Origin of the sequence: Rhodococcus sp. NPDC059969, from assembly GCF_042738325.1 — a bacterium.
Taxonomy (GTDB): Bacteria; Actinomycetota; Actinomycetes; order Mycobacteriales; family Mycobacteriaceae; genus Rhodococcus_F.
On sequence record NZ_JBHWUF010000002.1, the window covers coordinates 226,816 to 340,187 of the forward strand.

Annotated in this window: 110 protein-coding genes and 1 tRNA gene (2 of these 111 only partly in view); 58 read left to right on the forward strand and 53 right to left on the reverse strand. The window is 62.5% G+C overall.

What is annotated here, in order from left to right; all coding sequences use genetic code 11:
- Positions 1–1,126, reverse strand: partial view of a YbhN family protein gene (locus tag ACFWAD_RS09995; RefSeq protein WP_378532337.1) — the 5' end (the start) only. The gene continues 1,292 nt to the left of window position 1, outside the view; 1,126 of the gene's 2,418 nt are visible here — the first part of the coding sequence; its start codon is at positions 1,124–1,126; its stop codon lies beyond the left edge, outside the window.
- A gap of 210 nt (positions 1,127–1,336) precedes the next feature.
- On the opposite strand from ACFWAD_RS09995, the gene ppk2 reads away from it, so the two are divergent.
- A complete protein-coding gene (ppk2, locus tag ACFWAD_RS10000; protein ID WP_378543253.1) occupies positions 1,337–2,302 on the forward strand; it encodes a polyphosphate kinase 2 in 966 nt (321 codons plus the stop codon).
- A gap of 13 nt (positions 2,303–2,315) precedes the next feature.
- Here the strand turns inward: ppk2 and mgrA are convergent, their stop codons facing one another.
- Positions 2,316–3,347 (reverse strand): L-glyceraldehyde 3-phosphate reductase, encoded by a 1,032-nt coding sequence (gene mgrA, locus ACFWAD_RS10005; protein WP_378543255.1) that lies wholly within the window; start codon positions 3,345–3,347, stop codon positions 2,316–2,318.
- Between the two features lie 319 nt (positions 3,348–3,666).
- On the opposite strand from mgrA, the gene ACFWAD_RS10010 reads away from it, so the two are divergent.
- Positions 3,667–5,943: a SulP family inorganic anion transporter gene (locus tag ACFWAD_RS10010; RefSeq protein WP_378543257.1), complete on the forward strand. Its 2,277-nt coding sequence runs from the start codon at positions 3,667–3,669 to the stop codon at positions 5,941–5,943.
- A gap of 5 nt (positions 5,944–5,948) precedes the next feature.
- Here the strand turns inward: ACFWAD_RS10010 and ACFWAD_RS10015 are convergent, their stop codons facing one another.
- Genes ACFWAD_RS10015 through ACFWAD_RS10025 form a run of 3 tightly spaced genes read right to left on the reverse strand, consistent with a single transcriptional unit; the run spans position 5,949 to position 8,609 of the window.
- Positions 5,949–7,292 carry a sensor histidine kinase gene (locus ACFWAD_RS10015; protein WP_378543259.1) on the reverse strand — a complete coding sequence of 448 codons (1,344 nt, stop codon included), beginning with the start codon at positions 7,290–7,292 and terminating at the stop codon, positions 5,949–5,951.
- Positions 7,289–7,993, reverse strand: a complete 705-nt coding sequence (locus ACFWAD_RS10020; RefSeq protein ID WP_095971255.1) for a response regulator transcription factor — start codon at positions 7,991–7,993, stop codon at positions 7,289–7,291. Before ACFWAD_RS10020 ends, ACFWAD_RS10015 begins: the two co-directional genes overlap by 4 nt.
- 40 nt (positions 7,994–8,033) lie before the next feature.
- The gene (locus ACFWAD_RS10025; RefSeq protein ID WP_378543261.1) at positions 8,034–8,609 is read right to left on the reverse strand and encodes a TetR/AcrR family transcriptional regulator; all 576 of its coding nucleotides are present in this window, start codon (positions 8,607–8,609) and stop codon (positions 8,034–8,036) included.
- Positions 8,610–8,698: 89 nt separating this feature from the next.
- Between ACFWAD_RS10025 and ACFWAD_RS10030 the strand changes: the two genes are divergently transcribed.
- The gene (locus ACFWAD_RS10030) at positions 8,699–9,694 is read left to right on the forward strand and encodes an ABC transporter permease (RefSeq protein ID WP_378543263.1); all 996 of its coding nucleotides are present in this window, start codon (positions 8,699–8,701) and stop codon (positions 9,692–9,694) included.
- Here the strand turns inward: ACFWAD_RS10030 and ACFWAD_RS10035 are convergent.
- Positions 9,691–10,068 carry a DUF952 domain-containing protein gene (locus ACFWAD_RS10035; protein ID WP_378543265.1) on the reverse strand — a complete coding sequence of 126 codons (378 nt, stop codon included), beginning with the start codon at positions 10,066–10,068 and terminating at the stop codon, positions 9,691–9,693. The two genes, ACFWAD_RS10030 and ACFWAD_RS10035, sit on opposite strands and share 4 nt — an antisense overlap.
- A 76-nt stretch (positions 10,069–10,144) precedes the next feature.
- Between ACFWAD_RS10035 and ACFWAD_RS10040 the strand changes: the two genes are divergently transcribed.
- Both ACFWAD_RS10040 and ACFWAD_RS10045 read left to right on the forward strand, forming a co-directional pair.
- Positions 10,145–10,732 (forward strand): TetR/AcrR family transcriptional regulator, encoded by a 588-nt coding sequence (locus ACFWAD_RS10040; protein WP_378543267.1) that lies wholly within the window; start codon positions 10,145–10,147, stop codon positions 10,730–10,732.
- 10 nt (positions 10,733–10,742) lie between these two features.
- A complete protein-coding gene (locus ACFWAD_RS10045; RefSeq protein WP_378543269.1) occupies positions 10,743–12,089 on the forward strand; it encodes a cryptochrome/photolyase family protein in 1,347 nt (448 codons plus the stop codon).
- A 4-nt stretch (positions 12,090–12,093) separates the two neighbouring features.
- Here ACFWAD_RS10045 and ACFWAD_RS10050 read toward each other — a convergent pair whose 3' ends face one another.
- The 3 genes from ACFWAD_RS10050 to ACFWAD_RS10060 form a co-directional block, all read right to left on the reverse strand.
- Positions 12,094–12,462, reverse strand: coding sequence for a VOC family protein (locus ACFWAD_RS10050; protein WP_020970460.1), 369 nt, complete (start codon positions 12,460–12,462; stop codon positions 12,094–12,096).
- Between the two features lie 138 nt (positions 12,463–12,600).
- Positions 12,601–13,053: a hypothetical protein gene (locus ACFWAD_RS10055; protein WP_378446279.1), complete on the reverse strand. Its 453-nt coding sequence runs from the start codon at positions 13,051–13,053 to the stop codon at positions 12,601–12,603.
- A gap of 134 nt (positions 13,054–13,187) precedes the next feature.
- Entirely contained in the window at positions 13,188–14,426 is a 1,239-nt protein-coding gene (locus ACFWAD_RS10060; protein WP_378543271.1) for an MFS transporter, read from the reverse strand.
- Between the two features lie 113 nt (positions 14,427–14,539).
- Between ACFWAD_RS10060 and ACFWAD_RS10065 the strand changes: the two genes are divergently transcribed.
- Positions 14,540–15,127: a TetR/AcrR family transcriptional regulator gene (locus ACFWAD_RS10065; protein WP_378543273.1), complete on the forward strand. Its 588-nt coding sequence runs from the start codon at positions 14,540–14,542 to the stop codon at positions 15,125–15,127.
- On the opposite strand, the gene ACFWAD_RS10070 is transcribed toward ACFWAD_RS10065, so the two are convergent.
- Positions 15,117–15,716: a GNAT family N-acetyltransferase gene (locus ACFWAD_RS10070; protein ID WP_378543275.1), complete on the reverse strand. Its 600-nt coding sequence runs from the start codon at positions 15,714–15,716 to the stop codon at positions 15,117–15,119. The two genes, ACFWAD_RS10065 and ACFWAD_RS10070, sit on opposite strands and share 11 nt — an antisense overlap.
- A 56-nt stretch (positions 15,717–15,772) precedes the next feature.
- Positions 15,773–16,357 (reverse strand): TetR/AcrR family transcriptional regulator, encoded by a 585-nt coding sequence (locus ACFWAD_RS10075; RefSeq protein WP_378543277.1) that lies wholly within the window; start codon positions 16,355–16,357, stop codon positions 15,773–15,775.
- An 87-nt stretch (positions 16,358–16,444) separates the two neighbouring features.
- Between ACFWAD_RS10075 and ACFWAD_RS10080 the strand changes: the two genes are divergently transcribed.
- Positions 16,445–16,831: a DUF1304 domain-containing protein gene (locus ACFWAD_RS10080; protein ID WP_378543279.1), complete on the forward strand. Its 387-nt coding sequence runs from the start codon at positions 16,445–16,447 to the stop codon at positions 16,829–16,831.
- A gap of 8 nt (positions 16,832–16,839) precedes the next feature.
- Here the strand turns inward: ACFWAD_RS10080 and ACFWAD_RS10085 are convergent, their stop codons facing one another.
- The 3 genes from ACFWAD_RS10085 to ACFWAD_RS10095 form a co-directional block, all read right to left on the reverse strand.
- Positions 16,840–17,349, reverse strand: coding sequence for a hypothetical protein (locus ACFWAD_RS10085; RefSeq protein ID WP_378532367.1), 510 nt, complete (start codon positions 17,347–17,349; stop codon positions 16,840–16,842).
- A 301-nt stretch (positions 17,350–17,650) separates the two neighbouring features.
- Complete coding sequence (locus ACFWAD_RS10090) at positions 17,651–18,496, reverse strand: mycofactocin-coupled SDR family oxidoreductase (protein WP_317828775.1); 846 nt, start codon at positions 18,494–18,496, stop codon at positions 17,651–17,653.
- A 92-nt stretch (positions 18,497–18,588) separates the two neighbouring features.
- Entirely contained in the window at positions 18,589–20,505 is a 1,917-nt protein-coding gene (locus ACFWAD_RS10095; RefSeq protein WP_378543281.1) for a propionyl-CoA synthetase, read from the reverse strand.
- Between the two features lie 191 nt (positions 20,506–20,696).
- Between ACFWAD_RS10095 and ACFWAD_RS10100 the strand changes: the two genes are divergently transcribed.
- Positions 20,697–21,968, forward strand: a complete 1,272-nt coding sequence (locus ACFWAD_RS10100) for an MFS transporter (RefSeq protein ID WP_378543283.1) — start codon at positions 20,697–20,699, stop codon at positions 21,966–21,968.
- A gap of 4 nt (positions 21,969–21,972) precedes the next feature.
- Here ACFWAD_RS10100 and ACFWAD_RS10105 read toward each other — a convergent pair whose 3' ends face one another.
- The 6 genes from ACFWAD_RS10105 to ACFWAD_RS10130 all read right to left on the reverse strand — a co-directional run bounded on the left by ACFWAD_RS10105 (position 21,973) and on the right by ACFWAD_RS10130 (position 27,624).
- A complete protein-coding gene (locus tag ACFWAD_RS10105) occupies positions 21,973–23,028 on the reverse strand; it encodes a hypothetical protein (protein WP_378532374.1) in 1,056 nt (351 codons plus the stop codon).
- Positions 23,025–24,512: a carboxyl transferase domain-containing protein gene (locus ACFWAD_RS10110; protein ID WP_378543285.1), complete on the reverse strand. Its 1,488-nt coding sequence runs from the start codon at positions 24,510–24,512 to the stop codon at positions 23,025–23,027. The genes ACFWAD_RS10105 and ACFWAD_RS10110 overlap by 4 nt, the downstream gene beginning before the upstream one ends.
- 93 nt (positions 24,513–24,605) lie before the next feature.
- Complete coding sequence (locus ACFWAD_RS10115; protein WP_378543287.1) at positions 24,606–25,799, reverse strand: ABC transporter permease; 1,194 nt, start codon at positions 25,797–25,799, stop codon at positions 24,606–24,608.
- Positions 25,796–26,692 carry an ABC transporter ATP-binding protein gene (locus tag ACFWAD_RS10120; protein ID WP_003939757.1) on the reverse strand — a complete coding sequence of 299 codons (897 nt, stop codon included), beginning with the start codon at positions 26,690–26,692 and terminating at the stop codon, positions 25,796–25,798. The genes ACFWAD_RS10115 and ACFWAD_RS10120 overlap by 4 nt, the downstream gene beginning before the upstream one ends.
- A gap of 43 nt (positions 26,693–26,735) precedes the next feature.
- On the reverse strand, positions 26,736–27,281 hold the full coding sequence (locus tag ACFWAD_RS10125) for a hypothetical protein (RefSeq protein WP_378543289.1): 546 nt from the start codon (positions 27,279–27,281) through the stop codon (positions 26,736–26,738).
- Complete coding sequence (locus tag ACFWAD_RS10130) at positions 27,274–27,624, reverse strand: helix-turn-helix transcriptional regulator (protein ID WP_378543291.1); 351 nt, start codon at positions 27,622–27,624, stop codon at positions 27,274–27,276. The genes ACFWAD_RS10125 and ACFWAD_RS10130 overlap by 8 nt, the downstream gene beginning before the upstream one ends.
- A 106-nt stretch (positions 27,625–27,730) precedes the next feature.
- Between ACFWAD_RS10130 and ACFWAD_RS10135 the strand changes: the two genes are divergently transcribed.
- The 3 genes from ACFWAD_RS10135 (at position 27,731) to ACFWAD_RS10145 (ending at position 29,216) form a co-directional block, all read left to right on the forward strand.
- Complete coding sequence (locus tag ACFWAD_RS10135) at positions 27,731–28,150, forward strand: hypothetical protein (RefSeq protein ID WP_378543293.1); 420 nt, start codon at positions 27,731–27,733, stop codon at positions 28,148–28,150.
- Between the two features lie 76 nt (positions 28,151–28,226).
- A complete protein-coding gene (locus ACFWAD_RS10140; RefSeq protein WP_378543295.1) occupies positions 28,227–28,640 on the forward strand; it encodes a VOC family protein in 414 nt (137 codons plus the stop codon).
- Positions 28,641–29,216, forward strand: coding sequence for a TetR/AcrR family transcriptional regulator (locus ACFWAD_RS10145; RefSeq protein ID WP_378543297.1), 576 nt, complete (start codon positions 28,641–28,643; stop codon positions 29,214–29,216).
- A 12-nt stretch (positions 29,217–29,228) separates the two neighbouring features.
- Here ACFWAD_RS10145 and ACFWAD_RS10150 read toward each other — a convergent pair whose 3' ends face one another.
- From ACFWAD_RS10150 to ACFWAD_RS10160, 3 genes are all read right to left on the reverse strand, one after another.
- Positions 29,229–30,068, reverse strand: coding sequence for an aldo/keto reductase (locus tag ACFWAD_RS10150; protein WP_378543299.1), 840 nt, complete (start codon positions 30,066–30,068; stop codon positions 29,229–29,231).
- 143 nt (positions 30,069–30,211) lie between these two features.
- Positions 30,212–31,843: an ABC-F family ATP-binding cassette domain-containing protein gene (locus ACFWAD_RS10155; protein WP_378543301.1), complete on the reverse strand. Its 1,632-nt coding sequence runs from the start codon at positions 31,841–31,843 to the stop codon at positions 30,212–30,214.
- A gap of 89 nt (positions 31,844–31,932) precedes the next feature.
- Positions 31,933–32,529, reverse strand: coding sequence for a class I SAM-dependent methyltransferase (locus ACFWAD_RS10160; protein ID WP_378543303.1), 597 nt, complete (start codon positions 32,527–32,529; stop codon positions 31,933–31,935).
- Between the two features lie 130 nt (positions 32,530–32,659).
- On the opposite strand from ACFWAD_RS10160, the gene ACFWAD_RS10165 reads away from it, so the two are divergent.
- Entirely contained in the window at positions 32,660–33,508 is an 849-nt protein-coding gene (locus tag ACFWAD_RS10165) for an aldo/keto reductase (RefSeq protein WP_019744860.1), read from the forward strand.
- Positions 33,509–33,571: 63 nt separating this feature from the next.
- Here the strand turns inward: ACFWAD_RS10165 and ACFWAD_RS10170 are convergent, their stop codons facing one another.
- The gene (locus ACFWAD_RS10170) at positions 33,572–34,723 is read right to left on the reverse strand and encodes an NADH:flavin oxidoreductase (protein ID WP_378543305.1); all 1,152 of its coding nucleotides are present in this window, start codon (positions 34,721–34,723) and stop codon (positions 33,572–33,574) included.
- Positions 34,724–34,926: 203 nt separating this feature from the next.
- Here ACFWAD_RS10170 and ctaD point away from each other — a divergent pair, with 203 nt between their 5' ends.
- From ctaD to ACFWAD_RS10185, 3 genes are read left to right on the forward strand one after another with little or no spacing between them, the layout of a single operon-like run.
- Complete coding sequence (gene ctaD, locus ACFWAD_RS10175) at positions 34,927–36,681, forward strand: cytochrome c oxidase subunit I (protein ID WP_378543307.1); 1,755 nt, start codon at positions 34,927–34,929, stop codon at positions 36,679–36,681.
- 45 nt (positions 36,682–36,726) lie between these two features.
- Positions 36,727–37,200: a MarR family winged helix-turn-helix transcriptional regulator gene (locus ACFWAD_RS10180; RefSeq protein WP_378446301.1), complete on the forward strand. Its 474-nt coding sequence runs from the start codon at positions 36,727–36,729 to the stop codon at positions 37,198–37,200.
- A gap of 55 nt (positions 37,201–37,255) precedes the next feature.
- Positions 37,256–37,675 carry a DUF5313 family protein gene (locus ACFWAD_RS10185; protein WP_378543847.1) on the forward strand — a complete coding sequence of 140 codons (420 nt, stop codon included), beginning with the start codon at positions 37,256–37,258 and terminating at the stop codon, positions 37,673–37,675.
- Between the two features lie 8 nt (positions 37,676–37,683).
- Here the strand turns inward: ACFWAD_RS10185 and ACFWAD_RS10190 are convergent, their stop codons facing one another.
- On the reverse strand, positions 37,684–38,712 hold the full coding sequence (locus ACFWAD_RS10190; protein WP_378543309.1) for an NAD(P)/FAD-dependent oxidoreductase: 1,029 nt from the start codon (positions 38,710–38,712) through the stop codon (positions 37,684–37,686).
- Between the two features lie 71 nt (positions 38,713–38,783).
- On the opposite strand from ACFWAD_RS10190, the gene ACFWAD_RS10195 reads away from it, so the two are divergent.
- Together ACFWAD_RS10195 and ACFWAD_RS10200 are read left to right on the forward strand one after the other, a co-directional pair.
- Positions 38,784–39,371 carry a helix-turn-helix domain-containing protein gene (locus ACFWAD_RS10195; RefSeq protein WP_037128769.1) on the forward strand — a complete coding sequence of 196 codons (588 nt, stop codon included), beginning with the start codon at positions 38,784–38,786 and terminating at the stop codon, positions 39,369–39,371.
- Between the two features lie 56 nt (positions 39,372–39,427).
- Complete coding sequence (locus ACFWAD_RS10200) at positions 39,428–39,886, forward strand: GNAT family N-acetyltransferase (protein WP_378543311.1); 459 nt, start codon at positions 39,428–39,430, stop codon at positions 39,884–39,886.
- A gap of 25 nt (positions 39,887–39,911) precedes the next feature.
- Here the strand turns inward: ACFWAD_RS10200 and ACFWAD_RS10205 are convergent, their stop codons facing one another.
- The 6 genes from ACFWAD_RS10205 to ACFWAD_RS10230 are packed head-to-tail and all read right to left on the reverse strand — an operon-like array spanning position 39,912 to position 45,577.
- Positions 39,912–40,454, reverse strand: a complete 543-nt coding sequence (locus ACFWAD_RS10205) for an AAA family ATPase (protein WP_378543313.1) — start codon at positions 40,452–40,454, stop codon at positions 39,912–39,914.
- Positions 40,455–40,507: 53 nt separating this feature from the next.
- On the reverse strand, positions 40,508–41,302 hold the full coding sequence (locus ACFWAD_RS10210; protein ID WP_378532406.1) for an MHYT domain-containing protein: 795 nt from the start codon (positions 41,300–41,302) through the stop codon (positions 40,508–40,510).
- A 40-nt stretch (positions 41,303–41,342) separates the two neighbouring features.
- Positions 41,343–41,930, reverse strand: coding sequence for an ATP/GTP-binding protein (locus tag ACFWAD_RS10215; protein ID WP_378446307.1), 588 nt, complete (start codon positions 41,928–41,930; stop codon positions 41,343–41,345).
- The gene (locus ACFWAD_RS10220) at positions 41,911–42,285 is read right to left on the reverse strand and encodes a DUF742 domain-containing protein (RefSeq protein WP_019744850.1); all 375 of its coding nucleotides are present in this window, start codon (positions 42,283–42,285) and stop codon (positions 41,911–41,913) included. The genes ACFWAD_RS10215 and ACFWAD_RS10220 overlap by 20 nt, the downstream gene beginning before the upstream one ends.
- Positions 42,286–42,290: 5 nt before the next feature.
- Positions 42,291–42,707: a roadblock/LC7 domain-containing protein gene (locus ACFWAD_RS10225; RefSeq protein WP_378543315.1), complete on the reverse strand. Its 417-nt coding sequence runs from the start codon at positions 42,705–42,707 to the stop codon at positions 42,291–42,293.
- The gene (locus tag ACFWAD_RS10230) at positions 42,704–45,577 is read right to left on the reverse strand and encodes an ATP-binding protein (RefSeq protein ID WP_378543317.1); all 2,874 of its coding nucleotides are present in this window, start codon (positions 45,575–45,577) and stop codon (positions 42,704–42,706) included. Before ACFWAD_RS10230 ends, ACFWAD_RS10225 begins: the two co-directional genes overlap by 4 nt.
- A gap of 353 nt (positions 45,578–45,930) precedes the next feature.
- On the opposite strand from ACFWAD_RS10230, the gene ACFWAD_RS10235 reads away from it, so the two are divergent.
- On the forward strand, positions 45,931–46,473 hold the full coding sequence (locus tag ACFWAD_RS10235) for a hypothetical protein (RefSeq protein WP_378543319.1): 543 nt from the start codon (positions 45,931–45,933) through the stop codon (positions 46,471–46,473).
- Between the two features lie 4 nt (positions 46,474–46,477).
- Here the strand turns inward: ACFWAD_RS10235 and ACFWAD_RS10240 are convergent, their stop codons facing one another.
- Together ACFWAD_RS10240 and ACFWAD_RS10245 are read right to left on the reverse strand one after the other, a co-directional pair.
- Positions 46,478–47,920, reverse strand: a complete 1,443-nt coding sequence (locus ACFWAD_RS10240) for a phospholipase D-like domain-containing protein (protein ID WP_378543321.1) — start codon at positions 47,918–47,920, stop codon at positions 46,478–46,480.
- Positions 47,917–49,020 carry an NAD(P)-binding domain-containing protein gene (locus ACFWAD_RS10245; protein WP_378543323.1) on the reverse strand — a complete coding sequence of 368 codons (1,104 nt, stop codon included), beginning with the start codon at positions 49,018–49,020 and terminating at the stop codon, positions 47,917–47,919. The genes ACFWAD_RS10240 and ACFWAD_RS10245 overlap by 4 nt, the downstream gene beginning before the upstream one ends.
- A gap of 112 nt (positions 49,021–49,132) precedes the next feature.
- Between ACFWAD_RS10245 and ACFWAD_RS10250 the strand changes: the two genes are divergently transcribed.
- The 3 genes from ACFWAD_RS10250 (at position 49,133) to ACFWAD_RS10260 (ending at position 53,623) form a co-directional block, all read left to right on the forward strand.
- Complete coding sequence (locus tag ACFWAD_RS10250) at positions 49,133–49,864, forward strand: enoyl-CoA hydratase (RefSeq protein WP_378446313.1); 732 nt, start codon at positions 49,133–49,135, stop codon at positions 49,862–49,864.
- A 62-nt stretch (positions 49,865–49,926) separates the two neighbouring features.
- Complete coding sequence (locus ACFWAD_RS10255; RefSeq protein WP_378543325.1) at positions 49,927–51,042, forward strand: MBL fold metallo-hydrolase; 1,116 nt, start codon at positions 49,927–49,929, stop codon at positions 51,040–51,042.
- A 76-nt stretch (positions 51,043–51,118) separates the two neighbouring features.
- Positions 51,119–53,623 carry an HAD-IC family P-type ATPase gene (locus ACFWAD_RS10260; protein ID WP_378543327.1) on the forward strand — a complete coding sequence of 835 codons (2,505 nt, stop codon included), beginning with the start codon at positions 51,119–51,121 and terminating at the stop codon, positions 53,621–53,623.
- Between the two features lie 6 nt (positions 53,624–53,629).
- On the opposite strand, the gene ACFWAD_RS10265 is transcribed toward ACFWAD_RS10260, so the two are convergent.
- Positions 53,630–54,772, reverse strand: a complete 1,143-nt coding sequence (locus tag ACFWAD_RS10265; protein ID WP_378543329.1) for a diguanylate cyclase domain-containing protein — start codon at positions 54,770–54,772, stop codon at positions 53,630–53,632.
- Between the two features lie 180 nt (positions 54,773–54,952).
- Here ACFWAD_RS10265 and ACFWAD_RS10270 point away from each other — a divergent pair, with 180 nt between their 5' ends.
- From ACFWAD_RS10270 to ACFWAD_RS10325, 12 genes are all read left to right on the forward strand, one after another.
- Complete coding sequence (locus tag ACFWAD_RS10270; protein WP_214884047.1) at positions 54,953–55,144, forward strand: antitoxin; 192 nt, start codon at positions 54,953–54,955, stop codon at positions 55,142–55,144.
- Positions 55,145–55,266: 122 nt separating this feature from the next.
- Positions 55,267–56,910: a Na+/H+ antiporter gene (locus tag ACFWAD_RS10275; protein WP_378532423.1), complete on the forward strand. Its 1,644-nt coding sequence runs from the start codon at positions 55,267–55,269 to the stop codon at positions 56,908–56,910.
- A gap of 15 nt (positions 56,911–56,925) precedes the next feature.
- Positions 56,926–58,143, forward strand: a complete 1,218-nt coding sequence (locus ACFWAD_RS10280; RefSeq protein ID WP_378543331.1) for a lipase family protein — start codon at positions 56,926–56,928, stop codon at positions 58,141–58,143.
- Positions 58,144–58,147: 4 nt separating this feature from the next.
- Positions 58,148–58,534, forward strand: a complete 387-nt coding sequence (locus ACFWAD_RS10285; protein WP_378543333.1) for an MmcQ/YjbR family DNA-binding protein — start codon at positions 58,148–58,150, stop codon at positions 58,532–58,534.
- On the forward strand, positions 58,531–59,748 hold the full coding sequence (locus ACFWAD_RS10290) for a sensor histidine kinase (RefSeq protein ID WP_378543335.1): 1,218 nt from the start codon (positions 58,531–58,533) through the stop codon (positions 59,746–59,748). The genes ACFWAD_RS10285 and ACFWAD_RS10290 overlap by 4 nt, the downstream gene beginning before the upstream one ends.
- Positions 59,749–59,760: 12 nt before the next feature.
- A complete protein-coding gene (locus ACFWAD_RS10295) occupies positions 59,761–60,591 on the forward strand; it encodes a LytR/AlgR family response regulator transcription factor (RefSeq protein ID WP_378543337.1) in 831 nt (276 codons plus the stop codon).
- A complete protein-coding gene (locus ACFWAD_RS10300; RefSeq protein WP_378532433.1) occupies positions 60,588–60,959 on the forward strand; it encodes a hypothetical protein in 372 nt (123 codons plus the stop codon). Before ACFWAD_RS10295 ends, ACFWAD_RS10300 begins: the two co-directional genes overlap by 4 nt.
- A 10-nt stretch (positions 60,960–60,969) precedes the next feature.
- Entirely contained in the window at positions 60,970–62,721 is a 1,752-nt protein-coding gene (locus ACFWAD_RS10305; protein ID WP_378543339.1) for a cation acetate symporter, read from the forward strand.
- Between the two features lie 162 nt (positions 62,722–62,883).
- A complete protein-coding gene (locus tag ACFWAD_RS10310; protein ID WP_003939976.1) occupies positions 62,884–63,246 on the forward strand; it encodes a DUF485 domain-containing protein in 363 nt (120 codons plus the stop codon).
- The gene (locus tag ACFWAD_RS10315) at positions 63,243–64,880 is read left to right on the forward strand and encodes a cation acetate symporter (protein WP_378532439.1); all 1,638 of its coding nucleotides are present in this window, start codon (positions 63,243–63,245) and stop codon (positions 64,878–64,880) included. Before ACFWAD_RS10310 ends, ACFWAD_RS10315 begins: the two co-directional genes overlap by 4 nt.
- A 73-nt stretch (positions 64,881–64,953) precedes the next feature.
- Positions 64,954–65,385, forward strand: a complete 432-nt coding sequence (locus tag ACFWAD_RS10320; protein ID WP_003939735.1) for an SRPBCC family protein — start codon at positions 64,954–64,956, stop codon at positions 65,383–65,385.
- A 120-nt stretch (positions 65,386–65,505) separates the two neighbouring features.
- Positions 65,506–67,161 (forward strand): substrate-binding domain-containing protein, encoded by a 1,656-nt coding sequence (locus ACFWAD_RS10325; protein ID WP_378543341.1) that lies wholly within the window; start codon positions 65,506–65,508, stop codon positions 67,159–67,161.
- 1 nt (position 67,162) lies between these two features.
- Here ACFWAD_RS10325 and ACFWAD_RS10330 read toward each other — a convergent pair whose 3' ends face one another.
- Together ACFWAD_RS10330 and ACFWAD_RS10335 are read right to left on the reverse strand one after the other, a co-directional pair.
- Positions 67,163–68,068: a transporter substrate-binding domain-containing protein gene (locus ACFWAD_RS10330; RefSeq protein WP_378543343.1), complete on the reverse strand. Its 906-nt coding sequence runs from the start codon at positions 68,066–68,068 to the stop codon at positions 67,163–67,165.
- A gap of 65 nt (positions 68,069–68,133) precedes the next feature.
- Complete coding sequence (locus ACFWAD_RS10335; protein ID WP_230814438.1) at positions 68,134–68,406, reverse strand: WhiB family transcriptional regulator; 273 nt, start codon at positions 68,404–68,406, stop codon at positions 68,134–68,136.
- A gap of 131 nt (positions 68,407–68,537) precedes the next feature.
- Between ACFWAD_RS10335 and ACFWAD_RS10340 the strand changes: the two genes are divergently transcribed.
- Positions 68,538–70,820 carry an ATP-dependent DNA ligase gene (locus ACFWAD_RS10340; protein WP_378543345.1) on the forward strand — a complete coding sequence of 761 codons (2,283 nt, stop codon included), beginning with the start codon at positions 68,538–68,540 and terminating at the stop codon, positions 70,818–70,820.
- Here the strand turns inward: ACFWAD_RS10340 and ACFWAD_RS10345 are convergent.
- Positions 70,720–72,258, reverse strand: a complete 1,539-nt coding sequence (locus tag ACFWAD_RS10345; protein ID WP_378543347.1) for an MFS transporter — start codon at positions 72,256–72,258, stop codon at positions 70,720–70,722. The two genes, ACFWAD_RS10340 and ACFWAD_RS10345, sit on opposite strands and share 101 nt — an antisense overlap.
- 80 nt (positions 72,259–72,338) lie before the next feature.
- On the opposite strand from ACFWAD_RS10345, the gene ACFWAD_RS10350 reads away from it, so the two are divergent.
- Complete coding sequence (locus ACFWAD_RS10350) at positions 72,339–72,986, forward strand: TetR/AcrR family transcriptional regulator (protein WP_378543349.1); 648 nt, start codon at positions 72,339–72,341, stop codon at positions 72,984–72,986.
- A gap of 31 nt (positions 72,987–73,017) precedes the next feature.
- On the opposite strand, the gene ACFWAD_RS10355 is transcribed toward ACFWAD_RS10350, so the two are convergent.
- Entirely contained in the window at positions 73,018–73,713 is a 696-nt protein-coding gene (locus tag ACFWAD_RS10355; RefSeq protein WP_378543351.1) for a MerR family transcriptional regulator, read from the reverse strand.
- 113 nt (positions 73,714–73,826) lie between these two features.
- Here ACFWAD_RS10355 and ACFWAD_RS10360 point away from each other — a divergent pair, with 113 nt between their 5' ends.
- Positions 73,827–75,044, forward strand: coding sequence for an erythromycin esterase family protein (locus ACFWAD_RS10360; RefSeq protein ID WP_378543353.1), 1,218 nt, complete (start codon positions 73,827–73,829; stop codon positions 75,042–75,044).
- A gap of 21 nt (positions 75,045–75,065) precedes the next feature.
- Here the strand turns inward: ACFWAD_RS10360 and ACFWAD_RS10365 are convergent, their stop codons facing one another.
- Complete coding sequence (locus ACFWAD_RS10365; RefSeq protein ID WP_378543355.1) at positions 75,066–76,160, reverse strand: serine hydrolase domain-containing protein; 1,095 nt, start codon at positions 76,158–76,160, stop codon at positions 75,066–75,068.
- Between the two features lie 250 nt (positions 76,161–76,410).
- On the opposite strand from ACFWAD_RS10365, the gene ACFWAD_RS10370 reads away from it, so the two are divergent.
- The 4 genes from ACFWAD_RS10370 to ACFWAD_RS10385 all read left to right on the forward strand — a co-directional run bounded on the left by ACFWAD_RS10370 (position 76,411) and on the right by ACFWAD_RS10385 (position 80,299).
- On the forward strand, positions 76,411–76,944 hold the full coding sequence (locus ACFWAD_RS10370) for an NlpC/P60 family protein (protein ID WP_378543357.1): 534 nt from the start codon (positions 76,411–76,413) through the stop codon (positions 76,942–76,944).
- Positions 76,945–77,009: 65 nt separating this feature from the next.
- On the forward strand, positions 77,010–77,696 hold the full coding sequence (locus ACFWAD_RS10375) for a response regulator transcription factor (RefSeq protein WP_058037854.1): 687 nt from the start codon (positions 77,010–77,012) through the stop codon (positions 77,694–77,696).
- Positions 77,693–78,688, forward strand: a complete 996-nt coding sequence (locus tag ACFWAD_RS10380; protein ID WP_378543359.1) for an ATP-binding protein — start codon at positions 77,693–77,695, stop codon at positions 78,686–78,688. The genes ACFWAD_RS10375 and ACFWAD_RS10380 overlap by 4 nt, the downstream gene beginning before the upstream one ends.
- A 108-nt stretch (positions 78,689–78,796) precedes the next feature.
- Positions 78,797–80,299 carry a DUF4153 domain-containing protein gene (locus ACFWAD_RS10385; protein ID WP_378543361.1) on the forward strand — a complete coding sequence of 501 codons (1,503 nt, stop codon included), beginning with the start codon at positions 78,797–78,799 and terminating at the stop codon, positions 80,297–80,299.
- Positions 80,300–80,372: 73 nt separating this feature from the next.
- Here the strand turns inward: ACFWAD_RS10385 and ACFWAD_RS10390 are convergent, their stop codons facing one another.
- Positions 80,373–82,709, reverse strand: coding sequence for an arylsulfatase (locus tag ACFWAD_RS10390; protein WP_378532459.1), 2,337 nt, complete (start codon positions 82,707–82,709; stop codon positions 80,373–80,375).
- 205 nt (positions 82,710–82,914) lie between these two features.
- Here ACFWAD_RS10390 and ACFWAD_RS10395 point away from each other — a divergent pair, with 205 nt between their 5' ends.
- Both ACFWAD_RS10395 and ACFWAD_RS10400 read left to right on the forward strand, forming a co-directional pair.
- Positions 82,915–83,583, forward strand: coding sequence for a TetR family transcriptional regulator (locus ACFWAD_RS10395; RefSeq protein ID WP_378543363.1), 669 nt, complete (start codon positions 82,915–82,917; stop codon positions 83,581–83,583).
- A gap of 32 nt (positions 83,584–83,615) precedes the next feature.
- On the forward strand, positions 83,616–84,533 hold the full coding sequence (locus tag ACFWAD_RS10400; RefSeq protein ID WP_378446338.1) for a TauD/TfdA dioxygenase family protein: 918 nt from the start codon (positions 83,616–83,618) through the stop codon (positions 84,531–84,533).
- 1 nt (position 84,534) lies between these two features.
- On the opposite strand, the gene ACFWAD_RS10405 is transcribed toward ACFWAD_RS10400, so the two are convergent.
- Together ACFWAD_RS10405 and ACFWAD_RS10410 are read right to left on the reverse strand one after the other, a co-directional pair.
- Complete coding sequence (locus ACFWAD_RS10405) at positions 84,535–85,497, reverse strand: formylglycine-generating enzyme family protein (RefSeq protein ID WP_378543365.1); 963 nt, start codon at positions 85,495–85,497, stop codon at positions 84,535–84,537.
- Between the two features lie 49 nt (positions 85,498–85,546).
- Positions 85,547–85,622 (reverse strand) — tRNA-Arg (locus ACFWAD_RS10410).
- Positions 85,623–85,865: 243 nt separating this feature from the next.
- Here ACFWAD_RS10410 and ACFWAD_RS10415 point away from each other — a divergent pair.
- Positions 85,866–87,245, forward strand: coding sequence for an LLM class flavin-dependent oxidoreductase (locus ACFWAD_RS10415; RefSeq protein ID WP_378543850.1), 1,380 nt, complete (start codon positions 85,866–85,868; stop codon positions 87,243–87,245).
- A 9-nt stretch (positions 87,246–87,254) separates the two neighbouring features.
- Here the strand turns inward: ACFWAD_RS10415 and ACFWAD_RS10420 are convergent, their stop codons facing one another.
- The 5 genes from ACFWAD_RS10420 to ACFWAD_RS10440 form a co-directional block, all read right to left on the reverse strand.
- Complete coding sequence (locus ACFWAD_RS10420; RefSeq protein WP_378543367.1) at positions 87,255–88,253, reverse strand: winged helix-turn-helix transcriptional regulator; 999 nt, start codon at positions 88,251–88,253, stop codon at positions 87,255–87,257.
- Positions 88,254–88,334: 81 nt separating this feature from the next.
- The gene (locus ACFWAD_RS10425; RefSeq protein ID WP_378543369.1) at positions 88,335–89,201 is read right to left on the reverse strand and encodes an acyl-CoA thioesterase; all 867 of its coding nucleotides are present in this window, start codon (positions 89,199–89,201) and stop codon (positions 88,335–88,337) included.
- Positions 89,198–90,022 (reverse strand): DUF1295 domain-containing protein, encoded by an 825-nt coding sequence (locus ACFWAD_RS10430; protein WP_378543372.1) that lies wholly within the window; start codon positions 90,020–90,022, stop codon positions 89,198–89,200. Before ACFWAD_RS10430 ends, ACFWAD_RS10425 begins: the two co-directional genes overlap by 4 nt.
- A complete protein-coding gene (locus ACFWAD_RS10435) occupies positions 90,019–90,942 on the reverse strand; it encodes an SDR family NAD(P)-dependent oxidoreductase (protein WP_378532471.1) in 924 nt (307 codons plus the stop codon). Before ACFWAD_RS10435 ends, ACFWAD_RS10430 begins: the two co-directional genes overlap by 4 nt.
- Entirely contained in the window at positions 90,939–92,150 is a 1,212-nt protein-coding gene (locus ACFWAD_RS10440) for an acetyl-CoA C-acyltransferase (protein ID WP_378543375.1), read from the reverse strand. The genes ACFWAD_RS10435 and ACFWAD_RS10440 overlap by 4 nt, the downstream gene beginning before the upstream one ends.
- Before the next feature lie 123 nt (positions 92,151–92,273).
- Here ACFWAD_RS10440 and ACFWAD_RS10445 point away from each other — a divergent pair, with 123 nt between their 5' ends.
- The 3 genes from ACFWAD_RS10445 to ACFWAD_RS10455 are packed head-to-tail and all read left to right on the forward strand — an operon-like array spanning position 92,274 to position 95,794.
- Positions 92,274–93,506 carry an acetyl-CoA acetyltransferase gene (locus ACFWAD_RS10445; protein WP_378532779.1) on the forward strand — a complete coding sequence of 411 codons (1,233 nt, stop codon included), beginning with the start codon at positions 92,274–92,276 and terminating at the stop codon, positions 93,504–93,506.
- 42 nt (positions 93,507–93,548) lie between these two features.
- On the forward strand, positions 93,549–95,066 hold the full coding sequence (locus ACFWAD_RS10450; RefSeq protein ID WP_378532475.1) for a carotenoid oxygenase family protein: 1,518 nt from the start codon (positions 93,549–93,551) through the stop codon (positions 95,064–95,066).
- Entirely contained in the window at positions 95,063–95,794 is a 732-nt protein-coding gene (locus tag ACFWAD_RS10455) for a hypothetical protein (RefSeq protein ID WP_378532477.1), read from the forward strand. Before ACFWAD_RS10450 ends, ACFWAD_RS10455 begins: the two co-directional genes overlap by 4 nt.
- Before the next feature lie 74 nt (positions 95,795–95,868).
- Here ACFWAD_RS10455 and ACFWAD_RS10460 read toward each other — a convergent pair whose 3' ends face one another.
- The 4 genes from ACFWAD_RS10460 to ACFWAD_RS10475 are packed head-to-tail and all read right to left on the reverse strand — an operon-like array spanning position 95,869 to position 99,900.
- Entirely contained in the window at positions 95,869–97,497 is a 1,629-nt protein-coding gene (locus ACFWAD_RS10460) for a long-chain-fatty-acid--CoA ligase (RefSeq protein WP_378543378.1), read from the reverse strand.
- Positions 97,494–98,549, reverse strand: a complete 1,056-nt coding sequence (locus tag ACFWAD_RS10465; protein WP_378543381.1) for a dihydrodipicolinate reductase — start codon at positions 98,547–98,549, stop codon at positions 97,494–97,496. The genes ACFWAD_RS10460 and ACFWAD_RS10465 overlap by 4 nt, the downstream gene beginning before the upstream one ends.
- Positions 98,546–99,316, reverse strand: a complete 771-nt coding sequence (locus tag ACFWAD_RS10470; protein WP_378543384.1) for an SDR family oxidoreductase — start codon at positions 99,314–99,316, stop codon at positions 98,546–98,548. Before ACFWAD_RS10470 ends, ACFWAD_RS10465 begins: the two co-directional genes overlap by 4 nt.
- Positions 99,313–99,900, reverse strand: coding sequence for a nuclear transport factor 2 family protein (locus ACFWAD_RS10475; protein WP_378543387.1), 588 nt, complete (start codon positions 99,898–99,900; stop codon positions 99,313–99,315). Before ACFWAD_RS10475 ends, ACFWAD_RS10470 begins: the two co-directional genes overlap by 4 nt.
- Positions 99,901–100,012: 112 nt before the next feature.
- Between ACFWAD_RS10475 and ACFWAD_RS10480 the strand changes: the two genes are divergently transcribed.
- The 9 genes from ACFWAD_RS10480 (at position 100,013) to ACFWAD_RS10520 (ending at position 108,867) form a co-directional block, all read left to right on the forward strand.
- The gene (locus ACFWAD_RS10480; RefSeq protein WP_378532487.1) at positions 100,013–100,816 is read left to right on the forward strand and encodes an ABC transporter ATP-binding protein; all 804 of its coding nucleotides are present in this window, start codon (positions 100,013–100,015) and stop codon (positions 100,814–100,816) included.
- Positions 100,813–101,526, forward strand: a complete 714-nt coding sequence (locus ACFWAD_RS10485) for an ABC transporter ATP-binding protein (protein WP_378446353.1) — start codon at positions 100,813–100,815, stop codon at positions 101,524–101,526. Before ACFWAD_RS10480 ends, ACFWAD_RS10485 begins: the two co-directional genes overlap by 4 nt.
- A 3-nt stretch (positions 101,527–101,529) precedes the next feature.
- Positions 101,530–102,426, forward strand: a complete 897-nt coding sequence (locus ACFWAD_RS10490; RefSeq protein ID WP_378543389.1) for a branched-chain amino acid ABC transporter permease — start codon at positions 101,530–101,532, stop codon at positions 102,424–102,426.
- A complete protein-coding gene (locus tag ACFWAD_RS10495) occupies positions 102,423–103,511 on the forward strand; it encodes a branched-chain amino acid ABC transporter permease (protein ID WP_378543392.1) in 1,089 nt (362 codons plus the stop codon). The genes ACFWAD_RS10490 and ACFWAD_RS10495 overlap by 4 nt, the downstream gene beginning before the upstream one ends.
- A gap of 58 nt (positions 103,512–103,569) precedes the next feature.
- Positions 103,570–104,853: an ABC transporter substrate-binding protein gene (locus ACFWAD_RS10500; RefSeq protein ID WP_378543395.1), complete on the forward strand. Its 1,284-nt coding sequence runs from the start codon at positions 103,570–103,572 to the stop codon at positions 104,851–104,853.
- A 13-nt stretch (positions 104,854–104,866) separates the two neighbouring features.
- Entirely contained in the window at positions 104,867–106,588 is a 1,722-nt protein-coding gene (locus ACFWAD_RS10505) for a class I adenylate-forming enzyme family protein (protein WP_378543398.1), read from the forward strand.
- Complete coding sequence (locus ACFWAD_RS10510) at positions 106,585–106,986, forward strand: nuclear transport factor 2 family protein (protein WP_378543401.1); 402 nt, start codon at positions 106,585–106,587, stop codon at positions 106,984–106,986. The genes ACFWAD_RS10505 and ACFWAD_RS10510 overlap by 4 nt, the downstream gene beginning before the upstream one ends.
- A gap of 34 nt (positions 106,987–107,020) precedes the next feature.
- On the forward strand, positions 107,021–108,001 hold the full coding sequence (locus tag ACFWAD_RS10515) for an LLM class F420-dependent oxidoreductase (RefSeq protein WP_378543404.1): 981 nt from the start codon (positions 107,021–107,023) through the stop codon (positions 107,999–108,001).
- 65 nt (positions 108,002–108,066) lie between these two features.
- Positions 108,067–108,867 carry a crotonase/enoyl-CoA hydratase family protein gene (locus ACFWAD_RS10520; protein WP_378543407.1) on the forward strand — a complete coding sequence of 267 codons (801 nt, stop codon included), beginning with the start codon at positions 108,067–108,069 and terminating at the stop codon, positions 108,865–108,867.
- A 46-nt stretch (positions 108,868–108,913) separates the two neighbouring features.
- Here the strand turns inward: ACFWAD_RS10520 and ACFWAD_RS10525 are convergent, their stop codons facing one another.
- On the reverse strand, positions 108,914–110,215 hold the full coding sequence (locus ACFWAD_RS10525) for an MFS transporter (protein ID WP_378532501.1): 1,302 nt from the start codon (positions 110,213–110,215) through the stop codon (positions 108,914–108,916).
- 266 nt (positions 110,216–110,481) lie between these two features.
- Entirely contained in the window at positions 110,482–111,669 is a 1,188-nt protein-coding gene (locus ACFWAD_RS10530) for an ROK family protein (protein ID WP_378543411.1), read from the reverse strand.
- 194 nt (positions 111,670–111,863) lie between these two features.
- Here ACFWAD_RS10530 and ACFWAD_RS10535 point away from each other — a divergent pair, with 194 nt between their 5' ends.
- The 3 genes in view from ACFWAD_RS10535 to xylB are tightly spaced (at most 52 nt apart) and all read left to right on the forward strand, a layout consistent with a single transcriptional unit that may run on beyond the window.
- Positions 111,864–112,115, forward strand: a complete 252-nt coding sequence (locus ACFWAD_RS10535) for a DUF3263 domain-containing protein (protein ID WP_378543414.1) — start codon at positions 111,864–111,866, stop codon at positions 112,113–112,115.
- A gap of 52 nt (positions 112,116–112,167) precedes the next feature.
- Positions 112,168–112,485 carry a WhiB family transcriptional regulator gene (locus tag ACFWAD_RS10540; RefSeq protein ID WP_230814392.1) on the forward strand — a complete coding sequence of 106 codons (318 nt, stop codon included), beginning with the start codon at positions 112,168–112,170 and terminating at the stop codon, positions 112,483–112,485.
- 25 nt (positions 112,486–112,510) lie between these two features.
- Positions 112,511–113,372 carry the 5' portion of a xylulokinase gene (xylB, locus tag ACFWAD_RS10545; RefSeq protein ID WP_378543417.1) on the forward strand. It continues 536 nt past the right edge of the window, so only the first 862 of its 1,398 coding nucleotides appear in the window; it begins with the start codon at positions 112,511–112,513; the stop codon falls past the right edge of the window.

Consider the following 113,372-nt stretch of genomic DNA (forward strand, 5'->3'; position numbering starts at 1 on the left):
GAGCGGTATGCAGTGTTTGCCACAGCGCGTCGATCAGTTTGGTGGATTCTTCCTCGCCCGCCTGATTCTCGACGGCGACGGCCAGGGGGATACCGCGCGGACTCGGGCGCGCGTACATTTCCCATCCGCGATCGAGGACCGAGATGGCGACGGCTTTGGAGCTGGCCAGTCCGATGTCGGCGAACGCGATACCCATGAGCGCCCGGTGTTCGACGGCACGACGAAGCGATCCGTAGGGCGGAGGAGTTTCCCGGTTCCGGAACGAGATCCAGCGGAAGGTCTGTCGAATTGCTCCGCTGCTTCGCTGGTTCTGTCCGTACAACTCGACGATCAATTCGTCGAAGGGTTCGTCGTCCGGTGCTTTGTCGATGGCTGCGGACATGACGAGAGGCCCGATTCCGGAAGGGCTCACGACGCGGAAAGTGGTGACCCGGTAACCACGCCGCGCGAGTACGCGCACTGCCGAGTCCAGCGGCACTTCGAGGGCTGGTGTGCCGACGACCAGAACGATCACAGCGCCGATCAGATAGCCGACCGCGAGACCGAGCATCGAGCGGGCGGGAACGATCGAGCTGACGATCAGATGAATGGGAGCAAAGAGCAGAAGCAGGGTCCACCAGGCGCGTCGCCACTTTTTCGGAAGCCACGGGCCCGAGACGGTGAGCACCGCCGCGAGCATCGCGATCCATCGTGGATCGTCGAGGAATTGAGACAGGAACGTGGCGTCGAGTCTGTCCGGGACGTCGAGGTGCCACTTGGGCGCGGCGAGGCCCGTTCCGGTGAAGGAGAGCGCGACACCGGCGCACAGGCCGGCGGCGGCGTATCCGGCCAGCAACTTCCATCGGCGCCCGACAATCAGTCCGATCAGAATGGCGAACGGTAGCGCCAGAATTGCGATGCCGTAGAGCAGGTACACAGTGTCGGACAGGCTCGGCGACAGAACGCCGACGATGTTGGACACCGACGTTTCGAGGGCGTCCCACTGACTTCGAGTGATCAGAGATCCCGCGATGACGCCGCCGAGCAGCACGGCAGCGATAGCGACCCGCATGATGTCGCTCGTACGGCGGTGCAGTGGTGGCAGGAGACTTCCCGTTACCGGGATCTCCCGTCCGTCTACTCGCATCTCGCCAGAACTCTCTTCTCTCGGGGTTACCGACCGTCTCAGTTACCTCGATCAAGGTACCGCGTGGGGGTTCGGCGACTGGGAAGCCGGACCTGTCGTTACCTCCTCGATGCCAAGCAACATTCGCTTCGGCCCCGCGGCGGCGGGCTTCGGCGCGTAAAATTCACTTTCCGGACGTTCGTTCATTTCGACGACAGGGAGTGCGTATTCATGAGCCCCGACGCCAGCGGTGTGGACGGTCGGGTTCCTGACCTGCCGACTCCGTCGACCAGAATTTCCGTCACCGAGGACTACGCGGCCGAGATCGACGAGCTCTCGAGTCTCAAGCACAAGCTCGGCGGGCTGGAGCCTTCGGAGTTCGCGGATGCCTGGAAGCAGGGTTACCCCTACGAGAAGAAGATGTCGCGTCGCGAGTACGAGCGGAAGAAGCGGCGCCTGCAGATCGAGCTGCTCAAACTGCAGCTGTGGGTCAAGGAAACCGGGCAGAAGGTGCTCATCATCTTCGAAGGCCGTGATGCTGCCGGAAAGGGCGGCTCGATCAAGAGGTTCACCGAGCATCTCAATCCTCGTGGTGCCCGCGTCGTCGCGCTCGAGAAGCCCACAGACATCGAGCGAACGCAGTGGTATTTCCAACGCTATGTCGCACACCTGCCGAGCGGCGGCGAGATCGTGCTGATGGACCGGTCCTGGTACAACCGCGCCGGTGTCGAACGAGTGATGGGTTACTGCACGCCGACGCAGTATCTCGAGTTCATGAGAGAGACCCCGGACTTCGAGCGGATGCTCGTCAACTCCGGGATTCATCTGCACAAGCTGTGGTTCTCGGTCAGCCGCGAAGAGCAGTTGGCGCGGTTCGCCGCCCGTCGAACGGACCCGGTGCGTCAGTGGAAGCTCTCACCGACCGACCTGGCCTCGCTCGACAAATGGGACGACTACACCCAGGCCAAGGAAGCGATGTTCTTCTACACCGACACCGGGGATGCGCCCTGGACGGTGATCAAGAGCAACGACAAGAAGCGCGCCCGCCTCGAAGCGATGCGTCACGTGCTCGCCAGCTTCGACTATCCCAACAAGGATCACCGGGCAGTCGGTACTCCGGATCCCTTGATCGTCGGGCCGGCCTCGGCGGTATTCGAAGAGGGCGAGCACGTGAACGTGGAGTTGCCTGCGCTCTAGCTGAAGTTCTCACTCAGATCGAGCTGGCCTCTGCCCACAGATTGATACCGCTGTCCTTGGCGTGCTGATCGATGGAGGCCAGTTCGGCTGCACTGAATTCGAGATTGTCGAGCGCGCCGACGTTGGCTTCGAGCTGCGCGACGCTGGACGCACCGATCAGTACCGAGGTGACCCGCGAATCGCGAAGTGCCCAGCTCAGTGCAAGCTGGGCCAGCGACTGGCCGCGGGCTGCGGCGATATCGTTGAGTGCGCGAATGTGGGTGAGAGCGTCGTCGGTCAGCCACGACGGGTCGAGTGACTTGCCTTGGGCGGCACGAGAATCCTCGGGTACACCGTTGAGGTACCGGTCGGTGAGCATGCCTTGCGCGAGCGGTGAGAACGCGATGACGCCCACTCCGAGATCGTCGACAGCCGAAAGCAGATCCTGCTCGATCCACCGATTCAGCATCGAATAGCTCGGCTGGTGGATCAACAAGGGAACCCCGGCAGCGGCGAGCAGTGCGGCGATTTCACGGGTGCGCTCCGGTGAATACGAACTGATACCCGCGTACAGGGCCTTGCCCTGCTGGACGGCACTGATCAGGGCGCCTGCGGTCTCGTCGATCGGAGTGTCGGCGTCGGGGCGATGGCTGTAGAAGATGTCGACATAGTCGACTCCGATTCGACCGAGCGACTGATCGAGAGACGACAGCAAGTACTTGCGGGAACCGCCGAATCCGTAGGGGCCGGGCCACATGTCCCAGCCGGCCTTGGACGAGATGACCAATTCCTCGCGGTACGAAGAGAAATCCTCACGCAGAATCCTGCCGAAGTTCGTCTCGGCGCTTCCGTACGGAGGTCCGTAGTTGTTGGCAAGATCGAAGTGGGTGATTCCGAGATCGAACGCCCGTCGCAGAACTGCGCGCTGGTTGTCGATCGGTACGTCGTCGCCGAAGTTGTGCCAGAGGCCGAGCGAGATCGCCGGGAGTTTGAGACCGCTCCGGCCGGTCCGGCGGTAGGGCATGGCTTCGTAGCGGTTCTGCGCGGCGACGTACTGATCGGACATGGTGCCTGCCTTCACATCGTTGTGGTTGCGGTTGAGCGTCTACCCATTATCGCCGATGCCGCTCAGGTGTGCTGGTCGCTGGGAGGTGTCTCAGTCAAAATGCTTGCGGGTTAAAGTAATTCGATCGATCTTCTGGACCGACGTTCAGGTTCGAGTCACAGTGTCAGGCGGCGGTGACGTCGACCACGTCTGGGTTCGCATCTAAGGGAACGGTAAGGAATCGCGGTTACGATGGTCACAGTCGATCGGCGATACCGATCGCCGATTCGCTTCGAACATGTTGCCCAGCAGCCGGATCCGGGGTCCGGCGAGGAGATCTATGTCGACGCAGTCCGTAGTGCACACACAATCACCGGCAGACGAGAGCGTCGTAGGGGATTCGTCTCCGCCGGGTGGTGGAAGCCGGCGCTATCTCGAGCAACTGATCAGATACGACGTGCCGGCGTCGCTGGTCGTCTTCCTGGTGGCGCTTCCCTTGTCCCTGGGAATTGCGATCGCGTCCGGGGCGCCGATCATGGCAGGTCTGATCGCCGCCATCGTCGGCGGAGTGGTGGCCGGAGCGGTGGGAGGTTCACCGCTGCAAGTAAGTGGTCCCGCGGCAGGCCTGACCGTGGTGGTCGCCGAACTGATCGGCAAGTTCGGGTGGAAAGTCACCTGCTTGATCACCGTCGGTGCCGGTCTTCTGCAGATCGTGTTCGGGCTCAGCAGAATTGCCCGTGCGGCACTCGCTATTGCACCGGTGGTGGTGCACGCGATGCTCGCCGGTATCGGCATCACCATTGCGCTACAACAGGTTCACGTGTTGTTGGGCGGAAGCTCCGCCAGTTCGGCGCTGGACAACCTACGGCAGTTGCCCGCGCAGATCGGTGCCTTGCACGTCGAGGACTTGATGATCGGGCTCGTCGTCGTCGCCACTCTTCTCGGCTGGCGTTATCTTCCCGCGGGCGTCCGAAAGGTTCCGGCCGCGTTGGTCGGCATCGTATTGGCAACTCTCGCTTCACTCGTGCTGCCGATCGACGTCGAGCGTATTGCTCTCGACGGGTCCCTGCTGGACTCGATCGGACTTCCTGCCCTGCCGGACGGCCAGTGGCTCGGCGTCGCAACCGGCATCCTGACCATCGCCCTGATTGCCAGCGTCGAGAGTCTGCTCTCGGCTGTGGCCGTGGACAAGATGCACTCGGGCCCGCGTTCGAATTTCGACCGCGAGATGCTCGGTCAAGGTACTGCGAACTTGGTGTCAGGGGCGATCGGCGGGCTGCCCGTCACGGGAGTGATCGTGCGCAGCGCCACCAACGTCGAAGCCGGTGCGAAGTCCCGTGCGTCGTCGATCATGCACGGCCTGTGGATCCTGCTGTTCTCGGCCGCGCTGGCCGGATTGGTTCAGCAGATTCCGAAGTCTGCACTTGCCGGTCTGTTGATCGTCATCGGTATTCAACTGGTCAAGTTGGCGCACATTCGGTTGGCGCGGCGGACCGGTGACCTGTGGGTGTACGGCATCACGGTGGTCGGAGTCGTGTTCCTGAACCTGCTCGAGGGCGTACTCATCGGATTGGCACTGGCGATCGCCCTCCTGGTGTGGCGTGTCATTCGCGCATCGGTCACGGCAGAAGAGTTGGGTGACAAGGATTCCGGGAAGTGGCGGGTGCTCGTCGAGGGGTCGTGCACCTTCCTCGTGCTGCCCAAGCTCACGTCGGTACTCGCCGGCATTCCGCCGCGGTCGGACGTCACGGTCGAGTTGTCCGTCGACTTTCTCGACCACGCCGTCTTCGACGTCATCGAAGAGTGGGCGAGGCAGTACGAGTTGGCAAGTGGGTCGGTGACTATCGACGAAGTCGGATCGGTGAGCATGGAGAGCGCGACCACCGGACCGCCCAAGCGCGGCGCAGCAGTCACCGACCTGCGAGGCTTGCTCGCTCCGTGGGGGAGTTGGCAACCACAGGCTTCGGGAAGGAATCTGAGCAGCCCGCCTGCGCTGCGGCCCATTCTCGACGGGGTGTCCAACTATCATCGCCACCGCGCCGAAGCGATACGGCCACACATGGATCAGTTGCGTGACGGGCAGAATCCGGACTCCCTTTTCCTTACCTGCGCAGACTCGCGAGTGGTGCCGAACATCATCACGAGCAGTGGCCCAGGGGACCTCTTCACCGTGCGCAACGTCGGAAACCTGGTTCCTGCCGGTGGCCGCGATACGTCGGTGGAAGCGGCACTGTCATTTGCGATCGACGAGTTGGGTGTCAGTTCGGTTATCGTGTGCGGACATTCAGGCTGCGGAGCGATGCAAGCGCTCCTGACCAACAGTTCGTCGGAATCGGGGGCCATCGGGGAATGGCTGCGTCACGCCGAAACGAGTTTGCAGGCCTACACGAGTGGCCACCCGGTCGCCCGCGCTGCCGCCGAGGCGGGTTTCTCGGAGGTCGACCAGCTCGGAATGGTCAATGTTGCAGTGCAATTGCAGACTCTCGAACGGCATCCTCTCGTCGGTCAAGCCCGCGTCGACGGTCGCCTGCGTCTCGCCGGGCTGTTCTTCGACATCGGATCGGCTCGGGTCATCGAAGTGACTTCGTCCGGGATCGGTGAGCTGATCGAGACCTGAAAGGGCTAATCGTGTCCGGGTTGATCCCTGAGCTCGACCAGCAGGCGAGCCCCGCCGAGCGGACTCTCGTGGAATGTCGTGCGTCCGCCGTGCAGGGCCGCCTGTTGCGCCACCAGTGCCAGGCCCAAGCCGGAGCCCGTCTTGCCTGCCGTCGACCCGCGGGTGAACCTTTCGAAGACGCTCGAGCGTTCCTCGGCCGGTATTCCGCAACCGTTGTCGTCGATCGTGATCGTGACTGTGTCCGGTGAATCGACCGGGCGCGCGAGGGTGATGCGCACGGTGCTCGCGCGGCCGTGGCGGACGGCATTGGTGATCGCGTTGTCGAGGATCAACCGGATTCCGCCGGGAAGAGCCCGGATGCAATAGGGGAGTGGGGAATCCACAGTGACGACGCTGACGTCGAGGCCGCGATGATGTCGGCGTGCGTCGTCGGCAGCGATGTCGCAGACCTCGGTCAGATCCGTGTCCTTGAAATCCTCGGCAGTCGAGAGTTCACCCTTCGCCAGTCGCTCGAGGTCTCGCAGCGTTGATTCGACGCGGCCCTGCGCGCGGGCCAGATCTGTGAGGATCTCGCGTCTTTGTTCGTGATCGAGGTCGTGAATGGACAACACCTCGATGTCGGTTCGCATCGCCGTCAACGGAGTTCGGAGTTCATGAGCCGAGGCGGAAGCGAAGTCTCGCGCGGCGGCAAGGGCCGAGTCGGTCGCGGCCTGTGCCCGGGCGACATCGCTGAGCATCGATTCTGCTGCTGCGGCAAGCTCGTCCGCTTCACGGATGCCGGAAATTTCGGTGGCGAGATCGGGATCGCGTCGGGCGATCCGGCGGGTCAGTTCCACGAGTGGGCGCACCGCCGGGCCGCCGAACAACCACCCGAGAGCTGCAGCGGCCCCCACGGCACCGACGCCGAAGAAAGCGACCTGGCGTTGTTGGTCGACGGTGATGTCCCGCGCTTCGGCGTAGGGAACTGCCAGCGAGACAAGGGCGTTGATGCCGTCGGCCTCGGCGGTGTATGCCCGGTACTTGGTGCCGTCCACATCGACGGTGGCCGAGCCGACCGGGAGTTCGGGCAGACGGGTCGGGGTGCTGGATTTGACGGTTCCGTCGGTGTCGGAGCGGATGGTCACGGAAAACGCGCCGCCATCTCCGAATGCTCCCAGGAACGGTCCCGCAGTGGCGGCGTTGGCCACGATCACTGTCGACGCCGTCTCCAGCCGACGGTCCAGCTGGGACAGGTTGTTTCGAGCGATGGCCAACGCAACGACTACACCGAGAGCGATGACGATGAACGTCGCCCCCAGTGCCGCGGCCGCGGCAACGCGGGTTCGAAGTGAGAAGCGGCGACGCTTCACGGGTTCTCCCGAAGCACGAACCCGACGCCGCGGACGGTATGGAGAAGGCGAGGTGAACCGCCGGATTCGAACTTGCGACGCAGGTAGCCGATGAACACGTCCACGACGTTCGTGTCGGCGACGAAGTCGTAGCCCCACACCAGTTCGAGGAGGCGTTCGCGAGTGAGCACGATGCCGGAATTGTGAGCGAGTACTTCGAGGAGTTCGAATTCGCGTTTGGTGAGCGGTACTTCCTTGCCGTCGACACGAACTCTGCGGCCGGAGAGGTCGATGTCGAGGTTGCCGACGCGCAGGGTGTTCGTTCCCTCGGCGTGATCGCCGGCAGGGGTGTTGCTGCGCCGGAGCATCGCGCGGATCCGGGCAACCAGTTCGGCGAGGACAAAAGGCTTGACCATGTAGTCGTCTGCACCGGATTCTAGCCCGGCGATGCGATCGTCGACCGAGTTGCGTGCGCTGAGCACGCAGATCGGGATTTCGTTGCCGGCGGCTCGAAGCGCCGTCACCACTCCGGTGCCGTCGAGCACCGGCATGTTGATGTCGAGGACGACCGCGTCCGGTCGCTTGTCGGAGATCACTCGGAGCGCGTCGGCGCCGTCCACTGCCGTCAGTACGGTGAATCCCGAGAGCCGCAATCCGCGTTCGAGCGAGGTGAGGACGTCTGCGTCGTCGTCGACTACGAGGATTTTCGGTATCTCGGTCACAGCCCCATTGTGCCTTGCCTGGTACGTCGTGTTTCGCCGATCAGACCGGCAAGTCGGTACCGTCCGGACGCAGACCGGCCATGAACACCGCGACCAATCGAGGGACCAGGTTCGGCATGGCCTCGTCGGACAACTCGATTTGCGGGCGTGTCAGTTTGGCCAGAGCCATGACGAATTCGAGCGGTTGTAGATCGGAGCGAACCAGTCCGGCGCTCTGAGCGGCGCCGATTGTCGCGGTCATCTTCGCTTTCGTCACCTCGCGCACGGCCAGAACTTCGGGGGCCAACTCGGTGAAACTGCGTTCCACCAGTGCGGGAATGAGTGCACCCAGTCGCAGTTCCACGAGCCGATCCACCAACGTGTGCCACGCGCTTGTCGGATCGGTGGGCATGTCCGCAAGCGCGATGTCGGCGGCCTCTCGGACGTCGGTCAGCGTTGCGACGGCGACGGCGGTCACCAGGTCCTCGCGCGTCGGAAAGTTCCGATACAGCGTGGCTATGCCCACTTTCGCGAGTTCCGCGACGGCGTCGAGGGGCGCATCGTGCCCGCGCTCGGTGAACACCGCTCGGGCGGCGTCGACTATTGCGTTCCTGCGTTCGCGTGCATCGGCTCGCACATTCACCTCCGGTATTGACAGTTCATCATAACTGGAGGAATATCTTCCACAAAGAGTGGAGGAAAAACTTCCACTTAGGGAAGGTAGTGATGAACGTCGAAGCCGAAGCACGGGACCGTAAGAAGCTGGTGGCCGTGGTGTTGGGCCTGTCTGCTGTGATCGGGCTGATGCTGCTCGCCTTCGTGTTGCCGTCGGTGAACAGTGGCCCGCACGAACTGAAGTTGGGTATCGCCGGTCCGGCTCAGGCGACCACTCAGATCAGTGCCTCGCTCGAGGCGAGCAAGCCGGGTGCCTTCGACACCCAGGACTTCGCCGACGCCGACGCGCTTCGTGACGCGATTCGAAATCGAGACGTGGTCGGCGGAATCGTTGTCGATGCGAGCGGCCCTCACGTGCTGATCGCGACCGCGGGCGGTACCCCGATCGCGCAAACCCTGACCGGAGTGGCCAGTGGACTCTCGGATGCTTCGGGAACGGAGGTTCCCGTCGAAGACGTGGTGCCGTTGACGGCGGACGACCCGACCGGTGCGGGGCTCACAGCCCTGGCCTTGCCGCTGGTGTTCGGTGGAATCATGCCCGCTGTTGTTCTCGTGCAGCTGTTTCCGCGCAGCATTGCCAAGCGAGTGCTGGGCGCCGTCGGCGTCGCGGTTGTCGCAGGTTTTGCCCTGACTGCCATTCTGCAGTTCGGCACGAACAGCCTTGACGGAAACTACCTGCTCACCGCACTCGCACTCACCATGGGCATTTCGGCTATCTCGCTTCCCATTCTGGGACTCGAATCCCTGCTCGGGATGAAGGGATTCGCATTGGGGGCCGTCACGATGATGTTCGTGGGCAATCCGCTCTCGGGGATGGCGACAACTGCGGCCTGGTTGCCCGCGGGGTGGGGTGCATTGGGACAACTGCTCCCGCCTGGTGCCGCAGGGGCATCCGTCCGATCGATGGCTTTCTTCGACGGCCACGGTGCCGCCGCACCACTTCTGGTGCTGGTGTGCTGGATCGCCGTCGGGATCGCGCTGTGCGTGGCTGCCGGTCGGAAGAAGGCGTCGACGCCGGTGGTCGAACCAGAGGTAGCCCTGGTCTAGCCGGTGCGGGTTGCGTACGGGGTGAGGTCGGGAAGCGGCCAGACCCCGTCAACGCGTTCCACGGCCAGTTCGGCGACCACCGTGTCCTCGTCCATCGGTAGGGGTCGGAGGATTCGGGGCTTTCCGGCCTCCCATTCGACGTCGATGCCTGCGGAGGTCAGCGCGTCCTCGTCGATGACGGCGACGATCAGTGGCAAGGTCAGGTCGCCGAACACCAGATCGAGCACCGAAGCGAGTGCGTCCGGGGTGGTTGCGCGAATGAATCCCGCCTCGTCGTAACTGATTCCGCGCGTCGAGACCTCGTACTCACCGAAGCGCTTGCACGCTTCCCAGTCGTCGGCGATGGCGACGTGGACGAGTCGTTGTCCGGTCATGCAGTGCTCCTGTAGTGTTCGAAATAATGAAACGTCAACGTAGCATTAATTCACTGGCACGGTAACAGGAGACTTGATGGAGCAACCGCGCAGACGTGGGAGAACCAGTGACGCCGAGCGCGCCGATCGACGCAACGAGATTCTCGACGTCGCGGTCGACTCGTTTCGGGAAGTCGGGTTCGCTCGAACAACGATCGACGCGATTGCCACGGCGGCCGGCGTCGCAAAGCGCACCGTGTACAGCTACTTCGGCGACAAGTCCGCGGTCTTTGCAGCTGCGGTAGCGCGTCAGCACGCGTACGTCGACAATGCCGGCGAGGGCCAGTCCGACCTGCTGGCCGCCGCAGTGGACATCGTCATCGCCCTGCACAGTGAAAACTCGATTGCGCTGCACCGCATGATGATCGGCGAGGCACTGCAGTTCCCTGAGCTGGCTGCCGCGTTCTACGAATCCGGACCGGCCAAGTCGATTGCCTTCCTGGAGAAAATCTTGCTCGATCAGCACGGACAGAAGGCTGCGCTGAGTGCGGATCAGTTGTACACATTGCTACTCGGTGAGGAACATCGGCGGCGACTGCTCGGGCTGGCCCCAGAGCCGACACCCGAGAGAGCTGCGCAACTTGCTGCTCGTGCGACGGGGTGCATTCTGGGATCTGATCGGTAGGCTCGACGGGGTGAACAACTCTGTGGTCTGGTTTCGACGCGATCTGCGGGTAGGTGACCTTCCCACCCTGAGCGCGGCGTCGGATGGCGGCGGGCAGGCATTGGGATTATTTGTTCTCGACGAGAAACTGCTCGGACCGGCGGGCTCACCCCGCCAGGATCAACTGTTCGCCAACTTGGCGGCCCTCGATAATCGGCTCGACGGAAAATTGATGGTTGTTCGAGGTGATCCGGTGGACGTGGTGCCCCGCGTGGCGGAATCCGTTGGCGCCGAAGAAGTTCACATCAGTGCAGACTACGGACCATACGGCCGACGCCGTGACGCTGCAGTGGCGGAGAAGGTGGAGTTGATCGCCACCGGTTCTCCGTACGCCGTCGCGCCCGGACGCGTCACCAAGGCCGATGGCGATCCGTACAAGGTGTTCACACCGTACTTCCGTCAGTGGATGGAACACGGTTGGCGAGGTCCCGCGTCGACCGATGCACAGACCGTCAATTGGTTCGATCCGAGCGAGAAGGACGGCGGCCCGCGCCGGGTGAACATTCCCGTGCCGTCTCGCGCGGTCAGCCAATTCGTGGGTGAGGCCGGTGCGCTCGAGCAGTGGAAAGAATACTGCGAGAACGATCTTGACCGCTACGACGACGAACGAAATCGGCCGGACCTCGACACCACGAGCCGGATGTCGATCCCGCTCAAGTACGGCACGATCCATCCGCGAACCATGTTGGCAGACCTTTCCAAGCGGCTCGGCGACGGCGCTCAGGCTTACCGTCGCCAGCTGGCTTGGCGAGACTTCTACGCAGACATCCTGTTTCAACGCCCCGACAGCGCACGGAAGAACTACGACAACAAGTTCGACCGCTTACGTCACGACGGCGGAGTCGACGCGGACGCTGCCTTCACTGCCTGGTGTGAGGGCAAGACCGGCTTCCCGATCGTCGATGCGGGCATGCGGCAACTCGTCGCCGAGAACTGGATGCACAATCGGGTGCGAATGATCGTCGCGTCATTCCTGGTGAAGGACCTGCACATTCCGTGGTGGCGCGGCGCACGGTACTTCATGTCGCAACTGGTGGACGGTGACTTGGCGTCCAATCAGCACGGGTGGCAGTGGACTGCGGGGTCGGGCACGGATGCCTCGCCGTTCTTTCGGGTCTTCAACCCGATCACTCAGGGGGAGAAGTTCGATCCCGACGGCACATACGTCCGTCGGTGGGTCCCCGAACTTCGCGATGTTCCAGGCAAAGCGGTCCACTCACTGAAAGCGATGCGGCCGGTCGACTATCCGGACCCGATCGTCGACCATGCGCACGAGCGTGAGGAAGCCCTCCGCCGGTACGGTGAGATCAAAGGCTGAGTGCTCAGTGATCGGCGGGCGCTACGCGGAGGCGGTTTCCGTCCAGATCTGAAATGACGAATGTCAGGCCGAAAACATCTTCGTTGGGTTCTTCGACGACCTCGACACCCTTTGCCACCCACTCGTCGTAGATCGCCCGAATTTCGTTGCTCCCGCCGTCGACCAATATGCCGACTTCGAAATTTCGCGGTGTCGCGGGATCGAGGTCGCGTGACTTGCCGCTCCACAGTGCAAGGACCACACCGCCGCCCAGGTCGAAGGTCATGTACCGAGGGCTGAGTACCTCAGGCTTCGCGTCGAACAATTCGCCGTAGAACGCTGCTGCGGAGGCTGCATCGCTGACATAGATCAGAAACTGATTGGGTAGTCGCACTGTGGTTTTCCCTCTCCCGTTGACATTCGGACCACCTGCAACGAGGTGTGTGCCTTCTCGTGCGGGGCCGCGTTCAACAATCCCCTCACGCCGGACGAATGTCCAAGAACGAGTGCGTCTGAGAGGCAGACGGATTTCTTATGACGACGCCGCACCGAGGTGGTAGCCGACGCTCAGGTTCGGGTAGTAGCCGTCGATGTAGCTCGAGATGAAGTAGTGATCAGGGTCGGTTGTGCGAGTTCCGTCGGTGTCGAACTGCGGATAGTCGTTGGCCATGAAGACTGCTTGTCCGCCGCCGGGGGTGGAGTAGACGACGTCGACCGTCAGGCCTCGCGGGTCCTGGTTGTATGCGGTGACGATCTCGGTCTCGTGGGGCGCGAGCGACTGACGTGGGCTCTGCATCCACTGTCCGTAGGGATTGTCGGCGCCTACGAGATGAATTGTCTGTTCGGTGTCGTTGCTGATCGTCATCGTGATGGTATTGCCGGTTGCCGGAAGAGTTCCGGCGCTGGCGATTCCGCTCAACCCCAAAGTGAGGGCACCAGCGGCCAGGGCCGTGATTGCGGCAACTACGTAGCGCGGGTTCGTCATCGTCGGTGTCCTTTGTCCGGGTGAGCGTTCGGTTGGCTCTCTCGAAGACAACTATGTCGGAGCGGATCGATGCCGTATGTCCACTACCCGGACCGTACGAAGGAGGAACTGTGTGTCCACCGATCGGGGGACATCTACTCCGACACTGGGACAGCTTTGACCTTTCGCTCGCCGGTGACCAGCAGTCCGATCAGCGCGGCGGCCGCGAGAACCATGACGAGTGCTCCGTAGCCGCGCGTCGTATCCACCAACCCCACCTTGCCGACCAGGTAGCCGGCCAGCAATGCCGGAAGGCTGTTGGCCAGATAGGCGATGACGTAGACGGTGGACAACAATCCCGCGCGTTCGTGGTTCTCGGCCAGCGGCATGACTGTGAGGATGGTTCCCTGGAATCCTGCTCCGAAGCCGATACCTGCCACAGCCGTACCAACCAGAATCAATACTGCAGAGGACGTTTCAGCGCCGATGAGCGTGATGGCCACCCCGAGCACCAGGGCGGTGGTTCCGATCAGCATCACGGTTCGCCCGCCGAGTTTGCGGAAGGTGAGTACCGCTGCAGCTCCGAACCCCGTCAGTGTTGCGACCATGATGGCACCGATGAGTGAGCTGTGAACGTCAAGTGCGTTGCGCGCCAACGCCGGTCCGAGTGAGAGGTAGAAACCGCCCAACGCCCAGACCGCGATCAGGCACGGTGCGGTGAGCGCAATCATCGTTCGGGCTTCCCGAGGAACGGCAAGGGTGGGGCGTAGCGACTGCCAGGCTCCGGGTCGTCCGCCCGATGTCTCGGGAGCGGCCCAAACCCCGAGGATTTCGAGAACGACCAGTACGAGAAGAACCAGGTAGACAGTGCTGGTGGGCCGGGGGAGGTGCTCGCTGATGAGACTCGAACCCACGGCGCCGACGGCAAGTCCCACTGTCGGAGCGACGCTGTTGATGATCGATCCGCGGCCGGGAGTGCGTTCGAGGTCGATCAAGGCCGAGCCCAGAGCGCTGATTGCAGCGCCGGTGGCAACACCTTGTACGACGCGGGCGATCAGCAGAATGGTCAGACCGTCGGCCGAGGCGAACAGTGCAAGCGAGATCGCCTCGAGGACGAGTGCTCCGAGCAGGACCGGGCGCCTGCCGATGTGATCGGACAGGGAACCGGCGGTCAAGAGTGTGGCGAGCAGTGCGAGAGCGTAAATGCCGAACACGAGCGTCGACGCGAGCGAGGAGAATCCCCACAACTGTTGATAGTGCTCGTACAACGGTGTCGGGGTCGCGGAGGCGCCCAGGAACGTAGCGATGATGACGGCGATGAGTGCGAAAGCGGCGCCTCGCCCCAAGCGTGGGCGTGAAGTGCTCTCGGTCGGTGGTGAAACGGTCGTTGTCATTGTCGTAGCGCTTCCCGTGCGGGTGGTGAAGACTTCAAACGCAAATACTTTGCGTTTGGGACGCTACGCCTGGCCGTAGCCTAATGCAACATCTTTGCGTTAGTATTGGATTTATGAGTCCGTCCGCAGGTCCGCGCCCCGGTGGCCGCAGTGCGCGTATCCAACAGGCCGTGCACGCGTCGGCGCGCAAGTTGCTGGAACAGCGTGATCGAGCCGAGATCACGGTGCCGATGATCGCGACCGATGCGGGAGTGACCCCGTCGACCATCTATCGGCGGTGGGGCGACATCAACGAAGTTTTTGCCGATGTCTCGATCGAGAGATTGCGACCGGACGCCGACCCGCGTGAAACGGGTTCGCTCCGAGGAGATCTGACGGTCTGGGCGCAGGACTATCTCGAGGAGATGTCGGCGCCCGTCGGTCGTGCTTCGCTGCGAGACGTGTTGATGAGCGACGATCAGACGCACGCACCGGACGGTACGAAGAAGTTCAAGTGCGCCTTCTTCTGTCGGACGCAGATCGATGTGATCCTCGCGCGTTGGCCGGAAGCTGCTGGTGTGGATGGTGATTCGGTGGTGGACCATGTGGTTGCACCGATCGTCTACCGAATCCTGTTCGACCTCGAGCCGGTCGCGCCGCAGAGAGTTGCGGATTTGGTGGATCAGACACTTGCCCTCGCGGCGCGGGTGGTTATCGAGTGACCTGCGGCTGATCGCTGCCTAGTCGGGCGTGGACGTGCATGTCGTGCCAGCCGTCGGCGTGCCTCGCGGAGCCTCGTCGAACACCTTCTTCGCTGAACCCTGCTTTGGTGGCGACTCGGCATGACGGTGGGTTGTGGATCGAGTGCTGGAGTTCGAGTCGGTGAAACCCTGCTTTGCGAAATGCCCACTCGGACAGTGCGACTACAGCCTGGGTGCAGAGTCCACGGCCGCGCGCTGCTGGGGTCATCCAATACGCGAGTTCGGCAGTGCCGTCCCACAAGTTCACCCCCTTTACTGCGATTCGGCCGAGGAGTTCATTTGTCTCGGGAGCGGCGATCGCCCAATGGCATTCGGATTCGCGTGCCCACCCGTCTCGCCACGCGGTGAGCCAATCCCGCGCCTCGTGGATCGAGTCCGCACGGCGGACGTGCCAACGCTGAATCGACGGATCTCGAAACGCTTCCATCACGGCCGGTGCATCGTCGGGGGTCCACGGCCGGAGAATCGCGGAAGTCCCCACGCGTATCGAGGGTTGGTCCATTCCCCGGAGATATCCAGCGGCGATAGCGGGCGTGGTCAACTTGGGCACGTGAAGCATCATCGCCTACCCGTCCGATGGCAGGCAATGGCGTGAGCTTCCTGTCTTTATCGCTGCCACTCTGCGTTCAGTCGGCGCGCAGATTCCAGGGTTGCGATCGCCTCTTCGGTGTCAACTCGCGCGAGGACCAGTGCACTTACCGTGCAGGAGAGAAGGATTCGAGTGCGATCGGAGAGCGTGGCGTCTGTCTCGGCTGGAAATGCGGCATGTAATCCACTGTTGATCGCGTCGGCGAGTTCTTGGCGGTAAGCGCGGATGACGGCGGCCGCCGCGTCGTCGTGCGCGCCGAGTCCGGCAGCAGTGTTGAGGAGCAGGCAACCTCGCCGCGGTGAGTCGGCGGTCATGGTGCCGATCGCTTGTTCCAGCGAGGAAAGGTAGTCGTCGACGGCGTCCGGTTTCGGATTCGTAGTGAGATTGCGCAGACGCGGACGGATGACATGTTCGAGGTACAGCTGCACTGCGGCGTCGAACAATCCGCGCTTGTTGGTGAACGAGTTGTAGAGACTTGACCGGCTCAGTCCCGTTGCGGCTTCGAGGTCGCCGAGCGATGCGCCTTCGTACCCATGTGCCCAGAACACGTCCAAAGCGGCAGCGACCACGGCTGTTGTGTCGAATTCTTGTGATCTGCCCATCAAAGCCTCGCTCTTTCTGTATCGTTCGGTCCAGTATATATTGGACCGAACGATACAGAATTCACTCTATTCAACAGGAGCTCACCGATGAACGTCGCCGGCTACATCTTCGCGGGACTGGCCGCAGCAGTACACGTGTACATTTTTGTCCTCGAATCGATTCTCTGGACGACCCCGAAGACCCGCGCCACATTCGGCGTCAAGTCAGAGGAAGAGGCGATCACCACGCAGTCGCTTGCCTTCAATCAGGGCTTTTACAACCTCTTCCTGGCAATCGTGTCCGTGATCGGCATCGTGATTGCGGCGACCGGTTCCGCGTCGGTCGGAATCGCCCTCGTACTGGCGGGCACAGGATCGATGGTTGCCGCGGGGTTGGTGTTGATTCTCTCGTCTCCCGACAAGGCCCGCGCAGCCGTCGTGCAGATGCTTTTCCCAGCCATTGCCGTCGTTCTGCTGGTTATTCACCTGCTCTGAGTTCGGCCTTACCCGCCGCCGAGCACCAGTGATTCGATCAGGGCAAAAGCGCCGTTGAGTGCTCCGCAGTCGAATGCTTCGGCCAGGGCGTAGCCGATGACGACTTCGTCGTTGCTCGGAGTGCTCGACCAGACTGCGTCGGTCTGTCTGGGGTCGGATTCCTCGTTCTTGGAGAACAGCGCGATGCGAACCCCGTCCCGGGTGAAGGCGCTGTTCGCGTCGTCGACGGGCGCGAAGGTCAGTGTCACGCCCTCGACGAGTGCCGATACCGAATACGAGCGCCGGGACAGAAACCCTTTGCCGACAGTGAGTTCGACTTCGTCGCCACCAAGAGTGAAGAACAGGTCCGCGGCAGCCCGCGTTCCGATGGGTGTGCCTTCGCGGCGTGGGGCGTCGACTCGGCGCGTCAAGAGAGCGCGTGATTCGCCGTTTCGGACGTCCACGACCCCGGTGTCGACGTCGAAGGAGATCTCGACTTTTCCGTGAATCGGGTCCATCGCGGCGTAATTGACCGTCACTGTGCCTACCCCCTGTAAGTGTGAACTCGGGTCCATAATACGTGGTGGGAGCGTTGTCCAGTATGCCCGAATCCGAAAAAATACTGCCGAATGACGCGCGTTTGAGGCCAAATGCTTCTACTCTGGGTCTTGGGTTTGTTGCGCATCCCACAAAGGTTTTTCCCACGCCAGACGAGGAGCGCCTATGAGGTTGTCGACTACTTGTTCTGTTGCTACGAAGGCTTGATCAAGCCGGAATTGCCTCTGCCGGATGGTGCTCGAGACCCATCCGGCAGAGGCAATTCTGCATCAGTTCGGGCCTTTAGCCGCCGGCGAATTTTTCCGAGGTGCCGAGATCGATCGGCAGTGCGATCCCGGTGATCCCGCGTCCGGCCGGCCCCACCAGGTAGAACACCGCATCCGCAATCACTTCGGGGTCGACCCACGGATGGGGCAGCAGATTCAGCTTCGACATGATGGGAGCGGTGTCCGCGAGGACGGGATTCTCCAAGTCTGGACGGAACGCGCGAACCATCGGTTCGTTGTCGATCATCGTGGTTCGCACATTGCCCGGGTGCACGGAGTTGACCCGAATGTCCGCCCAGCCGAGTTCGTTGGCCAGAGACTTCGCCAAACCGCGAACGGCGTGCTTGGACGCGGAATAGTGTGCGATACCCGGCACGCCGCGAAGGCCGGCCATCGAGCTGATCAACACGATCGACCCACCCCGATTGCCGTTCATGATGTGCGGAATCGACACTTTGGTCGTCAACCAGACGCCGGTGACATTGATGTCCATCAGCTCGCGGAACTCTTCGGCGCTCAGATCCCAGGACAGCTTTGCCGACGCCGCGATTCCCGCGTTGGCAATCACGATGTCCAGCCGGCCGAGCTCCTCGACTCCGGCGTCGACTGCCGATTTCAGGGCATCGAGGTCGCGAGTGTCCGCTACGGACGCGACGATGCGCCTGCCCTGAGCTTCGACCAGTGCGACGGTCTGGGCGAGGTCGGCCTCGGTGGCCATGTCGTACCCCGCCGTTGCGACCGGCGCGCAGAGATCCACCGCGATGATGTCCGCGCCCTCGGACGCGAGCTTGACGGCATGCGCGCGCCCTTGACCACGCGCCGCTCCGGTGATGAATGCGACCTGACCGTCCAAATTGCCCATCGAACTTCCCCTGCCCGTGTAAAGCGCCAAAACTGGAACGTGTTCATACTGCTATGTCCGGTGCCGGGCAGGCAGGGGAATTCGCGAAATCCTTATCCGCGAAGGAGTTTGGACAGCTCGTCTAATACGCTCGCGTCCTCGATGGTCGACGGGACCGTGTACTCCTCGTTGTCGGCGATCTGCCGCATGGTCTTGCGGAGGATCTTGCCGGAACGAGTCTTCGGTAGTGCGGCGACGACGGTGACGTCCCGGAACGTGGCGACAGCACCGATCTGGTCGCGCACCCGCGCGACCAGTTCCTGTCGGAGAGTTTCGGGATCGATGTCGACGCCGGACTTGAGCACGACGTAACCGCTCGGCCGTTGCCCCTTGAGTTCGTCGTGAATGCCGATGACGGCGCATTCGGCGACCGCCGGGTGGCCCGCGACGACAGCTTCCATGCTTCCGGTCGAAAGACGGTGTCCGGCAACGTTGATCACGTCGTCGCTGCGCCCGAGGACAAAGACGTAGTTGTCCTCGTCGATGTATCCGGAGTCTCCGGTGAGGTAATAGCCTTCGAATGTCGACAGGTAGGACTTCACGTACCGATCGTCGTCACGCCACAGTCCGGCGAGTGTTCCGGGAGGAAGTGGCAGGCCGATCACGATGTTGCCCTCGGTGCCCGGTCCCACGAGTTCGCCCTTGCCGTCGACGATTTCGACGCGGTATCCGGGGCAGGCGACGGTGGGTGAGCCCGCTTTGATCTCCATGGGTTCGAGGCCGCGCAGATTCGCGCAGATTGCCCAACCGGTTTCTGTCTGCCACCAGTGATCGACCACCGGGCGATCGAGAATCCGAGTAGCCCACTCGTAGGTGTCGGGATCCAAGCGCTCGCCGGCCGCGAACAGCGTGTCGAGCGACGAGATGTCGTACTTGGCGAGCTCTTTTGCGTCCGGGTCGGCCTTGCGGACCGCGCGGATGGCTGTCGGAGCGGTGAAGAGTGCCGATACCTTGTATTCGGAAATGATGCGCCAGAATGCACCAGCGTCGGGGGTGCCGACGGGCTTGCCTTCGTACATGACCGTCGTGGCTCCGGCGAGCAAAGGTCCGTAGACGATGTAGGAGTGGCCGACCACCCAGCCGACGTCGGAGGCGGTCCACCAGACCTGGCCGGGGCTGATGTCGTAGAGATTCTTCATCGTCCACGTCAACGCAACGGCATGGCCACCGTTGTCCCGGACGACGCCCTTCGGCTTACCGGTTGTTCCCGAGGTGTAGAGGATGTAGAGCGGATCCGTCGCGGCGACCGACACCGGGCCGGCAGGTGTGGCATCGGCGATCAGCTCGTCCCAGTCGAACCAGGCTGCGGCACTTGACTTGTAGTCGGCAGCAGCGCCGGGAATCTGCTCACGATTCTTCACGATCACGGTGTGAGCGGGGGTGGCGGACAGTTGCAGAGCCTTCTCGACCATCGGCAGGTACTCGATGGTTCGGCCGGGCTCGAGGCCACCGGACGCCGTCACGAGCACCACGGGGCCGGCGTCGTCGATACGCGTGGCAAGTTCCTTGGCTGCGAAGCCGCCGAACACCACTGAATGCACAGCACCGATACGGGCACACGCCAGCATGGCGATCGCAGCCTCGGGGATCATCGGCATGTAGATGATGACACGGTCACCCGCGACAACACCCTGATCGTTCAGGACACCGGCGAAGAGTGAGACCTGCTCGAGGAGTTCGGAGTAGGTGTACGTGGCCTTGGTGGGGACCATCGCGGAGTCGAAGATCAACGCGGTCTGATCGCCGCGGCCGTCGCGGACGTGCCGATCGAGGGCATTGAAGCTGGTGTTGAGCGACGCATCCGGGAACCAGCGATAGATCGGTGCGGCGGAATCGTCGAGGGCCCTCGTGGGCGCGACATCCCAGTCGACGGCACGCGCTGCATCGAGCCAGAACTTCTCCGGCTGATCCATGCTCTCGCGATACGCGTCGGCATACGTGTTGTGGGACGCCTGCTCAGAAGAGCTCATCGACGTGTGTCCTCTCGTGAACTTCGCTAACCCGTGACTTGAAACACCTTAGGTTACTGCCAGTGCCGTGCGCCTCAGTGTTTGTGCGAGTACCGTCCGTTTGCGCCGGACGGGCCTGTCCCGTCGGCCAGTGGTGCGTCGCGGGTGGGATAGGCAGGTGGGATCAGGCAGCGACTGAAGGGGGAATCGGTGTGACGGATACAGCGCAACGTGCGGGCTTCTGGGGAGTCCTCGCTCAGCGTGATTTCCGACTTCTGTGGACCGGCGACGCTGTCAGTGGCATCGGAAACGGTGTCACGACCGTCGTGCTGCCGCTGATCGCGCTTCGCGAATTGGAAGCGAGTAACTTTCAAATCGGGGCGCTGGCCTCGGCGGTGTGGTTGCCGTGGTTGATCGTCGGACTACCCGCCGGTGCCTGGATCGACCGGCTGCCTCGCCGTCCGATCATGGTGATCGCGAACGCTGCGTGCGCGCTGCTCTTCGCGAGCGTCGCGATCGCCGGCCTCATGGAGGCGGTGACATACGGCCACTTGCTTCTGGTTGCGCTGCTCACCGGTACGGCCACCGTTTTCTTCCAGGCGGCCTACCACGCATATCTCCCCACGGTGCTCGACGAAGCGGATCTGGTCGAAGGGAACTCGAAGATACAGGGCGCCGAGGCCGCAACCCGGGTGATCGGCCCGAGTATCGGTGGACTGTTGGTAGCGACTGTCGGGCTGGCAGCCGGTCTGCTGGTCGATGCTTTCACCTTCGTCGTCTGCTCAGTGTGCATCTGGCTGATTCGTGCGCAGGAAACGGTTGACCGCGGACAGGGCCGCCGAGAACCGTTTCGGCGCCAGATAGCGCTCGGACTGCGATTCGTCGCAGCTGATCCGTATCTGCGGCCCATCGTCGTCTACGGGACTCTTCTCAATTTCGGTCTCGCCGGGTACACCACGATCCAGATCGTTTTCCTCGAAAAGACAGTTGGCGTGGGGGAGTTCGGACTCGGACTTCTGTTGGCCATTGCCGGGATCGGCGGAATTGTCGGGTCGATGATCGCGCGTCCGCTCGGGCGCCGATTCGGTACTGCCCGAAGCGTTCTCATCTGTCAGTTGGTGACGGGACCGTTCATCCTGTTGGCTCCTCTGACGACGTACGGCGCCGGCCTGTTCTGGTTCTGTGCGGGAGGAATGGTGATGATCGCCGGCGTCGTGTCCTGCAACGTAGTGCTCGGCAGCTTCCGTCAGAGTTACTGTCCGCCGGACCGTCTCGGTCGAGTGGTGGCAACGAGTATGTTCTTGTTGCACAGCACTATTCCGCTGGGTGCGTTGCTGGCGGGCTTCCTGGGTGATCTCGTAGGTGTGCGCGGAACCATGTGGATCATGGCCGGGTTGATCGCGCCGTGCGGATTGGTCTTGCTCTTCAGTCCACTGCGCGGCATCCGCGATCTACCGAGTCGGCCCGCCGAGTCACTGCGCTAGAGAATCACTGTGGCAGCGAATCACGGCGGTGAGCTGCTGCGGCCTCTTCGCTTCGAATCGCGATACGAAGAGTCGCGAGCATGAACAGCGAGACGGCAAAACCGAACAGCGCGCCGAACTGGTCCTGCGTGAACAGGTACACCTGCGTCACCAGAAGGCTCACCACGATCGATGCTCGTAGTAGCCGCAAGGCCCGGAGGTAAGGACCGCGGAAGAGGAACCACACTCCCAGAACCACAAGAACTCCGGTTGCAGCCGTGGAGATCTGGACGACGAGATCGGAGACGTCGTCAGCTTCGACGCCGTTCTCGGAGACGAGTGCGTAGATCACCTGGGCTATCGCGAGGAGGGCCTGCAAGACGAACAGTGTCAGTACCAGTCGGCGGACAATTCGGTGCCCGAGCAGTGCTTCGGCCCGTTGGAAGAACACGTTGCGAGCACGCGTGATCTTCGATTCGATACCGCCGACCGGCGGAGTCTGTGTGTGCAAGCCGGCCTTGATCGAGTCGACGAGACCGGTGAGGCTGCGGTCTTCGACGCCGTCGAGTACGCGGAGGGCGTGGTTGTACTGGATCTCGTCGAGCTGACCGAGAGCTAGGTCCGAGAGCGCTCGGGCGCCGATGGCGAGCCGATGACGATCGTTCATACCGCGCCGAATCACCACCTCGCGCGCGGCCAGATAGAAGAGGACGAAGACGACGTACATGATCGCGATGGCAGGCTGGTAGAAGTAGTCGACGTCGGCGGTGACAAATTTTCCGACCTCGTCGATGAAGAGGCCGAATCCGATTCCGCCGACGAGGGTCGCCAGATCGCGCGTGCGAGAGCCTTCGGTGATGGCAGTCGAGACGATGGCGACGGCCATCAGCAATCCACCCCACAAAACGTGGGCGATGTGGAGGGAACCGCCCCCGATCTGGGGATAGCCGGTTGCCGCAAGGTAAGCGCGGGTGATCAGCACGGTCGCAATGGCAGCGAACAGGAACAGCTCGAAACGAGCCAGTGCCGCACGGTCGTAACTGTGTGGCAGCGTCAGTGCAGTCCGGTCCTTCGTCGTCATTGCGGAACTCCCAGGTTTCGATAGCGCGCGATACGGGAGGACTGGCGATCGGTGTCTGACTCCTCGGCGAGAATGAAGAGTTCGTGCGCGATTGCTGCCCCTACTCTCTTGGAGAATTCCACGGGCTCGTCGGCCGCGTCAGGGGTTTCGGGAATGATGGCGTCGATCACGCCGTCTCGAAGCAGATCCAACGAACGAATTCCCTGCGCTGCGGCCATCTCCGGGGCGTGACTGATGTCGCGATGGACAATCGCGCTTGCGCCTTCCGGTGGCAGGGGAGCGAGCCACCCGTTCTGTGCCGCGAGTACCCGGTCGGCAGGTAGCAGGGCCAGAGCGCCACCGCCGGTTCCCTGACCGAGCAGCACTGACACTGTCGGGGTTCTCAGCGTCACCAGGTCGGCGATGCAGCGGGCGATCTCAGGGGCCAGTCCACGTTCCTCGGCTTCCTTGGACAACGACGCGCCCAAAGTGTCGATCACGAGGACAAGCGGGAGTTGTAGTTCTTCGGCAAGTTTCATGCCCCGTCTCGCCTCACGAAGCGCGGCCGGTCCCATCGTGGTGAGCGCGGATTGTCCACTGCGGTCCTGGCCGAGCAGGATGCACGGAAAGCCTCGGAAGCGGGCGAGCGAGAGCAAGATCGTCTTGTCGGTTTCACCCTGCCCGGTGCCGCTGAGTGGTACCTGTTCGGTCGCGGCATGGCGGAGCAACTGCCGGATGCCTGGTCGATCCGCCCGACGCGAGAGCATCACCGACTGCCAGGCAGGGACATCGGGAATCTCGGGCGAGGAAATCGGGTCCGCGACTGCCGGAGCCGGGGGATCGGTGAGCACGCACAGCGCTCGATTGACCAGCAGACGGAGGCGGTCCACCGGGACGACGCCGTCGATCACGCCGTTGCGGTACAGGTTCTCGGAGGTTTGAATCCCGTCGGGAAACTTTTCGCCGTAGAGGGATTCGTAGACACGGGGTCCGAGGAACCCCACCAGGGCGCCCGGTTCCGCGACGGTGATGTGGCCGAGAGATCCCCACGACGCAAAGACCCCGCCGGTGGTGGGATTACGCAGGTACACCAGGTAGGGCAGGTGCGCAGCCTTGTGAACAGCCACTGCCGCAGCGATCTTCACCATCTGAACGAACGCGACGGTGCCCTCCTGCATTCGTGTTCCGCCGGACGTGGGCGAGGCGAGCAGTGGGAGTTGTTCTGCCGTAGCACGTTCGACGGCGGTCACGATCCGTTCGGCTGCAGCAACTCCGATCGAACCGGCGAGAAAGCTGAATTCACAGGCAATCACCGCGACCCGACGCCCCCGAACTGTGCCGACGCCGGTGACGACGGACTCGTCTACTCCACTTTTCTCGCGGGCCTTCTTCAGGTCTTCCGCGTACTTCGGCCCAGGCCCGACGTCGACGGGCGGGGAGTCCCACGAGACAAAGCTCTCGGGATCGAGTACCGCAGTGAGTAGTTCTTCGGCCGAGATTCGCACAACGTCCTCCAAGTAAGCAGCACCCCGTCCAGGATGAACCTACCTGGACGGGGTACCGCCGGGATCGCGTGGCGTCAGTTGTGCGCCGGAGAATCAGCGTCCGAACGCTTCCTTCCACGAAACGACCTTGCCGATGCGAAGGATGGAGCGCTGGTAGATCTTTGCCGCGATCATCGACAACGCAGCAGTCACGATCAGCATCAACAGAATGGTTCCCACGATCTGGAAAGGAGAAGCTACACCGGCGGAAATGCGCAGGGGCATGAGGATGGCCGAGAACGGCGGAATCCAACTCAGCACGTTGCTCAGGGTTCCTTCGGGATTGCTCACCGAGACGAAAGCCACGCTGACCATTGCCATGACAAGCAGTGCGAGTGGCATCGCGGTGGCATTGACGTCCTCCTGTCTCGAGACCATGGATCCGGCAGCGGCGTACAGCACGGCGAAGAAGAGGAAGCCGAGAATGAACCACCCGAGAGTGCCGAACAGAACACCGATCGCGGTGCCCGTCACGGTCAGGACGCCCGTCGCCAATCCGGTCGCGACGCCCGCGACAGCGTAAGCGGCCATCTGCATCAGGCCGACAGCGCCGATTCCGAGAACCTTGCCCCACAACAACTGCAGCGGACGCAGAGTCGAGAGCAACAACTCGACGACGCGACTGGACTTCTCCTCGACGACGCCCATCGCCACGTACGTTCCGAACAGCAAGATCTGCATGTACAGAAGCACCACGGCAGCGATCGACATCGCTATGCGTTGGCCCTGTTCGGGATCCGGGGGATCGATGGCATCGATGGTGACCACTGCGGTGGACGTGGCTTCGGCGAGCTGAGCCGGATCGATCCCCGCGGCGGACAGCGCATTCGACTGTGCCTGCTGTGCAACGGAACTCTCGATGACGGCCCGCAAATTCGTGGGCACTTCCTTCTTGGTCACGACAGTGACGCCGCCGCCCGATCCAGCGATCACGGCCACGTCGAGGTCGCCGTCCTTGACCTGATCACGCGCGGTCCCGTCGTCGGAAACCTCCGTCACCGTCACCGGATTTCCGAGGGTGTCGCCGATGGACACCATCGTGGCACTGAGCGACTGGTTGCCGACCAAGCCGATCTTCGACTTGTCCTCGTCACCACCGGAGAAGAGTGAGAAGGCGATGATGCCGCCGATGATCGCGACCAGAATGATGACGTTGCTGATCACAAAACTCTTCTTCGAGATCTGCGTCATGAATTCGCGTCGAGCGACCAACCCGATGGCTCGACCTCCACTCAACTGGTTGCTCATGCGGCTACTACCTCTCGGAACAGGTCAGTCAGTGACGGACGTCGTAGCGTGAACTCGTGCACCGGACCGGTTTTCAACGCTGCATGCAGGATCTGCTGATCGTCGGCGGTGCCGTCGACGCTCAGGAGTGTTCGACCGTCGAGGTGGCTCAGCGTGGTGACACCGATCAGATGGTGTGCCCAACCGACCGGCGCGTCAGGGGCGAAGACTTCGATTCGGCCGTCCCCCTTGCCTCGTAGTTCGTCGACAGTTCCGATCTCCCGCATGCTGCCGCGGCTGATGATGCCTACGCGATCGCACAGGCGCTCCACCAGATCCAGCTGATGGCTCGAGAAAATTACGGGAACACCGGTGCGGGCCTTCTCGACCAACACGTCACTCATGACGTCGACCGCTACCGGATCCAGACCCGAAAACGGTTCGTCCAGAACGAGTACCGAAGGATCGTGAACCAGCGCCGCTGCCAGCTGAACTCGTTGCTGATTACCGAGGGAGAGGGAGTCGACGGTGTCCTTGACGCGTTCGGCGATGCCCAGACGTTCGGTCCACCGCTCAGTGGCCGCATGCGCGTCGGCTTTCGAGAGTCCATGTAGTTCGGCCAGATAGGAAAGTTGCGCTCCCACCTTCATCTTGGGGTAAAGGCCGCGTTCCTCCGGCATGTATCCGATAGTGCGACGCACGTCGAGGTCGACGGGTTTGCCGCCGAGACGAACTTCCCCCGAATCTGCTCCGAGGACACCCAACGCAATGCGCATCGTGGTCGTCTTGCCGGCGCCGTTACTGCCGACAAATCCGAAGATCTCGCCCGGGCGGACTTCGAAACTCAGGTTGTCGAGTGCAACGACGTCGCCGTAGCGTTTCGAGATGCCGTCGATCGTGAGGGTGGCTGACATGGGTCCTTCCCATCGGTCGAGTGGTGCGCTTCGGTAATACGGGTCAGAGGTCGAACTCTTCCGAATCAATCGGATCCGGGTCTGGATTGGTCCACGAGAGAATCATCGCGGGCGTGCACGCGCCGATCAGCATTGCAGTCAGTGCCAATAAACCTCCCGTGTAAGGCAGCCTCTCTACATTCCACTGCACCGAAGAGGTGAAAATGAGGAAAATGGCGACAATGAACACCAACGTTTGGGTCACGCTCAACCCGACGGAGCGAGCGTCGTTGCGTTGCTGGATCTCCCATTCGTCCAAAGCCTGCCGCGGCGCATCCCCTTGCCGGCCCGACACGATTTGAAGTGAGGACCACGTCGGCAGGAACAACACGGTGAGGATCGGCCAAGCCACCGCGACGAGCGGATTGAACAGGCACGCTATGCCGACGGCAACCATGGTGGTGAACAGGACTCCGAGGGCGACGACGAGTACGCGCCGACGTCGACGGGTCCGCCAATTCGGGAGCCAATGTCGGAACGTCTCCTCGTTCTGCAGGAACCGCCGAGTGCGGTGGGCCTGGTAGCGGTCGATCAGATTCGATTCAGGCACTTGGCTTTTCACTCCCCTCGATAATGCGGTCAGTCCGGTAGACCTCCGTCGACTGTGCGTTTCGGTAGGCCTCCGTCGACGGTGCATTCCGGTAGATCTCCGTCGACAGCGGCCCGAACTCCGTCCGCGAGAACACCGCCTCGACCGGTAGGTCGAATACCCAGCAGATCCGAAATGCAAGATCCAGGCTGGGGTAATGGTCGCCGCGTTCGAGTGCCCCCACCGTCTGCGGATTGACGTCGACGAGTTGTGCAAGCTGGGCCCGACTCATCTTCCGCTCGGCGCGAAGCACTCCGATGCGATTGAAGATAGGGAGCGCGTCTCCCCGCCGGACTGGGCTCATGCATCAAAGTGTTGTAAAAACCCAACGGTTTGTCAACACGAACCGCGATTGTCCCGCTTCTGGGTGATGCCGGCGGATAAGGTTCGGGCAATGGAAGGGGCTTCACATGGCGGTAGAACAGTTGGTGCTCGAGAAGTCCCGCCTGGTCGTGCAGGTGCGCGAGGACGGTAGCTACAGCGTGGGACCGCAAGGGCGCGAACCGCTCTGGCGCGATCCGATGGAGAAAGGTGCCGTCATCGGTATCGGTCAGCACACTCCGGGGGATGTCGGAGGTGAGTCATGGTGGGTCGTGTACGGCCAGTCGGACACCACGGCTGACGTCACCGTTCGACTCGAGGACGGGTCGCACGTGCCGGTTTTGCGTCTCGGTGAGATCTTCGCCAGTGAATGGGTGAGCGCCCCGCAGCAGGCGTTGTTGTACCGGTCTGATCGCCCGGTGGAGTCGCAGCCCACCAAACTGTCGGTCTTGTTCGCCAGACCGAAGTTCATGCCCAAGGCGGCGTTTCCGGAGAATGATCGTTTGTAGGTCTCGCGAGGTCGGCTGTGGAGGGGCGGTCGGGCTTGTGCTCAAAATATTACGGTACGTACTGTACCGTTTAATTATGACAACTTGGCCGAACGACCTCGCAGTGGTGCAAGTGCGGGTAGCGAGACCCACCGACCGACTCGACGACGTGATTGCGTTCTATCGCGACTGCCTTGGATTGCCGGAGCTTTACCGGTTTTCCGGGCACGCCGGCTACGACGGAATCATGCTGGGTCTGCCGGATTCGAACTATCACCTCGAATTCACGACCCACGAAGACGGAAGCCCGTGCCCGGCGCCGACGCAGGACAACTTGTTGGTGCTCTACTTCGCCGGCGAGTCGGCGATGTACGAGGTAGTTCAGCGACTGGGTGAGGCGGGGCACGAACCCGTCGAAGCCGAGAATCCGTACTGGGAGGAGAATGCGGGAATGACTTTCGAAGATCCTGACGGCTGGCGTCTGGTGCTCATGCCGCGTCCGGTGCTGTAAATGGTGCGCGCCCGCGACGAGCGGATTGACGATGCCGTATTGTCTGCGACCCTGGAATTGTTGGGGGAGAACGGGTATGCGGAGCTGTCGATCGGATCGGTGGCGACGAGGGCTGGTGTGCATCGCCCCGCCATCTACCGTAGATGGCCGTCAAAGCGGCACCTGGTGGTGGACGTCGTCGTGGCGCATATCGGCACTGATCCAACGCCGGACACCGGCGATCTCAGGGCAGACCTGGTCGCCGGCATCACGACATTGGTTGTGGGACTGAGCGAAACGGTAGTTGGTCGGATACTGCCCGCGTTGGTCGCGGATCTGGCCGCGGACCCGGAATTGGCGCGGGATTTCCAGTCGGCATTCTTTCAGCCGCGACGCGATTCCACTGCGGCAGTGCTGGAATCGGCGCGCCTACGCGGTGACATTCGGAGCGACTTCGACCTGGACTTCGTCCTGGATGCCTTGGCGTCCCCGATCTATTATCGAGCGTTGTTCCGTCACTTACCGCTGGACGCGCTCCTGGCTGAGCAGGCTGTCGATTCGGTTCTGCTGACGTTGGCTCCGCACGAGAATCTCTGAAGTCGTTCCGATTCAGTTCAATTCGAGCGGATCGGGTCCGACACGGCTGTCGGTGTTCAACGCTGCGATGGCAGCTGACTCGTCGGCATCGAGTGCGAAGTCGAAGATCGCGGCGTTCTCGCGCATGCGGGCCGGTGTGACCGACTTCGACAGTACGGTGTGTCCCTGCTCGAGATGCCAGCGCAGAACGATCTGCGCCGGGCTCTTTCCGTGTGCTGCAGCAACTTTCTCGATGGTCGGGTCGTCGAGGATAGTTCCCTGTCCCAACGGACTCCAGGCCTCGATTTCGATGCCGCGACTCTGTGCGTACTCCCGTGACGCGTGCTGTTGCAGTCTGGGGTGCAGTTCGATCTGGTTGACGGCTGGGGTGATCGAGCTGTGCTGGGCCAGCAGGTCGAGGTGTTCGGGGAGGAAGTTGGACACACCGATCGCACGGGCGCGGCCGGAGGCGAGAATCTCTTCGAAAGCGGCCCAGGTCTCGACGAACAGGCCCTTTGCCGGCGCGGGCCAGTGAATCAGATACAGGTCGACGTAGTCGAGTCCGAGCTTGTCGAGGCTCGAGTCGAAAGCGGCGAGTGTTCGGTCGTGGCCCTGATCGTCGTTCCACAGCTTGGTGGTGACGAACAGCTCTGACCTAGGGATATCCGAACCTGCGATGGCGCGGCCGACCCCGGCTTCATTTCCGTAGATCGCGGCCGTGTCGATGTGGCGGTAGCCGATCTCGAGAGCGGTGGCAGTGACCTCTTCGGTCTGGGCGTCCGGTACCTGGAAAACGCCGTACCCGAGTTGCGGGATGGTGATCGGTTCGCCGGTGGTTCCGTGAGTCAGTGTGCGGTCGGGGATCGACAACATTGAAGAGCGCCTTTCAGGACTGTGTATGGCGGTCCGACAGGGGATCGTGTCGCCCGTGAACCACCTATGCCGCGCATGCAACTATTGCGTGCGCCTGATAAATAGTTGCACACGCGGGTTGTCTGCGCAAGCAGCGCTGTCGGCTACTCCTCGAAGAGTTGTCCGTTCTCCATCCGCCACCGCCGCGTGCTGCGGGTGGATTGGAGCATGCGTCGATCGTGAGTGACGAGGAGGAGGGTTCCCTCGAACGACTCCATCGCCTGCTCGAGTTGTTCGATCGCCGGAAGGTCGAGATGGTTCGTCGGCTCGTCCAGTACCAGTAGATTCACGCCGCGAGCCTGCAGTAAAGCCAGTGCAGCCCTTGTTCTTTCGCCAGGGGAGAGTGAAGCGGCAGATCTGAGCACGTGGTGTCCACGCAGGCCGAACTTGGCGAGGAGCGTGCGGACATCGGCGTCTGGCCAGTCCGGAACCTGAGCACCGAAGGCCTCGACTACTGGTTGATCGCCTTCGAACAATCCGCGCGCCTGATCGATCTCACCGATCGCGACACCTGAACCCAAAGACGCGATGCCCTCGTCTGGGACGAGTTTGCCGAGCAGGACGTTCAGGAGGGTGGTCTTGCCTGCACCGTTCGCGCCCGTGACGAGGATTCGATCGCCCCAGTCGATTTGCGTCGTAACCGGACCGAACGTGAACTGACCGCGAGTCACCTTGGCGCCGTTCGTGGTTGCGACAACGGAACCGGACCGCGGAGCAGCCGCGATCTCCATACGAAGTTCCCACTCTTTGCGCGGTTCCTCGACCACTTCGAGCCGCTCGATGCGGCGTTGAGTCTGGCGGGCCTTCGCGGCTTGCTTCTCCGTCGACTCGGTCCGCAATCCGCGTCCGATCTTGTCGTTGTCCTTGGCCTTACGGCGCGCGTTCCGGACGCCGTGTTCCATCCAGTTGCGCTGCATCTGTGCACGATCTTCGAGATCGGAGCGGGTGCCGGCATATTCCTCGAAGGCCTCGCGTGCGTGCTGGCGGGCTATCTCGCGTTCGGCGAGGTACGACTCGTAGCCGCCGTCGTACACGGCGATGTCCTGTTGTGCCAGATCGAGTTCCACGATCCCGGTGACGGTGCGCGAGAGGAACTCGCGATCGTGGCTCACGACGACCAACGCGGCTCGGGTCTCGGCGACAAATCGTTCCAACTGCTCGAGACCTCGCAGGTCGAGATCGTTGGTGGGCTCGTCCAACAGGAGAATGTCGTAGCGCGAAAGCAGCAGCGATGCGAGGCCGGCGCGTGCGGCCTGACCGCCGGACAACGCCGTCATGTGAGCGTCGAGGGGTACGCCCAGTCCGAGTTCTTCGACTACCTTCTCGGCGCGCTCGAACAGATCGGCGCCGCCCAGCGCGAGCCAGCGTTCGAGTGCCGGGGAGTACAGATCCTCCTCGGCTTCAGCCAGCGTTTCGGCCGCGGTGTTCATGACCTCCTCGGCGTGCGCGACGCCGGTGCGTCGGCCGAGGAACTCGAGGACGGTTTCACCCGCGATGCGGTCGGGTTCCTGCGCGAGGTAACCGACCGCAGCATCCGGCGGGCTGAGGATGATCGAACCCTCGACGTCGGCGGTTCCGATTCCGGCCAGGGCAGTGAGAAGCGTCGACTTGCCGGCGCCGTTTGCCCCGACGAGGCCGATGACGTCGCCGGGCGCCACTGTGAGATCGAGGTCGGAGAACAGGGTGCGTTCTCCCCGGGATGCAGAGAGGCCGCTGATGCGCAGTGTTGCAGTCACCTGAGAAGTATCCCTGGTGCTGTGCGCCTCTGTTAATCGGTGCTGTGCGCCTTTATTAACCGCGGGCGGTTAACAAAGGCGCACAGCAGTCAGTCCCGAACCAGGTGATACCAGCACGGATGCGCCGCACGGACTGGAAGTGGCGATTCGCTCACGTCCGCGGCCATGCTCGAGGCCGTCGACCATCCGTCGAATGCGCGCATGACGTCTTCTTCGGAGACGCCGTGTGGCATCGGCCAGCGGTGACCTGGCCCGAACGCGAACATGACCATGGACGCGCCCGGCGCGGTGATCGCGTTGACCGACCTCCCGTAGTCCCGTCGTTGATTTTCGGACAGCCCGTGAAAGCAGCCGATGTCGAGCACCAGCATGTGCCCACCGTCGACGGCTATGTGCAGGTCTGCCGCGTCCTCGTGGAGAAACCGGACGTCGACGTGGGCTTCACGTGCATGGATGCGCGCTTTGTCCAACGGTTCCTGCTCGGCGTCGACGCCGGTGACGTGCCAACCGCGTTGCGCCAGCTCGATCGAATGACGTCCGGTGCCGCAGCCGATATCGAGGGCACGGCCACCTTCCGGAACGGGAATCGCGTCGAGAAGTCCGGACAGCTGAGCGTCGAACCCGTGCCCGGTGTGCTCCCACGGAGTGACGCCGACCTTGTAGGCGAGACGATATGAAAGATTCATCGCTCTCTCTTTTCTCGAGGCGATTCCAATACTTGTCTTCCAAGGTAGACCGGCATTTCGGGCGGTACAAGGGCACTCCCCGGATGTTCGGCGGGGAATGCCTCCGTGCTCTGGCGCGTTGGTTCCGAATATGACCGAAACCAACGATGTGACCTCTGTACCGACAATTGTTCTGAACGACGGTAAGACGATCCCCGCACTGGGATTCGGTGTGTTCCAGGTTCCGGACGACGAAACGCAGGAAGCCGTCTCCACCGCCCTGAAGACCGGCTACCGCAGTATCGACACCGCCAAGATCTACGGCAACGAGGTGGGCGTCGGCCGCGCTATCGCCGAATCCGGCATCGCCCGCGAAGACCTCTACATCACGACCAAACTGTGGAACGACGACCAGGGCTACGACTCGACGCTTGCCGCATTCGACGCCAGCCTCGACAAGTTGGGTCTCGACTACCTCGATCTGTACCTGATCCACTGGCCGGTTCCGTCGAAGGACCTGTACGTCGAGACGTTCAAGGCATTCCAGAAGCTCAAGGCCGACGGACGGGTTCGATCCATCGGCGTCTCCAACTTCACCATCGAGAACCTCGAGCGTGTCATCGGTGAAACCGGAGAGGTGCCGGTCCTCAATCAGATCGAGCTTCACCCCAAGTTCAACCAGGCAGAACTGCGCGCCTTCCACACCGGCAAGGGAATCGCGACGGAAGCGTGGAGCCCGCTCGGCCAGGGAACTGTTCTCGGCGACCCCGTCATCACTGCCATCGCCGACGCTCATGGCGTCACCGCGGCTCAGGTCATCATTCGCTGGCACCTGCAGATCGGCAACGTGGTGATCCCGAAGTCGGTGACCCCCGAACGTATCGCCGCCAACTTCGACGTCTTCGGCTTCGAACTGACTCCGGAACAGATCAACGCGATCGGCGCTCTCGACGACCCAGCCGGCCGTATCGGCCCCGACCCGGTCACGCTCGGAAGCTAGAACTTCCGGTAGATCCACAAACGGCACTCCCGCAGTCGCGGGAGTGCCGTTTGTCGTGTGCGGTCAGTTCAGATGTGTTCGATGTTCTGCAGTGAATGCGATGTGCTCGTCCGTGCGTCCGGTGCGGAGCTTGTCGACCCACTCGGGATCGGCGAGCAGCGCGCGTCCGATGGCAACCATGTCGAATTCGCCGTTCTCGTACTGAGCTTCGAGACGCTCCAGTCCAGTCACAGCCGATGCAGCGTCGCCGGTGAATGCCGTCGTGAACACGGAATCGAGTCCGACCGAGCCGACGGTGATAGTCGGCAACCCGGTCAGCTTCTTGGTCCAACCGGCGAGGCCGAGCTTGCCGTCTTCACCGTCGAGCTCAGCGAATGCCGGTTCCCAATGACGCCTCGTCGACGGATGCAGGACGTCGACGCCGGCGTCGACCAGGGGAGTGAGGATGCGGCCGAGTTCTGCCGGGCTCTGCGCGATACGAGCGTCGTACTGGCCGGACTTCCACTGCGAGAATCGGTAGACGATCGCGAACTCGTCCCCGACTGCCTCTCGGATTGCGGAGACGACCTCGGCCGGGAAACGGGTGCGAGCTTCGAGCGATCCGCCGTATCCATCGGTCCGGACATTGGTTCCTGCCCAGAGGAATTCGTCGAGCAGGTAGCCGTGTGCGCCGTGCAACTCGAGACCGTCGAAGCCGGTGTTCTTCGCGTTGAGCGCGGCATCCACCCACGACTGCTTTAAGTCGTCGAGATCCGACGTGGTGAATTCGCGTCCCAAACGGGTGCCGTCCAGCGCCAGACCGGAGGGGCTGACGGTTTCGACCTCGGGGTTCAGGTGCGAGTTCTCGCCGCGCTCGACTCCGAGGTGCCACAGCTGAGGAATGATCGATCCGCCCTCGGCGTGGACTGCGTCGACCACCGACTTCCAGCCGCCCAGGCTCGAATCACCGTAGATGCGCGGTACGCGGGTGTGCGGGCCGGCTGCCGGGTCCGGGATGTACGTGCCTTCGGTGATGATCAAGCCGACACCACCTGCTGCGCGACGACGGTAGTACTCGGCGACGTCGGCGCCGGGGATTCCGTCGGGAGAGAAGGCGCGCGTCATCGGGGCCATGGCGAAACGGTTGCGCAACGAGAGTGATTTGACCTCGAAAGGCTCGAAGAGGCCGCGCAACGCGGAGGCCTCGGGTGCTGTCGATGTGTCGGGAAGAGTCACGGGATTGTTCAACACAGCGGACCCTCGACCTATTCCGCCGCATGAGGTTATCTCCCTGAAATCTGCAAAAGGTTGCGTACGTTCGGTTTTCGATCAGTATCTATGTAGACCCAATTTAGTTTGTGCATTAACTATTAACATGCGATATGGTCGTGCGGAAAGTTTCTGAGGGCGGTATCGAGCACGAAAGAGGACGCGCGAGCATGACAACGACGGTGCCGAACGAGCGGGCCGGAGAGCTGGAGCCGATTCCGGAGCGGCCGTATCCGAAGCGTCGTGATCCCAAGGGGTCGTGGATGCTCGAGATGATCAAGACGACCGATCACAAGAAGATCGGGATCATGTACTTGATCACTGCGTTCGTGTTCTTCCTGATCGGCGGTCTGATGGCGCTGTTCATGCGCGCAGAACTGGCCGTTCCCGGGATGCAGTTCCTCTCCAACGAACAGTTCAATCAGCTGTTCACCATGCACGGCACGATCATGCTGCTGCTGTACGCGACCCCAGTCGTCTTCGGATTCGCGAACTACATACTTCCGCTGCAGATCGGTGCGCCCGACGTGGCGTTCCCGCGCTTGAACTCATTCGGGTTCTGGCTCTTCACTTTTGGTGGCCTCATCGTCCTCGGTGGATTCCTCACGCCGGGCGGCGCCGCCGACTTCGGTTGGACGGCGTACACCCCGCTCTCCGGCGCGGTACACAGCCCCGGTGTCGGCGCCGACCTTTGGGTATTCGGTCTGACGGTTGGTGGCCTCGGCACCATTCTCGGTGCGGTCAACATGATCACCACCGTGATCTGCCTGCGAGCACCCGGCATGACGATGTTCCGCATGTCCATCTTCACCTGGAACATCTTCATCACCAGCATCTTGATCTTGATGGCGTTCCCGCTCTTGACCGCCGCGTTCATGGGTCTGTTCGTCGACCGTCACCTCGGTGGACACATCTTCGACCCGGCATCGGGCGGAGTTCTGTTGTGGCAGCACCTGTTCTGGTTCTTCGGTCACCCCGAGGTGTACATCATCGCGTTGCCGTTCTTCGGCATCGTCTCGGAGATCTTCCCGGTCTTCAGTCGTAAACCGATCTTCGGTTACACCGGATTGGTCTATGCGACGCTCGCGATTGCTGCCCTCTCGATCGCGGTATGGGCTCACCACATGTATGCGACGGGTGCTGTTCTCCTGCCGTACTTCTCGTTCATGACGTTCCTGATCGCGGTGCCCACGGGTGTGAAAATCTTCAACTGGATCGGAACGATGTGGAAGGGGCAGTTGACTTTCGAGTCGCCGATGCTGTTCTCGGTGGGCTTCCTGATCACCTTCCTCTTCGGTGGTCTGTCGGGTGTCATCCTCGCGAGTCCGCCGATCGACTTCCATGTCACCGACACGTATTTTGTTGTCGCCCACTTCCATTACGTGGTCTTCGGCACGGTCGTGTTCGCCACCTATGCCGGCATCTACTTCTGGTTCCCGAAGATGACGGGGCGTCTGCTCGACGAGCGACTGGGCAAGTGGCACTTCTGGACCACGTTCGCCGGTTTCCATGGCACATTCCTCGTCCAGCACTGGCTCGGCGGCGAGGGCATGCCGCGTCGTTACGCCGACTACCTGCCCTCGGACGGATTTACCGTGCTCAACTCGGTGTCCACGATCTTCGCCTTCGTGCTCGGTGCGTCGACGCTGCCCTTCCTGTGGAACGTCTTCAAGAGTTACCGCTACGGCGAAGTTGTCACCGTCGACGATCCGTGGGGCTACGGAAACTCGCTGGAGTGGGCGACAACCTGTCCACCGCCGCGTCACAACTTCACCGAGCTGCCGCGCATCCGCAGTGAACGCCCGGCCTTCGAACTGCACTACCCACATATGGTCGAGCGAATGAGGGCGGAAGCGCACGTGGGTCTCACCGGGCAACCCACGTCGACGTTGGAAAAGGGTGACGATCATCGCCAAATTGATTAGTGCAATAATAGTTACTGCACTAATTAATCTGATAACATCGGATTCATGACGACGAAGGCTCCGCAGACGCAGATGGACGATCCGCTGGCTCTCGACCGGCAGGTGTGCTTTGCACTTGCGGTCGCGAACCGGGCGGTGCTCTCCGTCTACCGGCCACTGCTCGAGCCGATGGGCCTCACGCATCCCCAGTATCTGGTGATGCTGGCACTGTGGGGAAAGTCGCCGATGGCGGTCAAGGAAATCGGGCAGGCACTGCAGCTCGATTCGCCGACACTGTCGCCGCTCCTCAAGCGACTCGAGGCGTCCGGGTTGATCACGCGAACCCGTAGCCGCGCCGACGAACGTCAACTGGACGTGGACCTCACCGAGGCGGGTGTGGCGCTGCGCACGGAGGCGGAGAAGATCCCCCCGGCGGTTGTCGCGAAGCTCGGCGTGAGCCTCGCCGAACTCGAAGAACTCCACAACGTTCTGACGCGGGTCAACGAGGCCGCGCTCCGCGCCGGAGCCTTGGACCAATGAGAGAAATGTGATGACTGCATCCGAAAGAAACGTGATGACTGCGTCAGTACCGTCGATGCGTACCGAACAGGTGACTTCCGTGACTTCCAAAAAGCAACGTACGAGCCCGAATCCCCTTCAGTGGTTGGGTTATTCAGTGGGGCGCAAGCTGCCCGATTCCATGCAGGAATGGGTGCGAAACGACCTGATCGGTGACTGGGCTGTGCCGCGTCACCTGATCCGAAGCATGGTGCCGTTTATTCCAGTCTTCGCGGCCTTCATGCTCTTTCCCGGGCCGTTGGCCCTGCGGGCATCGATGGTGCTGCTCGGAGTACTTCTGGCACTGTTCTATTCGGTCTCCTACATGGCTCAGAACAGGTCGCGTCGCCTCGAGCGTCACGGTTTGCCTTCCGACCTCGAGAACCCGAAGAAGATCTCGCGCCACGACGCCGAGAAGGCCGCCTACGAGAAGCTGCACGGCGGCCCCGCGACGTAGCACCTCGGTCACATGCCGTGGAGGGCGCTGCCGCCGTTCATCTCACAGACGCGTTGCTCCACGGCCGCCGAGAAGCCGCCCACAGGCTCGGTCGAACGAAGAGCCGATGCGACATCTTGCTCGACCAGGTATCCGTTGATCGCGATTGCCGCCGTCGACCCGGCAGCGGCAGCGCCTATCACCTGAGCGCGAGGGTCGACGACGTTGCCGGCGCCCCAGACGCCTGGAACGCTGGTGGCGCCGGAAGGGTCGACAGCCACGAATCCCGTAGGGCCGGTTTTGCACCCGAGTCGCGTCAGATGCGCGTCGTTCGGAATGAAACGCGGCGCAACGAACAGTGCTGAGCGAGGGACCAATTGCCCGTTGTCGAGTTCGACGGCCTTCAGTTCGCCTCTCTCGCAGATCAATCCAGAGACTAGTCCGTCTACGACAGTCACCCCACGCGCAGCAAGTCGCGCGCGTTCGTCACGGGTGAGCGAGATGTGGTGGGGGAAGAACATCACATCCGACGACCACTGTCGGAGTAGAAACGCCTGGTGAAGTGACATCTCGCGAGCGTCGCCGCCGAGAACGCCGATCGGCTCGTCACTGATCTCGTATGCATGGCAGTACGGGCAATGGAGCACGCTCTGTCCCCAAAGCTCCTGGATACCCGGTATTTCCGGGAACGAATCCCACAAGCCCGTGGCAACGAGCAGAGTGCGGGTCTCGAGGGGTGTGCCTCCTGAAAGTTCGACGACAAAGCCGGGTTCGATACCGCGCCAGGAGACGTCGACAACGTCATCCTGTTTGAATTCCACTCCGTACGTCTGCAATTCGCTGCGCCCGACGGCGAGCAACTCACCGGGCGCCATGCCGTCTCGCGAGAGGAAGCCGTGCATGTGTGCTGCGGGCGCGTTGCGCGGTTTGCCGGAATCGATGACGGCGACCGTGCGTCGCGCACGACCCAACACCAGGGCTGCGCTGAGTCCGGCGGCGCCACCGCCGACGATCACGGCGTCGAGGATCTCTGTTTCAGTGTGTGTTCGCATGAGCACAGGTTGCCTGCGGACGCGAGGGGTTAGCAACTATTGTTGCCATTTCTGGGAATCGTCGTCAGACTCGGACCATGAATGTCAACGGTCCGCACATCGATGCCGCTATTTCGCAGATCGGCGCGCGCCTCAAACGCATTCGTACTCAGAGGAACGTCACGCTCACAGCGCTGTCCGAGTCCACCGGTATTTCGAAGAGCACTCTGTCGAGGCTCGAAGCGGGCGAGCGCCGCCCGAGTCTGGAGTTGCTGCTTCCGATCGCGCTTGCCCACCAAGTGCCGTTGGACCAACTGGTGGCGGCACCGCAGGTCGCCGATCCACGCATCCAGAGTGCGCCTCGAAGCGTCAGCGGCCGAACGGTATTGCCGTTGACTCGGCAACCGGGTGGGCTGCAGGCATTCAAGATGACCATCCCGGCAAGCCAGACGGAACCGGACCCTCAAGTGCACGACGGTTACGAATGGCTGTATGTGTTGTCGGGGAGGTTGCGGTTGGTGTTGGCCGATCACGACATCGTGATGGGCACGGGTGAAGCTGCTGAATTCGACACCCGAAACCCACATTGGTTCGGCAGTGACGGGCGCGGCCCGGTCGAGGTGCTGAGTCTGTTCGGCCCGCAAGGAGAACGCATCCACGTACGGGCCAAGCCTTCGGCGAAGTGACGGACAGTCATACTTTGTTCGATGCAGGCGGAAGCTAAGTGGACGGTGAGGGATCTGTGCGAATCGAAGTTGACGACTTGAGCCGGGATGCGGTCCGTGACTTACTGACCGAACATCTCGCCGACATGCATGCGACCTCGCCTGCGGACAGCGTTCACGCGCTGGACGTCGCAGGTCTGACGGATAGCTCCGTGACCATGTGGACGTTGTGGAGCGAAGGCGACGAGCTACTCGGTTGTGTAGCTCTGAAGGAACGGTCGTCGAGCGGTGGTGAAATCAAGTCGATGCGAACATCTTCGGCCGCTCGAGGGCGCGGAGTGGGAACGCGACTTCTTCAACACGTCGTGGACGAGTCAAGACAACGAGGCTACCGGCAACTCGAATTGGAGACCGGTACGCAAGACTTCTTCGACCCGGCACGGCGACTTTATGCAAAATTCGGGTTTGTGCCGTGTCCACCGTTCGGGAACTACCGCGAAGATCCGAACAGCGCCTTCTTTGTTCTCACGCTGTGAACAGTTCTCGCACTGTGAGCAGTCCTCACGCAATGAACATTCGGGCAGTGACGAGTCGTACTGCGCTGTCGAAGTTCATGATTGCGGTGTCGAGCACCAGCCGTTCCACGGTCCACGGTTCGTAGTCTCGATCCAGGATTTCCTGCCACGTAGGTAGTACAAGATCCGGGATGTCGACGACACGCTGCTCCGCGCGTCGGCGATGCTCGTCGGGATCCGAACAGACGACCTCGACGTTGAGCAAGCGCGCCGAATTTTGTTGTGCGGTAGCGGACCAGGCGTTTCGTGTCACCTCGACCGGGTTGACGCATTCGACCACGACCGAGAGCCCCATTCGCAATTGTTCGGCGGCGAGCGCGTACCCGATGATGTATCCAGCGGTCCCGGACGCATCAGCGATACCGCTGCCGGTCAGTGCCTGTTCGATGGTATCGATCCGCACGTAGGGAATCTGGTGATGCCGGGTAAGTGCCCGCGCGATCGTCGACTTGCCGGTGGCCGGCAAACCACCGATCACGACCAGTGTTGCGCGGGCCGACGGCTGGGGGTTGTGTCCGGCATCCACCATCCTCGAAATGTACGGGGCGTCGTCGATTTACGCCGACTCGCCCCGTACTCCTCTCAGTTCGGGATCGCGAACTCTCGAGCTTCGAATGCCAAGTCGTCGGCGGCGGATTCCATCCGAGCCGTCGCACGGTTGGGCGCTGTCAGCACTGCGACAATCGGAACTGCCAACGCCAGCAAGCCGAGAACGAAGACGGGGAAGAGGAAGGAGAACACTTCGAGCCCCTGCGGCGCCGGGGCTGCCGCGTCGTGGACAACTTCGACTGCGGCCATTCCGGTGTAGTGCATACCGACGACCGCGATACCCATGATGATTCCGGCGACAAAACGCAGAATCGTGGACTCGAGCACCATGGTGAACCACAATGCGGCGGTGCCGGCGACGACTGCGATGAGAACCGACAGTGCAACGAAGAGCAGGTCGTAGTGGATCTCGCCCTGAAAGCGCAAGGCGCGCATACCCGTGTAATGCATGATGTTCACGGCGAGACCGGTCACCAGGCCCCCGATCAGAAGCCGCGTCCAGCGGAATTCGGTCCCGATGATCAGCAGACCGACAAACACGGCACCCACCGAGATGATCGCAGAGATCACGGTCCATCCGAGGTTGTATCGAATGGGACTGCCGGGGACTGCGAAGCCGAGCATGGCGATGAAATGCATCAGCCAGATGGCGACGCCACCGATCGACAGGGCAGCCATGGCGAGCCATCGCATGCGTGTGGCGGTTGTCGTCGCCGACGCTGAATGCCTGGTGCACGCCAGGCCGACTACCGACCCGACCACGGACACGACGTAGGCGAGCCCGAGCAGCCAGATTCCCATCGAGAAATGGTGCATTTCATCCGACATGCCAGTTCCTTTCGGTGACGATTCGCATCTGGTGATTCATCTAGACGACTGCTTCGGCTGCGAGTCGTTCGAGCGAGTACTCGGTGATGGCGATCAACGCGCGTTTGGCCGATTCGCGGTTACGGGCGTCGATCTCGATCATGGGAACGCGGTTGGGCAGAGCCAACGCTTGCCGGAGATCGCTCGCCGAATGGATTGGTGCGCCGTCGAAACGGTTGACCGCCACGATGAACGGGAGCCCTCGCGCCTCGAAGAAGTCGACTGCGGCGAAGCTGTCTTCAAGGCGGCGAGTGTCGACCAGAATGACCGCACCGATCGCACCGGTGATGAGGTCGTCCCACATGAACCAGAAGCGGCGCTGCCCCGGGGTTCCGAATAGATAGAGGACCAGGTCGTCGGCAAGAGTGATTCGTCCGAAGTCCATCGCGACCGTCGTGGTGCTCTTGTCGGGAGTTGATCCGAGATTGTCGATACCGTCGCTGGCGTCGGTGACCATGGCCTCCGTGCGAAGGGGGACGATTTCGGAGACGGTCCCCACAAGCGTTGTCTTGCCAACACCGAAACCCCCGGCGATCACGATTTTGGTCGATTTCACGCGAGACGATGAGTCAGAGTGCCCGAAGTCCACTGAGGGTCCTTTCGATCAGTTCGCGTCGCTCGACTCGAGATGCGTCGCTTCGCAGAGTGGCATGTATTTCCAGTGATCCGGCTACTACGAGGTCGGCAACCAGTACCCGCACGACTCCGATCGGAACACCCAGGTGGGCAGCGATCTCGGCTATCGAGATCCGCTGCTCACACAGTGCGACAATCGACGCACGAATATCCTGCGGTGCAAGATTGTTCGAGACCACGTCTTCGATCGTCGCGATGATCGCTTCGAGCGGGAGGTCGATGGACGGCAGGGTCCGACCTTCGGTGAGCGCGTACGGCCGGACCAAGCTCGGTTCGGCGTCGTCGTACTCGGATTGGTGGTGAGGCATCGGACTCAAATACCCTGCGATGTTCGCGGAGCAATGTCCATGGTTGTCCCGACGCGATCGACGAGAGTCGCCATTTCGTAACCGATCTGGCCGATGTCGCATCCGGCAACGGCGAGGGCGGCAAGGTAAGCACCACTACCGACACCCATGAGAAGTAGGTACCCGTTCTCCATCTCGACGACGGACTGCATGACGGCCCCACCGTCGAAGAGGCGTGATGCACCCGCGGACAGGCTGGCGAGTCCGGAAGTGACAGCGGCCAATTGATCCGCCCGATCGAGCGGCAGGTGTGAGCTCGAGGCCGTCAACAACCCGTCGGCTGAGACGATGATCGCGTGACTCACACCCGGCACGTCTCGGGCAAAAGCCGAAACCAGCCAGTCGAGTGCGCGGGGAGTCTCTTGGGCTCCGACAGTGTTCACTGTTCTCCTTCATCGTTGTGCAACATCGTGGACGATTCGAAAGACTGTCCGCCATCGCGCTGATGGTCGGCGGCGTGCCGACGCCCTCGTTGTACTCCGGATTGGTAACTGCTCCAACCGCGTTGGACGTCCGCCGGATTGGATGCGTGACGCTGAGTCGAGCCGCCACCGCCGACGGCGCCAGGAACCAGCCGGGCTCCGCGGTCCCGAATGGGAAGTCCGGAATCGGCGATCTTGGTGACCGGCATTTCGAATGACGTTCGAGCAGCCACCCAGCCTTGATCGGCGTCCGTGGTCCACGAGCTGCCGGTGGAAGCCGCTGACGTCTCCGCCGTCGGATCGACAAGCCACTCCGACACCATCCGGGCAAAAATCGGCATCGTGGACGGGGCGGCGGGCGCGCCGTTCGAGTTGCCGTCGCCTGCGCTGTCAGCGCGCGCCGATGGTCGGGCAGAGAGCCCGTCACGGGTACGCGAGGAGAAGAACGCCGCAGTATTTGTCGGTGTCGGGGCTGAGAGCCGGTGCCGTGGCGGCGGAGTTGTCGACGGTTGGGGACCCACCGGAATCTCGGGACCCTTTGCCGGCGAGGTGAATTCCGGCGACGGAGCCCGAACGGGAAGGGCCGTTGGTGCGTCTGTCCCCGAGGGATCGAGCAGAGGAGCGAAGGATGACACCGACGAGGTGGGTGCCGGAGAAGCCGGAGTCGAGGTGCTGACCGCCGGTACTCCGCTGGTGCCCGGGGTGCGACGCGGTAGCCCCGAAGGTGCCGTTGCCGGCGGCGTCGACTGCGGTGTGACCGGGGCGAACGTCTCAGTCCGATCGGTGCTGTTGGCGGGCGTTCGACGCGGGAGATCAGCGAAGCTTCGGGTCGCAGGCCGCAGAGGTGCGGATTCGGTCGGGACGGGCTGTGACCATGACGGTGCCGACGGTGCCGACGGTGCCGACGGTGCAGACGTTGCGGGAGGGGGAGTCCGATCGAGCGTGGGAACGGGTCCGGTTCGCGGCGTGCGGATCTCGGGTGCCCGAGAAGAATCGAGAATCGACGTCGGTAGGAGCACCGTGGCGGTGATGCCGCTGTGTGTCGACGACGTTGCCGTCGGGCGCAGGCGCACAGAGATGTTGTAGCGACGACTGATTCGGCTCACGACGAACAAACCCATGCGACGCGCTGTATCTGCGCTCATCTCGCCGCCGGCGGCGAGGCGTTCGTTGGCATCGAGGATATCGGCAGGTGACATGCCGATACCGAGATCAGCGACCTCGACGATCATGGAGCCGTCGATGGTGCGGGCGGCGTTGATGGAGACGGTGGTCTCAGGTGGGGAGTACCGCAGCGAATTGTCGAGCAGCTCGGCGATGAGGTGAACGACGTCCGGGGCCGCATGACCGGTGACGACTCCGGGCGGAATCTGCCCGAGTTCGACGCGTCGATACTCCTCGACGCCTGACACGGCGGCGCGAAGGGTATCGCCGAGGGCGATGGGGGCGGTCCTGGCGCGGCGTACATCGGTTCCGGCGAGAACCAACAAGTTGTCACCGTTTCGGCGCATTCTCGCGGCGATATGGTCGAGGCGGAACAGATTCTCGAGGCGACGCGGGTCGTCTTCGTCCTGCTCGAGCTGTTCGATCAAACCGAGTTGCTGGTCGACGAGGGACTTGTTGCGCCTCGACAGCGTTTCGAACATGTCGTTGACCTGGCGCCGCAGGGTGGCCTGCTCGCCGGCGAGCGTGATCGCCTGACCGTGCATGTCGTCCACGGCGCGTGCGAGCTCGCCGATTTCCTCGTGGGTGCGGATCGGGACACGGGCAAAGTCGAGTTCGTCGGTACTGGCACCTGCGCGAATTCGTTCGATCGCGTCGGGAAGTCCGCGTCTCGCTGCCTGCAAGGCGGCAAATCGCAACCGGCGGATCGGATCGATGAGCGATCGGCTGATGACGAGGGCGATGGCCAGCGCCAGCAGGACCGCGCCGAGCACAATTGCGGTATCGCGAAGTGCCGCGGTTCGTGCGGCGTTGGATTCAGCGGTGACGGTATCGCCGAACTCGGTGACGGTGGTGTCAGTCAGGCTGTTGTACTGCTCGTTTCCAGATTTCAGATCGGTGCCGACGCGGCTCCCCAAGGGAGAAGTCGACGGAGTGGATCCGAGTGCGTTGATCCGGTTCTGAGCCGAGTTGCTGAGTGCCTGGACGGTGTCGTTGGTTCCGTCGATCGTGAGGATGTTGTTCAGAGCGACCAGTTCGGCGCCGGCAGCGCTGACCATCGAGGTGCGAGCCTGCTGGTCCGGATCGCCTGAGCCGAAGAGGATTCGTTGTTCGGCCAAGGCTCGTCGCGCTTCCCAGAGTGCGGACAGTCGACCACCCTGTTCACGCAGGACTGGGCGCTGAGAATGCTCGACGACGCTGGTGAAGGTGCCGGAAAGGGCTCGTGAGACCTCACCGACCCGCGAAACCAGGCGAGCGGGTGCCACCGCGCCGGCGGCGATCTCCTCGGTGATGGAACGGCTCTCGGCCAACGCCGAAGTCACTTGGTCGTTGAGGGCATCGTCGGACTGGAACGTGCGGGCGGCATCGACAAGTTGGTCCATCGCGTCGGAGACTGCTTGCGTGGCAGGAGCGGTGCCGGAGCGTGCCGATGCCGCTTCGGCGAGTTCGTACAAAGCCGATTCCAGATTGATCGCTGCTGGCACTGCGAGGGCGCGCTCGGACGAGGAACTCAGCTGCGCGGCTTCTTCGAGTTCTGTCTGAACTCGAAGGGCTCCGAGGACAACGGCGACGATCATCGGCAATGCGAGGACAGCGATGACCTTCCATCCCAGGCGCCATTCGCCGATCGACCACCAAGAGGTTGTCGTGTGTGAATCGTGTTTCATGCGGAACATGGCCCCTTCACGTCAACCCCCCGTGGGTCATTGCCCGAACCCCTTCGATCCGGTTTGACCAGAAGGAGTAGTTAGCTGAACGGTAACAGACTGTTCGCTGGCTCGCTACATTCCAGTTGTCTCAACGGATCGACCATGACTATATCGGGATTGTAAGACCAGGTGAAAGGCTAAACGGACAAGTGCGGCGAATAGGATAGCCGAGTTGTTCGATTTGGTAGCTATCTGAACTTTGGTTCGTAAGCGTGAGGGAACTCTCCGCAACGGTGTCTGACTCTGCACCGAACGTCGAGGACAGGTCCGTACGAGGCGGACCCGCGTGTCAGACTGTGGAAACCGCGCCGATGACCGAATCGAACCTTGGAGACGTAATGGGTGGACCTGCTCGCGATGCGTTGCGCGCGATCGCGGAACTGCTGGCCCCGAACAGCCCGACAGTCATCGACCGTGTGACTCTCGCAATCGACTACCCGGAACGGTATGTCGCAGTACAGAACGAGCTGTACTCACAGAAGCTCGAGAAGCCACACCCCGAATTGGCGTGGTTCGCTCTCGTCGACGCGATGCACGAACAAGAACTCCTCGTCTGGGTGGACTGGAACGAGGACGCGGGCGAGGTTCTCGGCCAGCTGCGAGAGCTGAGGTCTTCGCCCGCAATTGCGGGATCGTGGGAGTGGGCAGAGAGCCTTGCCGCTGCCTTCGATCGAGCTGCCGGACTGGAATCGCTTCTCGCGCGGGTGGGCGACAACATCGCCGGGGCAGGCGTTTCCGTGGCCTGGCTCGACAGCGACAGCGATACGTTTCTCGTTGTGCTCGTCCCGAGTGATCGAGCCGTACGACTCGTCGAACTCTCGCTGACAACCGGGCACAGCGTCCGCGTGTTCTAGTGTCTCAGCGTTTACCGAGGAGACGACGGAATCCCTCGATTCGGTCGCTCAGTCTGGGCGGCGTGCGCTCGGGATCCATCAGCGCGTTTTCAGCGAGCACGTGGTCTTCGCCGTCCACTGTGTTCCGGTCGAATTCGCGCAGACTGCGAGCGTTGGAAGACGCAAGACTGCGAACCGTCGACAACAGTGAGCGCTCACGCAATGCGTCGTCGACTTCTTCCTCGGTGACGTCGAGGTGCTCGCTGAGCAGGCGGCGCCTCAAACCGATGATCGAGGCCCGCAACTCGACGTCTGCGGCGTCGTCGGATTCGACGGCGATGTCACACTCCGTATCGAACCCCATCGAACGGTTGTTGAGGTTCGACGAACCGATTCGCAGGAGACGATCGTCCATCACGAGAACCTTGGCGTGTACGTAAATAGGTGCGCCAGAAGAGGTCACGGGATAAAACGCACCGAATCGGTTGTGGATATCGGCGGCCCACAGCAGATGCAACAGGTCGTGGCGCGCCCCGTCCATCGCCTTTTGTTCCAGCCAACCGTCGGCGTTGCGCGGAATGACCAGAACGATCTCCGGTCCGTCGTCCTCACGCAGGCGCGCGGCAATCGCCTCTGCCAGAGTGCGTGAGGCGAGGTACTGGCTTTCGATGTACAGCGTGCGCTCGGCCCCGGCGATGGCCGCGAGATACAGCGCCTCGATCTCACGCACCTCCGTGCGTTCGCCGAGCTCCGGCAATGTTCTGGCGACGGCTACGTCGACAACCCGCAAGGTGGGCGCCAGATTGACGGGCCACGGAGTCGCAGTGCTCTCGACCGGTGTGAGATCCTCGCCGGTTGCGGATTTCCAGCGTGCCCGCGCCAATTCGCCGATGGCCGCCGCCGCATTGCCGTCGACCGCCGTGGTCGCGTCATGCCAAGGGCCGTAACGCCTTCCGCTCGGCGTGATTCGGTAATCGTTTCGGTCGACGTGATCCGAGGTGTCCCAGCGGTCCACAGTCATGTCGATGCCGCCGCAGAACGCCAGGGCGTCGTCGATGACGATGATCTTCTGATGGTGCGCCGCGCCCACCGGATGGGCGCCGTCGATCTCGAACCGAAGGCGCTCGTCGGTCAACCAGTTGGACACGAAGACAGGAGTCATACCGCGGCCGATTGCGGTGAACGCCCCGATGTTCCATTTGAGTACGAGGATTTCGAGGTCGGGTTTCTCGCGGACCAGCCAGCGGAGGAACATTCCCAACCGGTTGGGGCCGTCGAGCGTCTGCTTGCCTGGTTCGAGTTTGATACGCGTGTCGAAGTCCCAGCCGATCAACATGATTCGCTTTTCGGCTTGCAACATCGCGGACTTCGCATGATGAAAGTAGTCAGCGGCGTCGACGATGCAGGCAAGATTGTCTGCCGGCTCGATGCGCCAGCAGGTTTCGCCCGGAACAAGAATTCTGTTCATTCGCCGATCCCCAGGTAAGCCGTCAGTTCGCGAGCTGCCGCTTGGCCCGCGCGGTTGGCTCCGATCGTCGAAGACGACGGACCGTATCCCACCAAGTGCACGCGAGGGTCGGCTTCGACCTGCGTGGCGAGGCGTCCTGTCATCGGGATTCCGCCACCCGGCCCTCGTAGGTGCAACGGAGCCAGGTGATCGAGCGAGCTACGAAATCCGGTGCACCACAAGATGACATCGGCATCGATAGCGGTGCCGTCGGCCCACTTCACGCCGTTCGGAAGGATTTCGGAGAACATCGGGAGTCGATTCATCACACCACGCTCACGTGCTGCCCGAATGGCAGGCGTTACGGGGAGGCCGGTGACCGAAACAACGGATCCCGGTGGCAGACCGCGTCGTACACGATCCTCGACCATGGCCACCGCAGCGCGGCCGATGTCCGGCGTGAACGGCTCGTCGCGGAACTCCGGTTCGCGGCGCGTCACCCAGGTGGTGGTCGTGACGCGTGAGATCTCGTCGAGCAGTTGGACGGCCGAGATCCCGCCGCCGACCACGACAACATGTTTGCCTTCGAACTCCGCGGCGGTTCGATAGTCCTTCGTGTGGAGCTGTCGGCCACGAAATGAATCGGCCCCAGGGTAATGGGGAATGAAGGGTCGCTCCCAGGTTCCCGTCGCGTTGATCAAGCCTCGGGCCGCGAACACTCCGTGGTCGGTCTCGATCCGCAGTCGCTCTTCCCTCGGGCACACCACTCGCGTGTGTACCGGGCGGTGGACGGGAAGTTCGAATTGCTTTTCGTACAGTTCGAAGTAGTGGGGGACAGCCACCGATGCAGGCACCTGTTGGGCGTCGGTCCCGGTGGTTTCCGCGAAAGACATTCCCGGGAGGTCATGCACACCGTTGACGGTGCTCAGTGTCAGGCTCGGCCAACGGAACTGCCACGCTCCGCCCGGACCGGACGCATGATCGAGCACCACGAACCCCGATTCGGGTGCGATTCCGAACTTGCGCAGGTAGTACGCGGCGGAGAGTCCGGCCTGTCCTGCGCCGATCACCACCACGTCAACCGGGTGTGGTTGCTGTGCGGCAAGGTCGTCTGTACTCATCGGTAATCTAACCTCCTGATGTACAGAACTTAGCTGCAGAGAAGTATGCGGACGGTATCGGCGCCTCGGAACATCCCTGTGTCGAGCCTTCCAGAAACGAAAGAGAGCGGACATGATCGGGTTCTCCCGTGACGGCAACGTCGTGACCATCGAGTTGCAGCGTCACGAGCGTCGTAATGCGCTCAGCGCGGAACTCTGCATCGCGATACGGGACGCGATGAATGCGGCAGTCGCCGAGCATGCGCACGTCGTCGTCATCACCGGTGAGGGATCGGCGTTCTGTGCAGGGGCAGACCTCTCCGGTGACGTCTACATGGAGGGCTTCACCGACCGCCTGTTCGAGATGCTTCGGTCGATCGACACTGCGCCCATCCCGGTCATCGCCGCCGTCAACGGTCCGGCCATCGGCGCGGGTACGCAGTTGGCCATCGCGTCGGATCTGCGCGTCGTAGCACCGAGCGCTCGCTTCGGAATCCCGGCAGCCACCCTCGGTGTCTCGGTGGACAAGTGGACGATGCGCCGGCTCGCGTCGCTGGTCGGCGGCGGTCCGGCGCGCACCATCCTGCTCGGCATCGAGCAGATCGGCGCCGAGGAAGCCTTCACCCGCGGCCTCGCCAACAAGATCGGAACCCTCGCCGACGCTCAGGAATGGGCACACCGCATCGCGAATCTCGCACCGCTGTCCTTGCGGCACATGAAGATGGTCCTCAACGACGACGGCACCATGGAGGAGCAGTCTCCCGAGCAACTCGACGCCCTTCACGCCGCCTGGCTCAGCGAGGATGTCCAGGAAGCCCGCGCCGCCCGCATCGAAAACCGCCCTCCCGTATTCAAGGGAAAGTAAAGCCAGTTGCAGAGTAAACAGGAGCTACGCACGCGGGGCAGATAGTGGCTACGCTCGTCTGAATGAAGAAGACGACGCTTCTCGGAATTGCTGCTGTTGCCGCGGCAACAGGATGGGTGGCGCGAGCCGCATGGGGAATCCCGACCCAGATCGGGGCATCGCGGAACACGGTGCAACCGTATGCGGCGATGTCCCCGCGATACAGGGACCGGCAGTTCCACAATTCGGAGCCCAGCAGCACGTTGGTCCCGGGCACCGATGCGGGGATGTTCAAGTCGATGGCTACACGAGGGTCGACGGGTCGGCCGCGTCAGCCGATTCCGTTGGCCACTCCGCTGGCACCGGCGGTAGCGGGCGACGCGGCGGTGACGTGGTACGGCCATTCGAGCGTTCTCGTCGAGGTCGACGGCTACCGTGTGCTTGCCGATCCGGTGTGGAGCGAACGCGTATCACCTTCGGCCACAGTGGGTCCCGCACGAATGCATCCCGCTCCGGTAGCCTTGGCCGATCTGCCGGCGGTAGATGCGATCGTGATCTCGCATGATCACTACGACCATCTCGACATGGCGGCGGTCAAGACTCTGACTCGCACACAGACGGCTCCGTTTGTCGTGCCGATCGGTATCGGTGCTCACTTGCGGCACTGGAAGGTGCCCGAGAACCGGATCGTGGAATTGGACTGGGACGAGTCGACAAGAATCGACGAGCTGGTTCTCACGTGCACCGAGGCTCGTCACTTCTCCGGTCGCGGTCTCGTCCGGAACACGACCCAGTGGGCGTCATGGGTGTTCGCCGGTCCGAAGCACCGGGTGTTCTTCGGTGGTGACAGCGGATACACGTCACGTTTCGAACAGCTGGGTGAAACCTATGGGCCTTTCGATCTGACGCTTCTCCCCGTCGGCGCGTACGACGTGCGCTGGCCGGACATTCACATGAATCCGGAAGAGGCAGTGCAGACGCACATCGACCTCAACAAGGGCGACGGGTCGCGCGGTGTATTCGTCCCGATTCACTGGGCGACCTTCAACCTCGCGTTTCACTCGTGGTCGGAGCCGATCATTCGCCTCAACGAGTCGGCCGCGGAGGCAGGCACGACCGTGTCGGTTCCGATGCCGGGCGGCAGGATCGACGCGTTGTCGCCCACACCTCCGTCGAAGTGGTGGATACCGCTGGGATGAGCGGAGAAGCGCCGCGGACGTGGTCGCCTTTCGAGTCGGACCCTGATTAGTTGCTCAGGGTGCGTAATCTTTGACCATGGCTCACGAGCACACCAGTTCAGAAGAGACAGCAGTGGCGGTCGCCCCTGAGCGATTGCCGGACGACGTCGACGTCGTCCGGGGTTTGACCGCCGATCAGGTTGCGGCCCGGATCGCGTCGGGGCAAACCAACGACGTGCCGGACCGGGCGTCCCGCTCGGTCAAGGACATCATTCGCGGCAACGTCTTCACTCGCATCAACGCGATCCTGACCGTGTTGTTGGTGATCGTGCTCGCGACGGGCTCGATCATCGACGGCATGTTCGGGTTGTTGATCATCGCGAACAGCGGCATCGGCATCATCCAGGAGATCCGCGCCAAGCGCACGCTCGACGCTCTGGCCATCGTGAGTCAGGCCAAGCCGATGGTCAGGCGTGACGGCGTCGCCGTGGCAATGGCACCCAAAGATGTTGTGCTCGACGACATTATCGAACTCGGATCTGGTGACCAGATAGTCGTCGACGGCGAGGTGGTCAGTTCCGCCGCACTCGAGGTCGACGAATCGCTCCTGACGGGTGAAGCCGATCCGGTTCACAAGGCGAGCGGCCAGCAAGTGTTGTCGGGCAGTTTTGTTGCCGCGGGCAGTGGTGCATACCGCGCCACCAAGGTCGGCGGCGATGCATACGCGGCCAAGCTGGCCGAAGAGGCGAGCAAGTTCACCCTCGTGCATTCCGAACTGCGCAGCGGCATCGACAAGATCCTGAAATTCATCACCTACCTGATGATTCCGGCGGGTGCGCTGATCATCTTCAACCAGCTCTTCACCATCGGCCTGCCGATCCGACCGGCACTCAACGGCATGGTGGCAGCTCTCGTTCCCATGGTTCCCGAAGGTCTGGTGCTGATGACCTCCATCGCATTTGCGGTCGGGGTCATCCGATTGGGCAAGCGCCAGTGCCTCGTTCAGGAGTTGCCGGCGATCGAGGGTCTGGCTCGTGTCGACGTGGTGTGTGCGGACAAGACCGGAACGCTGACCGAGAACGGTATGCGCCTGTCCGAGGTCGATGTCGCACCGGGCGGATCGGGGGAGGCTGCGGTCAAGTCTGCGCTGAGCGCGATGGCTGCGTCCGACCCTCGTCCCAACGCGAGTGTCCTGGCGATTCGCGAGTCGCTCTCCGACGATTCCGGGTGGGGCGAAGCGACAGCGGTGGCGCCGTTCTCCTCGGCGAAGAAGTGGAGCGGCCAGTCGTACGGCAGTAACGGCAACTGGGTACTCGGTGCCCCGGACGTTCTGCTCGATCCCGACTCGGAAATGGCCCGCAAGGCCGAGGAGGTGGGGTCGAGCGGACTTCGTGTCCTCATGCTCGGCAGCAGCGACCTCCCCGTCGACGACGCCGACGCACCGGGAACCGTCACCCCCGAAGCGCTGGTCGTACTCGAGCAGAAGGTGCGTCCGGACGCACAGGAGACGTTGGAGTACTTCGCCAGTCAGAAGGTCGCGGTCAAGGTCATTTCCGGTGACAATGCGGTTTCCGTCGGCGCCGTTGCGGGGTCACTCGGACTCGAAGGTGGCGACCGTCCGATCGATGCGCGGGAGCTGCCCAGCGATCAGGAAAAGCTGGCGGACACTCTCGACGGCGCAACAACCTTCGGTCGCGTGCGGCCGGATCAGAAGCGGGAAATGGTCGCGGCCTTGCAGTCTCGCGGACATACCGTCGCGATGACCGGTGACGGCGTCAACGACGTTCTCGCGCTCAAGGATGCCGACATCGGAGTCTCGATGGGCTCGGGTAGCCCGGCCACGCGAGCGGTGGCCCAGATCGTGCTGCTGGACAACAAGTTCGCGACGCTTCCGTACGTCGTCGCGGAAGGCCGCCGAGTGATCGGCAACATCGAGCGTGTGTCGAATCTGTTCCTGACCAAGACCGTTTACTCGGTGGTACTCGCATTCCTGATCGGTATCACCGGCGTCCTGTCCCAGGTCTTCGACTTCGAACCGCTGCCGTACCCGTTCCTTCCCCGCCACGTCACGATCGCAGCGTGGTTCACGATCGGTATCCCGGCCTTCATCTTGTCTCTGGCACCCAACAACGAGCGCGCGCGAACCGGTTTCGTCTCCCGCGTCATGCGCTTGGCGCTGCCGTCAGGTCTGATCATCGGCATCACCACGTTCATCTCCTACGTGCTGGCCTACCAAGGTCCGGACCAGACGGAAACTCAGAAGATCCAGGCCGGAACCAGCGCGCTCATCACGTTGATCATGATCGCCGTGTGGGTTCTGGCCGTCGTGGCCAGGCCGTACGTCTGGTGGAAGCTTGTCCTGATCGGTGGATCGGTGGCCGGCTATCTGATTCTGTTCGCTCTCCCGTTCACCCGAGAGTTCTTCAAACTGGATCCGAGCAACGTCGCTGCTACGACGCTCGCGATCACCCTCGGCGCGATCGGTGTTGTACTGGTGGAACTCTCGTGGTGGATCAGCGCACGCCTGCACGGGGAGAAACGGAAGATGTTCGCCACGCCGGACGACTTACCCGGCGAGCATCACCACGCGCACAGCGAGTAGGCAGTTTCAGCGCCTGAACATCTGCACCCAGGCAATGCGATTGCCGCCGCGCTTCTTGGCCCGGTACATCGCATTGTCTGCGTGCTCGATCAGTTCGTTGACAGCTCGATCCGGTAAGTCCGTCTCGGGACTCAGATAGACACTGACGCCGGTACTGGCGGATACGGGATAGGGATCGGAGTCGGACGAGACCGCCGAATGTATCTCGGTGGCGACCTGTTCGATATCTCCTCGATCGACTCCGCGCAGGACGACGAACTCGTCCCCACCGATTCGCGCCACCACCGCATCGGGTCCGGCGGCAGCGATGAGGCGGTCGGCGACAGCGGTCAACGCATCGTCGCCCGCGACGTGGCCGTGAGTGTCGTTGAGGCTTTTGAACGAGTCGACGTCGATCAGAAGTGCGATCAGCGCCTGTGTTCGATCACTGCGCAGCAGATGCTGTGCCTCGTCTTGAAGTCCGCGGCGATTGAGCGTCGCGGTGAGGTAGTCCCGGTGGGCATTGCGTGCGTCGTCGGTCAGACGCAGCCAGACGATCTGCAGAATCCAGGCGGTGGAGAAAACCACACCGGCAACCATCAGATAGAGGTTCACGACCACCCAGTTGTCGTTGACCGGTTCGGACATCGCTTTGGCAGCGAGCGTCGTACAGACGGCAAGAGCCCAGCCGATGTGCGTGATGGCAACGCGTGGACTGTGAACTATCGCGGCGTAGAAGCCGATCATGATGAACAGGATGCAGCCGATGGTTCCGACGAAAGCGGTGCGGACAGCGAAGAAAAGCGTGACGGCGAGCCACAGGTCGGCCCAGACGACAAAGGCCACGGATTGTCGCCAGGTGGGCCACGATTCGTTTCGTGCCCAACGGCAACCCGCGTAGATCCCGCTGATGCTTCCGACAGCGAGGACCGACCGCGCCAGGGCAGTGTCGGAACCGAAGCGACTCAACTGCATCGTCGCCGCGATCAGGGCGAAGAGGAAACACCACAGCGCAACCAATTTGCGCCCGGGAACGGTCAGCCCGCGGGTGTCGAGGAATCGGGGGAGCCAACTGTAATCGGTACGGTCTGACCACCACCGAGACAGCAGTTCACGCGTCGGGTGGGGATCGCTCCCCGTCCCGCGCAGTCCTGCATTCAAACCGGGCACCTGTCGATGTCGATGGGCGGTCAATCAGCTATTGGCGGGTTAACGCTACCTCGAGTAGTGCGAGGATCGTGCGCACGGACCTGCTTTCTGGCGCGGAGGCCGTCGACCTGTGAGAATCGAAGGGCGCGGAGGAACGATTCCGCCGAAGGATGTGCGTCAGCACCGGGAGAGGACACGGACATGGGTTTCTTGGACAACGTCAAGGGATTGGTCGAAAAGGGCCAGGAGCTCGCAGCGGAGAACTCCGACAAGGTTCACGACGCGATCGACAAGGTCGCCGACATTGCTGACGACAAGACCGGCAACAAGTACGGCGACAAGATCGACAAGGCAGCCGAGGCCGCCAAGAAGGCTGTTCCCGAAAAGCAGTAAGACCGGATTCGGCAATACCGTTTTTCGGTAACACCGTTGCTCAGGAGCCCGTAACCGAAAAGGTTGCGGGCTTCTGTGCGTCCGCTGGGTGAACTCCCAGGGTCGGCGGGCAGAATGAACGCGTGAACTTCACCTGGATTCTGCTGGTCGTCATTGCCGCCATCGCAGTCACCGGGCTGTCCAATCGACGAAACCTGCAGGCCCCGCTGGTTTTGGTGACGGTAGGTTCGGTCGCATCGTTCATACCCGGTATGCCGCGACCCGAACTCGACCCCCACGTCATTCTCGGTGTGGTCCTGCCGCCGCTGCTCTACTCGGCCGCTCTGAAGTTTTCGGTGGCGACCTTCAAACGCAACCTGGCACCGATTCTGCGTCTCGGCGTCGGAATGGTGTTGGTGACGGCGTTCGTGGTTGCCTTCTTCGCCGAATGGATGGTGCCCGAGTTCACGATCGGCGCCGCCCTCGTGCTCGGGGCCGTGATCGCGCCGACCGACGCCGTCAGCGCGGTGGCGGTCGGTCAGAAACTCGGGCTCCCGAAACGGGTCATCGCCATCCTGACGGGCGAGGGGCTCGTCAACGACGCCACCGCGCTGACGCTCTTCACCGTCGCCGTCGCGGCAGTGACAGGAACCAGGATTGCCACAGATTCGCCCCTGCTGTTTTTCGCGTACGAAGTGATCGGTGGCGTCGTCGTCGGCTTGGTGCTGGCGTTTGTCGTCAAGTTCGTTCGTGCCCGCATGTACGACTCTCCACTCGAAACCGGCTTGGGGCTGGTGCTTCCGTTCGCTGCGTACCTGGCCGCCGAAGAATTGCACGCGTCCGGTGTTCTGGCCGTCGTGGTCGCCGGCTTGGTGATCGGGCACTATTCGACGGATGCGTCGATCATGACGAGACTGCAGGAGCGCTCGGTGTGGTCGAGTCTGGACACTCTTCTCGAGATGTTCGTCTTTGCATACATGGGTCTACAACTGAGCTTCGTGATCGACGATGTTGTCGCCGACGGGCTTCCGGTGCTTCACGTGTTCGCATACGGTCTCGCAGTCCTTGCCGTGGTCATCGTGATTCGGCCTCTGTGGCTGTTCCTGAGTTACTCGCGTGTTCGATTCGGTGTAACCCTGCGCCGCGATCGCGAGAATCAACTGACGTGGAAACAGAATCTGGTGGTCTCGTGGGCGGGCATGCGCGGCGTCGTGACTCTTGCTGCCGCCGGCGGTATTCCGTTTGCGCTCTCGTCCGGCGAGCCGTTCCCCGGACGCGGCGTCATCCAGGCGATCGCGTTCATCGTCGCTGTCGGGACCCTGCTGATTCAGGGTTCGACTCTGCCGTTCATGATTCGCCGCCTCGACGTCGCGGATCCCTACGAGCAGTTGCGCACGCAGGAACAGATGGAGCTGGCACGCAACATTTCTCGCAAGGCCGGTGAGAAGGCGTTGGCCGACGCTGCGGCGCACCCTCCACCGGGGATCGACGGAAAGGAACTGCAGGCAATCGTCGAACGTGTGCGGCGTTCGATGCAGGCGAGGCTTCAACTCCAGGAGGTCGACGAAGACGCCGATCGCGAGGCTGTCCTGTGGAACGCGGGAGCGTTGTTCGACAAGTTCCGGCATCAGTCACTGCGCTCGCAGCGAGTTGCGCTGATCGCCGCACGCGACGACGGCGATCTCGACGACGAGGTATTGCGTACCGTATTGGAAGGACTCGACATCGAAGAGGCCGCAGCCGAGGAACGTGTCAGGCGTCGCCGAGCAGGCAGCGCGGGCAAATAGAGGGGAACACTGCGTATGACGGTTCGGAGTTCGAGAGTTCGCGCAGGCTGGGGAGTACTGGTGGCGAGCGCACTTCTCGTGAGCGTCGCCTGCGGATCGGATGTCTCGCCTGACATATCTGTCACCGACACCGAGACCACCACCACCCCGCCGGTCGAGAACAATGCTCAACGCGGCGTCGTGTTCGACAGTCAACCTTTCACCAGCACAGCGGAAGTGGCGGCGTCCCGAGCGAGTGCGGTCAAGATCCTTTACGGCTCCACCTCCGGCATCGACGGCCGGGAGACTCAGGTATCGGGAACGGTGTTCACGCCGCCTGGAACTCCGCCGGAGGGTGGCTGGCCGATCGTTTCCATCGGCCATGGCACGACGGGTATTTCGGACGACTGTGCGCCGTCGACGTCGCCGACTCTTTTCGGCACGATCGGCCTGGTCGCACCGTTCCTCGACTCGGGATACGTTGTCGCTGTCTCCGACTTCGAGGGTCTCGGCACTCCGGATCCGCATCCTTACCTGCAACCCGACACCGCGGCGTTCAACGTCATCGACGCGGTTCGAGCGGCGCGCAACGTCGTTCCGGACACCTCGACTCGGTGGGCAACTCTGGGGCTGTCCCAAGGCGGGCAGGCCTCCTGGGCTGCAGCCGAGGAAGCCGAGACGTACGGCGACGGCCTCGAATTCGTGGGTGCGGCAAACCTGTCCCCGGCTGCGGACATCTCACCGATCATCTCGAGTGATTCCGAGGTGAATCTGTCTCTCCCACAGCAGTTGCTGCTCCCGTACGTGCTCGAAGGACTCTCACTCACCCATCCCGAACTCGAACGAACCGACTACGTGCGCGGAGCATTCGAGCAGAACTACGAACTACTCACCTCGTGCCTGACCTCTCGCGCGACCGAAAAGTTGGGCCTAGTCGGAAAGGTCACGCCGGCCGACACCCGGCCCGCCACCGCCGAGGACGCGGATCGAATTCACGCGTGGCTCAGCGACGTTGCTCTCCCACGTCAACGGGCGAGCGGTCCCATGTACGTCGTCGTCGGTACGAATGACAACCTCATCCGTCCGGAATGGACCGAGGCGGCAGTCGAACGTGCCTGCGCCGACGGTGACGTCATCGAGTTCCACGCGCGGCCGGGCGAGGGTCACGCGGACGGCGCCGCTGTGCCGGGAGCTGTTGCGTGGGTCAAGGATCGATTTGCAGGTGTGCCGGCGCCGAATACCTGCGGGTCGTGAATAGATGACGCCGTTGGAGCGAATCCGCGCTCTTGCACTGGCATTGCCGGAAGCAACCGAGCGGGTCAGCCACGGTGAAGCGTCGTGGTTCGTGCGCAAGGCGCCGCAGTTCGTCACCATGGCGGATCACCACCACGACGATCGCGTTGCGATCTGGGCCGCGGCACCCCTTGGAGCGCAGGCAGATTGGGTCAGTCGCGATCCGTCGAGGTTCTTCGTCCCGCCGTACGTGGGTGGCCGCGGATGGATCGGCGTGTACCTCGACGTGCCGAGCGCCGACGAAACCGAGAACGAAAAATTTTGGAACGACGTCGCCGACGTCGTCGAAGATGCGTACCGCACGGTGGCTCCGAAAACTCTGATCCGGAAACTGGACGAGGATTCGCGTTGAGCCCGGCCGTGGTCGCGCTTCTGAGCGTACTGATTCTCGCGGTGGCCGGGGCGCTGACAGCGGTGTGGATGCGCACGAGACGTGAGGTGACCACTCCCACCGAGCGTGCCGTCCACGCGGCGCTCCACACGGCTTCGCTTGCAGCGCGGCCACTTCGGCGCGGACTCGACAAGGATTCGGCGGCGGAGGCGGCGCCTCACCTACGCGAGCTGACCGGCGGTTCCGGCTTGGGCCTGGCGGACGCGTCGGGAAATCTGCTTGCCTGGGACGGTCGTCACGAAGCGTTGGCCGATCAGTTCCGCGACGCCGCTATTCGCGCGATCGAAGGTGAGCGCCGGGTGCTCGTCACCCACGCAGACCTGGTGCGCGGATCGAGCGATCACAGCGTGCGAGCGCTGATTGCGCAACCACTGCTGATCGAGGACATCGGCGTAGTCGGGGTGATGGGAATCGTCACCAGCGAAGATCCGTGGCCGGGGATGCTCGGAGCGGTCACCGAGGTCGCTCGGTACGCCTGCAGCCAGATCGAACTCGCCGACCTCGACGCGTCCCGGGCCCTGTTGGATCGAGCGGAAGTGCGGGCTCTGCGCGCGCAGATCAGTCCCCACTTCATCTACAACGCGCTCAACACCGTCGCGTCCTTCGTGCGGACCGACCCGGCGCGTGCCAGAGAACTGATTCTCGAGTTCGCAGACTTCACCCGGTACTCCTTTCGATCTGCGGGCGAGTTCACCCTGCTCGCCGACGAGCTACGCAACATCGATCGGTATCTGACTCTCGAGCGCGCGCGATTCGGGGAGGCGCTGAACGTCCGCCTTCAGGTTGCACCCGAAGTGCTCAACGTGGTGCTTCCCTTCCTGGCACTCCAGCCGCTGGTCGAGAACGCGGTTCGTCACGGTATTTCGAGTAAGCCGGAGGGCGGCACTGTCAGCATCGTGGCCGCGGACGAGGGACCGGACTGCATCATCAGCGTCGAGGACGACGGAGTGGGGATGGATCCCGAACTACTGCGGTCCGGTTCACTCGACGCCATCGAGTCGGGATCGGGACGACCCAGCGCGCGGGAAGCCGCTCACGTCGGATTGGCCAACGTCGACGACAGGCTTCGCGCCGCGTTCGGAAACGACTACGGACTCGTGGTGGAGACGGCGCCGGGCGCCGGAACGAAGGTCAGTATGCGTGTTCCCAAGTTCAAGCAGGGGATTCACGTCTGATTCTCGCCTTCGATGATCAGGCTGAAACCGTCGTGGGAACATGGACCTGTTGTGAACGAGACTGACACTGATGCCCAGCTGACCGTCCTCGCCGTCGACGACGAGAAACCAGCCCTCGACGAGCTGGCGTTCTTGCTGCGCGCAGAGGGCTCGGTCGCGCACGTTCACACTGCATCGGATGCGACGACCGCGTTGAGGATCCTGCGCGGTGGAAGCATCGACGCGGTATTTCTCGACATCAACATGCCCGGACTCGACGGTCTCGAACTGGCCGGCATTCTCTCCAACTTCGCCACGCCGCCGCCCGTGGTGTTCGTGACAGCGCACGACGATCGAGCAGTTGCGGCATTCGATCTCGGTGCCGTCGACTACCTACTCAAACCGCTCCGGGAGGAGCGTCTCGCTCAGGCCGTTCAACGGATCGTGGGGTTGGCCGGGCGCGCCAAGAGCGAGAGCAAGCCCGAAGCTGCGTCCACCGACGAGGTGATCCCGGTGGAACTGGGCGGTGTCACGACGCTCGTTCAGCGGTCCTCGGTGGAGTGGGTGGAAGCCGACGGGGACTACGCGCGTTTGCACACTGCAGGGAAGTCGCACCTGGTGCGCATCCCGATCTCGACGCTCGAATCACGCTGGGCCGACGCCGGCTTCCTGCGCGTTCACCGCTCCTATTTGGTGTCTCTGGCGCTGGTCACCGGTATCCGCACGGTGGGCAGTGGATTGGTGGTGTGTCTGCGCCCGCACGGCGACAAGCCTCCGGTCGAGCTTCCGGTCAGCCGCAGACACACCCGTGAACTCAAGGATCGTCTGGTTCGTGCGCCCAAGCAGAGTTGGTTGTCGCGATGACGTCGCAGTCCGATCCTCCTCAACGTGAGCGTGTGGTGTTGGCGCAACGCAGCGGCGCTCGGATCGTACGGACACGGGTGGAGGTGCAGGAACAGACCGAGGTCGGTGACGCCATGATCCGGGGTCTCGTTCGCGCGCAGTTGGGGCTGGCGATCCGCCTTGCAGTCGTCGCAGCCGGGCTCCTGTGTGCCGTACCGCTTCTGACGCACCTCTTCCCGACGCTGTCGGACGTCGCTGTCCTGGGAATCAGATTGCCGTGGCTCGTGATGGGCGGCGCGGTGTATCCCCTGTTGTTGATCACCGGCTGGGTGTTCGTACGTCGGGCGGAACGGAACGAGCAGGACTTCACCGACATCGTGGACGACTGAGCGCGGCGCTGTGGGAGGACAACCTATCCCGGTGTTGACGGTGATCGGCATCGTGGCAGCGGCTGTGGCGACGGTGGCGATCGGTATCTACGGAGTTCGGCTCGCTCGCACCACCTCGGACTTTCTCATCGCGTCGAGGACCGTCAGCGCGCGGTGGAATGCGACGGCCATCTCCGGTGAGTACCTTTCTGCTGCTTCGTTTCTCGGAGTCGCCGGGTTGGTCGCGAAATACGGTGCAGACGCCCTCTGGTATCCGATCGGATTCACCGCCGGATACCTCGCGCTGTTGCTGTTCGTCGCAGCGCCGCTTCGGCGTTCGGGTGCGTACACCGTCCCCGATTTTGCCGAATTCCGTCTCGGCTCACCGCGCTTGCGCAAGCTCGCGATGCTCGTGGTCGCGATGGTGTGCATCCTGTATCTGATTCCGCAGTTCCAAGGCGCGGGCCTGACGCTCAACATCTTGCTCGGTGTTCCCAGTTGGATCGGCGGCGTTGCGGTCGGCGTCATCGTCATCGCCAACGTCGTGGGCGGCGGGATGCGCTCGATCACCTTCGTTCAGGCCTTCCAGTACTGGCTCAAACTGACCGCCGTCGCGATTCCCGCTGTGGCACTGACCTTCTACTTCTTCGGCGATCACCACGACGTCGGCGCGTCGATGCCGCCGACGGTCACCACTGCAACGACGGTGGACATCACCACCGACGTCGTGGTCCAGGTGTCCGAGCCGGTGACGGTCAGCGGTGGCACGGTCGACGGGCGAGCGGTCGAAGGCACCGTCACCCTGGGGCCAGGGGAGCACACCCTCGGTGAAGGCATGTCCATGGTCCTCGACGCAGGAGCCGCGGTCCCGGTCGTCGCCGGAGCGCCTGCGCAGAACTCGGACTGGATCACTCCAGGTTGGGGTTTCGGTGGGCCGCACCCGATGTATCAGGTGTACTCGCTGATGCTCGCCACATTCCTCGGAACTCTCGGCCTGCCTCACGTTCTGGTCCGCTTCTACACCAACCCCGACGGCCGGGCCGCTCGTCTGACGTCGCTCGCAGTTGTCGGTCTGGTCAGCGTGTTCTACCTGTTTCCGACACTCCTGGGTGTCTTCGCTCGCCTGTATGTTCCGCAACTTCTGATCACGGGTACCTCGGATGCCGCGGTGCTGCTGCTGCCGGGGTCGGTGTTCTCGGGGTGGGGCGGACAACTGCTGGCAGCCCTCGTGGCGTCCGGTGCCATTGCCGCCTTCCTGTCGACGTCGTCCGGATTGCTCGTCAGCATCGCAGGGGTCCTCAGTACCGATGTCCTCCGCGGTCGAGTTCGGGATTTCCGCATTGCCGCACTCCTGGCGGGTGTCGTTCCGCTCGTGCTGTCGCTGGCGGTGGTGTCGGTCGACCTCTCGAGAACTGTCGGGTTGGTGTTCGCGGTCGCGGCGTCGACGCTCTGCCCTCTGCTCGTGTTGGGCATCTGGTGGCGCGGCCTGACCGCCGTCGGCGCCGGGGCAGGGATGGTGGTCGGCGGGTTCGTCGCGGGAACTGCCGCTACCGTCGCAGTTCTGGGCGGTTTGTCGGAGAACGTCCTCGGTGGCTGGCCGGCGGCCATTTTCGCGTTCCCGGCCGCGGTGAGCGTGCCGCTGGCGTTCGTCACGATGATCGTCGTGAGCAAGGCGTCGGCGAAGCAGGTACCGGCAGATATTGCGCGAATCTTCACGCGGATGCACGCCCCTGAACGGCTCGGAATGGGCTCCGACCGCGAGGACGATCTCCGCCAACCCTGACTTTCATCGCCCAGGGCACCTGCCGTTGGTCGCGCCTGCCTGACCGTTCGGCGCAGCGCGCGACTACTCAGCGTGTGACTGGCACCACAGCATCTTCATGTGACTCCGATCTCACTAACGTCTGTGCGTAGTTCACTTCACACGCGAGGCGAGGAGCCGGCAGTGTCCACAGCAGAAATCAGTGAGGGGTCGCCGCAAGAGCGACGCACCCCGGATGCCCAGGCATTCATAGACATGCAAGCGAGTCCCGAATTCCAGGAACTCCGAACGCGTCTGCGCAAGTTCGTTTTCCCCATCACTGCATTCTTCCTGCTCTGGTATGCGGTGTACGTCGTCCTGGCTACCTACGCGCACGACTTCATGGCCACCAAGGTTCTCGGAAACATCAATCTCGGCATCATCCTCGGCCTCGGGCAGTTCGTCACCACCTTCGCCATCACCGCGTGGTACGTGAAGTTCGCCGGCCGTGAGCTCGATCCCCGCTCCGCCGCCATCCGCGAAGAACTGGAAGGTCCCGCACAGTGATCACCACACTCGCCGCGTCCGGAACGGACGTAGGAAACCCCGCCTTCAACATCGCGATCTTCCTCGCGTTCGTCGTCGTGACCATGACGCTGGTCATCCGCGCCAGCCGGACCACCAAGAAGGCATCCGACTTCTACACCGGCGGTGGACAGTTCACCGGCCCACAGAACGGCTTCGCCATCGCCGGCGACTACCTGTCGGCGGCGTCGTTCCTCGGCATCGCAGGCGCTATCGCCGTGTACGGCTACGACGGTTTCCTGTACTCCATCGGATTCCTTGTCGCCTGGTTGGTTGCGCTGCTTCTGGTGGCCGAATTGCTCAGGAACACCGGAAGATTCACGATGGCCGACGTCCTGAGCTTCAGGCTCAAGCAGCGTCCGGTGCGCATGGCGGCAGCCCTGTCCACTCTGGCAGTTTCCCTCTTCTACCTCCTTGCTCAGATGGCCGGCGCCGGTGGACTTGTGGCGCTGCTGCTCAACATCGACGGCAAAGTGGGACAGTCGATCGTCGTCGCGATCGTCGGTGTGCTGATGATCGTGTACGTCTTGGTCGGCGGCATGAAGGGCACCACCTACGTACAGATGGTCAAGGCGGTTCTGCTGGTCGCCGGAGCCGGCATCATGTTCGTGCTCGTACTGTGGGCAGTGCGCGGCAACTTCTCTCAGTTGCTCGCCAATGCGCAGGACATGGTCAACAGCTCCACCACCAAGGGTGTGCAGGGACGCGACATCCTCGGGCCCGGTGCGAAGTACGGACTCTCCGGAATGACGAAGCTCGACTTCATCTCTCTCGGAATCGCTTTGGTGCTCGGCACCGCCGGCCTGCCGCACGTACTGATGCGCTTCTACACGGTGCCCACTGCCAAGGAAGCTCGCCGCTCGGTGACCTGGGCGATCGCGCTGATCGGTGCCTTCTACCTGTTCACGCTGGTTCTCGGCTACGGCGCGGCCAGCATGGTCGGACCGGACAAGATCTTGGCGGCACCAGGTAAGGAGAACGCGGCAGCTCCGCTGCTCGCCTTCGAGCTCGGTGGCACCATCTTCCTCGGCATCATCTCCGCGGTGGCGTTCGCGACCATCCTCGCCGTCGTTGCCGGCCTCGCGATCACTGCGTCGGCGTCGTTCGCCCACGACATCTACGCCAGTGTCATCAAGCGCGGCAACGCAACCGAGGAGCAGCAGGTTCGAGTTTCTCGAATCACCGTCGTGGTCATCGGACTCGTCTCCATCGTTCTCGGCATCATGGCGATGGGGCAGAACATCGCCTTCCTGGTGGCTCTCGCCTTCGCAGTGGCGGCCTCGGCGAACCTGCCCACCCTGCTGTACTCGCTGTTCTGGAAGAAGTTCAACACCACCGGTGCGCTCTTCAGCATCTACGGCGGTTTGATCAGCTGCTTGACGCTGATCGTCTTCTCCCCGGCAGTGTCGGGCAAGGCGTCGTCGATGTTCCCGAACTCCGACTTCGCCTGGTTCCCGCTCTCGAACCCCGGCATCGTCTCGATCCCGCTGGCATTCGTCCTCGGCATCGTCGGTACGTACATCGGACGCAACAAGATCGAAGATCCGGCAAAGCAGGCAGAGATGGAAGTTCGCTCCCTCACCGGCGTCGGCGTCGAGAAAGCCGTCAGCCACTAAGAGGGGCAAAGCCCCGTGCGCGTTTCTGGTACCTCTGGTTACGGAAAAGGCGCACGGGGCTTATTGTTCTGCCATGGCAAAGCTCACAGTGAAAATCGACGTTCCACTTCCTCCTCAGGAAGTGTGGGACAAGGCTTCCGATCTCAGCGGCTACGAAAACTGGCTCGTGGTTCACGACGGATGGCGTAGTGAACTTCCCGAGCAGTTGGGTGTCGGCACCGAGATCAGCTCGGTCGTGACCGTGAAGGGCCTGCGCAATCGCGTTCGGTGGACCATCAAGAAGTACGACGTCCCGAAGGCGATCTCGCTCAAGGGAGACGGCAAGGGCGGGGTCAAGCTCGGTCTCGAACTCGACGTGAAGGCAAAGGGCGACGGGTCGGAACTTGCGCTGACAGTCGAGTTGGGTGGCGCGCCGCTGTTCGGCCCGATCGGTTCGAGTGTGGCGCGGGCGCTCAAGGGCGATGTGGAGAAGTCGCTGGCCCAGTTTGTTCAGATCTACACCTAGTTTGTCGAGATATACACATAGAGCTACTTCGCCGCTAACATGAGCTAGGATTCTTTTCGGCGGGATAAACCAGGCATCGGTTGGTTATTGGTGCGGGTCCCGCCGGAAAGGATTCGCTCAATGTCGTCTCGTCACGGGTACGGCGCACCACCTGCGTCCATGCCTCGATCCGTGCAGGTTCTGATCGGACTCCTGGCGGTAGTTGCAGTCGGTGGAACCGCAGCATTTGCGGTGACGTTCAAGAGCGTCAGCGACAAAGGAGAACCCGGCGTGGGCGCCGCTGCTGCTGCGACAGCAACCAATTGCGACAACCAGGAAACCGTGCCTGTGGCGGCCGATCCGTCGATCGCCTCAGCGCTCGAAGCCGTCGCCGCTGCCATTCCCGCTGCGGATCTCGGGTGCACGTCACTGCACGTGACGCCGCAAGATCCCGCGCTCACTGTCGCGGCGATCGCCGACGGTTCGGCGCCCGCACTGTGGATCCCCGATTCGAGCGAATGGCTGGACAAGGTTTCGGCAAGCGGGCAGGAGATTCGCCGGATCAGCAGTTCGGTCGCGTCCACCCCTGTTGTCACCGTCTCGGCGCCGGGTAGCGAGGCACCCGGTGCATGGACGGATGTCCTCGGTGCTCCAGCACTGCACATCGGTGATCCCCTGACCAGTGCCGTCTCCAGTGCGCCGATCGTGGCAGCCTTTGCCGAGACCCAGTCGCGGGGCGGGGACCTCACGTCCATTTCGGCAGCCCTGGTCCCGGTGGCGCAAGCGCAGTACGGAAATCTGAAGGAAACCGGTTCGACCGGACGCATCCAAACCGTGGACGCGGACGGCGGGACCGCGGTGACTACCGAGCAGACCTTCGAGGCTTATCTCGCCGCGCATGCGGACAGTGGACTCGCCGCGTCGGTACCGGCGTCCGGTTCGGTCTTCATGGATTACCCAATGGCAAGTGTGGGCGCAGACTCGTCTAGGGCAGACGAAGCCGGCAAACTACTGGCGGCGGCTCTGACGTCGGACACCGGACGCTCCGTGCTCGCCGGCCTCGGGTTCCGCGGCGCGGATCAGGCCCCACTGGTCGCCGGCGGAGTGGGGAAGGTTTTGCCGCTGGTGCCGTCCGATCCGGCTGTCGTCACCAAAGCCCTGGCGCGGTACGAGATTCTGTCCAGACCATCGCGCGCATTGGCGGTTGTCGACGTCTCGGGGTCCATGGACTACATGCAGGACGGGATCACTCGAATGGCCGCGACCGCGCAGGCCGGCGACATCGCGATCCGAATGTTTCCCGCCAACGCACAATTGGGCCTCTGGGCCTTCTCCGTGGACCTCGGTGACGGGACGGACTACCGCGAACTCGAACCCATCGCCCGTATGGATGCAACGGAAGGCGAGACGGACCATCGGAGCAAGCTACTGTCTCAGATCGACAATCTCTCTTCGATCGTCGGCGGTGGAACAGGTTTGTACGACAGCGTTCTCGCCGCGTATCGGTCGGTGCAACAGTCCTACGATCCGGCGTCGATCAATTCGGTGATTCTGCTGACCGACGGTGCCAACGACGATCCGGCAGGGATCTCGCTGCAAGAACTTCTCGACACCCTGACTCGCGAACAGGACCCGACGCGCCCGGTGCCGATCATCACCATCGGCGTCACCGATGACGCCGATACCGATGTGCTCGAGCAGATTTCGGCACTCACCGGCGGCAACAGTCACTTCGCTCCGACACCGGCAGACATCCCGAAGGTCTTCGTCGGCGCGATCAGTGGGCGCGCCGGCTGAACTACTCGAGTACGGGTGCGTCCGCGCTGTCCGTGATCCATTCGGTCGCGAGCTTCTCGAGGGTGCCGTCGGCGTAGAGCGCATCCACGGCAGCAGAGACACACGCAGTCAGCGGACTGTTCTTCTCGAGCACCAAGCCGAAGAATTCGGTGACCGCGTTGGGCCGCGGAAACTGACCCACGATGACGGACCCGGGGAGTTCGTTCTCGGTGATGTGGAATCCCGTCGGGATGTCGACGACCAGCGCCTCGATCTCACCCGCGGCCAGCGCTGCTTTCGCGTCGTCCGTGGTCGCGAACTCGCGTGGCGCAGTGGTCGGAACAATCGTGTCGGTGATCGCCGCGAGGCTGGTGGAACCCGTCTGAGCGCCCAGGCGGTAGCCGGCAAGATCCGCAAGATTCTTTGCACCAGCAGCTTTGCTTCCGCGTGAGGCGATCACCGACTGCGCCACTGCGTAATACGGCGAGCTGAAGTCGACGTTCTCGCGTCGTTCCCCGGAAATCGTGAACTGATTGGCATCGAAGTCGAAACTCTTGGGGCCCGGTTTCAACGCGTCGTTGAAGGCGACCGTGGTGAAGCGCACCTGCTCGGTGGTGTACCCGAGCTTGTCGACGACGGCGCGGGCCACCGCGCCCTCGAAGCCCTTGCCGTTCGACGGATTGTTGTCGACGAACCACGGTGCGTACGCCGGTGAATCGGTGGCGATGGTCAAGACACCGTCTTCGAGGGTGGTCCCGCTCTGGGGTCCGCACTTGTCCACCGCGGTGGTCGAGGGCAGTTTGGTGAAGGCCTCGGGAACCGTGGTCGTGGTGTCCGCTGCCGCAGGTGCCTCCGGCTGCGACGAACACGAGCCCAACAAGATCGAGGAAGCGAAGATCGCGGTCACGGCAACAGCGCGTCGTGTCATAGGCACAAGGCCATCTTGCCTGTTTGTCCGGTACGGACGTGACGGGGGTCTCGTACGAGAGGTGTTCACGCAGCTGAGCGTCGTAGCGCAAGGCGCTCCGACGGCGTCGTCCCACCCCAGACTCCGTGCGGTTCAGCGGTCTCGAGAGCAAAAGTCAGGCAGTCCCGGATGACAGGGCAGCGGAAGCACACCTGCTTCGCGGAACTTTCCCGTGCAGCACGATTGCGTCCGCGTTCTTCACCCGGCGAATAGAACACCGCCGGGTCCACCGTCTTACAGGTGGCGAACATCCGCCAGTTGTTCTCCACTAACGGCCCCGGGGAACTGCGAACTGTCATCGTGGTCTCCTCTCCCATCGAGAATCCAGTCTCGCGCGTGGCCCTGCGCTGCGGCAGGTTTCCGATCCACCAGATTTCTACTGCCAGATGCAGCGGTATCCAGACACAGCGGTTTCCAGCACAATGAGGAAATGGCAACGACGGATCGGGGTCAGATCACTCTCGACGGCACAACCGTGCCCGTAACCAATCTGGGCAAGATCCTCTACCCCGAGAGTGGGACCACGAAGGCCGAAGTCATCGACTACTACACCCGCATCGCCGCAGTCATGCTTCCGCACGTCGTCGGTAGGCCGGGTACTCGCAAGCGTTGGCCGAACGGTGTCGACGGCCAGTCCTTCTTCGAGAAGAACCTTGCGTCGTCTGCGCCGCAGTGGCTTACCCGAGCGTCGCTGCAACACTCGGATCGTGTTGTCACTTATCCGATCTTCGATTCCGTTGCATCCCTGGCGTGGTTGGGGCAGCAGGCGGCACTCGAATTGCACGTTCCCCAATGGCGGTTCGACGGTTCCGAGCGTGGCCCGGCGACACGACTGGTGTTCGATCTCGATCCGGGTGAGGGCGTGGGGTTGGCCGAGTGCGCCGAGGTGGCGAGGTCGATTCGAGATCTGGTTGCAACTCTGGGGTGGACTGCTTATCCGGTAACCAGTGGTAGCAAGGGAATCCACCTCTACGTTCCGCTGGATCGAACTTTGGACGGCAGTGGTGCGTCGACTGTCGCCAAGCAGATCGCCACCGGATTGGAGAAGCTTCACCCGGATCTCGTCACCGCAACGATGGCTCGAAATGTCCGGGCCGGCAAGATCTTCGTGGACTGGAGTCAGAACAACGCAGCCAAGACCACCATCGCGCCCTATTCGATGCGCGGTCGCGATCAACCCTATGTTGCCGCGCCGCGTAGTTGGGACGAACTCGACGATCCGAAGCTGCGCCACCTGCTGTTCGACGAGGTTCTGGAGCGCGTCGAATCAGAAGGTGATCTGCTGCGCGACTTGGATCCGCCCGTCTCGACGGCTGTGGCCGACACGTTGACGCACTATCGCAACAAACGATCGGCTGATCGGACGCCCGAGCCGATCCCGGCTGCGGTGGACAAGGAGACAGCGGGCAATACCTTTGTGATTCAAGAACATCACGCCAGGCGATTGCATTACGACGTACGTCTCGAGCGGGACGGTGTGCTCGTATCCTGGGCAGTCCCGAAGGGTGTGCCGACCAGTGCCGGAGAGAACCGGTTGGCCGTGCACACCGAGGATCATCCGCTCGAATACGCCACGTTCTCCGGCACGATTCCGAAGGGGGAGTACGGCGGCGGTTCGATGACGATCTGGGATTCCGGAACATACGAGACCGAGAAGTGGCGTGACGACGAGGTGATCGTGCGCCTCCGTGGGAAACGGGTGCAGGGACGATTCGCGCTGATCCGGACAAAGGGTGACCAGTGGTTGATGCATCTGATGAAGGATCAGAACGCGAGTTTCGGAACGGAGTTTCCCAAGAATCTCGAGCCGATGCTTGCCACCGCTGGAACGCTCGATGGCCTCGACCCGCAGGAGTGGGCTTTCGAAGGAAAGTGGGACGGTATTCGGGTGATTCTCGAATACCGTTCGGGCACAATGTCACTCCGTAGTCGCGCGGGTAACGACAAGACCCGAGACTATCCAGCACTTTCCGGGTTGGCTGAGATCCTGGACGGTCATGACGTGGTTCTCGACGGAGAAGTCGTGGCGTACAACGACGCGGGTGTCACTGATTTCGGTCTCCTCCAGCGCGGCGGGGATCCAGTTTTTCTGGCCTTCGATCTTCTGTACCTCGACGGAGTGTCTTTGCTGCGGAAGTCCTATTCTGATCGCCGTACCGTATTGAATGCATTGGCGGGCAAGGTCGGTGAACTCGAGGTGCCGCCACAAATCGAGGGAACGGCGGAGAACGCGTTGGAGGTGAGTACCGATGCCGGGTGGGAAGGGATTGTCGCCAAACGTCGCGCATCGGTCTACCTTCCGGGTCGGCGGGGGTCGAGTTGGATCAAGGTGAAGAACTGGCGCACCCAGGAGGTGGTGATCGGTGGGTGGCGCACCGGACAGGGCAATCGAGCGCAGGGAATCGGCGCGCTGCTCATGGGTATTCCGGGCGAGCACGGGTTGACCTACGTGGGGCGCGTCGGCACCGGCTTCAGTGATCGCGACTTGGAGTCTTTACTTGCGACACTGGAACCGCTGCGTCAGAAGGAAAGTCCGTTCGGGGAGGAACTGCCCGCCGACGACCGCAAGGGAGCAGTGTGGGTGAAACCGGAACTCGTCGGTGAGGTGCGGTTCATGGATTGGACGAAGACCGAGCGTCTGCGTCATCCGAGTTGGCGAGGTCTGCGGGAGGAGAAGAAACCGGGCGACGTGGTGCGGGAAACAGCGCAATGACGGCCAACGCACCGACGAACGCGACTGCGGCACAGATTTGGATTCCGGTACTCATCGCCGAGGTGTAAGCCTGATTCGCTGCGTCGGTCAAGGCACTCGCTGGGGGAGCGCCGGCATGGATCTGCGCCAGATCGGCTGTGGAAGTGTCGACTCCGGGTTCGAAGCGGGACCGGAAAACGGTGGCTACGACCGTCCCGATGACGGCGACGCCCAGAACTCCACCCAACTCTCGCACGACGCTGTTGATCGAACTGGCCATCGAAGCCTGCTGGGGCGCAACCGAAGACATCGACGTGGTTGTGGCCGGAGCCATGACCAACCCCATCCCCGCGCCGACCAGTGCCATGATCGCAGCCAGGATTCCGAACGGTGCGTACCTATCTGCTGCGATCGACAGGACCAACAGTCCCACGGACATGACTGCGAGACCGCTCGCGATCGAACTGCGCACGCCGAATCGGCCGACCATACGATCGCTGCTGGAGGCGACAGCCGCCATCACTATCGCAAACGGAACCGCACCGACGCCGGCGACCAATGGACCGTAACCACGAACTAATTGGAGGTATTGCGTGTACGTGAAGAGAACTCCGAAAAGGGCGAAGAACGTTACGGCCAAGATGGCATTGGAGATGCTGAACACTCGACTGGTGAAGATGCGCACGTCGGTCATCGGCGCCGAGGCCCGCAGCTCCCACCAAATGAATACGGCGAGAAGTGCTGTTGCGCTGACGATCTCCACCAGCGTGACGGGCGACGACCATCCGCGAAGGCTTGCCTGGGTGAGGGCATCCACGATCAAAGCCAGTCCGCCGACGGACAAAAGGAGCCCGGGGATGTCGAACGAACCCTTCGTGATGCCTCTTGCCGGGGGCACAAGAAGAACCGTCGCGGCGATCACACCGGCGACCAGTGGGAGGTTGATCCAGAAGACACTGCCCCAGTTGAAATGTTCGAGTAGTACTCCACCGGCTACCGGACCGATCGCAATTCCGAGTCCGGCGGTTGCAGACCAGATGCCTATCGCCCGACCTCTCTCTCGCGGGGCGAACATCGCAACGACAAGTGACAGCGTCGCGGGCATGACCAGTGCGGCGGCTGCTCCCATGACTGTTCTCCAACCGATCAGCTGCAGCGCGGTGTGAGAGAGGGCAGCGCAGGCAGACCCGAGGGCAAAAAGTGTGAGACCGGTTAGAAGTACTCGCCGGTGACCGAATCTCGCGCCCAGTCCTCCTGCAGTGATGAGTAAGGCGGCGAACGCCAGTGTGTACGCGTTGTTGATCCATTGGAGGTCGACGGTGGTGGCGTGCAGTTCGCGGGCAAGGGTGGGGATGGCGGTGTTGAGGACGGTGTTGTCGATCGTGACGACGACGAGGGAAGTGCAGAGGGCGCCCAGTGCTGCCCATCGTCGCCGGTCAGTGGGTTCCAGAGAATTCATTATTTCCTTACGAATGTAACCTTACGGATGTTTAGTGATGAGAACGTACCGCTTCGCCTTACATGTGTAAAGTTTGTCTGGTGAGTCATGTTCCCGAGGGCGCCGATGAAACTGAAACCAGTGGTTCTCGGAGTTCTCGCGCCCGAAATCCGCGAGGAAGCGGTGCACGACTGCGTGGAGAGATCGTTGCCGCAGCGGCGACGCTCATCGCCCGCACCGGATCGGATCAGGCGGTGACGCTTCGATCGGTCGCTCGCGAGGTCGGGATCTCTGCTCCTTCTATCTATGGACATTTTTCCGATCGTGACGCCATTGTCGAAGCGGTTGTCTCCGAATCGCTGGAGCAGTTGCATCTCGCCGTAGCCGACGCAGTGGCCGCGCATTCCGACCCTGTCGAGGGCCTGTATGCCGGTTGCTCGGCGTACGTCGAGTTCGGCATTTCCGAGCCTGCTCGGTATCGGGTTTTGTTCGGGTGGTCCAGGCCGAAAGGTCAATCGCCGCAATCGGATACGCGAGGGCTGGCCGCGTTCAATACCCTGGTGACCAATCTCGACGTGTGTGTCGCCGCTGGGAAGTCGACCAGCACAGACACTTTTGTCGATGCCGTGTCGATCTGGACCTCACTGCACGGGCAGGTGATGTTGCGTGCCGATCTCCCGGAATTTCCGTGGCCGTCGACCGACACTGTCAGTGAGATGGTGAGGAGCCTTGCGCGGCTTGTGAACTGACGCCTTGTCCGTTTGTCGATTCACAACCCTGCTAGGTCTGATCCAGCATCGTGAGATAGGCATCGAGCTGAGCTGCGCCGGCGAGAAGGTTGCGACTGCGTGTGGTCAGCCGGTCTTGCCAGGCGTCGAGGAACGCTGCCAATGCGTCCGCTCCGCCGGCCTCGCGCAGCGAGTCGACGAATTGGGCGACTTGCGACAGCCGGTAGCCGCCGCGTCGCAGTTGCCTTGCGATCTCGGCGTCGCGCACACACTCCGGACCGTATTCGCGATAACCCGTTGACCGTTCGCGCTCTGGACGCAGAATGCCGTGCTCTTCCCACGTGCGCAGTGTCGCCGGATGCACGCCGAGGCGGCGCGCGAGCTCACCCACCGTCAATGCTGGACCATGCACGCGTGCCGGTGCCGTGGTGGACAGAGTCCCCAGCGCGGTGGCTACCTCGGTGCGGGTGCCACGCTCGGCGAGCAGCGTCACGTGCGCACTGTCGATCAGGCGGTAGGCGGACTCGGTGTCGCCCTGATTGGTCGCCCGCATGATTTCCGTAGCTTGTTGGTGTCCGTGACCGCTGCGCAATGCAAGGAAAGTACGCAGGGCCTGCGCGTGAAGAGGCGTGTAGTGCCGGTAGCCGGTGTTGCTGCGCTCGGTCGGAGGAAGGATGCCGGCGTCGTCGTAATTGCGGATCGCCTGTGCGGACAACCCGTGTTCACGGGCAAGGTCGATGGGCCGCACTGATCACCTCCGATTGAGGCTTACAACGATCTTCCCCAGGTAATTGTTGTGAAAGTTTCACTCGAATCTTCAACGATACTGTCGAAGGCAGTCCACCTTCGAAAGGGATATCCATGTCTACTGCCTCGACACTGAGTGAGATCGGCCGCCAACTCGAAGACTCGGCAAGTCTTGGTCGCGTCGTCGACGAACTGCTCGCAGCGCGAAGCGAGGCGCCGACTCTGCTCGCCCTCGGTGAGCCGACTCACGGGATCAAGGCATTTCCGTTTCTGCGCAACGAACTTCTCGGCCAGCTGGTCGAACGAGGGTATCGGTCGATTGTGCTCGAAACAGATGTCTTTGCGGCATTCCTTGTCGACGACTACGTGAGCGGGGGAGAGGCGGACATCGAGAAAGTGCTCGCCACGGGCTTCAGCCACGGATTCGGCGCAGTACCGGGAAACCGCGAACTCGTCGAATGGCTACGCGAGTACAACCACGGCCGCGCTCCGGCCGACCGAGTTCGCTTCTACGGCTTCGACGCTCCGGTGGAGTATTCCGGTGCACCGAGCCCGCGCCGCGCACTGTCTGCGGCAGGTGACATCCTGCCCGCTGCGATGCGGCCGCATTCGTTCGACGACATCGACCTTCTGCTCGGGCAGGACACCGACTGGACCAACCCGGCGGCGATGTTCGATCCGGCTGCGTCCATCGGTGACTCCGATCATGCTCGCCTCCTGCGCATCATTGCGGACGACCTCGGCAGCATCCTTCGGCGCGCTGCGCCTGTGCTGCGACCCGCCGACCCGGACGGGTACGACCTGGCCCTCGCACACGCACGCACCGCTGTAGGACTCCTGCGATACCACGCCGCGATGGCGAGTTCTGCTCCGGATCGCATCGGAACCCTGCTCAGCCTGCGCGCCGAGATGATGGCGGAGAACCTGCTGGCCGTCATTGCTCAGGAGCAGCGACGCGGGCCGAGTCTGCTGTTCGCCCACAACGCTCATCTCCTGCGAGTGCAGTCCGAGATGCCGGTCAGCGATGATGTGGTCAGTTGGGGGAGCGCCGGTTCACTCGTCGGACTTGCCCTCGGAGAGCGTTACGTATTCGTGGCAACCGACGCCAACCCCGGCAGTGATCCGGGCACTCTGCAGGGTGTGTTGGCCGATGCGACCACTCGGCGTGCCCTGTTCCCGACTCCGGCCCTGCGAGCCGCGCTCGACCCGTCGATCGCCGCGGGCGAGGCGATCCTGCCAGGTCATCTGCCGCTGAAACCGTCGGAGTTGGACGGCGCCGACGCGGTCATCTTCGTCGCCGATACCGACGGGCAGCGTCATCAGTACTGGTAGTCGTCAGTACTGCTAGCCGTTTCAGGGGCAGAGAGCATGCGAGAGCATCGCGACAGTGTCCGGTTGGTCCTTCGGCGTCGACGTCAGCGTCACGGTGAATGCACGATCCGGCGTCGCACCGGACAGGGTGTAGTACCCGTAGATCCCGCCGCTGTGGCCGATATAGGTGACACCGCAAGGAAGTTCGGTGACGCTGACGCCCATCCCGTACCCGAGGCCCTCGGCTTCGGTGGCGGCGACCTGCCCAGTGGTCATCGCGGCAAGCTGCGCGGCCGGCACCACCTGCCCGTCGAGTAGTGCCCGCCAGAAGACGTTCAGGTCCGTGCCCGTCGACACCATCGCTCCCGCAGACCAGGGGATCGACGGTTCGGTCCGGGAAACATCTGTCAGGCCCCCTCCCAGGTCCTGATAGCCCGTCAGGTGATCGCCCCTGATGTCGCGTTCGCCGGCCGGCGGGAGGTACGTGTCTCCCAGATGCAGCGGGTCGAGTATCCGAGACTGAAGTTCATCGGCGTAGCTGCGGCCGGTCACGGATTCGACGAGCATCCCGAGAACGATGTAGTTGGTGTTGGTGTAGACGAACGACGTTCCGGGAACGAATTGCGCCGGTTTGCCGAGGGCGATGGCGACCGCAGCGGAAGGCGTCAGCGTTCGGTCCTCGTTTGCGGCAATCCATTCGTCGGCTCCGGGTTCACCGGCGAACTCGGGAAGGCCGCTGCGGTGTTGAAGCAGCTGCCGCACGGTGATCGCGCTGCCGTCCGTGCCGCTACCATGTATCTGCCCCGGAAGGTACTGCTCGATCGGTGCGTCGAGGTCGACCTTGCCTTCGGCCACCAACTGCAGAACGAGCGAAGCTGTGAATGTTTTTGTCACACTTCCGATCCGGACGCGATCATTCTTGCCGATCGAATCGCCGTTTGTCCGGTTGGGCACCCCGCTGGTCATGACAGCCGTCGTGGTGCCGTCGTCGAGTGTTGCGATCGACCCGACGACGCCCGAGCGGGTGAGTCCGTCGAGATCCGATTGAATCTCCACTGCGCGCTGGAGCGTCGAGCAACCGACGAGTGCCGTGGTGGCTCCGATGATGACCGCGGCGACGAGCAGGTATGGGCGCATGAGTCGAATCTATGGACCTTGTCGTGCCGCGGGATCCAGGAAATCCCCCATCATTCCCTGATCTTCTGCCGGGCCGGGACGTAAGGCCTGTTTGTTCAAAACCGACAAATCGGATCAATCATTCCTGTCCGAACACCACGTCCACGCCGTTAACATCCGAACGAAGTGTTTGTTTTCACGTGTCTTACCAGTTCACGGCTATCGAGGTGCGCTGCCGCGCGCCGAAACGACTCCCACGAAGGACGGATGCATGAAGAAGTCGACACTCCGCACGGGAACGGTCGCGGCTTTGCTGACCGGAAGTGTCCTGTTGCTCTCCGCTGCCCCTGCCTCGGCCGACCCGGGAAGCCTTGGTAGCGGTGGCAGTAGCGGGAGTTCCGGAAGCTTGGGAAGCACGGGCAGCATCAGCAGCGGATCAGCCGCCCTTCCGATTCCGAGTCCGGCAGGGCTGATCGCGCTGGCAGCGGCGAGCACTCAGACCGGAAAGCCCTACCAGTGGGGCGGCGTCGGGCCGAACTCGTGGGACTGCTCCGGGCTGGTGCAATGGGCGTTTCGGCAGGCCGGGGTGAATCTGCCACGGACCAGTCAGCAGCAGGCCAACGTCGGACAGCCGGTTCCGCGGTGGGCCCTCGCTCCCGGCGACGTCATCACGTTCTATCCCGGAGCGACGCATGTCGGCATCTACGCTGGGTTCGGAATGGTGTTCAACGCCTACGGTGTTGGTGTTCCGACCGGACTGACACCCCTCACGGATCTGCCGATCAACAACATCCGCAGGTTCTAGAACCTGCACAGAACCTTCACAAGTCCTCCCAGGTTCATCCACGAGGGCCGAATACAGTCAGTTCCATGAGTCAGCGAAGAGTGCTCGTGGTCGACGACGAGGTCAGCATCTGCGAGTCCATCGCGGCGAGGCTGCGTGCCGAGGGCTACGACGTCGAGCTGGCGTTCGACGGTCCCAGCGCGGTGACCCGCTGCGAGCAGATGGATGCAGACCTGGTGGTGCTCGACGTGATGATGCCGGGGTTCGACGGCCTCGAAGTGTGCCGCCGCATCCAGGCTGTGCGCCCGGTGCCCGTGCTGATGCTGACCGCTCGCGCCGATGAAACGGACATGCTGATCGGTCTCGGTGTGGGGGCCGACGATTACCTGAGCAAGCCGTTCAGCATGCGTGTCCTCGTCGCCCGGGTGCAGGCTCTGCTTCGGCGTGCTGATCGCGCGGAGCACGCTGCTCGCCCGGTGGCCGACCTCCTCGAGTTCGGTGACGTCGTGATCGACCTGACCGAGCGTCGAGTGCGCCGTGATGCGCAAGAAGTCCACCTGACCCGCACCGAATTCGATCTCATCGCCTATCTGGCGGAGCGACCGCGAGCCGCGATCCCACGGGAGTCGCTGCTCGAGGAGATCTGGGGCTGGGGCGAGGGAGCGGGTAGTCGGACCGTCGACAGCCACGTCAAGGCGTTACGACGCAAGCTCGGACCTTCCGTGATCCGGACCGTTCACGGCGTCGGGTACGCCTGGGACGTGCCGAGATGAGCGGCGTCGACCGACTCTTTGCACGGTGGCCGCGGCCACTGGACCCGATGCGATCCTTCAAGGTGAAGGTCGGCCTCCTGGTTGTCGCAGCACTGTTGTTCGCCTCCGGTGGGTTCTGGCTGACGTCGCAACAACCGTTTCGTTTCGCCCTGCTGACGGCGTTGGTTGTCGCTCTCGGAGTTACACAGGTGCTCGCACACGGGATGACGTCACCGCTTCGCGAGATGACGGCCGCGGCGAAGGCGATGGCGCGCGGCGACTATTCGCGGCGTGTGCGAGCGACTTCCCGCGATGAAGTAGGCGAACTCGCCCATGCGTTCAATCGGATGGCCGAGGACCTCGGGGCCGACGACCGGTACCGCCGCGAGCTGATCGGCAACGTCTCCCACGAATTACGCACGCCCATCACCGCTTTGCAGGCCATGCTCGAAAACGTCGTCGACGGTGTCGAAGAACCGGATCCGGCGATGATGAAGTCGGCGCTGCGGCAGACGGAACGACTGGGCGCGCTCGTGGCCGACCTTCTCGACCTCTCGAAACTCGAGGGCGGCGCAATGCCGTTGAAGCGCAGCCGTTTCGAGGTCGAGCCATTCCTACGCGAGCTGTCGAGTGTGAGTGCGGGCGACATCGAGATAGACGTGAAGCCTCCGCAATTGTCCGTGGTAGCCGATCCGGATCGCCTCCATCAGGTGGTGACCAACTTGGTGGACAACGCGGTTCAGCACGGGAACGTCGACACCAAAGTTGCCATCCGAGTGCGTTCCGGCAGCGCGGGGGAGTTGGTGCTCGACGTCCACGACGACGGCCCCGGCATCGAACCACAAGCCCGAGAGCGAGTGTTCGACCGCTTCATCCGCGGCGGATCGACAGACGGGGGCACCGGGCTCGGCCTCGCGATCGCGAAGTGGGCAGTCGAATTACATGGCGGCAGGATCGCGGTCGTCGATGCCCCGTCGGGATGCTGCATTCGAGTAGTGCTGCCGCAGAACTGAATCAAAGTCCCTGACGAGATCGAGAGATCTCGCGATGGCGCATGCCTTCATCGGCATTCGTCTGTACTTCCGAACCTGAAAATTTGAACCAGAAACATAGGAGATCACATGAGCGCTCCGATAGTAATTCCACCGAAACCGCCGATGCCAGCCGTAAAACCCAAGCGTCCCAGCCGGTTCTGGCGCCCCGATCGAACGTCGATGGCCACCCGCTCGATGCTCGTCGGCGCGGCCGCAGTAGGGGTGCTTGCGGCCCTGATCCTCGATCCAGGGTTCGTCAGTATCGCGTACGTGATCGTGGGTGTCGGTGTGGTGATCGTCTTCGGGATCTTGACGCCGCCCCGGATGACCGTGACGCAGTGGGTCGCCGCCATCGGGATGCTTGCACTGCTGGGTGTTGCCGCCGTTCGCGGTGCGGAGTGGTTGGTGTTCCTCTGCGTCGTAGCTGCGTGGGTTCTGTTCACGTGGACTCTGATCGGTGGGCGGACGTGGACCGGGATACTCCTGGGAACGGTGGCACCCTGGCGGGCGCCCCACCGGACGGTGAACTTCGTTCGTCGTCGACAACTCGCTATCCGCTCTGCTCCGCGGGTGCCGGCGGCGAGAGTTGTCGTCGTGAGCGCAGTGTCTGTTGTCCTCCTGCTGATCTTCGGATCTTTGTTCGTGAGTGCGGATCCGGAGTTCGCGAAGATCTTCGGTGGCTTCGCTCCTGCCATCTCGGTGTCGAACCCGGGGGCACGGATCTTCGCCGGCGTCGTGATGGCGTTCGGCACACTGGTTGCGGTGTATCTGCGTCGTAGAACGCCGACGGTGGACGCATTTGCGCCTGCGCCGGCGACGCCGTTGCCGATGTGGGAATGGGCGGTCCCGCTCGGCGTGCTCAACGTCCTGTTCCTCGGTTTTGTTGCAGTGCAGACAAAGACACTGTTCGGGGGAGACGAGCACGTTCAGGTGACCGACGGACTGACCTATGCGGACTACGCACGTGAGGGTTTCTGGCAGCTCATGGCAGTGACCGTGCTGACGCTGCTCGTCATCGCCGTCGCGGTGCGGTTCATCGACCGTCGCGATGCTGGATCGAGGCGTCTGGCCCGCGGTCTGTTGGGTGCACTGTGCCTCTTCAGCCTGGTGATCGTGGCATCGGCCGTGCACCGGATGTGGTTGTACGAGAATCAGTACGGTTTCACGGTGCTGCGGGTCAGCGTCTTCGCGACCGAGTTGCTTCTGGGATTCGTGTTCGTGTTGTTGCTCGTCGCAGGTATTCGGATGTCCGGGAAGTGGCTGCCCACAGCTGTTCTCGCCACCTCTGCCCTTGCTCTGCTGGCATTCGCGGTGTTCGACCCCGACGCGTACATCGCGCAAAAGAACGTGGAGCGGTTCGAGGGCGGTAAGAGCATCGACGTCTCCTACTTACGCGGGCTCTCCGTCGACGCGGTGCCTGCTTTGGATCGTCTACCGGAACCGCAGCGCTCGTGTGCGTTGAGTCGATATCGATTCGGAGTGCCGGGTAACAGTGTGCCATGGGAGTTCAACGCGGCGCGTGAGAAGGCCCGCGACATCGTGGAGACTCGCCCAGTGGGGCCATGCCTGCAGATGTACACGGTCGGATAGACGCAGAGCGATTGTGCAGCCGCGCGGCAGGTATAGCGCGCGGCTGCACAATCGGCGAGCGTCGCCTGTTCGATCAGTGCACGGCGAGTGAGATTTTCTCCCGTTCCTCCGCGGACACCACGTCGCGGGTGGAGCGCAAGTCGATGGTCAGGCCGTGCAACGTGCCGCCGTAACGGAAGGTGCCGTGCTCGGCGAACTCCTCCGAGACCGGGCTTCCGCGGTTGATGCCGACGTCGAGCTGTTCGTTCATGCTGAAGATCGCCCGCGTGGTCTTCTCGATCCGGCCCTCGGAGACCACCTCGCCGTCAACGCTCAGGGTGGCGATTCCGCCCTTGCCGATTCCGCCGCCGTCGTACTCGAAGTGAATGGACACCTCGCTGGCGTCGGCACTCAGCTGACCCGGTCCGCGAACGTAGGTTCGGCCTCCACCGCTGAAGTTGTAGCAGTAGACGGGGACGGAATCGAGTATGTACAAAGCGAATCCGCCGAACCGGCCACCGAGGCTGACCAGCATGCCGTCGGCGACGCTCCCCAGACTGGCGGTCAGCGTGTACGAGCGGTTGAAGAACGTCGGCGCGGCCTTCTCGACCAGACCGTTCATGTGTGGGTACAGCGTGAGGGTCTTGCGGCCCATCATCGGATGTGGTGGTCGTGATTCCGCGGTGGCGTGACGGCCGACCGTTCTGTCGTCCAGCGGCAGTACTTGATATTTGGCGGCCTCGACGAGGAACTTGTCCTTGAGCCTGGCAAGGATCTCGGGATGCTCGTCTGCAAGATCGCGGGCCTGCGACCAGTCGACCGATGTGTCGTACAGCTCCCAACGGTCTTCGCTCATCGGGGTGAGCTCGAGGCCGTGAGTCGCCATCAGCCAGGGTGCGCGGTGCGCGGTTACCGCGGTCCAGCCGTGATCATAGATTCCGCGATTGCCGAAGATCTCGAAATACTGTGTGGTGTGGCGCTCTTCGGCGTCGGGCTCGGCGAAGGTGTAGTTCATCGCCACACCCTCCATCGGTTTCTGGGCGACGCCGTCGACGCTGGTCGGTGCCGGAATTCCCGCCGCTTCCAGAATTGTCGGCGTGATGTCGACGCAGTGGTGCCACTGTTCCCTGATCCCGGGCTTGTCGATCCCCTTGGGCCAGTGGGCGATCAGGCCGTTTCGGGTACCGCCGTAGTGGGACGCGACCTGCTTGGCCCACTGGTACGGGGTGTCGAGGGCCAGAGCCCACGACGCCGGATAGTGTGGGTAGCTGGTTTCGGTCCCCAATTCGTCGAAGCGCGCCAGCACGTCGGATGTCGCACTCTTGTAACCGTTGAGGCCGGCGAGGTAGTTGAACGAGCCCTCCATTCCGCCCTCCGCGGAAGCGCCGTTGTCACCCATCATGTAGAGCACCAGGGTGTTGTCGAGGACGCCCATATCCTGCAACCGGTCGACGAGCCTGCCGACCTCGTCGTCGGTGTGCTCGAGGAACGCCGCGTACAACTCCATCAGACGGGCCGAAACCTTCTTCTGGTCGTCGTCGAGTTCGTCCCAGTGCGGGAGCCCCGGAGCCCACGGGGCCAACTCGGTATCAGGAGCGACGACGCCCAGTTCCTTCTGCTTTTCGAGGGTGATCTCGCGTTGGCGATCCCATCCGTGATCGAATTCGCCGACGTACTTGTCCAGGTAGCTGTCCGGAACCTGAAGTGGGGCATGGCAAGCGCCGAAGGGGAGATAGCAGAACCACGGCTTGTCGGGGTCCATCGTGTTGATGCCCTCGACCCATTCGATCGCGTGGTCGACCAGGTCCTCGGACAAGTGGTATCCCTCCTGAGGTGTCTTCGGCAAGTCCACCATGGTGAAGTCCTCGTAGAGCACTGGCGTGAACTGGTCGGACTCGGCGCCGAGGAAACCGTAGAACTTGTCGAAACCCTCACGGACCGGCCAACGATCGAACGGCCCGGCGGCGGTTGTCTCCCAGGTCGGGGTCTGGTGCATCTTGCCGAAAGCGCCCGTCGCATAGCCGTTTCCCTGCAAGACGCGCGCAACGGTCGCTGCGGAAGCGGGACGGGTCCCGTTGTATCCCGGTGCAGCATTAGCCATTTCGGAGATGACTCCCATGCCGACGCTGTGGTGATTGCGCCCGGTCAACGTGGCAGCGCGCGTCGGTGAGCACAGAGCGGTGGTATGGAATCGGCTGTACTTCACGCCGGTCTCGGCCAAACGCTCGGCGGTGGGTGTGCGGCACGGACCGCCGAAGGCAGAGGGCGCCCCGAATCCGACGTCGTCGATCATGATCAGCAGCACGTTCGGTGCCCCGGCGGGTGGGCGAAGCGGTTCCGGGCGGGTGTACGGGGGATTCTGATCGGGGTAGTACACGGCGGCCGCGACGTTGGGCGTCTCGGGGATGATCGGGATGGAATGGCGATTCACCAGCAGGCTCCTTGGCGTGTGCAAAACCGGGTCGATTAAGCAGTCGTCTTAATGTGGAGCGTATCGATCGGGATTCGGCTGGCGGCGTAGGTCTCGCTGACTGGGACAATCACCCCCGTGAGTGGTTAAGAAGTCCCTGCACTCCCTAACCGCGCACAGGGGGTGGGTCTTGCGAAATTAAGACAGTGACTTATATGGTCGGTGCATGCCCGCCTCGCTGGACGCCAAGAACGCCATGATCGCCGTCGCTGAACGGATGTTTGCCGAGCACGGTATTCACGAAGTGTCCATGAGGGACGTGGCGACTGCGGCCGGGCAGCGAAACAACTCTGCGGTTCAGTATCACTTCGGTGGGCGAGACGGTTTGGTGTTGGCAGTATTCCGCCATCGGATGGATCAGATCAATGCAGCGCGACTGACGTATCTCGACGACATCGACGCCAATGGGCGGACTGACCTGGTCCGCGCGTTGGTCGAAGCTTTTCTGTATCCGCTGGCCGATTTCATGGCGACGGTCGACGGTTCCAACTATGCGAGGTTCATTGCCAGAATCTCTCCGTCGGTGGATACGCAGAGCGCCGAGTTTCGAGAGGTCAGCGAGGGGATCAACGAAGTTGTCGGCAGACTGACGAGGGCCTTGCCGCATCTGCCCCGCCGCGTCGCGGTCGAACGGATCGACCTGTCGTTCAACATGAGTGTGTCCGCGCTGGCCATATTCGAGCAGCGCCGCGAAGACGAAAACCCGGTTGTGCAGGCGGATTTCGATACGACGGTGGACCATCTGGTCGATCTCGCGGTGGGAGCCCTGACTGCACCCCAAAGCACACACAAGCGCACACGAGCACAACGGGTGCACGCGTCGACTGACGTGTGACCCTTCAGGACACGACAGGACGGAGTTATATGATGGCGACCCTTACATCATCACGCACAGTTCAAATCGGCAATCACACAATCGAATTCGGGCCACGCGGAATGCGGCGAAATCCGGAAGGTGTTGAATCGAACCCGTACGAGCGGTTCACTCTGACTCCCGTCACACCGTTCATCGGTGCCGAGATCAGCGATATCGACTTACGTGATCCATCGGAGGATCAGATCGAGGATCTACGTCGGGCCCTACTCGAATGGAAGGTGGTCTTCTTCCGTGACCAGCCGATTTCGAGTCTGAATCATCGTGACTTCGCCGCCCATTGGGGCGAACTCGAGATTCATCCACTTCTCCCGCAGGGAGAGGTCCCGGCTGTCGTCAGATTCGAACGCGGAGAAGACAGTCCAGGCACCGAGAACATCTGGCACGTCGACGTCACCTGGACCAAGACACCGCCGCTCGGTTCGGTCCTTCGAGCGATCGACGTGCCGCCGGCCGGCGGTGACACGTTGTGGGCAGATATGGGAAATGCTTTCGACTGCCTCCCGGACGAGATCAAGGACTTGATCGACGGCAAGGATGCCATTCACGATTTCGTGCCGTCCTTCGGACGCGGGATGAGTCCGGAGAAGTTGGAGCAGATGAAGGAGCAGTACCCACCGGTTCTGCATCCGATGGTCCGTAAGCATCCGGAAACCGGGCGTAAGACGCTGTTCGTCAACAGCCTCTTCACCACCCACATTCCGGACATGGATCCTGCCGAAGGCAACGATCTGCTCAACCTGTTGTTCGCGCAGGTCAAGGTCCCGGACTTCCAGTGCCGTTTCAAGTGGGCGCCGAATTCCATTGCATTCTGGGACAACCGGGCAACACAGCACTATGCGGCGAGCGACTACTTCCCTCATCGCCGCGTGATGGAGCGGGTGGCAATCCTCGGAGACGTGCCCTTCTGATCTACGTCTGCGGAATGCGGATGATGCACCGAAAGCCGACGTGGCAGGTCGAGGACTCTTCGGACTCGCCCTGCCGCGCGGCAGGGCGGTACCGCAAGCAGTAGTTCGGCGCACACAGATGTGAGCCACCCTTGATCACCCGTCGTGCGTAGGGTTCGCCAGCCAAGACCTCGGTGGCGAACTCCGCGCGGGGATTGCGCGGAATGCAGCACGAAGAGGCAGGCGCGACATTCTTCGAACCGTGGGCGTGGTCGGACGTGTAATGATCGGCCGTCCATTCCCACACGTTCCCAGCCATGTCGAGCAGCCCGTAGTCGTTGGGCCGGAACTTTCCGACCGGCGCGGTGCGCTCGTACCCGTCCTCGAGCAGGTTCTCCCAGGGGAACTGGCCCTGCCAGACATTGCCACCGGGCCGCCCTCCCGGTGAGTCGTGATCGCCCCACACGTAGGCCTGGCGATCGAGTCCGCCGCGGGCGGCAAACTCCCACTCGGCCTCCGTCGGGAGATCCTTGCCGGCCCACGCGGCATAGGCCTGCGCGTCGAAGTACGACACGTGAGTGACGGGGTGCCGTTCACGTCCCCCGATATTGCTGTCGGCGCCCTCGGGATGGCGCCAGTCGGCGCCGGGAGTGAACGACCACCACTGGGTGTAGTCGTCGAGTGGAACCGGGCCGGGTGGTGAATTGAAGACCAACGATCCCGGAACGAGGAGGGCTGGATCGGCGTCAGGATAGTCGGCGGGATCGGGGGCGATTTCCGCAGTGGTGACGTGGCCGGTTGCCTTCACGAAGCGTCGGAACTCGGCGACAGTCACCGCCGTCGTGTCCATCCAGAATCCGTCGACTGTGACCTGGTGAACTGGGCGTTCTTCGGGATAGAAGTCTTCGGAGCCCATCCAGTACGTCCCACCCGGGATCAACGACATGTTCTTCGGGGGAGTAGTCGTGGAGTGAGGCATCGTCATGAATCCAAGAATGGCACGTTGGTCGCGCCGGTGTGGAGAGAGTCCCACCTGGTGCCCTCGGCAGGATTCGAACCTGCGACCCTTCCTTTAGGAGAGGAATGCTCTATCCCCTGAGCTACGAGGGCGGGGAGCATACCGACAAGCGCTGAAAACCCTGTGCTGCGGGGGTTTTCGCTTCCCGATACTGCCGTTGCATCTGCTCGACCTGTCGGCACGAAGCCCCAGACGTCACAGCTGCGCTAGTCAGTGTAGCGGCCCACCGACGCGGTGGCGAAGTCGACGGTGTTATCGCGTGCAAGGTGCCGGCCGAACCGATCGCACTGATCGCAATGGTGGTCACCGCCGAGCAGGCGCGGCATGGTGCGGGAATGACCCGCAGAATCCGCTTCAACGCCTTTGCCATGAACTGCGTCGCCCACCAATCGCCAGGTCTGTGGCGCCACCCCGAGGACCAGTCGTCCAGGTACACGGATCTGAGGTACTGGACGGAATTGGCGAAACTCCTTGAGCGTGGACGATTCGACGGACTCTTCCTGGCAGATGTCCTGGGAACCTACGACGTCTATGGCGGGAACCACGACGCAGCGTTGCGGCAGGGCGCGCAGGTACCGGTCTCGGACCCACTGCTACTGGCGTCGGCGATGGCTGCCGTGACCGAGCACTTGGGCTTCGGGATCACCGCTGGTACAGCGTTCGAGCATCCGTACCCGTTCGCTCGGCGTTTGAGCACCCTCGATCACCTGACGAACGGGCGAATCGGGTGGAACGTGGTCACCGGATACCTCCCGTCGGCCGCACGGAACATGGGCGAGGACGACCAACTCCAGCACGACGATCGCTACGACCACGCGGACGAGTACCTCGAGGTTCTCTACAAGTTGTGGGAAACGTCGTGGGAAGACGATGCGGTGGTGCGGGACAGAAGCACCGGGGTCTACACGGACCCTTCCAAGGTTCATCCGATCGAGCACGAAGGCAAGCACTTCACGGTTCCGGGCATCCACATCTCCGAACCTTCTCCGCAGCGGACGCCGGTCATCTTCCAGGCCGGTGCGTCGCCTCGCGGGGTTCGCTTCGCCGCCGAGAATGCCGAAGCGATTTTTGTCGGTGCGCCGACCAAGGCGATTCTCAAAGACACCGTTGCCCGAATCCGAAACGAGCTGACCAAGGTGGGCCGCGATCCGTACTCGGCCCGCATCTACACACTGTTGACGATCGTCACCGACCGAACCCCCGAGTTGGCCCAGGCGAAGCTCGAGGACTACCGCAGTTACGCGAGTAGTGAAGGTGCACTCGTTTTCACCTCGGGGTGGATGGGGATCGACCTGTCCGGATACCGAGCCGACGAGCCGATCGGAAACGTCGAAAGCAATGCCATTCAATCCGCGGTCGCATCGTTTCGTCAGGCCGACGAGAAGGGCCGTGAATGGACGGTGGGGGACATCGCGGAGTGGGCGGGTATCGGCGGGCTGGGACCGATCGTCGTCGGTTCCGGTGCGGAGGTCGCGGACGAGTTGCAGGAGTGGGTGTCCGAGACCGACGTCGACGGTTTCAATCTCGCGTACGCGGTGACTCCTGGAACCTTCGAAGACATTGTGGAGCATGTGATTCCGGAGCTGACCAAACGAGGTGCCTACCAGAGCGACTACGACGAGGGAACGCTGCGCAACAAACTGTTCGGGCGAGGGGACAGGCTGCCGCTCGAACACCGAGGCCGGAGCTTCGACCGGATCCGCACTGCCGGCTGAGCGGGGACTTCAGGACCAGCCGGACCCGGGTACGTGGACTGAGGTGGTGAGGTCGATCGCCTCGATGTCCGAAGACCTCAATTCCTCACCGCACACACTGCACCCGAGCCTTGCTTCGAATCGCTTACCGCAAGCTTTGTGATGGAGAACGATGTCCGGGCCGTCCGCGGATCTGAACCAACGTTGACCCCAGGAGATCATGCACATCACGACAGGGAAGTAGGCCGTCCCCTTGGCAGTGAGTCGATACTCCGACCACTGGGGACGATCCGGAAGCGGTCGCGTTTCCATCACACCGATCTCGGTGAGGTGCTTCAAACGATCCGCGACTATCGCCGGTGGCGCGCCGGTGATCTCGGCGAACTCTCCGTACCGGCGCGCGCCTCGGAATGCCGCACCGATGATCGCCGCTGACCAGCGATTGCCGACGAGTTCCATCGTGTGAGCCAGAATTTCCGGTCGGCGTTCGGACTTGGTGGAGCGTCGCCGCGATGTTGCTTCGGGGACACTGCGTGAGAAGTCGCCACTCGGTCCCATTTCGGAGTCCAGAGACCGCACGTCCACGTCCTCGCCGCACTCCTTGCAACGCAGGATCGGGGTGAAGTCGTTTCCGCATGTGCTGTGCCGAAGTGGTGGTAGCGGCGCGGTTTCATTGGGCGCCCACTGCTTCTCCCACGACCACATGGTGATGAGGACGGGCCAGATCGACTGCCCTTTGCGAGTGACCGAGTACTCGTGCCGTGGCGGGTTCTGCTGATACTCACGACGCTCGAGCATTCCGCCTGCCGTCAGGATCGCCAACCGTGCTGACAACACGGAGTTGGAGATTCCCCCCAGTGCCAGCCAGTCGTTGTAGCGCCGCGACCCCAACAGGGCGAACCGCAGAATCCAGAGGTTCCACTCGTCCCCCAACAGCCCGAGCGTGACGGCCAGTGCGTTGGGTCCGCCTGCGGGCAACTCGGTGACGCCCGCCGACGCGGTGGGTGTCGAAGAGTCGGTTGCATTCACTCGTACCACCCCGAAATCATAGGCCGTGAACCCAGCCGCACCGCGAGAGCGTACCGAGTGGTCTGCAGAAAGAGTCGGGAATCACTCGGTACGGGCAATGAGTAACGCTTCCTGAGTGATCTGGCAGATCTGGAGTCCGGATGGATCGAAGACCGCGGCATTCACGACCGCTCTGCCGGCATGAGCTGTGGGGGTCGAATGCTCGAAGAGCAGCCACTCGTCCGCTCGCACGGGGCGCTGAAACCACATCGTGTGATCGAGGGACACTCCTGTCCAACCCGTGTCGAGCGAGTGCTCCTGCCCGATGTCGTATCCGTGTGGAGTCAAAGCGGTGGCCATCAGCATCAAATCACTGGCATAAGCAAGAGCAGCGACGTGAATCAGTGGATCTTCGCTCAGTCGCTGCGCCGAACGCATCCAGATGTTGCGCGGAGGCGCCGCCGAATGTGTCGTGGGGGACTGCGAATCGAATGGGGACACACGAATCTCGATGGCGGAGAACTCCTCCCACACTTCTCCCAACCCGCCGTCCGCCTCGGCCAACTCTTGCAAGGTCACGCACTCTTCGGGTGGGAGTGCTGCGGGGACGGCTCGACTGTGAGTGATGCCCTCGCCGATCGAGGAGGCCGAGACCGTCGAACGGCAGACCAGTCGTCCGCCCTGGTGGACGTCGACGCCTCTGGTGGACAAGCGCTTTCCGTCGCGAAGACGATCCACCGAGAACTCGGTCGCGCACTTCGTCGATCCGGGGCGCAGGAAGTGCGTATGGACGGAACTGATCGCTTTGCCGTCGGTGACCGTGTGTCCGGCCGCGAGAATCGACTGCGCGACCAGTTGGCCGCCGAACAACTGAGGAAGCCGAACACCGTCGTTCAACCCTTGCCACCGGTCCGGGCCGGTCGATTCCAGGTCGAAGACGTCGGCGAGGCCACTCGTGGGGGCGCTCACGACGCGTGGTTTCGTGCCGGACGGGGTGGACGAGGGAAGAAGCCACTGGTCCGGGCGACGTAGTCGTCGTAGGCCTGGCCTTTGCTCTTGCGCATGCCTCGTTCGAGCAAGGCCTTACCGCTGTAGCTCACCAGTAGTTTGATCATGACGATCGGCGAGACGATCGTGATCAGCGCCAATGGATCACCAAGCGCGAGGATGAACAGTCCGACCCAGACACATGCGTCACCGAAGTAGTTGGGATGCCGGGTCCAGGCCCAGAGTCCACGATCCATCACCATTCCCGAATTGGCCGGATCTGCCTTGAAGCGGGAAAGTTGGTAGTCGCCAACCGATTCGAAGACGAAGCCGACGGTCCAGACAGCGATGCCGATCGCGCCGAGGACTCCGAGGGCGCGAAACTCGTACATCGCGAACTGGACGGGCAGCGACACCACGAGAATGAGGACGCCCTGGAGGCCGTAGATTTTGCGAATCAGGAACGGAACCAGCTGTCCCTGTTGATGTTTGAGTAGGGCAGTGTAGCGCTTGTCCTGTCCGTGCCCGCGGTTTCGGAAGCCGATGTACAACCCCAGTCGCATCCCCCACACCACGGTCAGCGCAAGGACAACGAGGCGACGCAGATCGTTTCCTTCCGATCCGATGGACGTCAGGTACGAGACGACGGCGACGACGGCGAAGCCTGGCCCCCAACAGATATCGATGATCGAGTGATTGTTCATTCGGATGGCGACGGCCATCACTGCGGCGATGAAGAGGAGTACGGCGAGTGCACTCACTCCGAAGTTCAGCGCTAGATCGCCCAGTGGGATGCCGGTCATGCGTGCGCCTTCCGATTGTGGTGGTCGAGCAGTTCGGAAGCGAAGTCCGCGAAGGCTTCCTGTGCGCTCGAATAGGTGTGAGGTGTGCCGAGTCGACTGGCTACGAGCAGTGAATCGAGCGCCGTGGCATCGAGTTCGGTGGTGGTAGGCAAGAATTCGGTCGAGCCCTCGACGGCGTCGGCCGAACGCACGCCGTTGCCTGCCGTGACTATCACCTGACCGTTGGTGGTGGACTCGGGATCGACAAGGGCGGTGACTACCGGTGCGACCAAGTCGGCTCCCATGATGTCGATGAATTCGGGGTTCATTCCGGATTCGGTCATCTGCGTAGTGGCATAGGGAAGAAGGACATTGGTGAAGACGTTGCGGTTCGCACCTTCTGCCGCTGCGGTGCGGCCCAGGGCGATCACGGCTCCCTTGCTTGCGGCGTAAGCAGATACGGTGGGCTCACCGTGCAGTCCTGCGGTGGAGGCAATCATCACGATGCGTCCGAACCCGGCTTCGCGCATCACGCGGGAGGCTTCGGCTGCAACCAGTGCGGTCCCGACGACATTTGTCGTGATGACGGTACTGAGGTTCTCGGCAGTGGTGCGGTGGAGCATCTGCGGACCGCTGACCGCGGCGCTGGTGATGCAGAAATCGAGTCGTCCGAACCGAGTGAGAGCGTCGTCCACCAACTTTCGACCGACGTCGGGGTCGGTGACGTCGTCGTGGTTGGCGACGGCCTGTCCACCGGCTTCGAGGATTTCGTCGACAACCTGATCTGCGGGGCCTCGGCCGCTCGCATCGAGTGTGCGATTTCGATTGTTGACGATAACCGTGACGCCCCGGCTTGCCAGATGAAGCGCGACGGCACGGCCGAGGCCCTTGCCACCTCCGGTGACGACGGCAACGCGACCGGAGAGTGCACCGGCTGTCATGAGGCGATCCGTTCGACGAGCACGGCAACTCCGACGCCTGCAGCGCCACTGACCGCGGCCACGCCGTATCGCCCGTCGCTTCGGACAAGTTCGTCGACGCACGCGCCCACGAGAATTGCTCCGGTAGCGCCGAATGCATGGCCCATCGCCATCGTTCCGCCGTTGGGGTTCATCCGGTCCGGCCCGGCGTCGAGGTCGCGACGGAATCGCAGGCAGAGCGCGGAGAAGGCTTCCGCGAACTCGAACACGTCGATGTCCTGCGGACGCAGTCCGGCTCGCGCGATGACGGCCTCCACGGCGCTCTGACCTGCCGTGAGCATGAGAACCGGATTCACCGATGTCGACGCGGACCCGATGATCCGTGCGCGAGGTGTCAAACCGGCTCGGGCAGCGGCTTTCTCGGACCCGAGGAGTAGGAGTGCCGCTCCGTCGGCCATGGCGGGAGAGGATCCGACGGTGTGCAGGTGCTCGATCTTTTCGACCTCTGGGTAGGCGGCGAGCGCGAGAGCGTCCTGACCTCCGGCGCCGAGTCCTTCGAATGCGGCCGGAAGTGCGGCGAGTCCCTCTGCGCTCGTGTCTGCCCTGACCAGTTCGTCGTGCGCGATTCCCGCATCACCGTTTCTTCCGGGAACAGGCACAACCGACCGCTCGAACGCGCCGTTGCGCCACGCTTCGGCAGCCTTGTGCTGGGTTTCGACGCCGTAGGCATCCAACTCGTCGCGGGAGTATCCCTCGATCGTGGCATTCAAGTCGGCGGCAACACCCATATGAATGGAGCCGATCTGCGCGATAGTCGCCGGGTCGGTCCACAGCGGCCCGCGATCACTGAACATCGGGGTGCGGGAGACGCTTTCGACACCGCCTGCCACGACGAGGGAAACGTCGTCACTTCGGATACGGGCTGCGCTCTGGCCGACTGCGTCGACACCGGATGCGCAGAATCGGTTGATAGTCGCGCCGGGAACGGAGTCGCCCCAACCTGCCAGCAGTGCGGCAGTTCTCGCGATGTTCGCGCCCTGCTCGTCCACCTGCGATGCGCAACCGAGAACTACGTCGTCGATCTGTTCTGCGGCGAGGTTTGTTCGACCCTGCAGAGCCTTGGCCAGGTGGACCACAAGATCCACCGGGCTGTGTTCGTGGAGGGCGCCTCGCGCCGATGCTCGACCGCGCGGCGTGCGCACGTAGTCGAGGACAAAAGCATCAGTCATTTTCAACCCTTCAATTAGTAGAGTTACTCTGCTAGTTGTAGTACGGTTGCGATGAAATTACAACCGCCGATACACGGGTATCTCGGTGACGTCACCGAGGCCGGATCGGCAAGGGGAGAGGTCATGACTGTTTCGAACATTTGGATTCTCGGCGGGTACCAATCCGACTTCGCACGAAACTTCACCCGTGAAGAACTCGATTTCGCGAACCTTGCCGAAGAGGTGGTGAACCACACGCTGGCCGCGGCGAAGGTTCCTGCCACCGACATCGAGGTGATTCACGTCGGTAATGCCTTCGGCCAGTTGTTTGCCGGCCAAGGTCAGCTGGGTGCGATGCCCGCCACCGTCCATCCGGATCTCTGGGGTGTGCCCTCGTCCAGACACGAGGCGGCATGCGCATCGGGCAGTATCGCGGTACTCGCCGCGATGGCAGACCTGCGTGCCGGGAATTACGACGCCGCTCTGGTGATGGGTATCGAACTGGAGAAGACAGTTCCAGGTGACGACGCAGCGGGTCATCTTGGTGCCGCAGCCTGGGTCGGACATGAAGGTCGGGAAGCAAAATTCATGTGGCCGTACATGTTCGATCGTGTGTCGAAGGAGTACGGGCGCCGTTACGGGATCGACGAATCTCACCTGCGCGCGATCTCGCAGATCAATTTCGCGAACGCGAAGAACAACCCCAACGCACAGACACGCGGTTGGTCGGTGCCCGATCTGCTCGGAAATGCGGGTGGTGACGACACCACCAATCCTGTTGTGGAAGGTGGTGTTCGACGATTCGATTGCAGTCAGGTGACCGACGGTGGTGCCGGGGTGGTGCTGGTGACGGACAAGTACCTTCGTGAGCACCCTGGTGCCGCGGCGACCCCTCTGGCTCAGATCGCGGGCTGGGGCCACCGCACCGTCGGTTTGGGCCTCGAACAGAAACTGGCGCGTGACGCGGAGAATCCCTACGTGATGCCACACGTTCGGGATGCGGTGATGGACGCCTTCTCTCGGGCCGGAGTCGATCTGACCGGGATAGACGGGATCGAAACACATGATTGTTTCACCGCGAGTGAGTATCTCGCGATCGACCACATCGGTCTGACGGCGCCTGGTGAGTCCTGGAAAGCCATCGAGAGTGGAGACATCGCCATGGGCGGCAAGCTGCCGATCAACCCGAGCGGTGGTCTGATCGGCGGCGGTCATCCGGTGGGTGCCAGCGGTGTCCGCATGCTTCTCGATGCGGCCCATCAGGTGACGGGAACGGCCGGCGGCTTCCAAGTCGAGGGCGCACACCGGTTTGCGACGCTCAACTTCGGCGGAAGTACGGCCACCACCGTCAGTTTTGTCGTCGACGCCGTTTCCTGAATTGCAGCCCAGTCTTTCCCCATCAGTTGAAAAGAGAAATCCATGGACGTCGAAATCGTAGGCAAGTTGTTGTCCACCCTTCCCGCCGATGACGATCACCCGTATCGCACCGGTCCGTGGCAACCGCAGACCACCGAGTTCAAAGCGGACAACCTCGAAGTTGTGTTCGGAGAGGTTCCGAAAGACCTCGACGGTGTCTACCTGCGAAATACCGAGAATCCGCTTCATCCCTCGATGAAGGCATATCACCCCTTCGACGGCGACGGCATGATTCACATCGTGGGCTTCCGCGACGGAGAGTCGTTCTACCGCAACCGATTCGTGCGTACGGACGGCTTGGCGGCCGAGCAGGATGCCGGCGCTGCGTTGTGGGCAGGGCTCGCCGAGTCTCCCAAACTCAGTCGCCCCGAGGGAGGCAAAGGTGCACGCACCCGGATGAAGGACGCGTCCAGCACCGACGTCGTGGTTCACCGGGGAACCGCTCTCACCAGCTTCTACCAGTGTGGGGATCTGTATCGCCTCGATCCGATGTCGGCGGAGACACTCGGAAAGGAAAGCTGGAACGGCAAGTTCCCCTTCGAATGGGGTGTGTCCGCGCACCCGAAGGTGGACGACAAAACCGGAGAAATGCTGTTCTTCAACTACAGCAAGGAAGCGCCGTACATGCATTACGGCGTCGTGGACTCGGCCAACGAGTTGGTCCACTACGTCGATGTCCCACTTCCCGGTCCGCGCTTGCCGCACGACATGGCCTTCACGGAGAACTACGCGATCCTCAACGATTGCCCCCTGTTCTGGGATCCGGTTCTGCTCGAGAAGGGCGCGCACGTCGCGAATTTCCATCCCGAAATCCCGCTGCGTCTCGGAGTCATCCCACGCCGCGGAAACACCGCTGACATCAAGTGGTTCGAGGCCGATCCGACCTACGTCCTGCACTTCGTGAACGCCTACGAAGAGGGTGACGAAATAGTTCTCGACGGTTTCTACCAAGGTGATCCGGAGCCGTCGGACAACGGCATGGGCAATCAATGGGAACGCGCCTTCCGCTTCCTCGCTCTCGATCGCATGCAGACCCGGCTGCACCGCTGGCGATTGAATCTGGTCACCGGAGCTACGCGTGAAGAGCAGCTCAGTGACTCGATCACCGAATTCGGCATGATGAACGGGAATTTCGCGGGCGAGAAATACCGATACGCATACGCAGCTTCGGGTAAGCCGTCGTGGTTCCTTTTCGACGGATTGGTCAAACACGACCTGCTGACGGGCAACGAGGAACGATTCTCCTTCGGTGACGGTGTGTACGGCAGCGAGACTTCGATGGCGCCGCGCGTGGGTGGTACCGCTGAAGACGACGGCTATCTCATCACGTTGACCACTGACATGAACGAGGACGCGTCCTTCTGCCTGATCTTCGACGCCGCCCGCGTCGGAGACGGTCCTCTGTGCAAACTTCGCCTTCCCGAAAGGATTTCGAGTGGTACGCACTCGACGTGGGCTCCGGGGGCCGAGCTCCGACGCTGGCAGAGTGCCGACACCGCAGCCGAAGCGGTCGGATTGTGACGGCCACGCCCGACTCAGGCTCCTGGGAGATCTTGCGGCAGGTGGTGATCGGCGCACGAGACCTGGAGAAGACCGGTCGGCAACTACGTGAAGCGCTGAATCTCGCTGCCGGATTCGCGGATCCGCTGCTCGAAGACATCGGTTTGGCCGACGAGACCCTGACCGTCGGGCCGCAAGCCTTTCTGGAGATCGTCGCACCGCTCGACGAGACTGTCTCGCTGGCGAGATGGATCCGAAAGGGCGGAGGGGAGGGCGGTTATGCACTCTCGATCCAGGTATCGAACATCGAGCCCTATCTGGAACGTGCAACTGCGGCCGATGTTCGGACAGTGGCCGATCTCGAGGCCTACGGTCACCGGATCGTCCAGCTCCATCCCGGTGATCTCGGACTGCTCGTAGAACTCGACGAGATTCCCGACGCCGACGAGTGGTTCTGGGATGAGACGGAGAAGGAGGTTTCGGTCGATCCATGGGTCGACGACATCCTCGGCGTCGACGTGTCCTCTCCCGATCCGGCCAAGACGGCGGCACTGTGGGGCGAGGTGTTCGGAAAGAAACCGGTTTCGACGCAAACACTCTCGATCACGCTGGGATCGCGCGTCGTGTCGTTCGTTCCGGGGGAGCGGTCGATGCTCAGTGCAATCGATCTGGCGGCGTCGAGCGGCGCGTCTGCCGTCGAGCCCGGTCTGAGTCTCGGCGGCGTCGAGTTCCGGATTCACCCACGCTGAGCTTGCCTTACATCGAACGACAGAAACCGGGGCCGATCGCTCGAAGCGGTCGGCCCCGATTTCTTGTCATGGACTCAGGCGAAGTCCTGCCGCAAGCGAGTCTTGAGAAGCTTTCCACTTGCGTTGCGTGGCAGCTCCTCGACGAACCGAACTGCACTGGGGCACTTGAAGTGAGCCAGCCGCTCGCGTGACCACTCGATGATCTCAGCTTCGGTGGCAGCAGAATCGCCGGCTCGAACGACCACCGCAATGGGAGTCTCACCCCATCGATCGGAGTGAACGCCGACCACTGCGACTTCCCGGATTCCAGGGTGCCCCGAGAGAACGCTCTCCACCTCGGCGGGATAGACGTTCTCACCGCCGGAGACGATCATGTCCTTGAGACGGTCGTGGAGGTAGAGGTAACCGTCCTCGTCGAACGATCCTCCGTCTCCAGTTCGGAGCCAGTCTCCGTCCAACATGGTGGCCGCCGTCGCTGCCTCGTTGCGCCAGTAGCGTTTCATGACGTGAGCGCCGCCGATGACGACCTCGCCGCGGCTACCGACCGGGACGTCCTCGAGCGTCACGGGATCGACGATGCGGATGGGTACGCCGAACATCGGCTGCCCGACGGACTTCAACCTATGCGCGGTCGACTCGTCGGTCGCCCGATGGTCTTCGGGCGTGAGCATGGTGACGCCGCCGGTTGACTCGGTGAGTCCGTATGCCTGCAGGAAACTACATCCGAATACCTTGGTCGCATCTTGCAACAGGGGCAGTGGCATCGGCGCGGCTCCGTAGACCAGGAACTGCAGGGCACTCCAATCTGCCTCGCGCACAGCAGGAAGGGAGGTCAGGACGCTGATCACCGCGGGAACGGCGACCGCATGCGTGACCTTGTACTCCTGCATCAGCGCGACGAGTTCGAGAGGCCCGGCGATGGTCTCGAGAAGTAGAGCGCCACCGCCGAGCGTCGTGACGAGGGCAAGACCGAGCCCCGCGACGTGAAAGAACGGAACCGGGCACATAGCCACGGAGTCGGTGTCGAGATCGAGCAGGTGATACATGGTGGCGAGGGCTCGGCCGAGGTTGGCGCCAGTGAGCTCGATTCCCTTGGGGTGACCGGTGGTTCCCGACGAGTAGAAAATCAGCGCTGTGTCGTCGGGACGGCGCGACGACCCTGGATCTTCGTCCCCGACACCGGACAGCCAGTCGTTCCACGAGACCGAGTTTCCGGCGCCGTCGACTGTGACGACGGTTCGGACGCTACCGACCGCCGCCGCGACGTCGGAGAGGCCCTCATCGCCTGCTCCGAGGACGACGACGGTCGGCTCGCTGTTGCTCAGGATGTAGTCGACCTCACCCGGTGCCAGCCGATTGTTGACGGCCGTCAGAATCGAGCCCATCTTCGAAGATCCGTACAAGGCGGAGAGGAAGGACGGTGCGTTGGCGCCGATGTACGCCACCCGGTCGCCGGGTCGAACACCATCGCGCAGAAGTGCGTTCGCCACTCGGTTGGCTTCGACGTCCAGCTCGCGAAAGCTGGTTCGACCGTCATCGGAGATGACGGCGGTGCTGTCCGGGCTCGCAATAGCCCGGCTGCGGAGTAGGTCTTCCAGATTCTGTACCGGACGTCCGTCGGGCAGGAGCGCGTTCACGGAAGGTTCACGGGCGGCGGGTTCACGGGTGGCAGTCGAATCTACGGCCGTCGGCTGAGTTGTCATGCTGAATGCTCCAATCTGAAGGGGGCAAAGACAGGGGGTTCGAAAATGCCGGCGGGAGCGGCGAGTACATGCTCGACGGCGCGTAGTGCCGGGCCTGCGGTGATGAACTGACCGGCTGTTGTGCGACTGTTCGGATCTCGCGGTTCGACCAGATTGACGGTCATCACGATCTCGGGTTTACCGAAAAGGTGGACTTCCCATTGGTCCCGTCCCGCGTATTCCTCGCGATCAGGTTCCATGGTCCAGATGATGGCGAGGGTGAGGAACTGCTTTCCGTCGACCATTGCGTGCCAGCGCCATTCGGTGGTTCCGACGGTTCCGGCCGCAATGCGTCCGGCAGCGACGTCGAGATCCGTACGCGCGGGAAGCGCCTTGTGATCAGAGACGACCTCGTCGTAGGTGACGCCCAGGCGCTCGCACATGAACGCGATGGTCTCGAGGTACAGCGACGCGTACAGCGAGGGCAACGGCCCGGTTCCGTCCAGTTCCTCCGGGGGCGAGCCCATTCCCATGACGGTGAACGCGAAGTCGGGGTCGGGCATGCCGCGAGCGTCGAGCACCTCGTCGATCGTGATTCGGTCGAGTTCGATCGATGTTCCCGTCAGAGCCAACGCCAATCGCTCGCCGATGACACCTGGGCTCACACCAACCCCGTAGAGCGTCGAATCGCCTTCCTTGCATGCTTGGGCGAACATGTGCTCGCGCTCGGTGCCGTGTGCGCGGGGGAAGTGCTGCCCGGCCGTCGTGATCACGTTGATCCCGGCTCGAAGCAGACGGCACAGATCGTCGTCGTGGCGTTCGTACGGAATCTGCAACCGCGGACTGTGGATGAGAACCTGTGGGCGCGAGCGGATGATCTCGTCCACGTCACGTGTAGCGATCACACCCGTCGGTGCGCGTCTGGCGATGTCACCGGCGTCTCGACCTGCCTTGGCGTCGCTGTAGACGTACAGGCCGACCAACTCGAGGTCGGGACGATCGATGATTCCGCGCAGCGCCGTCTTGCCGATGGCGCCGGTCGCCCACTGGGCAACACGAATCGGATCGCTCATGATCGGGTGGTCAGTTCGCCGGCGAAGAGGAGCTTGCCCAGTCCGCGTTCGTACCGAATCGGGTCGCGGGCCAGGCGCGCACGTGCGTCGATTGCCATGAAATCGGTGTCGCACGTCCACTCGCCGCGTTGCATGGCGGCGAGTCCGGTTGCCGCGATGTCGAGGGGGTTTTCCTTGTGGCCCTGCACATGTGACGCCATACGGGTGTCGACGCTGCCGACGATCAACGACGTGACGGTGATGCCGTGCGGTTCGAGTTCGGCGCGAGCGATTCCGCCGAGAGACAGAGCAGCCGCCTTGGCCGGTGAATAGCCACCCATGAAAGCGGTCGGAGCGATTGCGGCCACGGACAGGACGTTGACTATCGATCCTCCGCCACGGGCGGCGAGCACTGGCGCGAAGGCTCGGATCATCGTCAGAGGTCCGAAGTAGTTGACCTCCATCTCGGCGCGAGCGGCCTCTCGGTCGTCGGCCTCGATCAACCGATTCCCGGTGAACAGTCCGGCGTTGTTGACGACGACCGTGGTGTCACCGCACGCACTGGCCGCTGCGTCGACGAGTCCTGGATCGGTCACGTCGAGTTCGACGATGTGCACTCCCGTGGCTCGCAGCTCGGCCGGTGCCTCGTCGGGATTTCTCACCCCCGCATAGATTTTGGCTGCGCCCATCAACTTCGCCTGCTGGACGAAGGCCAACCCGAGGCCTCGATTGGCGCCGGTGACGAGGACGGTCGCACCCTCGACCGGAGTTCCGCGAAAGGTTGTCATGAGTTCTCCTGTGTCTGCCGGGTGTAGATGAGGTCGTCGGGAAATTTCTTGCTCTTCTTCAATGACGATTCGGGTGCGAGCATCCCGAAGATCCAGCCTTCGGTAGTGGCCATGTCGTGGTTCCAGTCCCACCGCAGTGCGCGGTGGCGGATTCCCCACCTGCCGTCCTCGAAGCCGAAGCGGTCGATCAAGCGCGCCGAGGTGAGTGTGTCGGCTATGCCGTCCGAGTGCTTGATTCGTGCGAATGCGAGCACGTAGGACTCGACCCGTGCGGTGTCCCCGTCGAGTTCGATCAAGACGTTGGTCAGGGCGTGGGTCGTCAGCGACCGCGGGTGCGTTATGGCCCCGGCGATGTGGTCGACGTACCCGTCGGCAGTGCCGGTGAAGACCCCGCCGTGGTCTTCGGTTGCGCCGGGTAGGTAGCACTGCCGGGCGTCCTCGACGTCGCCGCGATCTGCGGCTCGGAGGAAACGCGCCAGAACTTCGTAGATTTCCTGCTTGGCGACGAGGGCTTCGATCGGGCTGTACTCCCGAGTGCCCGGGCCCCCGCCGGTATCGACTGCGCGAATGTCGTTGGACCTCACGATGATGTCCCTTCTCGGCCCCGGAGCGGAGCCGCACGTTGACGGAGTGCCTCTGCTTACTGTAGTAATCTTTATCACACTGTTAATTGAAGTGTCACGAGGAGGTGAACCAATGCTTGGAACCACACCACCCGCACAACCCGCGAATGACCCGGTCGTACTCACGCTTTCCGGCGTATCGATCGAATTCGGCGGTGTCACCGCTCTCGACGACGTCGGCTTCGACGTCCGCGCCGGACAGATCTGCGGGCTCATCGGACCCAACGGCGCTGGTAAGACCACGCTGTTCAACTGCATCACAAGGATTTACGAGCCGAGCCGGGGCGTCATCACCTGGCAGGGAACCGATCTACTCGGGCTGCGCCCCTATGCGCTCGCCTCGGCCGGGATCGCTCGAACCTTCCAGAATCTCGCACTGTTCAGCGGCATGAGCGTCTTCGACAACACCATGGTCGGCGGGTCGTCTCGGGGTCGCTTCGGACTGGCGAGCGGGCTTCTCGGCTGGCCTCCAGCGCGCGCTCGAGTCCGAGAACTGCGAGAGAAGGCCTGGTATCTGCTCGAACGCCTCGAACTCGTCGACGTCGCGAACGCACCTGCGGCAGGCCTTCCGTTCGGAACACTCAAGCGCGTCGAACTGGCGCGAGCATTGATGTCCGAGCCGTCGCTACTCCTGCTGGACGAACCTGCCGGTGGGCTCACGCACAGTGAAGTCAAGGAACTGGGAGAACTGATCGTCTCCCTCCGCGACGATTTCGGCTTCGGTGCGCTTCTGGTCGAACACCACATGGGATTGGTGCTCGGGATCTCCGATCACGTTGTCGCCCTGAACTTCGGTCACAAGATTGCCGAGGGCACTCCGGCGCAGATCCAGCAGGATGACGCCGTGATCAACGCGTACCTGGGACGTGCCGCATGACGCTGTTGAAGGTCGACGATCTGCATGCCGGCTACGGGCGCGGCAATGTACTGCACGGGGTTTCGCTCGACGTGGAGCCTGGTGGGGTCGCTGTTGTTCTCGGTGCGAACGGCGCCGGAAAGACCACCATGATGCGTGCGCTGGCCGGGTTGATTCCGCATCAGGGAACGATCACCTTCAACGGTTCGCCGTTGGGGTCCAAACCGGAACGCGCCGTGGCTGCCGGCGTGAGCCTCGTCCCGCAAGGCCGCGGAACTCTCGGTCAACTGTCCGTCCGCGACAACCTGCTCGTCGGCGCTGCGTTGCGTAAGGACAAGGCGGAGATCGCAGCCGACATCGAGCGGTGGTGCGAGACGTTTCCGGTACTCGGTCGTCGCTCGACGCAATTGGCGGGCTCACTCTCGGGCGGCGAACAGCAGATGCTCGCGGTCGCACGCGCATTGATGAGCCGTCCCACACTGCTTCTGTGCGACGAACCCAGCCTGGGGCTGGCACCCATCGTCATCGCCGAATTGTTCGACACGCTCGGTGCGATCAACCGCAGCGACGGAACTGCACTGCTGATCGTGGAACAGAATGCCGACCTCGCAATGAAACTCGCGTCGAAGGTCTTCCTGCTCGACGTGGGCACCATCGTCGCTGCCGGAACGCCCGAGGAATTTCGTTCCGACGACGTCGTGCGCAGCGCTTACCTCGGGTACCAGGAGTAAACGGTGACACTCTTTCTCGAACGACTCATCTCCGGATTGACCAATGGGTCCATCTACGCAATTCTCGCCCTCGCACTGGTCGTGGTGTTCCGCGCCACCGGCACGATCAACTTCGCTCAGGGCGAGTTGGCCCTGTTCACGACCTTCGTGGCGTGGTGGCTCACGACGATGTCCTGGCCGATCTGGGGCGCGATCGGAGTGGCTCTCGCTCTCGGCTTCCTGCTCGGTGCATTGATGGAGCGCCTGCTGATCCGGCCGGTTCAGCGGAGAAGCGACATGGCCGTGCTGATCGTGGCACTGGGATTGTTCACCGGGCTCAACTCGTTGGCCGGAATGCTGTGGGGGAGCGATACGAAGATCATGCCGAGTCCGTTCCCCAACGGTCCGACCGATTACATCTCGGTGGGCGGTGCGCGTGTGTACGGCGACGCGCTGGGTGTACTCGTGGCGCTGGTTGTCCTACTTGTGTTGATGTCCTTGCTCTTTCGCAAGACCAGGGTTGGTCTGCACATGCGCGCTGTCGCGGACAACGCCGAATCGGCAACCCTCGCTGGAGTTCCGACCAGCCGGATACTCGCAATCGGTTGGGGTGTTGCGGCAGCGATCGGCGCACTGGCCGGTGTCCTGGTCACTCCGCTCTCGCCGCAACAACTCGGTCTCACGACCATGTTTCCGATCTTCATCGCAGCATCTGCGGCCGCACTGTTCGGAGGACTCGACAGTCTTGTCGGTGCCGTGGTCGGTGGGTTGACGATCGGTGTCCTCGAATCGATGCTCAGCGGCTACATTTCGGCCATCGGCGGTTCGCTTCAGCAGACATCTGCTCTGCTGATCATCGTGGTGATCCTCTTCGTCAGACCCAATGGACTGTTCGGTACCAAGAAACTGGAGCGAGTATGACGACGCTTGCCGAGAGAAATGAACCCGCCGTCGCCGAAAAGGCGGTCAGGCAGCCGCGTGTGGTGGTCGTCGGATCGACGTCGTACCGGTTACTCCAGATGGGTCTGTTGGTGGCAGCCGTCTGTGCTTTGCTTCTCGCTTCACAAAGTGCGCCGTTTCGCGTAGGGCAGTTCACGAGCGTCTTCATCATCGCGATTGCCATTGCGGGACTGAATATCGTCAGCGGATACACGGGACTGCTGTCGATCGGCCATTCTGCCTTCTTCGGCCTCGGCGCGTACACGACCGGCGTGCTGATCGTCGATCGCGGATACTCGCCGTTGACCACGATCCCGATGGCAGTCGTATTATGTTTTGTACTAGGGCTTCTCGTCGGTCTTCCGTCGTTGCGGATCAAGGGGCTGTATCTGGCTCTCGTGACACTCGCTGTCGCTGTGGCGTTTCCCGAAGTGATCCGCAAGACCGGCGATCTGACCGGTGGTGCTGCCGGAATGGTGGTTCGTGCAAATCTGCTGGTCCCGCCGAAATGGACTGGTTTGACTCGCGCGGACACATATCTGTGGATCTTCTGGGTGTCGGTCGTGACGCTGGCAATTGTCATGCTCCTGATTCGCAATCTCGTCAAGAGTCGATTCGGTCTGGCTATGGTCGCGGTGCGCGACAACGAGATTGCGGCGAGCGCAAACGGCATCAACGTCGCGCGGGTCAAGATTCTCGCTTTCGGGCTTTCCGGCGCGATCACCGGCCTGGGAGGTTCGCTGTTCACGATGTACATCGGCGCGCTCTCGCCGGAATCCTTCTCGCTGATGAAGTCGATCGAATTCATCACCGGGCTGGTATTGGGCGGAATCGCAACCCAATTCGGCCCGATCGTGGGAGCAACGGCAGTGGTGTTCCTGCCGTACTACACCGGAAGCGTCACCGACGGCCCGGTGTCGGGAGTGGTGTTCGGCGCGGTGCTGATCGCGATCGTGTTCTTGATGCCGGACGGAATCGTCGGCCGGATCAACAGCGTCCTACGACGATTCATCCTCGTGGTTCCCGCAGATCATCCCAAGTATCGCGAAGGCGAGCCTCGCACCTGAACAACATCTCCCTCGCCCACTCTCGTTTCTCTCAACTCACAGCAAGGAACTGGACGACATGAAAAGGCAGACCACGATTCCCGCAGTCATCGCCGCTGCGGCACTACTCCTTACGGCCTGCGGAGGTAGCTCCGATGCAGAGAGCAACACGTCGACATCAGCCGGTGCAGTCTCGGTCGACGACTGCAGCGATCCCAGCGGTGCCGCAGCGCCGATCACCGACAAACTGACGGTGGGATGGAGTGGGCCGACGTCCGGCCCGCTCGCCGACGCCGTCGGCAACGTGATCGAAGGAATGCGAGCACGGTTCGAGGTGGCGAACGCGGCCGGAGGTGTCGGCGGTGTCAAACTCGACGTGGTGGTCAAGGACGATGCCTTCTCTCCGGAACGGGCCAAAGCCAATGTCGGAGAGTTCATTCAGAAGGACAAGGTCGACGTTCTGGGCACGTTCGGAGCCGGCCAGTTGAACGCCATCGCGGACGATCAGACCACTGCCTGTGTGCCACTGCTGTTTGCGCAGGCAGGGATGCCGGAGTTCCGGGTCATCGAAGACTTCCCGTGGACAACGGAGTATCTCCCGGATCCGGGCATCGAGATGGAAGTAGTCGTCGAGAGCCTGAAGAAGAAGTATCCGGACGGCGCCAAGGTCGCATTGGCTACGAACCAGACCGAGTCTGGACAGGGAATCGCCAACGGCTTCAAGTCGGCGATCGAAGGAACCAACTTCGAGATCGCTGCCGAGGAGGCGTTGACCGACCCCAAGACGGCGGCATCCACCCTCAAGGCCAGTGGCGCCGAGGTGTTGGTGGTAGCTGGTGTCACCACTGACTGCCTCGCGATCACTCAGGCGATCGGACGTGTCGGATGGAAGCCCGACACCGTGATTCAGCCGTCGAACTGCGTCGACGGTGCGACGCTGTACGCGCCCGCCGGTGATGCTGCAGACGGGCAGCAGGTGATGGTGTGGCTCAAGGATCCCAATAACGCTCTCTACAAGGACGACGCGGCGGTACGTGACTACCTAGCGGGTGCAGCTGCTCACGGTGCCGATTCCCCGACCAACAGCTACACCGTGAACGGCTGGGCCATCGGTGACCTGTTGGTGGACAACTTCACTCGGGCGGCTGAGTCTTCAGACGGACTCTCTCGCGCCACCATCATGAGTGCCGCGCGTACGCAGGACTACCACCCGCCGATGTTCATCGACGGAATCAAGTTCACCATGACCGCCGATCATGCGCTGGGAATCCTGGCATTCCAGCCGTTCGAGTGGAATGCCGCTACCCAGGCGTTCGAGAAGCAGGGCGACGTGATCGACATTTCCGGCCGTTACGAGAACTGAAGCGAGTGCGCGCATGAACAAGACACACAGGGGATTGCATCCTCGTGGCAAGGTGGACGAATACACCTCGAAGGGGTGGTGGTCCGACGAGACGATCGATCAGGTGTTCCGGGCGCAGGTGCGGGCCCGCGGCGACGAACTCGCGGTAGTTGATCCGGCGAACCGGAGCGAGTTGTCCGGCGGAGATCCACGACGCCTCAGCTGGAATCAACTGGAGAGCGAAGTCATCGCGCTCGCTGCCCGCTTCTCCGAGGTGGGTTTGGGCCGGGGAGATGTTCTGGGCGTGCAGATGCCGAACACCGTCGAACTGGTCGAGGTTTATCTTGCAGCGTGGTCGCTGGGGATCGTGGTCTCACCCTTGCCGATGCAGTACCGCGAACGTGAAGTGGAAGGAATGGCAAACCAGGCGGCGTTTGCAGCATTTGTCACCGTACCCAGTTTCGGTGACAGACTCCCCGCTACGGAGATCGCTGCAATCAGATCCCGGATTCCTTCTCTGAGATCGGTGTTCGCCTACGCTCCCGCGTCCGAGCTTGCGGCTCAGCTTCCCGCCGGCGTCGTGGGACTGAGTCCTCGGGCTGCCACCGAAGCACAGCGCAGTGAACTGGTGGAACGAAACACCGAAGATCCCAACGACCCCAACGATGCGATGACGATCTGTTGGACCTCCGGGACCGAAAGCGAACCGAAGGGGGTCCCACGTTCGCACTACGAGTGGCTGGCCATCTGCTGGGCCACGATCGACGCTCCCGACATCGTCGTCGGCGACGTCTTGTTGAACCCGTTCCCGATGGTCAACATGGCCGGAATCAACGGAATGTTCCTGCCGTGGCTCCGCACGGGATGTGTACTGGTACAGCACCACCCGTTCGACCTTCGAGTGTTCCTCGGGCAGATCGAGGCCGAGCGAGTGACGTACACGGTAGCGCCGCCTGCGCTGTTGTGGATGCTGCTCGCCGACGAGTCGATGCTCGCGGCGGTCGACCTGTCGAGCTTGACTCGGATCGGTTCGGGTTCGGTGCCACTACAACCTCCGATGGTGCGGGGATGGCAGGAGCGATACGGAATCGGAGTCATCAACTTTTTCGGATCAAACGAAGGCATCAGTCTGCTCTCCTCGCCTGCGGACATGCCGGATCCGGACGACCGCGCACGATACTTCCCCCGCTTCGGTGTCGAAAACTTCCGTTGGAGCACCAGGATCTCGGACTGGATGGACGTGCGCTTGGTCGACGTGGTCACCGGCGAGGACATCACCGAAGTGGGGCACCCGGGTGAGTTGCGAATCAGTGGACCGACTGTCTTCGCCGGCTACCTCGGCGATCGACCGTCGCCGTTCGACGAACGCGGATTCCTCTGCACCGGAGATATCTTCGAGATCGCCGGTGATCAGGGGCAGTTCCTCCGCTACCTGGATCGAGGCAAGGATCTCGTGATCCGCGGCGGAATGAACATCGCCCCAGCCGAACTGGAGGGATTGATCGCCGAGCACCCGGCAGTTGCGGATGTGGCCGTCATCGGCGACCCCGACGAAGTGCTCGGTGAGCGTGTGGCGGCAGTGGTCACGCTGCGGCCCGAGACGGAACTCGAACTGGACGCTCTGGTCGCGTTCCTGAAGGACAAGCGCATCGCGTCGTACAAGCTTCCCGAACGGCTGGAGATTCGGAAAGAGTTGCCGCGCAATTCGACCGGAAAGATCCTCAAGCGTGAACTTCGACAGAAGAGTGTGGCATGAGTGTGATGAACGACAGTGAAAAACTTGCGCTGGCGCGTGAGATGTTCCAGGCCTGGGACGTCATGGATTGGACACGCGTCGTCGACCTGTTTGCCGAGGACGGTGTGCTCCACAGCGTGATGCAGGAACCGCTTGTCGGCAAAGAGGCCGTCGCGGGCCGAATTGCATTGCTGGCAAGCAAGTGTGAAAGGATCACCCTGAAGATCGAGTCTCTCGGCGTGATCGGCGGCAGGGTATTCGTGCAGAGAGTCGACGACTTCCACTTCGACGGTACCTACGGCGTCGTGCCTGTTGTCGGAATCCTCACCATGGCAGAAGGACGGATCACCGAGTGGCTCGAATACTACGACCGCCCGACACTGTTGAAGGGAATGGGTCTTGTCGACGATTTCGAGTAGCGGGATTTCGAGTAGCGGGACTTCGAAGAGAAGATTGCCGACTGTCGACATCTCCCTGGGTTTGTGGCAGGACCGTCCGCCGCGCGAGGTGACCGCCACTGCGCGTCTTGCCGACAAACTGGGGTTCGGCCGAGTGTGGGTGGGAGAGATGGCGACGTACGACGCATTTGCGCTGGCTACGTCGGTTGGCACCGGCTTCGAGCACTCCGAGTTGGTGGTCGGTCCGCTGGCAGTGACGGTTCGTGATCCGGCGATGATCGCGATCGGGGCGGCGTCGGTAGCGGACTTGACCGGGCGTCACGTGTCGATCGCGTTGGGAACGTCCAGCACTGTCGTGGTCGAAAAATGGCATGGGCGAAGTAGATCCGGGGCAGCGCGTGCGCTCGCGGAGTCCGCCCGCGGTGTGCGAGCGCTGATGAACGGCGAGCGCGGCGAAGTCGCCGGCACTGTGGTGCGCACCAGTGGATACCGACTGCGACTTCAGCCGCCGGGCGGCCGGTTGATCGTTGCGGCATTCGGAGACAAGGCGCTTCGGGCCGCCGTGGAGTTGGGTGACGAACTGGTGCTCAATCTGGTGAGCGCGGAGCAGGCCGGTCGTCTGATCGCGCGATGCAAGGAGATCGCGGCCGAGTTGAAAACGGGCATGCCCGTCGTGTCGGTGTGGGCACCGGCTGCTGTCGCCGAGCATGGACCGTCGCAGGTGTCGATCGATCAACTCAGACGTGGGCTTGTGCCGTATCTCGCTGCCCCCGGGTACTCGGACATGTTCGTCCGTGCCGGCTTCGCGGACGTGATCGAGGCAGCGAGGGCCGGGGCCGCGCCGCGAGTGCTCTTGAGTCAGGTCTCCGACGCCATGGTGGCGACGGTGGGAATAGTGGGAACAGCGGCCGACGCTCGCGCGCAACTCGAGGCGTACCGAGCGGCGGGCGTGGACACCGTTGTGGCCGTGCCGTCATCCACTGATTCGGACCCGGCCGGGCAAGTGACCATGGAACTTCTCGCCGAGATGGCATGACGAATCCTCGACGAACTTACTCTCAGGTAAGTTCGTCGGGGATATGTCGAATCGGAGGAGTTGCCGTGAGTGATCGTGTTCGTGTCGAGATAGTGCAGTCGGTGGCGTACGTGACGTTGAACCGGCCGGAGAAACTCAACGGTCTCGATCTGGACATGCTCGACGCGCTGGTGAATGCCGCTCGAACGATCGAGAGCGATCGTTCGATTCGGGGCGTAGTTCTGCAAGGCGCGGGTGACGCATTCTCTGCCGGATTGGATTTTGCTTCTGCCGGCAAGCAACCGAGGCGGATGGCAAGGGCCTTTGCGAAGTTTCCAGGTCAGAAGACCAACTTGTTTCAACGCGCGTGCTGGGTATGGCGCGAATTGCCCGTACCGGTCATCGCGATCGTTCACGGCCAATGTTTCGGCGGGGGACTGCAATTGGCGCTCGCCGCAGACTTTCGATTCGCCACCCCCGATTGCACGTTCTCGGTAATGGAGGCGAAGTGGGGATTGATTCCAGACATGACCGGGACGGTCACGACGCGCGAACTCGCGGCAATAGATGTCGTGAAACGCCTCGCCATGACGGCGGAACTGTTCGATGGAACTCAAGCTCTCGAGTGGGGTTTCGTGAGCGGAGTCAGCGACAACCCGATCAAGCCGGCGCAGGAACTGCTGTCGCAGATCATGACTCGCTCGCCGGACGCCGTCGCAGCAACGAAGACGTTGTTGCACAGGACCTGGAACCGATCGCCTCGCTGGGCATTTTGGATCGAATCACGGATCCAACTGGCTTTGATGAGGGGTAAAAATCACAAGATCGTGCGCACCGCGAACGGTGTGAAGAAGTTGCCGGAGTTCGCCATTCGAAAGTTCGGCTGACGAACTCCGGCATCGCGGCGCCGTGCGGCGTCCACGTCGAGGTCGATCACAGCATCAAATCTCGTCCCGATCGGTCTTTGATGAGCGTCGTGGCGACGAATGACACCGCTGCCAGCAAAGCGAGGTAGATCGAGATGGCCAGAGTGCCACCGGTCTTGCCGAGGAGCCACTGCGCGACGGTGGGTGCGAAGGCGCCGCCGAAGATGGTTCCGACGGCGTAGGAGATCGACGCGCCGCTGTAGCGGATCGAGGCCGGGAACAGCTCGGCGAACAACGCCGGTTGGGGTCCGTACGAAAGCCCGAGTCCAACCGAGAAGAGAATCATCGCCACATAGATCCAGCCGAGATTTCCGGTGTCGATGAGGAGGAAGAACGGCACCGCGAACAGGACCATCGCGAGGTTGCCCACGTTCATTACCGTGGTGCGGCCGCGTCGGTCCGACCAGTAGGCGCCGATCATGGTGAACACACCCCATGTGACGGCACTGGCGAGCGTGGCAATCAGTAGTTCCGTCTTACCCAGACCGTACGTCTTGGTTGCGTACGCGACGATGAATCCACCGATCACCATGTAGCCGTTGCCGTTTGTGCCGATGAAGGACAGGGCTGCGAGTACGACCTGCTTCGGGTGCTTCTTGAACAGCGTGCGGATAGGCGTATTGCTCTCGGAGCGGCGTTCCTTGAGTTCGGCGAATACGGGTGACTCGCTGACCCGGCTTCGGATGTAGAAGCCGACGCCGATCAACACGACGCTGAGCAGGAACGGCACTCGCCATCCCCAGGTGGTGAACTGTTCTTCCGTGAGGGTGAACGTGCACAGTGCCAAAACACCGGTGGCGAGCAACATTCCGAGCGGTACACCCATCTGGACGAATGCTCCGAAGAATCCTCGGCGTTTGGTGGGTGCGTGTTCGACGGCAAGTAGAGCGGCCCCGCCCCATTCGCCGCCCGTCGAGAATCCCTGCACGATTCGGAGAAGTATCAGCAGGATCGGCGCCCAGATTCCGATGGAGGCATACGTCGGCAGCACGCCGATCAGGACCGTCGCGGCGCCCATCATTGCCAGAGTTGCCACCAGCACGCGCTTTCGGCCGAGTCGATCACCGAGATAGCCGGCGACGATGGCGCCGAGTGGACGGAAGACGAAGCTGATGCCGACCGTGACGTAGGAGACGATCTGGCCTGCCGAGCCCATCGGCTTGAAGAACAGGTCGGCAAAGATCAGCGCTGCGGCTTGGGCGTAGATGAAGAAGTCGTACCACTCGACGGTGGTGCCGACCATCGACGCCATCGCGGCGCGGTCGTACTCCTTCGCGGCGGGTTTGGTGCCAGTTCTGGTTGTGGTCATCGAGCTACTTTCTGCCATTCACGTGTTCCACCGAGGAGGTGAACTGCGAAGTCGGAACAGGGGAGAAATACTGTTCGATCTGCGACGTTGCCGGTGTGCTCGATGCATGCTTTTGGCTGATTCGGAGCGTTCCTGCGCGATCCCATTGTCGATATCGGCAACCGAATGATCGGTAGGTAATGAATTATGCAGAAGTGTGAGCGTCAGCACAAGAGATGTCGGAAAGGTCTGACTATCCGGTGCGGAGTGTGCGAGAAATCGGGCGCTCAGTTTTGGGGCGACGCGGCAATGCGCAGGTCGATTTCCCGAGCGCTGAGTAGGTGGTCGAGGACAAGAACCGCGCAGCCGAGAATGCCGGACTGTGCGCCGTGGCTGACCGATGCGATCTGCAGCTTTCGGGTGGCAAGCGCCGTTGCATTGCCGTACACGGACTCTCGAAGCCCGGCGAGGAAGAGTTCGTCGGCCTCGGCCATGTCGCCGCCGATGATCAGGACCTCGGGATTGAGGAGGTTGACCGCGCCCGAAATGACGTCGCCGATCAGTCGACCGCTGCTTCTGATGAGCCGGCGGGCTTCGCTGTCACCGTCCAGGGCGAGGCGGACAACGTCACGCACATGCCCGACGCTCCGACCTTGATCTCGAAGGGCGTGCACGAGAGCCCAACCGCTGGCGACGGTTTCGACGCAGCCGACGTCGCCGCACCGACATTTCATGCCCCGCGCCGCAGCGGTTTTCGTGTGCCCGATCTCGCCGGATGCTCCGAGTGAACCGCGTTGGAGGACTCCACCCAGGACGATTCCCGCGCCCAGGCCGGTCGATGCCTTGATCATCAGGAGGTTGGGCGCGCTCTCGCGTCGTTCGCTCAATTCGGCCAGAGCCATCACGTTGGCATCGTTGTCGGCGAACAGCGGTGCCGTCGTCACCGATGCCAGGTAGGGGGCAAGAGCAACTCCGTCCCATCCCGCCATCATCGGGGAATCGAGGCTGGCTCCTGCAGCGACGTCGACGGTTCCGGGAATGCTCAGTCCGACTCCGATGACTTCGGTGGACTTGCGCTGGACCCGGGCCAGGAGTGACGAGAGATGCTCGGCAATTTCGGGCATCAGTTCGTCCGGGCCGACTCCGACCGACTTGTCGATGTCTTCCGCTGCGAGGATCGTGCCCGCCAGGTCGGTGACGGCAAGTTGTGCCCGCGATCGACCGATCGCCACGACGAGAACCACGCCGGACGCCTTTGCGAACGTGAGAGTGGACGGCGGCCGTCCGCCCGTCGACGGTCCCTCGTCGTCATCGGCGATCAATCCAAGCGATTGAAGTGCCGCAACCCTGGCCGATACTGCTGTCCTGGACAGGCCGGTGAGCTTCCCGATCTCGCTGCGAGTGGTCGCTGAACCGCTGCGTATCAGCGTGAATACCTCTCCTGCGGTAGCCGGAGTTGTGGACGGTCGGGTCATTGTCCTATTCAAGCATTCCTTGTCGGCAACTTCAGCGTGCGAAAGTTGCCCTACTTTGTTCACAAAAAGACTTAAGTAGGTCTTGTGCAAAAGCAGAAGTAGGCATAGTGTGTGTCTTGACTCACTGCCACGGGCGTCCGAGGAGACGAGTCGCAGTTTCTGTGAAGCAGGGCGCACAAACAGGGGAGAACCTGATGAGCCGCACCGATACACAAGAGATCGTCGAGTTCGCACGTAAGTGGCAGCAGTTCGACGGTGGACCCGACGAAGAGATCTTCGTAACTTTCGGCCTCGCCCCGGACGAGTATTTCCGCAGGCTGCAGGCGATTCTCGACGACGGCGTCGCAGCGCTGACTCCGCCCGTCGCCGGCGAACTCGCTTCGGTCTGTGCGCATCGACTCGGCCGATCGACGAATCGGCCGGGCGCCGGTAAGTCCGCAGCGTAGCTCCGAGTCACCCGAATCCGTTTCACCCGAGTAAGGAATTGAGGTCGCCATCATGCACAAGCACCTTCCGATGCCGTACCCGACCGCCGAAGTGTGGGATTGGCAGTTGCAGGGAGCGTGCCGTGGGCACGACTCCGCCGTGTACTTCCACCCGGACGGCGAGCGTGGACATGCTCGCGAGAACCGTGAACGCAACGCCAAGAAGGTCTGCGGGACGTGCCCTGTACTCCAGCAGTGCCGCGAACATGCACTGTCCGTCCACGAGCCGTACGGCATCTGGGGTGGAATGACGGAGACCGAGCGCGCAGAATATGTGCGATCGCTGCGTAAGCGCAGCAACCGGATGCCCGCGGTCGCCAACGCGAGCTGAAGGTCCCTTCGGAAAGGACTCCAGCGTGACGCTCGTTGCCGGTATCGATTCGTCTACTCAGTCGTGCAAAGTCATTGTCCGTGACGCCGATTCAGGCGAACTGGTACGAGAAGGACGAGCGGCTCATCCAGTCGGTACCGAGATAGATCCGGCACGCTGGCTCGAGGCGATGGACAGTGCAATTGCCGCGGCGGGTGGGCTGGACGACGTTGTAGCCGTTTCCGTCGGAGCTCAACAGCACGGCATGGTGTGTCTGGACAACGGCGGCGAGGTCGTCAGGCCGGCGCTGCTGTGGAACGACACTCGTTCGGCCAAGGCTGCGTCCGATCTGGTAGAAGAACTCGGCGGATCGAACGAATGGGCCGACGCCGTCGGAGTCGTTCCGGTCGCTGCAGTCACGGCAAGCAAGCTTCGATGGCTGGCAGATCACGAGCCGGCCAACGCCGATCGCACTGCCGCGGTGTGTCTTCCGCACGACTGGCTGTCCTGGAAATTGGGCGGGTCAGGGTCGTTGAAGGAACTTGCCACCGACGCGGGCGACGCCAGTGGAACCGGCTATTACGCTGCCTCGACGCGCGAATACCGTACCGATCTGTTGGCGTTGGCATTTCGCGATCGAACCCCACAGGTTCCCCGAGTTGCAGCGCCGAACGAGAAGATCGGAAGCACTCACTCCGGGGGAATCATCGGACCGGGCACGGGTGACAATGCCGCAGCCGCACTTGGTTTGGGTGCAGTCCCCGGTGACGTGATCATCTCGATCGGAACTTCCGGCGTAGTGTCCGCTGTATCAGTCACGCCCACACACGATCCCAGTGGAAACGTGGCAGGATTCGCGGACGCGACCGGACTGCACCTGCCGCTGGTATGCACTCTCAACGGCGCTC

Excerpts from the sequence above, each read along its gene's own strand:
- ppk2 (WP_378543253.1), top strand. The coding sequence starts at position 1,337 with ATGAGCCCCGACGCCAGCGGTGTGGACGGTCGGGTTCCTGACCTGCCG.
- mgrA (WP_378543255.1), bottom strand. The coding sequence starts at position 3,347 with ATGTCCGATCAGTACGTCGCCGCGCAGAACCGCTACGAAGCCATGCCC.
- ACFWAD_RS10010 (WP_378543257.1), top strand. The coding sequence starts at position 3,667 with ATGTCGACGCAGTCCGTAGTGCACACACAATCACCGGCAGACGAGAGC.
- ACFWAD_RS10030 (WP_378543263.1), top strand. The coding sequence starts at position 8,699 with ATGAACGTCGAAGCCGAAGCACGGGACCGTAAGAAGCTGGTGGCCGTG.
- ACFWAD_RS10035 (WP_378543265.1), bottom strand. The coding sequence starts at position 10,068 with ATGACCGGACAACGACTCGTCCACGTCGCCATCGCCGACGACTGGGAA.
- ACFWAD_RS10040 (WP_378543267.1), top strand. The coding sequence starts at position 10,145 with ATGGAGCAACCGCGCAGACGTGGGAGAACCAGTGACGCCGAGCGCGCC.
- ACFWAD_RS10055 (WP_378446279.1), bottom strand. The coding sequence starts at position 13,053 with ATGACGAACCCGCGCTACGTAGTTGCCGCAATCACGGCCCTGGCCGCT.
- ACFWAD_RS10060 (WP_378543271.1), bottom strand. The coding sequence starts at position 14,426 with ATGACAACGACCGTTTCACCACCGACCGAGAGCACTTCACGCCCACGC.
- ACFWAD_RS10065 (WP_378543273.1), top strand. The coding sequence starts at position 14,540 with ATGAGTCCGTCCGCAGGTCCGCGCCCCGGTGGCCGCAGTGCGCGTATC.
- ACFWAD_RS10075 (WP_378543277.1), bottom strand. The coding sequence starts at position 16,357 with ATGGGCAGATCACAAGAATTCGACACAACAGCCGTGGTCGCTGCCGCT.
- ACFWAD_RS10080 (WP_378543279.1), top strand. The coding sequence starts at position 16,445 with ATGAACGTCGCCGGCTACATCTTCGCGGGACTGGCCGCAGCAGTACAC.
- ACFWAD_RS10090 (WP_317828775.1), bottom strand. The coding sequence starts at position 18,496 with ATGGGCAATTTGGACGGTCAGGTCGCATTCATCACCGGAGCGGCGCGT.
- ACFWAD_RS10095 (WP_378543281.1), bottom strand. The coding sequence starts at position 20,505 with ATGAGCTCTTCTGAGCAGGCGTCCCACAACACGTATGCCGACGCGTAT.
- ACFWAD_RS10105 (WP_378532374.1), bottom strand. The coding sequence starts at position 23,028 with ATGACGACGAAGGACCGGACTGCACTGACGCTGCCACACAGTTACGAC.
- ACFWAD_RS10115 (WP_378543287.1), bottom strand. The coding sequence starts at position 25,799 with ATGAGCAACCAGTTGAGTGGAGGTCGAGCCATCGGGTTGGTCGCTCGA.
- ACFWAD_RS10120 (WP_003939757.1), bottom strand. The coding sequence starts at position 26,692 with ATGTCAGCCACCCTCACGATCGACGGCATCTCGAAACGCTACGGCGAC.
- ACFWAD_RS10130 (WP_378543291.1), bottom strand. The coding sequence starts at position 27,624 with ATGAGCCCAGTCCGGCGGGGAGACGCGCTCCCTATCTTCAATCGCATC.
- ACFWAD_RS10135 (WP_378543293.1), top strand. The coding sequence starts at position 27,731 with ATGGCGGTAGAACAGTTGGTGCTCGAGAAGTCCCGCCTGGTCGTGCAG.
- ACFWAD_RS10140 (WP_378543295.1), top strand. The coding sequence starts at position 28,227 with ATGACAACTTGGCCGAACGACCTCGCAGTGGTGCAAGTGCGGGTAGCG.
- ACFWAD_RS10145 (WP_378543297.1), top strand. The coding sequence starts at position 28,641 with ATGGTGCGCGCCCGCGACGAGCGGATTGACGATGCCGTATTGTCTGCG.
- ACFWAD_RS10150 (WP_378543299.1), bottom strand. The coding sequence starts at position 30,068 with ATGTTGTCGATCCCCGACCGCACACTGACTCACGGAACCACCGGCGAA.
- ACFWAD_RS10160 (WP_378543303.1), bottom strand. The coding sequence starts at position 32,529 with ATGAATCTTTCATATCGTCTCGCCTACAAGGTCGGCGTCACTCCGTGG.
- ACFWAD_RS10165 (WP_019744860.1), top strand. The coding sequence starts at position 32,660 with ATGACCGAAACCAACGATGTGACCTCTGTACCGACAATTGTTCTGAAC.
- ctaD (WP_378543307.1), top strand. The coding sequence starts at position 34,927 with ATGACAACGACGGTGCCGAACGAGCGGGCCGGAGAGCTGGAGCCGATT.
- ACFWAD_RS10180 (WP_378446301.1), top strand. The coding sequence starts at position 36,727 with ATGACGACGAAGGCTCCGCAGACGCAGATGGACGATCCGCTGGCTCTC.
- ACFWAD_RS10185 (WP_378543847.1), top strand. The coding sequence starts at position 37,256 with ATGCGTACCGAACAGGTGACTTCCGTGACTTCCAAAAAGCAACGTACG.
- ACFWAD_RS10195 (WP_037128769.1), top strand. The coding sequence starts at position 38,784 with ATGAATGTCAACGGTCCGCACATCGATGCCGCTATTTCGCAGATCGGC.
- ACFWAD_RS10205 (WP_378543313.1), bottom strand. The coding sequence starts at position 40,454 with ATGGTGGATGCCGGACACAACCCCCAGCCGTCGGCCCGCGCAACACTG.
- ACFWAD_RS10210 (WP_378532406.1), bottom strand. The coding sequence starts at position 41,302 with ATGTCGGATGAAATGCACCATTTCTCGATGGGAATCTGGCTGCTCGGG.
- ACFWAD_RS10220 (WP_019744850.1), bottom strand. The coding sequence starts at position 42,285 with ATGCCTCACCACCAATCCGAGTACGACGACGCCGAACCGAGCTTGGTC.
- ACFWAD_RS10230 (WP_378543317.1), bottom strand. The coding sequence starts at position 45,577 with ATGAAACACGATTCACACACGACAACCTCTTGGTGGTCGATCGGCGAA.
- ACFWAD_RS10235 (WP_378543319.1), top strand. The coding sequence starts at position 45,931 with ATGACCGAATCGAACCTTGGAGACGTAATGGGTGGACCTGCTCGCGAT.
- ACFWAD_RS10240 (WP_378543321.1), bottom strand. The coding sequence starts at position 47,920 with ATGAACAGAATTCTTGTTCCGGGCGAAACCTGCTGGCGCATCGAGCCG.
- ACFWAD_RS10245 (WP_378543323.1), bottom strand. The coding sequence starts at position 49,020 with ATGAGTACAGACGACCTTGCCGCACAGCAACCACACCCGGTTGACGTG.
- ACFWAD_RS10250 (WP_378446313.1), top strand. The coding sequence starts at position 49,133 with ATGATCGGGTTCTCCCGTGACGGCAACGTCGTGACCATCGAGTTGCAG.
- ACFWAD_RS10255 (WP_378543325.1), top strand. The coding sequence starts at position 49,927 with ATGAAGAAGACGACGCTTCTCGGAATTGCTGCTGTTGCCGCGGCAACA.
- ACFWAD_RS10260 (WP_378543327.1), top strand. The coding sequence starts at position 51,119 with ATGGCTCACGAGCACACCAGTTCAGAAGAGACAGCAGTGGCGGTCGCC.
- ACFWAD_RS10270 (WP_214884047.1), top strand. The coding sequence starts at position 54,953 with ATGGGTTTCTTGGACAACGTCAAGGGATTGGTCGAAAAGGGCCAGGAG.
- ACFWAD_RS10280 (WP_378543331.1), top strand. The coding sequence starts at position 56,926 with ATGACGGTTCGGAGTTCGAGAGTTCGCGCAGGCTGGGGAGTACTGGTG.
- ACFWAD_RS10285 (WP_378543333.1), top strand. The coding sequence starts at position 58,148 with ATGACGCCGTTGGAGCGAATCCGCGCTCTTGCACTGGCATTGCCGGAA.
- ACFWAD_RS10295 (WP_378543337.1), top strand. The coding sequence starts at position 59,761 with ATGATCAGGCTGAAACCGTCGTGGGAACATGGACCTGTTGTGAACGAG.
- ACFWAD_RS10300 (WP_378532433.1), top strand. The coding sequence starts at position 60,588 with ATGACGTCGCAGTCCGATCCTCCTCAACGTGAGCGTGTGGTGTTGGCG.
- ACFWAD_RS10320 (WP_003939735.1), top strand. The coding sequence starts at position 64,954 with ATGGCAAAGCTCACAGTGAAAATCGACGTTCCACTTCCTCCTCAGGAA.
- ACFWAD_RS10325 (WP_378543341.1), top strand. The coding sequence starts at position 65,506 with ATGTCGTCTCGTCACGGGTACGGCGCACCACCTGCGTCCATGCCTCGA.
- ACFWAD_RS10330 (WP_378543343.1), bottom strand. The coding sequence starts at position 68,068 with ATGACACGACGCGCTGTTGCCGTGACCGCGATCTTCGCTTCCTCGATC.
- ACFWAD_RS10335 (WP_230814438.1), bottom strand. The coding sequence starts at position 68,406 with ATGACAGTTCGCAGTTCCCCGGGGCCGTTAGTGGAGAACAACTGGCGG.
- ACFWAD_RS10340 (WP_378543345.1), top strand. The coding sequence starts at position 68,538 with ATGGCAACGACGGATCGGGGTCAGATCACTCTCGACGGCACAACCGTG.
- ACFWAD_RS10345 (WP_378543347.1), bottom strand. The coding sequence starts at position 72,258 with ATGAATTCTCTGGAACCCACTGACCGGCGACGATGGGCAGCACTGGGC.
- ACFWAD_RS10360 (WP_378543353.1), top strand. The coding sequence starts at position 73,827 with ATGTCTACTGCCTCGACACTGAGTGAGATCGGCCGCCAACTCGAAGAC.
- ACFWAD_RS10365 (WP_378543355.1), bottom strand. The coding sequence starts at position 76,160 with ATGCGCCCATACCTGCTCGTCGCCGCGGTCATCATCGGAGCCACCACG.
- ACFWAD_RS10370 (WP_378543357.1), top strand. The coding sequence starts at position 76,411 with ATGAAGAAGTCGACACTCCGCACGGGAACGGTCGCGGCTTTGCTGACC.
- ACFWAD_RS10375 (WP_058037854.1), top strand. The coding sequence starts at position 77,010 with ATGAGTCAGCGAAGAGTGCTCGTGGTCGACGACGAGGTCAGCATCTGC.
- ACFWAD_RS10380 (WP_378543359.1), top strand. The coding sequence starts at position 77,693 with ATGAGCGGCGTCGACCGACTCTTTGCACGGTGGCCGCGGCCACTGGAC.
- ACFWAD_RS10385 (WP_378543361.1), top strand. The coding sequence starts at position 78,797 with ATGAGCGCTCCGATAGTAATTCCACCGAAACCGCCGATGCCAGCCGTA.
- ACFWAD_RS10395 (WP_378543363.1), top strand. The coding sequence starts at position 82,915 with ATGCCCGCCTCGCTGGACGCCAAGAACGCCATGATCGCCGTCGCTGAA.
- ACFWAD_RS10400 (WP_378446338.1), top strand. The coding sequence starts at position 83,616 with ATGGCGACCCTTACATCATCACGCACAGTTCAAATCGGCAATCACACA.
- ACFWAD_RS10405 (WP_378543365.1), bottom strand. The coding sequence starts at position 85,497 with ATGACGATGCCTCACTCCACGACTACTCCCCCGAAGAACATGTCGTTG.
- ACFWAD_RS10415 (WP_378543850.1), top strand. The coding sequence starts at position 85,866 with ATGACCCGCAGAATCCGCTTCAACGCCTTTGCCATGAACTGCGTCGCC.
- ACFWAD_RS10430 (WP_378543372.1), bottom strand. The coding sequence starts at position 90,022 with ATGACCGGCATCCCACTGGGCGATCTAGCGCTGAACTTCGGAGTGAGT.
- ACFWAD_RS10435 (WP_378532471.1), bottom strand. The coding sequence starts at position 90,942 with ATGACAGCCGGTGCACTCTCCGGTCGCGTTGCCGTCGTCACCGGAGGT.
- ACFWAD_RS10440 (WP_378543375.1), bottom strand. The coding sequence starts at position 92,150 with ATGACTGATGCTTTTGTCCTCGACTACGTGCGCACGCCGCGCGGTCGA.
- ACFWAD_RS10445 (WP_378532779.1), top strand. The coding sequence starts at position 92,274 with ATGACTGTTTCGAACATTTGGATTCTCGGCGGGTACCAATCCGACTTC.
- ACFWAD_RS10450 (WP_378532475.1), top strand. The coding sequence starts at position 93,549 with ATGGACGTCGAAATCGTAGGCAAGTTGTTGTCCACCCTTCCCGCCGAT.
- ACFWAD_RS10460 (WP_378543378.1), bottom strand. The coding sequence starts at position 97,497 with ATGACAACTCAGCCGACGGCCGTAGATTCGACTGCCACCCGTGAACCC.
- ACFWAD_RS10465 (WP_378543381.1), bottom strand. The coding sequence starts at position 98,549 with ATGAGCGATCCGATTCGTGTTGCCCAGTGGGCGACCGGCGCCATCGGC.
- ACFWAD_RS10470 (WP_378543384.1), bottom strand. The coding sequence starts at position 99,316 with ATGACAACCTTTCGCGGAACTCCGGTCGAGGGTGCGACCGTCCTCGTC.
- ACFWAD_RS10480 (WP_378532487.1), top strand. The coding sequence starts at position 100,013 with ATGCTTGGAACCACACCACCCGCACAACCCGCGAATGACCCGGTCGTA.
- ACFWAD_RS10485 (WP_378446353.1), top strand. The coding sequence starts at position 100,813 with ATGACGCTGTTGAAGGTCGACGATCTGCATGCCGGCTACGGGCGCGGC.
- ACFWAD_RS10495 (WP_378543392.1), top strand. The coding sequence starts at position 102,423 with ATGACGACGCTTGCCGAGAGAAATGAACCCGCCGTCGCCGAAAAGGCG.
- ACFWAD_RS10500 (WP_378543395.1), top strand. The coding sequence starts at position 103,570 with ATGAAAAGGCAGACCACGATTCCCGCAGTCATCGCCGCTGCGGCACTA.
- ACFWAD_RS10505 (WP_378543398.1), top strand. The coding sequence starts at position 104,867 with ATGAACAAGACACACAGGGGATTGCATCCTCGTGGCAAGGTGGACGAA.
- ACFWAD_RS10510 (WP_378543401.1), top strand. The coding sequence starts at position 106,585 with ATGAGTGTGATGAACGACAGTGAAAAACTTGCGCTGGCGCGTGAGATG.
- ACFWAD_RS10525 (WP_378532501.1), bottom strand. The coding sequence starts at position 110,215 with ATGACCACAACCAGAACTGGCACCAAACCCGCCGCGAAGGAGTACGAC.
- ACFWAD_RS10530 (WP_378543411.1), bottom strand. The coding sequence starts at position 111,669 with ATGACCCGACCGTCCACAACTCCGGCTACCGCAGGAGAGGTATTCACG.
- ACFWAD_RS10535 (WP_378543414.1), top strand. The coding sequence starts at position 111,864 with ATGAGCCGCACCGATACACAAGAGATCGTCGAGTTCGCACGTAAGTGG.
- ACFWAD_RS10540 (WP_230814392.1), top strand. The coding sequence starts at position 112,168 with ATGCACAAGCACCTTCCGATGCCGTACCCGACCGCCGAAGTGTGGGAT.